Consider the following 81,653-nt stretch of genomic DNA (forward strand, 5'->3'; position numbering starts at 1 on the left):
CACCTCCCGAAGGAAGCAGTCGCTGCGCGGCAAGCCGCTTCGGGCTACGCCCTACGCGCCTTGCCGCGCAGCGAGTGAAAGAAGACTTACACCACTTCCTGGGACATCAACCGAGCTTGTCTTTCAATGTCGGAAATTGAGTGCGGATGTTCGGCCCTTCCCGAACCCAACATCCATTGGACGCTGCGCCATCGAACGTAGTGAGGTAGGAAATACGATAGGGTGCGATGCATACGCCTTGGGCATCGGTCAACTGCAGAGAGTGAAAACGGATCTCCATCCGTCACGAACAGGACTTGAGGCTCCATGTCGCAGCCGAGAACCAGTGAGCAACCTGCGACAACTGCCGCGACTGAAGATGTCTTCATGTCGCCCCCAGTCCGGCAAAGATTGATTGGGCGCTTTGGTATGACAGGCGTCAACCCTGAAGCTGATGGGACCACGTTGCCGCCGATAGGCGGGGGCTTTCGGTCAAGCCGGCCGCGCAATGAGAGGCAACGCTGGCGTGTCCCGCAACGCTTGGAGGGGTGGGGGTGAGGTGGGGTATCGAATGGCCTGGAGCGCCTGCTCGCTGGAAACCGCTCGGTATCTCACGCGCAGAAAACATCCCCGCGTGCGAATCAAATCAGCAAACAGCCTCCTGCCCAAACGGCTCGGCCTAAGACGGCCGACCAATGGGGTCGGTTCCGCAACCAGGCGAGGAGGTCGGCCATCCTCGCCCGCAGCAACAGATGATCTTCAAGCAAGCCACTGTTCTTTGGACGACTTGCCTACAGATTGCCTACAGACATCTGAAAGCAAAAAAGCCCGCTATCGTTTTGATAGCGAGCTTTCCTTACTGCATATGGTGCCGGAGAGATGAATCGAACACCCGACCTTCTCATTACGAATGAGCTGCTCTACCGACTGAGCTACACCGGCTAAGCCTTCGATTATAGCGGATCGTGATAGCTGGTCAGCCGCTCGACCTCGTTTTTCGACCCCAACACAACAGCCACGCGCTCATGCAGCTTGGTCGGCTGCAGGTCCATGATGCGCTGGCGACCGTTGGTCGACGCGCCGCCGGCCTGCTCGACCAGCCAGCTCATCGGGTTGGCCTCGTACATCAGGCGCAGCTTGCCGGCCTTCTCGGGCTCGCGCTTGTCCCAGGGGTACATGAAGACGCCGCCGCGCATCAGGATGCGGTGCACGTCGGCCACCATGCTGGCGATCCAGCGCATGTTGAAGTCCTTGCCGCGCGGACCGTCCTTCCCGGCCAGGCATTCGTCGATGTAGCGCTTCACCGGGGCGTCCCAGTGCCGCATGTTGCTCATGTTGATCGCGAATTCCTTGGTGTCGGCCGGGATCTGGATGTCCTCCTGCGTCAGCATGAAGGAACCCTGCTCGCGGTCGAGAGTGAACATCGCGACGCCGGCGCCCACGGTCAGCACCAGCGTGGTCTGCGGGCCGTAGATGCAGTAGCCGGCCGCCACCTGCTTGGCGCCGGCCTGCAGGAAGTCGGCCTCCTGCACGCCGGGCGTGTCGTCGGGCTTCTTCAACACGCTGAAGATGGTGCCGATGCTGACGTTGACGTCGATGTTGCTCGAGCCGTCGAGCGGGTCGAACAGCAGCAGGTATTCGCCCTGCGGGTAGCGGTTGGGCACCACGTGGATGCTTTCCATCTCCTCGCTGGCCATGGCCGCCAGGTGGCCGCCCCATTCGTTGGCCTCGATCAGCACCTCGTTGGCGATGATGTCGAGCTTCTTCTGGATCTCGCCCTGCACGTTCTCGCTCTCGGCCGTGCCGAGCACGCCGCCGAGCGCGCCCTTGTTGACGGCCTGGCTGATGCTCTTGCAGGCGCGCGCCACCACTTCGAGCAACAGGCGCAGCTGGCCGGGGATCAGGCCGTCGGCGCGTTGCTGCTCGACCAGGTAGCGGGTGAGGGATATCTTGGATTGGGCCATGAAGTTCTTCGGGTCCTTGCGGGTTCAGATCGACAGCGCGCGGGTGACCACCTCGTGCGTGTCCTTGCTCAGGTCGGGCCGCGCGGCGACGCGGGCGATCGCCTCGCGGGCGGCGCTGCGGTAGGGCTCGGCCAGCTTGCTCCAGCGATCGAGAGCGCGCGCCAGGCGGGCCGCGACCTGCGGGTTGATGGCATCGAGCTCGATCACGCGGTCGCTCCAGAACACATAGCCGGCGGCGTCGGGGCGGTGCAGGGCGCCGGGGTTGGCGCTGCAGTAGCTGAAGATCACGCTGCGGGCGCGGTTCGGGTTCTTGATCGAGAAGTCCGGGTGCTTCATGAGCTGCTTGACCAGCGGCAGGATGTCGCCGCCGCGGTCCGGCGCGCCGGCCTGAAGCGAGAACCACTTGTCGATCACCAGCGCCTCGTTCTTGAAGATCTCGTGGAAGCGCGCCAGCGCCTGCGCCGCCAGCGCATGGCCCGACGACACCAGCGCGCTGAGCGCATTGAAGCGGTCGGTCATGTTGCCCGCGTCCTTGAAGCGCTGCAGCGTCTTGCCCGGCCACACGTTGTCGCCCGAGGCCCGCGCCGCCAGACACAGGTGGGTGAGGGCGATGCCCGCCAGCGCCCGGCGGCCCGAGGAGACCGGGTCGGGTGTGTAGGCGCCGGTGTCGCGGTTCTGCTCGTAGGCCTGCTCCCAATCGGCGAACAGCGCGGTGGCGAGCTGCGCCCGCATGGCTTCGCGCACCGCGTGCACGCGCTGCGGGTCGACCACGTCGAGCTGCTCCGCGATGTAGGTCTCGGAGGGCAGGGTGAGCACCAGTTCCTTGAAGGCGGCGTCGAGCTGCGGATGGCGCAGCACGCTCCGCATCGCGTCGACGAAGGCCTCGTCCAGCGGCTGCTCCCCGGCGAGGGCCGGCTCGTTGATCGCGCGGATTGCCGCCCGCAGCGCCAGGCGCTGGCCGGCTTCCCAGCGATTGAACGGGTCGGGGTCGCTGGCCAGCAAGGTGAGCAGCTGGGCGTCCGAGTAGGCGTAGTCGAGGATCACCGGCGCGCTGAAGCTGCGCAGGATCGAGGGCACCGGCTCGGCGTCGAGACCGATGAAGGTGTACTGCTCGCCGGCGCGCGTGAGCACCAGGGTGCGGGTGCCCGGCGTGCCCTCGGCCTCGCCTTCGAGCTGCACCGGCAGCTCGCGGCCGTCGGCGCCGAGCAGGCCCAGGTTGACCGGGATCACGAACGGATCCTTGGTCGCCTGGCCCGGGGTGGGCGGGCAGCTCTGCACGAAGCTCAGCGTGTAGCTGCGCGAGGCCGCGTCGTAGACGCCGTGGGCCGCCAGGCGCGGCGTGCCGGCCTGGCTGTACCAGCGCTTGAACTGCGGCAGCAGGCGCGCCAGCTCGGTGTCGGGGTTGGCATCGGCGATGGCCTGCGCGAAGTCGTCGCAGGTCACGGCCTGGCCGTCGTGGCGCTCGAAGTACAACGTGATGCCGCGCTCGAAGCCCTTGCGGCCGACCAGCGTCTGCATCATGCGCACCACCTCGGCACCCTTCTCGTAGATGGTGACGGTGTAGAAGTTGCTGATCTCGATGTAGCTGTCGGGCCGCACCGGGTGCGCCATCGGGCCGGCATCTTCCGGGAACTGGGCGGTGCGCAGCACGCGCACGTCCTCGATGCGCTTGACCGCGCGCGCCGACGCATCGGCGCACAGGTCCTGGCTGAACTCCTGGTCGCGGAAGACCGTCAGGCCTTCCTTGAGCGACAGCTGGAACCAGTCGCGGCAGGTGACGCGGTCGCCGCTCCAGTTGTGGAAGTACTCGTGGCCGACCACGCTCTCGATGTTGCTGTAGTCGGCATCGGTCGCGGTGGCCTGGTTGGCCAGGACGTACTTCGTGTTGAAGATGTTCAGGCCCTTGTTCTCCATCGCGCCCATGTTGAAGTCGCTGGTGGCGACGATCATGAAGCGGTCGAGGTCGAGCGGCAGGCCGAAGCGGGCCTCGTCCCACAGCACCGAGTTGATCAGCGAGTTCATCGCATGCTCGGTCTTGTCGAGGTCGCCGGCGCGCACATACACCTGCAGCAGGTGTTCGCGGCCGTTGCGCGCCTTGATGTGCTGTTCGCGTGCCACCAGCTTGCCCGCGACCAGCGCGAACAGGTAGCTGGGCTTGCGGAACGGGTCGACCCACTTGGCGAAGTGGCGGCCCTCGGGCAGGTCGCCGTGCTCGACCAGGTTGCCGTTCGACAGCAGCACCGGGTAGGCGGCCTTGGTGGCGCGCAAGGTCACCGTGTAGCTGGCCATCACGTCAGGGCGGTCGAGGAAGTAGGTGATGCGGCGGAAGCCCTCGGCCTCGCACTGCGTGAAGAAGGTGTCCTCGCTCACGAACAGGCCCATGAGCTTGGTGTTCTTGACCGGGCAGCAGGTGGTGAAGATCTCCAGCTCGAAGGCGTCGGGCAGGCTGTCGATCACCAGCTGGTCGGCCTCCATGCGGAACGAGGCGCCCTGGCCGTCGACCAGCACGCGGGCCAGGTTGAGTTCGTCGCCGTCGAGGCGCAGCGGCTCGGGCGCGACCTCGGGGTTGCGGCGCAGACGCATGCGGTTGAGGACCCGGGTCTTGGCCGGGTCGAGGTCGAAGGTCAGCTCGACCGTGTCGATCCAGTAGGCCGGCGCGCTGTAGTCCTCGCGACGGATCGCGATCGGTTGGCCTTGGGCATCACGCAGCAGCATCGAGTGTCTCCAGGAAGTTTGAGTTGGCTAGTTCGTTGTAGTCACGCACGGCCGCGATCACGTGCGGCCCCGCGAGTTCGCTGGCGCTGTGGGTGGTGCAGACCGCCACCGCCAGCATGCCGCCGCGGCGGGCGGCCTCGATGCCGAAAGGCGCGTCCTCGAACACGATGCAGCGCGATGGCGTTACGCCGATGCGGCGTGCGGCTTCGAGAAAGATGGCCGGCTGCGGCTTGCCGGGCAGGCCCTCGTCGCCGCCGACGATCGCCAGCGGCGCGGGGTCCGGACGCAGGTGGGACATCGTGAAGGCGATGTTGTGCTTGTCGCCGGCGGTGCCGACCGCGACCTTCAGCCCACGCGCGACCGCGGCCCGGTTGAAGGCGCCGAAGCCCGGCACTTCGCGGAAATGGGCGCCGAAGAGCTCGCGGTAGATCGATTCCTTGTGATGGGTGATCTCGGCGCTCTCGGCCTCGCTCACCTCCCGGCCCATGAGCTCGCAGGCGCACTCGAAGGCAGTGCGGCCGGTGGTCTGCCGCATGAACTTCGGGATGTCGATCTCGACCCCATGGCGGATGCCGTACTCGATCCATGCCTTGGCGTGCCAGGGCATGGAGTCGACCATGGTGCCGTCCATGTCGAAGATCAGGGCTTCCACCTTGCGGGTCGCGGCCTGCATCAGACGCCCTGCTTCAAGGACGCTTCGATGAAGGCATCGAGATCGCCGTCCAGCACCTTCTGCGTCGCCGAGATCTCGACGTTGGTGCGCAGGTCCTTGATGCGGCTGTTGTCCAGCACGTAGCTGCGGATCTGGTGGCCCCAGCCGACGTCGGTCTTGCTGTCTTCCAGCTTCTGCTGCTCTTCCTGGCGCTTGCGCATCTCGTGGTCGTACAGGCGCGAGCGCAGCCGCTTCCAGGCGACGTCGCGGTTGCTGTGCTGGCTGCGGCCGTCCTGGCACTGCACCACGATGCCGGTCGGGATGTGCGTCAGCCGCACCGCCGAGTCGGTCTTGTTGATGTGCTGGCCGCCGGCGCCGCTGGCGCGGAAGGTGTCGGTGCGCACGTCCGACGGATTGATGTCGATCTCGATCGAGTCGTCGATTTCCGGGTAGACGAAGATGCTCGCGAAGCTGGTGTGGCGGCCGCCCGAGGAGTCGAAGGGCGACTTGCGCACCAGCCGGTGCACGCCGGTCTCGGTGCGCAGCAGGCCGAAGGCGTAGTCGCCCTCGACCTTGATGGTCGCGCCCTTGATGCCCGCGGTATCGCCCGGGGTCTCGTCCTCGATCTGGGTCTTGAAGCCCTTGCGCTCGGCGTACTTCAGGTACTGGCGCAGCAGCATGCTGGCCCAGTCGCAGGCCTCGGTGCCGCCGGCGCCGGCCTGGATGTCGACGAAGGCGTTCAGCGGATCGGCCGGGTTGTTGAACATCCGGCGGAACTCGAGCTGCTTGATGTCGGCTTCGAGCTTGGCGGCGTCATCGGCGATCGCCTGCAGGCCGTCCATGTCGCCGTCTTCCTTCGACATCTCGAACAGTTCGGTGTTGTCCGCGAGGCCGCTGGTGAGCCGGTCGAGCGTGACCACGACGTCGTCGAGCGCCTTCTTTTCCTTGCCCAGCTCCTGGGCCTTCTTGGGGTCGTTCCAGACGTTCGGGTCTTCGAGCGACGCGTTGACTGTCCTCAGTCGTTCAGCTTTGGCATCGTAGTCAAAGATACCTCCGTAAATCGACCGTGCGGGCGCTCAGGTCCGCGAGAGTTGCGCCGATTTGGTTGATTTGCTCTGCATCCATGGGGTGTCCTGACGGTGTTCGGGGGAAACCGCGTATTTTCTCATGCCCGGCATGGCCGGGTCCGGGGCAGGGGGAGCGCGCTCAGGCGGCGGTGAATTCTTCGATCAGGCGGGCCACGGCGGCCGGCTGGTCGTGGTGCAGCATGTGGCCGGCGTCCTCGACCCGCGCGATGCGCGCATCGGGCACGCTTTTCAGGCGCTCGTGGTACTCGTCCAGCGTGTAGCGGCCCTTCCACCATCGGCCCAGGCTGTCGTCCGACGCCTCGACCGCCAGCAGCGGCGCCCGGATGGCGGCGTACAGCGCCAGCATCTCGTCGACCCGGAACAGGTTGGCGTTGATGATCTTGTGGGCCGGGTCGCCGAGGATCTCCCAGCGCTGCTCGCCCTCGGCGGTCGGCCGCGCCGCCGACCAGTGGGCGGCCAGCCAGTCGGCCTTGTCCTGGCTGAGGCGCGGGTTGGTCTTCATGAGCCGGCGCGCCACGCCGTCGACCGCCGGGTAGGCGGCCAGCGCCATTTCGCCGCGGTGCAGGCGCTTGATCTCGTCGATCCACTTGCCGAAGCGCTCGGGCGCCTGCTCGGGCTTCAGGACCGGCATGCCGAAGCCTTCGAGGTTGACCAGCCGACGCACGCGCTGCGGCCGGACGCCGGCGTACTGCATGACCGTGTTGCCGCCCATGCTGTGGCCGACCAGGTCGACCGGGGTGTCGCCGGCGTAGTGGTCCAGCAGCCAGTCGAGATCGGCCAGGTAGTCCGGCATCCAGTAGTTGTCGACCGTCCCGCCGTCGGTGAGTCCGAAGCCGCGCCAGTCGGCCGCGACCACGAAGCGGTCTTCGGCGAGCGCGTCGACCACGAACTGCCAGGAGGCCGCGACGTCCATCCAGCCGTGCATCATGACCAGCGGCGGCCGGTCGGCCGAGGGGTGGCCCCACAGGCGCACGTGGTAGCTCAGGTGGCGGACCGGGACGAATTCGCTGCGGGAGGGGCGGAGGGCTTGGTACATCGAATCCGATGATAAGGACCCCCGGCGGGCGGTGCAGTCGACTGCAAGACAGGCGTTGCATCCACCCTGTAGCATTTCGGCCATGCAAAAAATCCAACTCGGTCAGAGCGACCTCCATGTCACGCCGATCTGCCTCGGCACCATGACCTTCGGCGAGCAGGTGGACGAGCCCACCGCCCACGCGATCCTCGATCGTTCCCTGGAGCGCGGCGTCGACTTCATCGACACCGCCGAGATGTACGCCGTGCCGGCGCGCAAGGAAACCTTCGGCGCCACCGAAACCATCATCGGGAACTGGTTCGAGAAAAACCCCGCAGCGCGCCAGAAGCTCGTGCTGGCCACCAAGGTCGCGGGCCCGTCGCGCGGCATGCCGTGGGTGCGCGAGGGCAGCGGCATGACGCCGGCCGACATCGCCGCCTCCTGCGAAGCCAGCCTCAAGCGCCTGAAGACCGATGTCATCGACCTCTACCAGATCCACTGGCCCGAGCGCCATGTGCCGGCTTTCGGCCAGCTCTACTACGACCCGAAGCGCGAGACCTCGACCACCCCGATCCACGACCAGCTCGAAGCGCTGGGCAAGCTGGTCAAGGCTGGCAAGGTGCGCGCGATCGGCCTGTCGAACGAGACGCCCTATGGCGTGCACGAATTCGTGCGGCTGGCCGAACAGCACGGCCTGCCGCGCGTGGCGACGGTGCAGAACGTCTACTGCCTGATCAGCCGCGCGGCCGAGAACGGGCTCGACGAGACCATGCACCGCCTGGGCGTGTCGCTGCTGGCCTATTCGCCGCTGGCCTTCGGCCTGCTGACCGGCAAGTACGACCTGGGCGGCACCGAGGGACCGGACGCGCCCAGGGGCGCCCGCATCTCGAGCTACGAATCGGTGCGCAAGCAGCGCTGGGGCCGTCCCGATGCGCTGAAGGCGGCACGCCGCTACAACGCGCTGGCCCGCGAGCACGGCCTGACGCCCGTGCAGATGGCGCTGGCCTTCTGCTACACCAAATGGCAGGTCGCGAGCACCATCATCGGCGTCACCTCGGTGGCCCAGCTGAACGAAGACCTGGACGCCTGGGGCACCACGCTGTCGCCGGAGCTGCTGGCCGAGATCGACAAGATCCGGTGGGAAATGCGAGATCCTGCTTCCTGAGACCTTGCGGGACAGACCAAGAAACTGCGCAGCAGTTTTTGCTCTGTCCTCGACCTCCTGAGACCTTGCGGGACAGACCAAGAAACTGCGCAGCAGTTTTTGCTCTGTCCTCAACTGACTAAAAACCGTGGCCAAGAAACCCCACGTCTCCGAAACCCCCGCCACCCAGCTGCTGCGGGCGAACGGCATCGCCTTCACCGAGCACCCCTACGAGTACCTCGAGCATGGCGGCGCCCAGCACAGTGCCGAGGTGCTCGGCCTCGACCCCTTCACGGTGGTCAAGACGCTGGTCATGCAGGACCAGGACGCCAAGCCGCTGATCGTGCTCATGCACGGCAACCGAACGGTGTCGACCAAGAACCTGGCGCGCCAGATCGGCGCCAAGTCGATCGAGCCCTGCAAGCCCGAGGTCGCGAACCGCCACAGCGGCTACCTGGTCGGCGGCACCTCGCCCTTCGGCACCCGGCGCGCGATGCCGGTCTACATCGAGTCGACCATCCTCGACTTGCCGCGCATCGCGATCAACGGCGGACGGCGCGGCTATCTCGTGGGCATCGACCCGCAGGTGTGCCTCCAGTTGCTCGGCGCCCAGCCGGTGCAGTGCGCGCTGGCAGAATAGCCGGCTGCCTCGAACGGAGGCGCCCGGAGAAACCGTGAGTTCCTACATCCCCTCGTTGATCGCGATCGTCCTGTCCTACCTGGTCGGCTCGCTCTCGTTTGCCGTCATCGTCAGCAAGTCGCTCGGCATGGCCGACCCACGCAGCTATGGCAGCAAGAACCCGGGTGCGACCAACGTGCTGCGCTCGGGCAACAAGGGTGCGGCGCTCGCGACCCTGCTGCTCGATGCGCTCAAGGGCTGGCTGCCGGTGTTCCTGATCCACCACTTCGGCGCCGGCCTGGGCCTGGGCGCGGGCACCGCCGCGGTGGCCGGCCTGGCGGCCTTCCTGGGCCACCTCTATCCGGTGTTCTTCGGTTTCCAGGGCGGCAAGGGGGTGGCGACCGCCGCCGGTGCGCTGGTCGGCATCGAGCCGCTGCTGGGCCTGGCGACCGGCGTCACCTGGCTGATCATCGCGGTCTTCTTCCGCTACTCGTCGCTGGCTTCCATCGTGGCCGCGTTCTTCGCGCCGGCCTACTACCTCATCGGCGGCCAGATCGCCTGGCCGCTCGACCTCGCGGTGCTGCTGGTGCTGGTGTCGATCAGCCTGCTGCTGGTCTGGCGCCACCGGGAGAACATCCGTCGACTGGCGGCCGGTACCGAGTCCAGGCTCGGTTCGAAGAAAACATAGCAACCAACAAGGACACATCCCATGGCCACCCTCCAGCGCTTTCACGTCGGTCCGCGCCTCAGCGAGACCGCGGTCCACAACGGCACGGTCTACCTCGCCGGCCAGGTGGCCGACGACCTGTCGCAGGACATCCGCGGCCAGACCGCGCAGGTGCTGGCGATGGTCGACCGCCTGCTGGCCGAGGCCGGCAGCGACAAGTCGCGTCTCCTCATGGTGCAGATCTTTCTTTCGGACATCACCGACATCGTCGCGATGAACGAGGTCTGGGACGCCTGGATCCCGGCCGGAAACACGCCGCCGCGCGCCACGGTCCAGGCCGCGATGGCCAAGCAGGGCTACAAGATTGAAATCGTGGTGACGGCAGCCGTGAACTGAGCCCGGCCTGGGAGCCGCGCTAGAAGCGTTTCTCGAGCACCATCTGGTCGGCATCGCGCCGCATCGAGAAGCGGCTGATGAAGCTGTTGCCGAGCAGGATGTAGGGCATCGGCTCCGGCGAGACGATGGCGTCGATGTCGTAGACCTCGACGTCGCCGACCCGGACCGAACCGAGCTTCACCCGATAGCCCTGTGACACGCCGTTGGCCGTGTTCATGCGCACCGGCTGGCCCTTGCTGAAATCGAGCCCGATGCGCTGCGCGTCGGCGGCCGAGAGTGCGATGGTGGTGGCGCCAGTGTCGAGCATGAAGTTGACCGACCGGCCGTTGATGGCGCCCTGGGCCATGAAGTGCCCGCCGCTCGACGCCGGCAGCACGATGCGGGTGCCGCCGCCGCCCGCAGGCCCGCCACCGCCGATGCTCACCGGCGTGTCCATGCGCAGCGCGACCCGCTTGCCCTCGGCCTCGACCGTGGCCTGCTCGCCCTGCAGCGAGACCAGCTTGACGCCCTGGAAAGTCTCGCCGACAGCCAGCGTCTTCGGTGCGCCGCCGTTCACGATCAGGATCGCGCGGCTGCCGATGGTGCCGGTCAGCGTGACCGACTGGGCCTGCGCCAGGGCGCAGGCTGCCGCGCACAGGAGCGCGAGGAGCGGCTTTTTCATGGGGAGCGCGTCAGTCGCGGAAGTTGTTGAAGCTGAGCGGCATGTCGGGCACGTCCTTCTTGATCAGTGCCATCGCGGCCTGCAGGTCGTCGCGCTTGGCGCCCGTGACGCGCACGGCGTCGCCCTGGATCGAAGCCTGCACCTTGAGCTTGCTGTCCTTGATCAGGCGCTGGATCTTCTTGGAGGTCTCGGTCTCGATGCCGCTCTTGACCTTGATGACCTGCTTGACCTTGTCTCCGCCGATCTTCTGCACGTCGCCCTTGTCGAGGAAGCGGACGTCGACGCTGCGCTTGGTCAGCTTGGCGCGCAGGATGTCTTCCACCTGCACCAGCTGGAACTCGGCGTCGCCGATCATGGTGATTTCCTTGTCCTTGAGCTCGACCGAGGCGGCCGTGCCCTTGAAGTCGAAGCGCGTGCCGATTTCTTTCGCGGTGTTCTCGACCGCATTCTTGACCTCGGGCAAGTTGGGTTCACAAACGGTGTCGAAGGACGGCATGGATGAAAGGCTCCGGCAGCAACAAAAAAGAAGGAAAGGGGGCCGCGCACGGGTTCGCGCGGTGTGCGAATGCGACAATTCTCCCATGATCGTGGAGCACAACGTACCGCTGCAGCAGCACAACAGCTTCGGCATCGTCGCGCGCGCCCAGCACTTGGCGCGCATCAGCGGCGAGGCCGACGTCGCGGCGCTGCTGGCCGACGCGCAGTGGCGCGACGCGCCCAAGTTCGTGCTCGGCGGCGGCAGCAACATCGTGCTGACCGGCGACGTCAAGCCGCTGGTCCTGAAGGTCGAGATCAAGGGCCTCCGGCTGGTCGACGAGACACCCCGGGCCTGGATCATCGAGGCCGGCGCCGGCGAGGTCTGGCACGACACGGTGCGCTGGACGCTCGAGCAGGGCTTCCCGGGCCTCGAGAATCTGGCGCTGATCCCCGGCACGGTTGGCGGCTCGCCGGTGCAGAACATCGGTGCCTACGGGGTCGAGCTGCAAGACCGCTTCGAGTCGCTCGACGCCATCGACCTGCAGACCGGCCGCGTCTTCACGCTCGATGCGGCGCAGTGCGCCTTCGGCTACCGTGATTCGGTGTTCAAGCACGCCGCCAGCGGCGGCAACGATTTCGGGCTGGCGGGCCGGGCGCTGATCACGCGGGTGCGGTTCCGGCTGCCGCGGCCCTGGAAGCCGGTGCTGGGCTACCTGGACCTCGAGCGAAAGATGGACGAGACCGGCAATTTCCAGCCCGAGGCGATCGAGGTCTTCGACTGGATCTGCGCCATCCGCCGCGCCAAGCTGCCCGACTGGCGGGTGCTCGGCAATGCCGGCAGCTTCTTCAAGAACCCGACCGTGACGCCCGAGCAGTGCGCCGACATCATCGCCCGCGACCCGAAGATCGTGCACTACCCGATGGCCGACGGCAGCATCAAGCTGGCGGCCGGCTGGCTGATCGATGCCTGCGGCTGGAAGGGCAAGTCGGTCGGCAATGCCGGCGTCTACGAGCGCCAGGCGCTGGTGCTGGTCAACCGCGGCGGCAGCGCCAACCCGGTGACCGGCGGCGAGGTGATGACGCTGGCCAAGGCGATCCAGACCAGCGTCTACGAGCGTTTCGGCATCCGGCTGGAGCCGGAGCCGGTCGTGGTCTGACGACCCCGACGGCCCGACTCACTTCGTTTCGTCGTTCTTGAGTTGGGGCAGCGACGCGCCCTGCGTCGACGAAAGCAGCCCGGTCTGCGTGTAGATCGCCAGCTTGGCGCGGGTGTCGACGATGTCCAGGTTGCGCATCGTCAGCTGGCCGATGCGGTCCAGCGGGCTGAACGGCGCGTCCTCGACCTTTTCCATCGACAGACGCTCGGGCGCGTAGGTCAGGTTGGGGCTCTCAGTATTGAGGATCGAGTAGTCGTTGCCGCGGCGCAGCTCGACCGTGACCTCGCCCGTGACCGCGCGCGCCACCCAGCGCTGGGCGGTCTCGCGCAGCATGATGGCCTGCGGGTCGAACCAGCGGCCCTGGTAGAGCAGGCGGCCGAGGCGGCGGCCATGGTCGCGGTACTGCTCGATCGTGTCCTCGTTGTGGATGCCGGTCACCAGCCGCTCGTAGGCGATGAACAGAAGCGCCAGGCCGGGCGCCTCGTAGATGCCGCGGCTCTTGGCCTCGATGATGCGGTTCTCGATCTGGTCGCTCATGCCCAGGCCGTGGCGGCCGCCGATGCGGTTGGCTTCGAGCAGCAGGTCGACCAGGCTGGCGTACTCGACGCCGTTGAGGGCGACCGGACGGCCTTCCTCGAAGCGGATGCGGACCTCTTCGCGCTTGACCTCGACCTCGTCCTTCCAGAAGGCGACGCCCATGATCGGCTGCACGATCTTCATGCCGCTGTTCAGGAACTCGAGGTCCTTGGCCTCGTGCGTGGCGCCCAGCATGTTCGAGTCGGTCGAATAGGCCTTCTCGGTCGACATCTTGTAGGCGAAGCCGGCCTTCTGCATGAACTCCGACATCTCCTTGCGGCCGCCGAGTTCGTCGATGAAGGTCTGGTCGAGCCAGGGCTTGTAGATCTTCAGCGCCGGGTTGGTCAAGAGGCCGTAGCGGTAGAAGCGCTCGATGTCGTTGCCCTTGAAGGTGCTGCCGTCGCCCCAGATGTGGACGTCGTCTTCCTTCATGGCCGACACCAGCATGGTGCCGGTGACCGCGCGGCCCAGCGGCGTGGTGTTGAAGTAGGTCAGGCCGGCCGTCGTGACGTGGAAGGCGCCGGCCTGCAGCGCGGCGATGCCTTCGGCGGCCAGCTGGGTGCGGCAGTCGACCAGGCGCGCCTTCTCGGCGCCATAGAGCATCGCCTTGCGCGGGATCTCGTCGTAGTCGGGCTCGTCGGGCTGGCCGAGGTTGGCGGTGTAGGCGTAGGGAATCGCGCCCTTGTTGCGCATCCAGTGCAGCGCGGCGCTGGTGTCGAGGCCGCCGGAGAAGGCGATGCCGACCTTCTGGCCGGCGGGAACGTTCTGGAGGATGGTGGAAGACATGCGCTGGATTCCGTTCAGCCGAAGTGGCAGATGTAGCTGTAGGGCTCGCCGCTGACGCGGATCTGGAAGCTGGAGTTGCCTGGCACGCTGAACTTCTGGCCGGCGCCCGAGGCCACCCATTCGGTGCTGCCCGCGAGCAGGTACTCGCACTGGCCGCCGGCACCTTCCATGGTTTCGGGCGCGCCGGTGTTGAAGGTCAGGGTCGACGGCAGGATCACGCCGACCGACTTCTTGCTGCCGTCGGCCAGCGTGAGGTTGTGGCTCACGCATTTGCCGTCGAAGTACACGTTGGCCTTGGTCGAGACCGTGGCGCTCAGGAGGGATTCGGTAGTGCTCATGGGTAGAAGGGCCTGGCATTGCCTGCGTCGCGGCAAGCAAAAGGCGCGTTCTGAGGAAACGCGCCCGGTTGGGTTGGCAAAGCCGTTGATTTTAGGCTTGCCGGCCGGCCTTCCGGCCCAAGTCAGGGATCAGCGCCAGCGGCCGCCCCAGCCCCGCGAGTAGCCGAAACCCAGCGAGATGCCGATCGGCGGGTAGGCGTAGGCGGGTGCCGGGTAGTAGGCCGGGGCCGGGTAGTACACCGGTGCCGGCTGCACGTAGACCGGTGCCGGCGCATACACCGGGGCTCCCTGGGCGTAGAGCGGGGCCGGGGCGGGCGCGCCGCCGCCCGACACCACCAGGCCCGGCTCGGGCACGACGTTGCTCCAGTCCTGCGGTTGCTGTTGCTGCTGTTGCCCGTACTGCTGCTGCCCGTACTGCTGGGGCGCCTCGACCGGACCGGCCGCCATCTGCGGCTGCGGCGCCACCGGCGAAGGGGTGGCGACGCCGTAGGCGCTCGAATCGACCCAGATGCTGGCGCCTGGCGGGTTGCTGACCCGGGTGTTGTATTGGCGGCCTGCGTATTCGTAGGTCACGTTGTAGCGGATGACGCCGTTCGATTCGGTCACCGGCGAGCTCGTGATCACCCGTGCCTGCACCTGTTCGGCCTGGGCCAGCGTGCCGAAGCCGGCCAGCGCGGCCAGCAGCGACAGGGCGGTTGCGGTGCGTGCGCTTGTCTTGTTCATGTCAAATCTCCTGGATTCCCGGGGGGCGGGGCGCCCTTGCCAAAACGTTGGAGGCGTTCGGGCCTCGGCGGTTCCAACCCTTTACAAAGCGTGGCTTTTCCACTGGGCGGCGTCGAATCCAGTTGTAACGTCTCGCCCCGATCCCCAGTTGACCACCGGGCGCTTGATCAGGCTCGGGTTGGCCAGCAGCACCGCGCGGGCCGAGGCGGCGTCGACCACCGCGGCGCGGGTGGCGTCGTCCAGCCGCCGCCAGGTGGTGCCGCGGCGGTTGACCAGCGCCTCCCAGCCTGGCGCGGCCAGCCAGCGGTCGAGCTCGGCCTCGGGCACGCCGGCCTTCTTGAAGTCGTGGAAATCGTAGGCGATGCCATGGTCGTCGAGCCAGGCGCGGGCGCGCTTGACGGTGTCGCAATTCGGGATGCCGTAGAGGGTTGTCATGCGGCGATGATGCCCGCGGCGCCGGTCGGCGACAATTCCGGGCTCCATGAAAACCCTAGAAGACTGGTTGGCGCACGCCGAGCGCCTGCATCCCAAGAACATCGAGCTCGGCCTCGACCGGGTCCGCGCGGTCGCGCAGCGCCTGGGCCTGGCCTTCGACTGCCCGGTCATCACCGTGGCCGGCACCAACGGCAAGGGCTCGACCTGCGCCATGCTCGAGTCGATCCTGACCCATGCCGGCTACCGCACCGCGGTGTTCACCTCGCCGCACCTGGTGCGTTTCGAAGAGCGGCTGCGGCTGGTCGGCGAAGCGGTCGATGCCGGCGTGCTGGCGCCGTTCTTCGAGCAGGTGGAGCAGGGCCGGGGCGACGTCGCGCTGACCTACTTCGAATTCACCACGCTGGCGATCCTGCTGTGCATCGCGGCCAGCAAGCCCGATGTCGCGATCCTCGAGGTCGGGCTCGGCGGGCGGCTCGACGCGGTCAACATCGTCGATGCCGACTGCGCGGTCATCACCAGCATCGACCTCGACCACATGGAATTCCTCGGCAACGACCGCGAAGCCATCGGCTTCGAGAAGGCCGGCGTGATGCGCCCGGGCCGGCCGGCGATCGTCAGCGATCCGGTGCCGCCGCAGAGCGTGGTCGACCACGCCGAGGCGATCGGCGCCGACCTCTGGCGCGTCGGCCGCGACTTCAACGTGATGGGCGACCAGCAGCAATGGGGCTGGAGCGGCCGCGGCCGGCGCTATAGCGGGCTGGCCTACCCGGCGCTGCGCGGCGCCAACCAGCTGGTCAACGCGGCCGGGGTGCTGGCGGCGCTCGAGTCGCTGCGCCAGCGCCTGCCGATCACCGCCCAGGCGGTGCGCAATGGGCTGGCGATGGTCGAGCTGCCGGGCCGCTTCCAGATCGTCCCGGGCGAGCCGGCGCTGGTGCTCGACGTCGCCCACAACCCGCATGCGGTGGCGGCACTGGCCGAGAACCTCGACGCGATGGGCTTCTATCCGACCACCCACGCGGTGTTCGGCGTCATGGCCGACAAGGACCTGGCGCCGATGTTCGCGCGCATCGGGCCGATGATCGACCGCTGGTACTTCACCGACCTGCCGACCGCGCGGGCGGCCAAGGCCGACGACCTGATCGTGCGCTGGCAGGCCCAGAACAAGCGCAGCGACGTCTCGGCCAGCGTCCACGGCGCACCCATGGAGGCGCTGCGGGCGGCCATCGATCGCGCGGACCCCGCTGATAGAATCGTGGTCTTCGGATCGTTCTTCACCGTGGGTGGTGTGCTCGAGCACGGAACACCCCGTCTGGGCGCCAGGCACCTGGCTCCCGGCTCCTGAAACAGCCTGATTTCCGGCGCCTCCTGCTTCCGATTCTTCTCGTTTCAACCGCACGCTGCACCCCTCAGGAAAACGAATTTCATGGCGTTCTTCAAGTTCCGCACCCGCGGTCCTCAAGGCAACGAAGGGCGAAACACCGTCGCCGCCGCGCCGGCTGAGAGCATCGAGGCGATGCGCCGCCGGGCACGCCACCGGCTGCTGGGCGCGGCCGTCCTGGTGCTGATCGGCGTGGTCGGTTTCCCGCTGCTGTTCGACACCCAGCCACGCCCGATCTCGGTCGACATCCCGATCGACATTCCCGATCGCAACAAGGTCAAGCCGCTGGCCCTGCCGACGCCCGCGGTCACCGCCGCACCGGGCACCGACAAGCCGGTCGCCGCCGCACCCGCCACCGCGGGTTCCGGCGGCATGATCACCGAGGCGGCCGACGGCAGCGAGATCCCGCCGGGCAAGCTGGCTGCGGCGACGCCGGCCGCCGAAGCCGCGCCGGAGCCCAAGGCGGCCCCCAAAGCCGAGGCCCGGCCGGACCCGAAGCCCGAACCCAAGCCGAGGCCTGAAGCCAAAGCCGAGCCCAAGCCTGAACCTAAACCCGAACCCAAGCCCGCCGCGCCGAAGCCGGCCGCGGCCGACGACGCCGCCCGGGCCCGGGCGCTGCTCGAAGGCAAGCCGACCAACGTGGCGGCGGCCGCCGCCGTGGCCACCAAGCCCGCCGACGACAACGGCCGCTTCGTGGTCCAGGTCGGCGCCTTCGCCGATGCGGACAAGGCCCGTGAAGTTCGCCAGAAGCTCGAAAAATCCGGCCTCAAGACCTACACCAGCGTCGCGAAGACGGCCGATGGCGAACGCACGCGTGTGCGTGTCGGCCCCTTCGCCAGCCGCGCCGAGGCCGACCGGGCCGCAGCCAAGGTCAAGGGCTTGTCTTTGTCGGCCGCCGTCCTCAGCTTGTAGGCTCGCGCAGCGACGTGGCCACGCTCGACTGGATCGCCGTCGCGCTGCTCCTGGTGTCGATGCTGCTGGGACTGGTGCGCGGATTGGTGTTCGAGGTGATTTCGCTGGCCGGCTGGGTCGTGGCCTTCGTGGCGGCGCAATGGCTGGCCGAGGACGTCGGGCGCTGGCTGCCCTTCGGCGATCCGGCCGCGAGTTGGCGCTATGCGGCCGGCTTCGTGCTGGTGTTCGTCGGCGTGGCGTTCAGCGTCGGCTTGCTGGCGGCGCTCACGCGCAAGCTGGTCGCCGCGATCGGCTTGCGGCCGGTGGACCGGATCCTCGGCGGCGTGTTCGGCGTGGCGCGCGGCGCGGTGGCGATGCTCGCCGTCGCGGTGGTTGTTCATTTGCTGGCGTTGAGCGACAGTGCCTGGTGGCACGAATCGCGCAGCGCCATTGTTCTCGATGCGGCATTGCAGGGCCTGAAACCCGCCTTGCCAGATAAGTTGGCAAGCTACCTGCCCTGAGAGGATCGCTTCATGTGTGGAATCGTCGGCGTTGTCAGCAACGCTCCCGTCAATCAACTGCTCTACGACGCCTTGCTGCTGCTGCAGCACCGCGGCCAGGATGCCGCCGGCATCGTGACGCTGCTGGAGCGCAAGTTCTTCATGCACAAGGCCAAGGGCATGGTGCGCGACGTCTTCCGCACCCGCAACATGCGCGGCCTGCCGGGCGACGTCGGCCTGGGCCAGGTGCGCTACCCGACCGCCGGCAATGCCTACAGCGAGGAAGAGGCGCAGCCCTTCTACGTCAACGCGCCCTTCGGCATCGTGCTGGTGCACAACGGCAACCTCACCAACGCGCACGCGCTGCGGGCCGAGCTGTTCTCCACCGACCACCGCCACACCAACACCGAGAGCGACTCCGAGGTGCTGCTGAACGTGCTGGCGCACGAACTCGACCGCGCCACCCGTGGCGGCCTGCTCGATTCGGCCACCTTGTTCGAGGCGGTGCGCAACACCCAGCGCCGCCTGCGCGGCTCCTATGCGGTCGTGGCGCTGATCGCCGGCCACGGCCTGCTGGCCTTCCGCGACCCCTACGGGATCCGGCCGCTGGCCATGGGCCGCGGCGCCGACGGCACGATCATGGTGGCCAGCGAATCGGTCGCGCTCGAGGGCTCGGGCCATGTGTTCGAGCGCAACATCGCGCCGGGCGAGGCGGTCTTCGTCGACCTGCAGGGCCAGGTGCATTCCGAGCAATGCGCCGACTCGCCGTCGCTCAACCCCTGCATCTTCGAGTTCGTCTACCTGGCGCGCCCGGATTCGGTGCTCGACGGGATCTCGGTCTACCAGGCGCGGCTGAACCTTGGCGAGACGCTGGCCAAGCGCGTGGTCTCGACCGTGCCGCCGAGCGAGATCGACGTCATCATTCCGATCCCCGAATCGAGCCGGCCGAGCGCGACGCAGTTGGCCCACCTGCTGGGCGTTCCTTACCGCGAAGGCTTCGTCAAGAACCGCTATGTCGGCCGCACCTTCATCATGCCGGGGCAGGGAGTGCGCAAGAAGTCGGTGCGCCAGAAGCTCAACGTGATCGCCAGCGAGTTCAAGGGCCGCAACGTGCTGCTGGTCGACGACTCGATCGTGCGCGGCACCACCAGCCGCGAGATCGTCCAGATGGCGCGCGACGCCGGTGCCCGCAAGGTCTACCTCGCGAGCGCGGCGCCGCCGGTGCGCTACCCCAACGTCTACGGCATCGACATGCCGACCAAGGACGAACTCGTCGCGCACGACCGCACGGTCGAGCAGATCCGCGAACTGATCGGCTGCGATGCGCTGATCTACCAGGACGTCGACGCCATGAAGCGCGCCATCGGCTCGCTGAACCCGAAGCTCGACGGCTTCGATGCCTCCTGCTTCGACGGCGTGTACGTCACGGGCGACATCGACACCGAGGCCATCTCGCGCATGAACGGCAACCGGCCGCGCATCGAGGAGACCGGCGAAGACTCGTCGCGCCTCGCGCTGCCCAACCTCGCCGAGTGAACCCGTGACGACCGATCGATCCCTGCCCCCCGGACTGCACCGCGACACGCTGGCGGTGCGCACCGCGCTCGAGCGCAGCCAGTACGGCGAGAACTCCGAGGCGCTGTTCCTCACCAGCAGCTTCGTGCAGCCCGACGCCGAGACCTCGGCGCGCCGCTTCGCCGGCACCGAGGAAGGCTTCACCTACACCCGCACCTCGAACCCGACCGTGGCCAGCTTCGAGCAGCGCCTGGCCGCGCTCGAAGGCACCGAGGCCGCGATCGGCGCCTCGAGCGGCATGGGCGCGATCCTCATGATGTGCATGGGCCTGCTGCGTGCCGGCGACCACGTTGTCTGCTCGCGCTCGGTGTTCGGCTCCACCTTGAACCTGATCGGCCGCGAGTTCGGCAAGTTCGGCGTCGAGACCACTTTCGTCTCGCAGACCGATGTCGCCGAATGGAAGGCGGCTATCCGCCCGACCACCAAGCTGCTGTTCGCCGAGACGCCGACAAATCCGCTGACCGACGTCTGCGACATCCGCGCGCTGGCCGACCTGGCGCATGGCGCGGGCGCGCTGCTGGCGGTCGACAACTGCTTCTGTTCGCCGGCGCTGCAGCGGCCGACCGAACTCGGCGCCGACCTCGTGATCCATTCGGGCACCAAGTACCTCGAAGGGCAGGGCCGCGTGCTGGCCGGCGCGATCTGCGGCTCGGCGAAGCTGGTCAACGAAGTGTTCGGGCCGGTGGTGCGCACCGCCGGCATGGCGCTGTCGCCGTTCAACGCCTGGGTCGTGCTCAAGGGCCTGGAGACGCTGGGCATCCGCATGCAGGCGCACTGCGCCGGTGCGCTGGCGCTGGCCCAATGGCTGGAGACGCAGCCGAGCATCGCCCGCGTCTACTACCCGGGCCTAGCCTCGCATCCGCAGCATGAACTGGCGATGCGCCAGCAGTCGGGGCTCGGCGGCGCGGTCGTGTCCTTCGACGTCCAGGGCGACGGCCCCGAAGCGGCGCGCGCCAACGCCTTCCACGTGATCGACAGCACGCGCGTGCTCAGCATCACGGCCAATCTCGGCGACACCAAGACCACCATCACCCATCCGGCCACCACCTCGCACGGACGCCTCACCGAAGCGCAGCGGCAGGCGGCCGGCATCGGCCAGGGCCTGATCCGCGTCGCGGTGGGCCTCGACCATATCGACGACATCAAGGCCGACCTCCTGCGCGGCCTGAGCACCCTGGCATGACACAGAAGACCCGCACCCGTTTCGCACCGTCCCCGACCGGATTCATCCACCTCGGCAACATCCGCTCGGCCCTCTACCCGTGGGCCTTCGCGCGCTCGACCGGAGGCGATTTCATCCTGCGCATCGAGGACACCGACGTCGAGCGTTCGACCCAAGCCGCCGTCGACGTGATCCTCGAAGGCATGCAGTGGCTGGGCCTCGATCACGACGAGGGCCCGTTCTATCAGATGCAGCGCATGGACCGCTACAAGGCGGTGCTGGCCGAGATGCAGGCCGCGAACCTGGTCTACCCCTGCTACATGGGCATGGCCGAACTCGACGCGCTGCGCGAGAAGCAGATGGCCGCGAAGGAGAAGCCGCGCTACGACGGCACCTGGCGGCCCGAGCCGGGCAAGACGCTGCCTCCGGTTCCCGAGGGCGTGCAGCCGGTGCTGCGCTTTCGCAATCCGCAGGGCGGCGCGGTGGCCTGGGACGACAAGGTCAAGGGCCGCATCGAGATCGGCAACGACGAACTCGACGACCTCGTGATCGCGCGGCCCGACGGCACGCCGACCTACAACTTCTGCGTCGTCGTCGACGACATCGACATGGCGATCACGCACGTGATCCGCGGCGACGACCACGTCAACAACACGCCGCGCCAGATCAACATCTTCCGCGCACTCGGCAAGGAGCCGCCGGTATATGCGCACCTGCCCACCGTGCTCAACGAGCAGGGCGAGAAGATGAGCAAGCGCAACGGCGCCAAGCCCGTGACGCAGTTCCGCGACGAGGGCTTCCTGCCCGAGGCGATGGTGAACTACCTCGCGCGCCTGGGCTGGAGCCACGGCGACGACGAGATCTTTTCGCGCGCGCAGTTCGTCGAGTGGTTCAACCTCGACCACTTGGGCCGGAGTGCGGCGCAGTTCGACGAGACCAAGCTGCGGTGGGTCAATGCGCAGCACCTCAAGGCGATGGCCGACGATGCGCTGGCACCGCTGGTGGCCGCCCAGTTGCACAAGCGCGGCATCACGGCCGACGAGCGCCTGCCTGCGATCTGCGGACTGTTCAAGGACCGCTGCGACACGACCGTTGCGCTGGCCGGATGGGCCGCTGCGTTCTATGCCGACGTGCACCCGAGCGATGCCGATCGCGAACAGCATATTTCTGCTGCGGTGCGCCCGGCAATCGCCGAACTTGCGGATAAACTATCGGGCGTCGCTTGGGACAAGGCAGCGATCGCATCAGCCATCAAGGAAGTGCTGGTTGCGCAAGGTCTCAAGATGCCGGCATTAGCCATGCCGGTGCGAGTGCTCGTGATGGGCACGCCGCAGACGCCTTCTCTCGATTCAGTCCTCGCGCTCTTTTCTCGCGAAACTATTTTGAAGAGATTGAAGGAGGCCTGATTTTCAGGCTATAATTTGAGGCTCGACACCCAGGGGGGTATAGCTCAGCTGGGAGAGCGCTTGCATGGCATGCAAGAGGTCAGCGGTTCGATCCCGCTTACCTCCACCAACATGGTGTCGAGTTGAAGGTTTGAAGTAACAAGCGCTGATCGCAGCGCGGTTCCTAAGGTTTTGACCCTATCGTCTAGAGGCCTAGGACACCACCCTTTCACGGTGGCTACCGGGGTTCGAATCCCCGTAGGGTCGCCAGTTTCACTGCAAGGTGAAGCCGGCACAAGTCGCAGCACTTGGCTCCTTGATGGAGTGAACGTTGTCTACCAGGAGTGGTAGTTCAGTTGGTTAGAATACCGGCCTGTCACGCCGGGGGTCGCGGGTTCGAGTCCCGTCCACTCCGCCAAAATCAACGGGTTACGTGAGAAATCACGTAGCCCGTTTCCTTTTCTGGAATACGAAAGGGTCATTTTGGAATATCCCTCGTGGCCCATCCCCATGTTTTCCCCGTCCGGATGCCGCGCACGGTGGATTCGTCGATGCCGTAGCGCTCAGCCATGACGGACGGCGCAACCCCGCTTTTGTAGATTTCCCTGGCCTTCGTCGCCGTCAGCTTGGCGCGACCGTTCGTCTGGCCTTTTGCGCTGCGCTCCTTCTGCACCCGATCGTCGATGTTGTCGGCCTGGGTGCAGACGACCAGGTGCGCCGGGTTGCAGCAGCAGGGGTTGTCGCAGGAATGCCTGACGACCTCATCCCGCGATAGTTTCCGGCCGTGATGCTCCTGCCACGCCAGGCGGTGAGCGCGGCCGGTGCGCGTCACAACCCCGTAGCCATACCGGTCCAAGGGACCGAGCCAGGGCCAGCACGCGCCATTGCCAGCCGACGAGTCGATGCGATCCGAGAGGACGCCGGAAACACGGGCAGCAGGCGCTGGCAAGCCGAGCTTTCGGCGCAGCGGGGTCGGGATGTAGCCTTCCAGCGATCTCGTCATGGTCGATCCTAGCCCGCGGGCGTCGCTTTCTTCGAGTCGCGCCGGTCGTAATGCCGGGCCAGCATGGCGTCGCTGCTGTGCAAAAGAGCGTCCTTCGTGTCGGTATCGCCGCGCTGCTGCTTGTCGGTTGCCCCCTTCGGCCGGCAGTCCTGCAGTGAGAACTTCCGAAACGGGATTCCCCGCTTCGCTGCTTCCTTGACGCACTCGCGCATCAGGTCGTCCAGCATCGCTTTCCAGCCACCCTTGGTGTACGGCTCGCCCCTGAGGTTGCCGAACAGGTACAGGGTGCCGGCATCCTTGTTGCGCTTCACCTCCATGGCTTCGTAGATCGTGGCCGAGAGCTCCGGCGACCACTCGATCAGGATCGTCGGCTTGGTTTTGCTCTTGGAGTCGGTCCAGATGATCCCTGCGGGCGTCACGGCCTCACGCTGGATCTGGCGCACCTCGAACGACCGGCGCACGCACAGCCACGCGGTCTTGAGTGCGAGGGCGACGATCAGCCGCGCGCCGCCGAACTTCCGCCCCATCTCGACGGCCAGCGCCATCTCGGCGTCCGTCACGTAGCGTTTCTTGACGGGCACCGTCTTGTTCCGCTCCAGGTCGTTCAGCGGGTTCGTCTCGATCAGGCCGAGCCCGATGGCGTGCTGCATGATGAGCCGGCCCAGCGAAATTTCCTTGTTGCCCTTGTGCGGCCGGGACTTCTTGCATGCCTTGAGGTAGTCCAACCCCATCTTGGCCGTGATCTCGCTCACCTCGAAGTGGCCCCACGCCTTGACCAGGCTGTCGGCCTCGCGGCGGTTCTCCGCAATCGTGGTGCTGGCGCGCTTGGAACCATCGGTGGCCGGCAGATCGGCCTGCATGGCGAACCAGTCATCGACCAGCCCCTTGAAGCCGCCCTCCGGCGCATCCTCAACGATGCGCGCCGATTCCTCGATGGCCTGCCGGCGCAGCTTGCGGATCTGGTTCTCGTCGTCCACCGGGCACTTCAACCGGAAGGCCCAGCGCCCTGACTTGAGCTTGTAGCCGATGCTGTAGATCCGCTTGCCGTAGGTCTGGTAGACCCGGAACGGCAGGCCGTCTGGTGTGTTGCGGGCTCGGATCATGCTGGCCTCAGGTGGGAGAGGTTCGCCACTTTACGCGGCGCGGGCGTCTCGGCGTCCTGGCCGCGGGTGACGGCCTCGTAGTGGGTGCGTTCCAGAACGACGCCGTGCCGGCCCATGCGAGCCCGGTAGAAGCCATCCCGGCGCAGGCGTTCGAGCTGCATCGTGGCGAGCTTGTAGCCCGTCAGCGCCTCGATCTCGTCGGTCGTCAAGACGATGCTCATTGCGTGCTTCCTCCATTAGAGTGCAGGGCAGGGGCCGCCTTCGGCGCCCGGGCTTTGGCCTTCTCTTGGAGGCTCCATCCGATGTCGTGGACTGCTTCGATGAACTCGTGGCGCGCTTCCTCTGGCAACCCGGCCGCATCGAATAGGCCGGCCCAGTCCGAATTGAAAAGGAGTTGGCCGGCGCGCAGCTGCGCCTGTCGCTTGATCTCTCGCTTTTTCATGCGGCCTCCGTCAAGATGCGCCATGCGCGTGCAGCCACGATCGGAACCTGGCCGTCACCAGTGGCCTCAAGTCGTTGGATGTTGCTCATGGGACTGGAGCCGGGGGGCACGAAGGACCAGAAGTTCTGTTCTGACGAGCCAACTTGCTCCCGCACGACCTTGAGCAAGTTAGATGAGCCGGCCTGTTCCTCGTGAATTCTTGGCCGCAAATGGCACAGTTCGATTTCATTGAGTGGTTCGCCCATCTCTTCGCCGCAGCTATCCTTCCAGATTCCACTAAGCATGCATCGCTGCACAGCGATGCCCGGCGCGAGCGCTTCGGTTGGAAGGCATTTCCGCAAACCATGCACGTTGCCGGTTTCACTTGCCCGGCCCCCCATGTCCCTTCTGAGGTATGCACGTTCGTGTGGCACTTCTGGCATAGAACCTGAATGTTCTCCGCCACGTTGTTCTGCGGGTTCCGATCGATATGGTGTCTCTGGAGACGATCGGTTGTCCCGCATCCTTCGCACTTCAAGGTCTTGAAGATGCGCTGAGCTTCTTTGTAGCCACCGCTTGAAGTTCTCATTTGGAAGCTCCTCCAGAGAGGTCCAGAGTTCGGGCCAGTTCATCAGATATTCGTGGTTCTCCGGGCTCGGCCTGCCAAACACCGTACCGGGGAGCGACATCTGCCACGACCCGCCGCATTTCCGGCCAGAGATCGTCTTCCACCGGCCGTCCTCGAGATGCGCTGCTGTATGGCCTGCATGGAAATCCGCCAGCCACGATGTCAGCTCGGCCGCGGTAGGGGCTTCCGTCGAAGGTTCGAATGTCGGAGAACAGAGGGAATTTGGGCAGCGCGCCGTCTCGCTGGCGCTGGGCAAGCACTCTGCGGCGGTATGGGTTGAACTCGACGGCTCCAATGCATCGGTGCCCGAGCAGGTGCCCGGCGAGGATTCCACCTCCCGCGCCAGAAAACAGGTGTAGCTCATTCACATCGCCTCCCTGATCTCGACGCTCACCCGAGAGGGGTTCTGCTCCTTCTGTGCCTGGGCAAGAGCGGTGCGGGCTTCGGCTTCGGTCTTGAACGTGCGGCCGGTGTCTCGCAGCAGTTGGTCGAGGCGGTCGTTTTCCCACAGGTGGCTGTCCACGCGGGTAGGCATGCCGCGCAGACACCAGTAGCGTTCCCCGGCCTTGGGCTGGTATGCGGTAGTGGTCAAAGCTCGCTCCAGTTGACGCATCCCTGGCTCGAGCAGCGACCTGAGGTCTTGCCCGTGACGGCGGATGCGGTGTAGGTCAGAAGGCCTGCGCACTTCGTGCAGCGCATCGAGGCGCGCACCGGTGCAGCAGGGCGGAACGCAGGGGCAGGGCAGTGCTGGGTTCGCACTGCGGCCATGGCGCGCGCAATTGCGCTTGCCAGGGCTCCGAAGGTCGACGTGGTCACGAAACCGTCCCTCCGGCTTGAAGTCGGCGCCTCGTCAGGAACATACTTTCGTGTTCAATCCGTTGGAGAGCGCGATGGCAATGGAAAGTCTTCAATTCGAACTGCTCCGGTTCCTGAAAGCTGAAGGCGCGACAGAGACTGTTATCGAGGACTGGGCGCTTGCATGGCACAGAGCGCTCTCGTTTCCCGATGAGCCGCTGCCGTGCCCCGCGTGCTTCCTCGATGGGCGCCTTGAGCGGCTGATGCCCTTGCCCGTCGACAGCCAAATTGCTGCGGTCCGTTGCGAGGCATGTGAAGCCAAGTTCGTGTTTCCCGCGTGACGAGACCATCGGCGCCGAAAGGATGGTGGGGCGTTCCTTCATGGCCGGGCTTCCCCATCGCTACACTCCCGCCCATGACGCTCAACTCCGCTGGAATCGTGCTGCAGGTGGCTGCTGCCGCGTACATCGTCTTTCAGGCCTGGCGCACCACGAGAGCCCTGGCCGGCAGCGAGAGGATCACTATAGATGCGCAGGAGCTGGTCATCGCGCAGCTCGGTCGGGAGATGAAGGGCCAGTTCCGGCACCAGCTGTACGGGTTCATCGGAATGGCGGTCGGCGCCATTTTTCAACTGGTTCCCTGACGCGAGGAGGCCGCGCGCTACAGCGAGCACCTGCTGGTACTCCTCCTCGCTCGGCTGCTGGTCCGAGCCGTGCAGATCCATCCGCTCGCACACGTCGACCAGCTGGCGCAGCGCCTCGGCATGCGCATGCTTGACGGCGATGTGGAAATCCATCCGGCGCTTCAGCTTCTCCTGCGTGTTCGGGCCCGCGTCCTTCGGCAGGTCCAGGTCGATGTCCCGGTATTCGTCGCCGCGCAGGGCGAACAGGGCGCGCTGCTCGATCCAGCGCAGGCGCCGGGTGCTGGTGCGCGACTTGCCGGCCGTCTTCCGGATATGGTCCAGGGCGTTCGCCAGGATCAACGGATCGACCTCGGTTGCGGCCTTGATGGCCAGCGGGTGCTCGTGTTGGACGTGGCTCATACTGCGGGCTCCAAACGATGGAGGTGGAGATGGGGCTTTTTGATGGGCCGTGGGAGACCTGCATGCTCGTGCGAGGTTTGAATCCGAGCGAGTGCGCGTCTTGGGTCCAGGCTTGGGGCACCATCCTGGCAATCTCCGCCGCGGTGTTGATTGCCTTTGTGCAACATCGGCAGAACCTTCGCCAACGGCGACAGATCGCGGCAGACGAGCGAGCGCGAACACTTGCTGCGCCCCTTGCTGTCGCGCAAAGAGCCGAGAGACTCCTGCGTGATTTGCATCGCAGGGTTCGCGCCGTAAATGGCGCATACGGCGAATGGGGAGCTCCAGCGGGTATGAAGGAACAGGCAATGAAATTGCATGCCGTATTCGTATCGCTGCCGCTTCACCTTCTGCCGACCTATGAATTGATACTGGTTGCATACGAGATCGCTTACTGCATCGCGGACGGTGCCGAGAGGCTTGACGCAATGGCCGTCGAGAAGGAAAGGCTTGGCGCCGTGAGCGCATCTAGTGATGGAAGCTTCGAGGTGGGCTTGCAAGCGATGCGCGAGCTTTGCACCCGGTTTGAGAGAGAGCGTCTCCGCTCTCTTGCGCAAACCGCGTAGTAGGGCGACCGAGTGGGCGTGCTCGACGTGACTCATACTCCGGGCTCCAAAAACGAGAGGTGGAAATGGAAAAAATCAGACACGTTCACAGCGGCCGGTTCACCCTGAAGGGCTACGGGCAGGCGGCTCCCGAAGGGAAGTTCATTGCCACATTCGTGGTGACCGAGCACCAAGGCAATGCGGAGCTCGAGATCAAGAGTTCGACGGGGAACGTGTATGGCACGGACCATGAAGCCGCCGAGGCTGGCCTGGAGGCCGCGACGGTGTGGCTGGAGAAGCACCGGCCGGTCAATGGCTGACGTCACGCTGCGTCCTCCGCGCTGAACAGCAAGGGCTGCACGGCGCCGTTCTGGTAGACGATCGGCATGACGGTATCGGCGGCCGGCTCGTCGCCTTCCCAACCGTCGGGCCAGGTGCCGGCGGCGATCAGCGCGCGGATGCGGGATTCCTCCTCGGCGTTGATGAGGCTGATGCGCGGGCGGCGCTGCTCATCGGCCGCCTCGTTGCAAGCAGTCTGGATGCCCAGGATCCGATCGAGGCCCATGGCCCTCGCCTCCAGGGTCAGCGGACCCATGCGCTGTGGGTTCTTGGCGATGCTGCCATCCTTCAGGCGCTCGAGGCCCGCCTTCTTGATGCGGTGCTTCGGCTCACGCAACTCGCGCCACAGCGGCTTAATGCCTTTCAGCGGGGCCAGGTAGGCCCACTGTGGGTTCGTGAGGATCGTGTCGAGCGCATTGTCCTCGGCGGCCAGTGGGCAGCCGATGCAGCCGGTGCGCGCGTTGATCTCCTCGGCCTCGTCGCCGCCGTAGGCGTCCGCGATGATGGCCGTGCTCCAGTCGCCGAACTCGGCCTGCGGCGCCCAGTGCTTGAGCCATTCCCACACGTGGCAGACGCGCCAGTGCAGCAGGGGCGCCAGGGTGGCAAGCCGGCCGCGCAGGCCCTTGGCGTTCGGCAGGACCTGCTGATACCAGCCCTGGCCGCACTCGGCGCCGTCCTTGCTGCAGGACATCTCGATGCGACGGTCGCGGATCGCGCTCTCGCCCTGGCGCACGCCGGTGATCATCAGGATCTGACCGTTGAGCTGGTCGACGCGATCGCGCAGCGCCTGCTCCATCGGATCGATCTTGATCTGGCGCGTGCACCACCGAAGGGTGTTGTTGTTCGGGGGAGGCACGCCGCGGCCGAGGATGTAGACCATGAAGCGCTTGTCCATCGACGCCGTGACGACCTCGATGCGGATGCCCCGCTCGCGCAGCTCGTCCATGATCTGCTCGGCGGCGATCGCTAGCGGCGGCAGTTCCTGGCGCGTGTCGGCATAGAAGACCGTCAGCGTCTCCGGGCGCTTGATCTTGCCGGTGTCGATGAGCCAGCAGATCATGGTCAGCGTGGCGCTGCTGTCCTTACCGCCCGACCAGGCAATGCCCCAGTGCGGATGGTCCGGACCGTAGGCCTGCAGCGACTGAATCGTCATCTCGATCGACTCGGTCATCTGCAGGCGCTGGCCGCCGTCGAAGAAGGTGGACTGGTGCGCGGTCATACTTCCGCTCCAGGATGGAGTGAGAAATGAAAGAACGATTCGCCACGATCGGCACGTTGGTGTGCTTGACCGTTTTGACCGGTTTGACACTGGTGTTTGCGCTCGCGATTTTTCCGGGCACCGAGGCGATTCGATGGTTCTTCGTCACCTCTGCGATGGTGCTCGCGCGTCTTGACGCCCCGGCGTGGGTGCAGGCTATCGGTTCGATCGCGGCGATCGCCGGTGCGGTCGGGACTGTGATGTATCAGAACGCCAAGCAGCATGCTCGCGACCGCATGGCAGCGCGAGAAAAGGACGAGAGCATCGAACGGATGGCCGTTGAAATAGCAAATAGGCTTCGCCAATCGGCCGCAGAAATGCACTTTCGCTTTGGCAGGATGGCGCTCAACTCTTTGCCGTTGCAAGCAATCAAACACCTCGACGAATTGCGACGACCGCTGGAGGAAGTTCCGTTTTGGAACTCCTCGGACTACGAGTTCGTCAATGCCGCCATGTCGCTTCGAGCCGACCTTTCTTGGGCGATCCTCGAGGCTCCTGACGTCAATGGAAAGTACGCAGTGGAACTGATCACCGACGCGTGCACGAGGTTCTTCACTGTTCGCCACGCACAAAGAGAGTCGAAGGCTCTGAAGCAAGAAGGGCGTCACGCCGCGGCCCTCCCGTAGATCTGCGCCTCGTGCGCGAAGTTGGCGCGGATCAGCGCCTCGGCCAGCGGCGGGCAGACGCTGTTGCCGCACATCCGCACCTGGGCGGTCTTCGTGAATGGCTTGCCGTCCGGGCCGGCCTCGATCTGATAGTCAGCCGGGAAGCCCTGGGCGTTGTAGAGCTCGCGCGGCGAGAGCATGCGCAGGCCGATGTCGACGATCGCGTATTCCTCGCCCTGCACGGTGACCAGCCCGAAGCGGTGCTTCGTGGTGACCGTGTGCATCGGGTCCTCAAGGCGCGGATCCTGGTCGGAGCCATAGTAAGCAATGAGGAAGGCGCGGACCTCGGCGAAGTGTGTGCCGCCGGCGCTGACGGTGTGCAGCGGCTCGTCGCTGGCCTGGGCCGTGCTGGTGCCGCGCAGCTTGACCAGGTTGCTGGTCACGACGGCCGCCGGCATGCCCGACGCGGCAACGGTGTTCAGCGGCTCGGTCACGTGGCGGATGCCGTGGCTGAAGCGCTTCTTCCCGTCCTTGCCCTCACCGTGGCCCATGTGCACCAGGTGCGCCGCGACGACGGTCTGCTGTGCGCCCTTGGTCGTGAGCGTGCTGACCGGCGCCGTCACCGGCCGGCCGTCGCTGGGCACGGTGCCGCGGTGGTTGTTGTGCTGCGCCAGGAAGGCCGATACCAGGGCGTGCTTCTGGCCGCTGACCACGGTGCCGAGCGGCGCCTGCAGGTCGAGCGTGCGCGGCGACTGGCCGGGCCGTTCGCCGTAGCCGGTCTGCACGAGGGTGGGCGCCACCAGGGCGAAGTGCCCGCCCTTGACCTGGGCGACCTGGGTGCGCAGCGGCTCGTCGGCGCTGAACACCCGCTGGTTCGAGGCGTTGGCGTGCTCGGTCAGGAACGGAGCCAGGGTGGGAACGACGAGCGCATGGTTGCCGCCGCCGGCATGAACGGTTCTGATCGGCTCGTCGAGCCCGTGCGAGCGGCCGCCGGCGCGCTCGGTGTGCTCGCGATGGGCCAGGCCGACGATGTACGGTTCGGCCGCATTCACGACGTACCGCATCACGCCTTTGGCGACGCGGCGCAGCGTGGCCTCGGCCAGCGGACGCTTGCGCTCGAAGATGGATGGGCACGGGATCGACCAGTCGATGCACTCGGCGGCCGTGCGCCAGGGCAGCAGCTTGCCGGCCTTGACCTCCTTCGAGGTCGGCGCGCCGTGGCTCGGCTTCGGCCAGGCGATGGCGATGTGATCGCGCCGCGCCACCAGGAAGAAGCGCTTGCGGATCGTCGGGGCGCCGAAGTCGCAGGCGCGCAGCTCGCGCCAGTCGACGACGTAGCCCATGCCCTGCAGCTGGCGGACGAAGCTCTCGAAGGTCTTGCCCTTGCGCGCAGGATCCGGCCGGGCCGTGCCGTCGGCGGCGATCTGCAGCGGGCCCCAGGTCTTGAACTCCTCCACATTTTCGAGCGCGATGACGCGCGGCTTGCACTTCGCCGCCCAGCGCAGAGCCACCCAGGCCAGGCCGCGGATCTTCTTCTCGACCGGCGTGCCGCCCTTGGCCTTGCTGAAGTGCTTGCAGTCGGGCGAGAGCCACACCAGGCCCACCGGCTGGTTGCCGGTCACCTTGATCGGGTCCACGTCCCAGACGCTCTCGCACAGGTGGGTGGTGTGCGGGTGATTGACCGCGTGCATCGCCAGGGCCTCGGGATCGTGGTTGATCGCGATGTCCACCGGCCGGCCGAAGGCAGCCTCGAGGCCGGTCGACGTGCCGCCGCCGCCGGCGAAGTTGTCGATGATCAGCTCGCCGGGGAACAGCAGCGGCAGGGTGAAGTCATCGCGCTTCATGCCGTGGCGCCCTGGCTCATGGCGACAGCGTCGCGAACGGACTCGACAGCGATGCCGAGCGCCTGGGCGGCGGCCGCGCAGGCTGCGTTGTGGTCCGGGTGCAGCGCCCTGGCGCGCACGTAGGCGCTCAGGACCTTCTCGATGGGGTAGACGGTGAACACCGATCAGCCCTTCTTGCCCTTGCGGGTGGCCTTGGCCGGGGCCGGCGCATCTGCCGGGGCCGAGCTGTTGACGAACACGTCCTCGGCCGACAGCTGCTTCTGCTGCTCATCCGGCACCACGGTCTTGAACACGTCGCCCTCGGTCAGGGTCTTGGCCGGCTCGATGTCCGGCATGCTCAGCTTCAGCGAGATCTCGCGCTGCTGCAGCACCGAGAGCGTTCCGATGATGTGGTCGTCGATTTCTGACGCCGACGAGACCGCGAACTTGACCTCGGCGCTGCCGCCCTCGATGGGCGTCACGCGCACCTTGTGGACCTTGCACAGCTGCAGCACGATCGCCGTCTTCTCGCTGATACCGTAGGCCACCTCGACGCGGGCGCCGACGGCCTGGAAGTCCAGCTTGATCGGATAGTCGGCGCCCGGCACGCGCACGTTCGGCAGTTCGTCGACGGGCAGGTCCATCTCTTCCTGCGCATCGCCGCTGCCCTGGCGCATGTCGCAGAAGAGCATGTCGCGCAGCTGCTTGTGGATGGCCGTCAGCGACCGGTTGTTGGTGTTCCAGGTCACGGCCAGGTCGATCGCCATGACGTCTTCATCGCCGTGCTTCTCGACGCGGCTCTGGGCGTTGGTGAGGGTGACGGTCGTCGGGTCCAGGAGTTCAAACATGCTTGCCTTTCAGGTGCAGGTTGGGAATGAAAAGAGGGCGTCTGCGTCGCAGAGCCGGCCGGGAGTGCAGTTCGGAGGAGGGGTCGAAGGGTCCGGTCGGGCGCGCCCTGGAAACTGGTCAGGCCGCGACGGGCGCCGGGAACTTGTCGAAGGCCAACGGCTTGACGTGCTCGCCGAAGAACTTGCCCTTCGACTCCGCCGCCATGAAGTCGGCGTGCAGTTGCGCGTCGCAGTCCGGGTACTGGTAGACGTGGCCCGGGCCGCGCGTGAAGGTGACCTGGAGCGTCCTGCGCTCGGCGCTGTAGCCGATGGCGGCCACCTGGTGGCTCTCAACGGGCGTCATCGGGATGGCGACGAAAGGCTTTTCGGAGAAGGCGGCCGGGGCCGCATAGGTCTTGGGCATGGTGGTCCTTGGAGTGATCAGAGGGTGTTGCCTGGGTGGTACTCGCGCTTTGCTGCGACATAGACCGCATGCGCTTCCGCTTTGGTGCGGAAGGTGCCGAGGTTCTTGAGCTTGGAGTCGATGCAGATGCGCGCGGCGAAACCGACGACTCGGCCCTTCCAGACCTTCTTGGAGACGCCCAGAACGCCGGTGCTGTTGTTCCTGTTCGCCTTGCGGCGGTTCTGGTTGTTCATCGCATTTGTCACCGCGCGGATCTCGCTCATGGCATTGACGCCGCGCGCTGCGTTGATGTGGTCGATAGGGCCGTTCGGCCACTCGCCCGTGACGTAGAAGTAGGCGAGGCGGTGCTGCCGGTACGTGACGCCGTCGAAGTGCAGGTACGTGTACCCGTGGGCATCCGGCTTGGCCGTGACGGGCCCGGGCCGACGATTGCCGCTGGCATGCAATCGGGTGAACACGCCTGTCGCGGGGTCGTAGTGGAAGAGCTCGCGCAGCCGTTGGAGCGATGGCGCCTTGATCACGCGGCCTCCCTGGACTGCACTGCCTCGATGTGCCCAATGAGCGCCGCGAGGAGATGCGGGAACTGCGACTCGTGGAAGAGCACGGCACCGCGCTGCTTGGCGGCCGGTTCGAAGCCGAGGGTCTTCACGAAGTCGGCCGTCAGGGCGAAGCCAAGCCGCGTGCCGATCTGGCCCAGGCTCAGGCTCGGCGGCGTGGCCGGTGCCGGCGCCGCGGCGGCGCGCGCGGGCATCTTGATCACAGCCGGGGCCGGCGTCGCTGCGGGCGCTGCAGCTGGTGCCGCGGCTACCGGCGCGGGCTCGACTGGCTTTGCTGCGGCGGCAGCCTCATCGCGTTCCTGGGCTGCCACCAGCTTCGCCTTCATCTCGGCGCGTGCTTCAGCGACGGCGGCGGTCACGCGGGGACGGGGATCGTTCTCGAAGTCCTTCGCGCCCGACTCGAACATCCCAATGGCCTTCTGGATGTACTGCACGCTGTCGCCTTCGATGCGGCGCGCATTGCTCCAGAGGCTGGCAATCAGCGCGTCCTCGGCTTCCACAGCCTCGCGCGCCTTGCGCTCCGCCTTGGCGGCTTCTTCCTTGCGGATGCGCTCGCGCTGCGCCTCTTCCTTGGCGCGCTCCTTCTCCTTGTGCTCGGCGATCCGTGCCTTGACCAGAGTGGCGAGGTCGTCCGGCGCCTTCTGGACGATCACCTGCGTGTCGGGGAACAGGAAGGCGAGGTCGGCGGCCTGCTCGCGCAGCGTGGTCAGGTTGGCCTGGATGCGGTCGGCGGTGGCGCTGGCGGCGATCTTCGCGTTGGCCAGAGCGGTGTCGACGGCGTTCTGCATGCTGTCGAAGGTGCGCAGGCCCTTGATCGCCGCGCCGAAGTCGACGCTCGGGTAGGGCATCACGCCCTCCGTGCGCTGCTGCAGGGCCTCGACGTGGTCGCGCAGCGCCTTGACGCCGCCGGCGACGATCTCACCCTTGCGGGCGATCTTGCGAGCCTCGACAAGCTTGTCCAGTTCGAGCCGCGTCTTGCGCGCTTCGGCCGTGATGTCGTCGATCGTCTTGAACAGCTGGTCGATGCTCTCGGTCTGGCTGAGGGCGTGTTCCTTGGCAGCCTTCAGGCGCGACTCGACGTCGCCGCACCATTGCACGGTCTTCGCGGCGTTGGCGAAGTCCTGATCCGTCTTCAGGTCGCGGTTGATGGCGGCGAAGACGGCGAGGGCATGCTCCCGGTACTGCGCCAGGTTGCTGGCGGTGACGGCGCCGGTGACCTCGATGCGCAGCGCGGGCAGCGTTTCGGGCGTGCGTCCGATCGCTTCGACGACAGGTTCGGTCGGCACGTAGTCGGCCAGGTCCTTGTGGAACTGGGCCCAGCCTGCGCGGAGGCGCTCGAACCACTCCGGATCCGGCTTGACGATGCACCAGACCATGTTCTTGCGGGTGCCATCGGAGACGACGAACACGAGCTCGTCCGCCTCGGTCACCATCAGGGCCTGCATGCACTGCGGCATGTGCTCGAGCGGCACAGAGCCAGCCCGCACGCGCGTCGCCAGCGCTTCATTCCACTGCTTGTGCTCCATCACGAGCTTTTCGCCGACGTCGATGCCATCGGTCGACACGCTGATCCGGCCATTGGAGTAGGTCGCCGGGTAGAGCTCGACGCCGAAGATCTCCTCGATGATCGGCCGGGCCAGCGCTTCCACCTCGTGCCCGTAGTCGAGGACGTTCTCCTGCACCCAGTCGCTAAAGACCTTGGCGATGCCGGTCTTCTTCATGCGAAGCAGCTCGTTGCGCTTCACCTTGCGCGAGACGCCGAGCATCGCTGCGGCTTCGCTGGCGCCGTCGTGCTCGAAGCGGAACTGGTGCCAGGCGTCGCTGCCCGGGAGGAGGTCGTGTTGCTGCTTCATGCCGGAACCCCCGCCACGAGTTCGGCGTGCATCTCATCGAGCTCCTTGCGGAACTGCTCGTCGCTCACGCGCGGAATCAGCAGGGCGGCCGCGTCGAGTTCGGCCTTGGTGGTCGCGCTCGTCAAGGCATCCGCGACATCGGCGTAGACCATCGGCGGCAGCGCGTCGGTGGCGGCCTCTTCCTTCTTGGCGGGCTTCTCGATCGGCGCGCGAATGGCGGCCTCCTGCTCTGCCGTGAGCGTGTACTTCGTCTTGGCCTTGCCGATGATGTTGTCGGGCGTGGCGCCCTTGACCTGGTTGGTCATGGCGGTGCGCCATTCCGTCAGCCGCTGGGCGAACAGTTCCGCCGACATCTCTGGCAGCGCGGGCTTCTCTTGCTCAACTGGAGCCCGCCCGTCGGGTGCATGTCGCGTCAGGTGGTCCCGCAGCGCCTCGTCCATGTCCTCGAGGTCCTGGCCGAACATGTCGCCGCAGGCCGTGACGTTGATCGTCATGGCGATCTTGGCCCGCTTGTTCGCCATCTTCAGGATGGTGTTCGCCAGGTCGGCCGGCTCGGTGCGCACCTGGTAGGTGGAGTAGCTCTCCTGCTTCTGCTTGTTGTAGCCCTTCTTCTCGCGCCGCAGGTTCGCCGGCGTGACCTCGAACTCTTCTTTGTAGGCCTTGCGCCACTTGTACTTTTCCTCGCCGCTGGACGCCTCGCCCATGCCGGTGCCCAGCACGATGCCGTTGATCTGGTGCACACCGGTGCACGTCACGCGGTAGCGCACGACGTCGGCCGTGGACAGATCCTCGACCTGGTACGAGTCGGCGACGCGGAAGGCCATGCACAGCACCTCGGCGCCCTGCTTGTAGAGCGTGGGCTTGTCGGTGCCCGGGATCACGCCGTAGTGCACCTCGGGCTTCATCACGGCGCGCATGACTTCCTGCACCATCGCCACGTGGCTGATGATGTCCGCGACGGCCATTCGGCCGGACTGCTGCGACTGCGCGAGCGCGCCGCCTTGTTGAACTGCGAGAGCTGTGGTCATTGAGATCTCAGTGGTTGAAGAGGAGGGAATAGAGGCCGATCGCCACCGCCAGGCCGAGGGACCAAATGAAGGGCGCGCGCACGATGGGTTCGTAGCGGTGCTCGGTCAGCTTCAACGCCGCCATGACGCTCTCGCGCATGCCGTCGGTGATCTGGATGCGGTCGGCGGGCTTGCCGTAGCTATATGGCCCGTGCGGCGGAGGCCCGCCGGCGCGGACGCGGCGCGAGCGGTGTTCCGCCATGCTGATCGGGGAGGTCCGTGCGTCGGTCATAGGAACAGCCATTCGCAGGTGAGGATGAGAACGAGGGCCATGGCACAGCGAAGGCTCCAGCGGATGACCAGCGCGTCGGCTTCGGTGAACTCGTCGGCATCCATCGGGACGACGACGGTGTTGCGCGCGCCGGGCCCGAAGGCTTCGTCGAGCGAGCGCGGAGTGGCCTCTCGGCGGTCCCGCGTGGCGTCGACCGTGCCAACGAGGCGAGGGCGCGCAGTCAGGGGAGCGGGCGGCAGGACTGCGCCGAACGCGGCGGCTAGCTCTTGGTTGCGCACGATCGCGCGCTTGGTCGCGTCGTTCACGATGTCACCTCCGGGTTCAGGTGGGCGGCGACGGCGGCGAGGTGGTCCCGGCCAGCAGCTGCAGCGGCAAGGCCCACAGACACGGTCTCGGGGTTCTCGCCAAACAGGTCCCAACGCCGCTCGATTGCCGTGCAGGCGTGCAGGTCGTTGCGGCGCATCGCGACGGCGTAGGTCACCTGGTCGGCGATCGCGAGTTGGGCGGTCACCTTCTGGTGGACAGCGCGGGCGCGGAGGATCTGGCCGCAGCGGCTGCATTCCTCCATGGTGGTCAGGCCCGCGTGGCAGATCGCGTTCTCCGCCACGTGCTGCTCGGTGAACGGCTTCAGCGCACGCAGCACTTCGAAGGTGAGGGCGGCGCTCACGAGGCAACTCCCAGAAACCGCGCACGCATGGCCGCGACTTCATCGTTGTGGGCCTTGATCTCGGCCTCGGTCGGCATTTCGTTCATTGCCTGCACCAGGGCCTCTGCTGCTTCGGGGCAGCCTTGCTGGCGGAGGAAGTGCTGCAGGATGCTTTCGAGGCCACCGAGGAAACCGGGCGACGGGTCGCCATGGCCGGTGCGCGCCGCGATCGCGTGGCCTGCGAGGTTCGCGCCCCGGATCCTGGTGACCAGATGCATGGCGTCGCGCTTGCTGAGCGTGCTCACGAGGCGGCCCTCGGAAACTGGCACAGGCTCGACGGCTCGGCGCGATGCGCCTCAACGTAGGCGAACAGGGCCGCGTTGGCGCAGCGGCGGGCGAGGGCGGCGGTCACGAGGCCACCCCGTAGCGCGACACGGCCGGCAGCGTCATCTCCATGCCGCCGTAGAACTTGGCGATCTGCGTGCCGGCGCCGAGCAGGGCGATCAGCGGGCCGGTGTACGGCTGCAGCTGCTCAACCTGGCCGATGCGGGCGCCGTCGATCGCATTGCGAAGCGTGTCCTTCGCCTTGATCTGGTCGCCGGTCTTGATTTCCATGATCCCCTCCAGGGGCCGCTGCCGGGATTGGCAGGGCGTGGGGAGATTCTGGACAAGAAATACTAGTAATGCAAGAGAAACTAGTGAGCGCGCAGAAAAAAGACTTGTGGTGGAAACCCCTAGACGTAAAAAAGCCCGCGCGAGGCGGGCTTGGTTGGGGCGGGGCTGGCGGTCCTAACTACCGGACGTTTCGGGCGATGAAGAAAACGATGCCTGAGAGGAGGGTCCCGAGCGTGACCATGGCGCCGATGATCCGCCACGTCTGTGCACCGATTTCCTTGTGCAGGTCCTCCCGAGTGGCGAACCCATCCAGCCGCGTTTCGATGCGCGCCAGCCGTTCGCGCGTGTCCAGCGCGAAGTCTTCGAGTTTGGCGACGCGGGCTTCCATGTCCCCATTATCTGGGGGCTGTGGGCCGCCGCGCAACCTCTTGGAAATATCAGTAAGGTGGTGAACGTTGTCCGTCACAGCGCGGTCCCATCTCGAACAGCGCGCTTCATCATCTGCACAATGGCTTTGCGCATCTCGGTGGCCACTTCGCTGGGCTCGCCTGTGCTTTCCAATAGTTCGTCTAGGGACGCATCGAATCTGTCCGGGTCGAGGAGTCCCGCCTTTCCCAGTTCGCCCGCGATCACGGCGACCGTTGCTAGCAGGGCTGTCATCGCTGCCGATTGCGTCGCAAATGGCGACTCACTCATGTTCATCTGAGGCTCCGATACCTTCACCGCGGCGCGGTCGAATAGGGGTTGTGCGTGGCGTAGGGCGCCTCGACCCGCGTGCCGTAGGGGCAGCCGCCATCCTTGCCGTCGATCCAGGCTGCCAGGGCCTTGTCGAACTTGTCGTAGTTCTGGTTCCTGGTCATCTTGACCGAGGCGCCGGAGTTGGCCGGCGCGATCGCAAGCTTCAGGAGTTCAACGCGCACGTTTTCGGTGGACATCGCGACCACGATGTCCCCTTCGCGCGCCTCTGGAAAGTAGTTCGATTCAATCGCGGTGTTGATCGGGAAGCAGTCGCGCAGCACGGGCAAGATCGTCCGATAGGTGCGCTCGCTGCTGGCCGGCGAGGCCTCGACCATCGACTTTGAGTTGTTCGGCGCCAGGGTGCTGGTGAACGAGCATGCGCCCAAGGAGAGGGCGGCTACCGCTGCAAGAATCGATCGCATCGATGCCTCCTACAAACCGCCGGACCCGGCCTTGTCTCGCACGCGCCCGATGATCGTGATGTGCTCCTCGACGAGCGCCGCAGGTACTTCCTCGTCCTTGTAGGATGGATTTACGCTGCGCAGGATCAGGGTGCCGTCAAGCCGTTTGAACAGTCGCTTCACGCGGAGATCATCTCCATAGCGGAAAGCGTAGAGCTTCCCATCGACGACATCGGTTTCGGCATGGTTCACGAGGATGCTGTCGCCCTCGTATAGAAGAGGCTCGGCGCTGTCGTCCTTGACCTTGAACCTGCGAACCATCGCAGGGTTGATGCGCATCTTCTGGAACCACGAGAGCTGGTAGACGACTGGCTCGCTGTCTTCGATCACTTCGTATGTCGGCGTGTGACCGTTGCCGGCACTGAACGCTATTGCGGATTCTGGAATTCTGATGACTCCAGGGGGGAGTTCATCCTCAGGGTGGTGGACGTGGATTGATCCTTTGCCCTCGGTGATTAGAGCATGGACGTCGATGCGGAGCAGGCGCGCCACGATTTCCATGCGCTTGCGCTTGGGCGCGGTGCCCCCTTCCTTCTCCCATTGCTGCACGGTCTGCCATGCCAACGGCTTGGTCAGTCCCTCGGCTTTGCTCACTTCCTCCGCCAGCTTTTCCATTGACCACCCACGCGCATCACGGGCGGTTTTGATCATTTCATGAATCGACATCGGCACAAGTTTTCCATGTAGGGGCTTGTGGCGCCATACAAGTTCGTCTAGCATTACTAGTAAATCTTGCATGGAAGTGCCCACATGGCCGAAACCACTGAATTCAATGTTGACTGCATCGAGGCGGAAGCCGTTCGCCTTCTAGGCGGCCCGGTCTCGGCGGCGCGCGAACTCGGCGTCGACAAGTACCAGACCGTTCAGAGCTGGGTCAAGAACGGCATCCCCGCAAAGTATTGCTCCCGGGTCGAGCTTCTGACCGGCATCGACCGCAAGTTGCTGCGCCCCACCGACTGGGCGGACTACTGGCCCGAGCTGGCCGGCCCCAAGGGCGTCCCTCCGGTCGAAGCCAAGGCGGTGGCCTGAACCATGCGCCGCGCCCAAGCCTGGCTGCGCCGGAACGGGGAGTTCGCTCTCTCGGCTGGCCTGTTCCTGGGCTGTGTCTACGCGGCGGTCTTCTACGTCGTCGAGGGCGCGCTCGGCGCCGCGGGCTTCGCCGCCTTTCTTGCCTACGGCTTCTTCCATGCGAGCGCGGCCTTCCACGACGCCGCTGTCATGCGCCGTGCGATGCGCATGGACGAGGGGACGGACGACGTCGAGTGCTGATTCGTAGTGCGTTTTGAACATGGACCGATGGTCCTTTTTTTAGGTCCGAAGGGGTTAGTCAAGTGAAATCAAAAGATTTGAGCCAGGCTGAGGTGCAGCGCGAACTGGACCTTTTCAGGCAGCCCGAGCCGAACGACGTTCCGCTCGAGATCGTCCGCAAGAAGCCCACGGCCGGGGCGGCCTTCACCCTGGCGTGCGACTCCTCCGGCCTCGACGATCAGTCGATCTACAGCTTCGTCGGAATCGACGCCGGCACCTTCTCGCGCATCAAGAAGGGCCTCGCCACGCTGCAGGCTGACCTCGTGGCGAAGTTCTGCTACGCGGTCAACAACCGGATCTATCCCGAGTGGTGCGCCTTCCAACTCGGCTGCACCTTGGTCGAGATCAAGACCGAGGCCGAGCGCCGCGCCGAGGCCGCCGAGAAGCGCGCTGCCGAGGCCGAACTCAAGGTCCGCGTGCTGATGGAAACGTTCCAGGTGAGGGCAACAGCATGAGACCGCTCAGCAAGGCCATGCAGGTGCTGGCCGCCGTGGGCCAGGCCACCACCTACGCCGAGATGCAGGCCACGACCGGCTTCGCGATCCCGCTGCTGACCTCCTACATGGGCCAGCTCAAGCTGCGCGGCCTGGCCGCCCGGGTGAATGAAGGCGCCCCGCACGGCGAGCCCGCGGTCTGGCGCATCACGTCGGCCGGCATGGATGCCCTGAACCCCGCCGAGCATCTGCTCGCCCCGGGCGAGACCACGATCAGCCGGGCGATCCGCGTGCGGCCGGCCCTTGCCACCTGCTGGAGTGCCGCATGACAACCCGATCCGTCTTCGACTGGAACACCGGCGAGCCCACCGTCTTCCTGCCCCTGCAGACCGCAGCCAACCGCCGCGCCGCGGCCGCCATGGTGGTCGACAAGGCCCGCGCCGCGGGCATCGAGCCGTCGGTCATTCTCGGCATCTCGAGGAAGTCCGACGAACGGGCGGCCGAGCGCCGCCGCTACTCACCGCCGGTGGAAGGCGCTGCAGCTGGCCAGCGCGCTGCCGATCGGCGTGACGCGCTGCGCAGAGGGAGCATCTAGATGGCCGCCGTCCTGCGCTCCGACCTGACCGACGACGAGCTCGAGGCCCACATCGTCGACTGCGGCCGCCTGTTCCTGAAGGCGCACGGGGAGGGCGACATGGCCCTCGCACGCCACTGGCTGGCCGAGGAGGTCAAGGCGGTCAAGTCGCGCTCGCCGGCCGCCGTGGCCCGGCTCGAAGACGACTACTTCTCCTACGACGCCGAGAAGGCCCGCATGGATGCGCAGCGGAGGGCGGCTGGTGGCTGATGTGTCCGATGTCAAGCCAAGGGCGTCGGGCCGCTACCGCAAGGTCGAGGTCCGCACTTGGGGAGATGAGAAGTTTCGTGCACTGTCGCCGATGCCTGCGTGCGCACAGGGCCTTTGGCTCTACCTGATCACTGGGCCCCATACCGGTCCAATTCCGGGCCTGTTTCGTGCCGGCCGCGCGGCGATGGCGGAGGACCTCGACTGGGAGCAGGAAGCCTTTGACAAAGCCTTTCGGGAAGTCTTCGCCCAAGGCATGGTGAAAGCCGACTTCAAGGCCCGGGTCATGTGGGTCCCGAAGGCCATCAAGCACAACCGTCCGGAGTCGCCGAACGTGGTGAAAAGCTGGGCTGCCGAGTTCGACCTGATCCCTGAATGTGACCTCAAGCGCGAGGCCCTGGAATCACTGAGAGCCAGTATCCATGCGCTCGGAGAGTCTTTCGCCAAGGCTTTCGATGAGTCTTTCGGTAAGCCTTCCGCAAAGCCTTCCCCGAAGGCTATGCCTAATCAGGAACAGGAGCAGGAGCAGGAACAGGAGCAGGAAGAAGACCAAGGAGCTAACGCTCCTTTGCCGCCGGCTCCGCCGCCAGCTCCGCCCGGCCCACCGGCTCCGCCGGCAGGACTCTTCGGCGAAGGCGAGAACGACGCACCGGCGGTCGATGTGCCGCCTTGTCCCCATGCCAAGCTGCTTGCGCTGTTCGCCAAAGCGGTGCCGGAACTGCCGCAGCCGCGTCGCGAGATGTGGGAGGACAGCGCCGGCGCGGAAGCGATGCGACAGCGCTGGAAATGGCTCCTGACGGCCGTCCGTTCCAACACCGGCGAGCGCTACGCGGCCAACGCCGCAGAAGGCCTCGACTGGTTCAAGCGCTTCTTCGACGCCGTCGGCGAGTCCGACTTTCTCAGCGGTCGCAATGGCAAGTGGAAGCGCTGCGATCTCGGCTGGCTCATGAAGCGCGAGAACTTTCGCAAAGTGGTCGAGGGCCACTACACCAACAAGGAAACGGCATGAACGACCGCGTCAACGACGACTACCTGCAGCTGTCGAGCGATATCGCGCAGCTGCGAATCCCTCCGCATTCCATCGAATCCGAGTCGAGCGTGCTGGGCGGCCTGATGATGGACAACGGAGCCTGGGACCGTGTCGGCGACATGCTGGCCGACACTGACTTCTACCGGGCCGAGCACAAGATCGTCTTCGCCGCGATCTCCACCCTGATCAACGCTTCGAAGCCGGCCGACGTCGTGACCGTCTTCGCCGAGCTGCAGAAGAGCGGCAAGGCGGACGACGTGGGCGGCCTGGGCTACCTGAACACCCTGGCGCAGTTTGTGCCCGTCGCCGGGAACGTCCGGCGCTACGCGGAAGTCGTGCGCGAGCGCGCCATCCTGCGCAAGCTGATTTCGGCGGCCGACGAGATCGCGACCACCGCCTTCAACACGCAGGGCAAGGGCGTCGATGCCGTGCTGGACGCGGCCATGGCCAAGGTCATGCAGATCAGTCCGGATGGCCACGGTGACGACTGGGAGAGCATGAGCGACGGCGTCGTCCAGATGCTGGACCGGATCACCGATCAGGCCGCCGGCGAAGCGCCGCCGGACTTCACGCCCACCGGATTGGTGGATCTCGACAAGAGGCTGGACGGCGGCATGCGGGCCGGCGAGCTGTACGTCATCGGCGCGCGGCCGGGCATGGGCAAGAGCGCGCTGGCCCTGTCGATCGGCGTGCACGTCGGCCTGCACGAAGGCCTCAACGTCGGCATGTTCTCGATGGAAATGCCGAAAGCCCAGGTCATGAACCGCGCGATGTCGATGCTCTCGCACATCCATCTCAGCCGGATCAAGCGCGGCGAGCGCCTCAAGGACTATGACTGGCCCGCCCTCACGTCGGCCGTCGAGAAGCTGCGCCAAGTCAACTTCCACGTCAGCGACAAAAGCGGCCTGAACATCAACCAGCTGCGTACCCGTGCTCGCGCGCTGCGCCGGCGCCACGGCAAGCTCGGCTGCCTGATCGTCGACTACCTCGGGCTGATGGACGGCACCGACCCGAAGATGCCGCGCGTCTACCAACTCGAGGAGGTGACGAAGGGCCTGAAGAGCCTCGCCAAGGAACTGCAGTGCCCGATCCTGCTGTTGGCCCAGGTGAATCGGAAGGTGGAGGAGCGGCCCGACCAGATGCCGATCCTGGCCGACCTGCGCGACTCTGGCTCGATCGAGCAGGACGCCGACGTCGTCATCTTCGTGCACCGGCCCTACAAGGCGAAGCCGGACCTGGCCGACGAGTGGAAGTACTACGCCAAGGTCCAGGTGGCGAAGTCGCGTGATGGCGAGCCGGGCTTCGTTGACCTGATGTACGTCGGCGAGAACACCCAGTTTCTGAACTGGCCCGAGGAGACGCCGATCCCGACCAGCCAGGTGCGCGTCGCGCGCGCCAGCAAAGGAGGCGACCTGTGATCTACATAGGCATCGACCCTGGCCTGTCTGGCGCCATCTCGTTCGTGAGCGAACGCTCGTGCATCGTCGAGGACCTGCCCACCATGCCGCTGCCCGGCACCGGCCTGATCACGAAGAAGATCGACGGCCGCGCGCTGGCGCAGCTGATCCGGAAGAACGTCCCGATCGGCGAGACCGCCGAGGCCTACGTCGAGCAGGTCAGCACCATGGGCGGCAAAGACAACGCGCTGCAGACCCAAGGGTCGCTGATGCGCTCCCTGGGTGCCATCGAGACGGTGCTCGAGTGCATGGGCTACCGGCCCACGATGCTCAGCCCGCAGAAGTGGAAGCGCTTCTACGGGCTCGACTCGGACAAGAAGCGATCCCTGGCCACCGCCCGCGCGCTCTACGAAGCGGCGCCGCTGTCGCTCGCCAAGCATCACAACCGCGCCGAGGCGGTGCTCATCGGTCACTGGGGTCTGAGGAACAAGGCATGAAGCTCCGCACCTGGCTCCGCAACCTGGGCGCTGCGCGCGCCCCGGACTTCATCATCGGCGGCGCCGAAGATCCCTACCTGCTTCGGTGGTGGCTGATCCCGCGCAATCGCTTCTTCAACGTCTACCTGCACTGCTTCAAGCGCAGCGACGACGACCGCGCGCTCCACGATCACCCGTGGCTCTTCAACTGCAGCTGGTTGCTCGATGGCCAATACATGGAGCACACGCCGGCCGGCCAGGTCGAGCGCCGCGCCGGCGCCCTGAAGTTCCGCTGGGGTCCTGCGCCACACCGCGTCGAACTGCTGACGGTCGCCGACTCTGTAGCCTCGCAGCCTGACAACCGTCGCCCGATCCCATGCTGGACGCTCTTCGTCACTGGCCCGCGCGTGCGCGAGTGGGGCTTCTACTGCGATCGAGGCTGGGTGCACTGGAAGTGGTTCACCGCGCCCGGCGACAAGGGTGCAGTGGGGAAGGGGTGTGATGCGTGATGCTTGTCCTCAAGCCCATCGGCCGCGGCAAGTGGCGCCCCATGTCCATTGAGGTCGACGAGCGTCGCGTGCCGCCGTTCTTCGTCACGGTGGGCCAGCGCATCACCATCGGCGGCGTGGTGTTCCGGATTGCGGAGGTTCGGCCGTGAACACGATCTCCATCATCCAGCCTAAGCGCCCCAGCGGTCCGGGATGGGAGCGGGAAACGCCTCCGCCGGCCGTGCTGAATCTCGGATACCCCATCGAGGTCTGGTGGCACGCCGGCAACCGCCTGCAGGCATTTAGCGCGGTCGAGGTCGCCCGCGATCCGGGCCAATTGCATCTCGGCCCCGAGTATCACTTGAGCGTCAGCAGCGAAAACGAGCGCGGCAAGGTGCGATGCAGCGGCGCGGACGCCCTGTGGGTGCTCAACGAGTTCGGCCTGCTCGACGCGAAAGAGGACAACCACGTGCCGAACGGCATCGCGCGCAACTTCTGGCGACCGGTCGCTGACAACCTCTCCGGGTACGAGTGTCCATGCGTGGACGACGAGCCGGCGATCCGCGAAGACAAGGGCGACTTCGTTTGGCGGGGGATCACGCGATGACCACCCGAAGCATCCTCGTCGCCAGCCCGCGCGCCGCTCACGAAGCCGTGGTCGACCTCTACCAGAACGTGATCAAGGAACACACCCGCACTGGGGCGGCCGGGATCCTGACCTGGGAGACGGTGGACCAGTACCACCGCCATCAGCTCCGGAAGATGTTCCACGGCCCGATCCTGAAGGACATCGCCGAGCAGGTGTGGCTCTGGGACGGCCGGGTCGGGGAGCGCGTGCGGTACGCCCCGCTGGTGTGGAAAGCCTTCTTCGCCGAGATGTTCATTGAACCCGAGTTCGAGGAATACACCGTCCGCGCGACTGGCGAGATGAAGGTCCGCCAGCGCCGGCGGAGCACCGAAGCCCTCTCGGACGACAAGTTCGCGCTGTTCGTGCTGCAGGTATGCGCTTTCGCGTGCACCGAGCTCGGCGTCGAGTTCATTGAGATGGAGCCCCAGCAATGAAGTGGACCGAGCACACCATCGCCCGCGCCATCGCGCTGCAGACGCTCGCCCGGAAGTGCGTGGTGCTGGTGGACAACTGCAACTGGACCGGCCACGAGTGCGACGTCCTGGCGGTGACGACTGACCTGCGCATCATCGACGTCGAGGTCAAGATCAGCCGCGCCGACCTGAAGGCTGATGCCAAGAAGGAAAAGTGGTGGGAGCGCATCACGTCGTACCAGGGCATGGGCCCGCCGCAGCTGCGCCCCCACCCGCGCAAGGTCTGGAAGCACTACTACGCGCTGCCGGCCGAGATCTGGGACGATTCGCTGCTCGCATTCCTGCCGTCGCCGGCCAGTGGCGTGCTGCTGCTCCGGCCGGGCCAGAACCCCGACGCCATGCCGGTGGTGGTCAGCTGCCAGCGGCGGGCGACGCCGAACAAGGACGCGGCGCGCATCACGGCGCAGAGCGCGATCGACATCGCCCGGCTGGCCAACCTACGGATGTGGGAGTCGTATCACCAGGCCCGCCACCGCGTGCTGGAGCCGGCATGAAGCAGCGCAAGCCCATGTCCCGCGGTACCGGCTTCGCCCGCAAGGTCTACGAGCGCGCGCCGGCCGCACCGGCACGGCCGCTCGAGCGCCCCGTCGTCGTCGCGCGCATCACCTCGGTCGTCAAGGCGGTGCCGAAGTCGCCGCGCGCCGAGAACAAGCACCTGTTGAGCATGGCCCGGGGCCGGCCCTGCCTGATCCGCAGCCCGATCTGCGACGGCGGCACCGATACGACGGTCGCCTGTCACGGCGGCGGCGTCGCGAACGGGAAGGGCACGGGCTACAAGGTCGGCGACCACCTGACGGCCTGGGGCTGCCACTGTTGCAACCACTACACCGATGCGTACGGCGGCGCCACGCGCGCGCAGAAGACGGCGGCCTTCATGGCCGGCCATCTCCGCCAGGTGCTGGCATGGCGCGCGATCGTCGCGGACCAGAGCCAGCCACCGAAGGACCGCGCCGCCGCCCGGTGGGCGCTCGACCACCTCAATGCAACGCCCGTAGGGCAGGGAGACACGCTATGAACTGCCGAGAAGGCGATCTCGCCTACGTCACGGACATGCCCTATCCGGTGTCCGAGGCCAATGGCCGGTTCGTCCAGGTGAAAGAGCTGGTGCTGGCCGCTGGCGAGGCCTACTGGTTGCTCGACAAGCCGGTTAGGTTCCGCGCCAGGGCCAATTTCAGCCTGATGGGCGTTTGCTTCTTCAAGGGCGAACCGGTCGCGGTCGATGCGATCGCAGACGCCTACCTGCGCCCCATCCGAGACCCCGGCGACGACGCCGTCGACGAGATGGTTCGCTTCTTCCCGGCGCCGAAGCTGGAGACCGCATGACGCCCATCTCCATCGCCGACCTGGCCGGCGCGGTGCTCGAGCGGCTGCCGCGGTCCGATGCTGCGCCCGACCTGCCATGCACCACCGCGCACCCGGTCACTGGCGCGGCCGTGGTGCTGGACGCCCGCACGTCGGAAGCGCAGATCCGCCCGATCCTTGCGGTCGACTTCTACGAGGGGCGGCCGTGAGAAAACGCACCGTTCGCCGCAAGGTCTGGACGAAGGACGCGAACGCTTTCGCGTCGGCGATCTCCGGCGCTTGCATCATCGACGACGGCCGCCTCGAGCAACTCCGGGTGCGTGATCGCGCCGCGGTCGAGGCCTTCCGCACCGGCACGGCCACCGACCAGCATTGGCGCGACATCGCTGACCTGGTGAACATCTCCGAGGTCCTGTGCGAGTGGGGCGTCGGCACGCAGGAAGTTGCGCCGGTGCTCAAGGATGTCGAGCGCCACCTCAGAGAGGCGATCGACCGGTATCAGCGTACGCAGCGCATGGGCACGACCGGTCCGGGCCTGAAGGCATTCGCCGACCTGCTGGAGTACTTCGACCTGCAGCGCACCAGCGTCGGCCTCGCTACCTACGAGCGTGCCGTGCAGAAGGTCATCGACCGGGTGCGATCCGGCTACACCGGCTCGAAGGTCGAGCCTCAAGGAGCTACCGCATGAAGCGCTCTCTCGTCGCCCGCATGGTGCATTCGCTGCTCTGCTGGGGGCCATCCCGAACAAACCACCAAGCGCCGACGGTCCGATTGCCGCCGAGCCCGCCAATGGAGCGAGGCGTTTTCGGTCACCAGCCCAACCGCTGGAACGGCCCGCCGCCGATGGTGCGCCCGGCGCGACCGCCCCTCGACTGCCGCGGACCTGCGCCCCTCGATTTCCCCGAGATCGACACATCACTTCTCCCACTGCCCAAGGAAACCGCACCGTGACTCCACTGGAAATCATGCGAGCGCTTCGCAAAGCGATGCAGGCTGCGGAGCCTGGAACCCACGAGGTGGAACTCGAAGGGCACCGCATCCTGTTCGAGCGAAGCGACATCGTCACCATCCTCGCCTGCTTCGTGGACGGCGAGCAGACCTTCCCGAGGCCCGAGCCTACGTCGATCAAACCTGAGGAACTGCATTGAAGCCAACTCAACACCTCACCACCGTCGCCGCGCTGCCCTCGGGCGCCGGCCAGGCTGCACACCTCGCTCCCGAGGTCAGCAAGAAGGCCATTCCCACCGGCGGCTTTCACTTGATCGGCATGGATCTAGCAGGCGGTCCCGAGATCGTGGTCATCCACAACTTCCTTAGTGTGGCGAACCCAGAGCAGCTCCGCGCGGCAATCGCCACATCCATGCGCCCGAGGGGGAAGGCGAGGGGATTGACGCAGGTCGCCGCGCCGGCGCTGCCCGAAGGTGAGCTGGCCGGCATGCGGCCGACTGGGGTCATCGTCGATGAGCTCGGCAGCACCGCAGCCTTCGCTGCCTTGGCTGCAGCCTGCATGGGTGATGCCGCCACCCCCGCAGACAAGCAGGGCTTCGAACCCACCGAATACACAGAGAGGAATTGAATGCTCCAGAACGACGAAAAGCGTGGGACCGAGGAGACCTACGCGTCCGCCATGACCAGCTCGAACCTTCGGGTCGAGGCCGACCGGCCGGGCGATGCCGACGTGATCATCGCTGCTGGCTGGAGCCAGAGCCGCGTCGGCGGCGCGCTGCTGCGGCTGCACACGGAGTTCGACGCCAGCGAGAAGCTGCGCTTGGCCACTGGCGACCAGTTCCTGCCGGCCGGCAAGGCCTCGAAGGAGGAGCGCGCCGCGGCCGCCAAGCAGGCCTTCGCCTTCAACCTGCACGAGACCGGGCTGCTGCTGGGCAAGCTGAAGGCGCTCCCGGACGTCCGGGCCCAGGCCACCCTGCAGGGGATGAAGTGGGGCTTCGGCGTTTCCCAGGACCCGGTGTCGCGCTCGGAGCGCTCGGAGGTCCGCGAGCAGGACGCGCAGCTGCTGAAGCGCATGCGCGACGCTGTGACGAAGGCCGCAGAGGATCCGGAGGCCCTGGCCGCGGCAAATGCCGATCTCGCGCACTGGACGGAGGAGGTCGACTCCCGGCGCCGCGCCGAGGAGGCGGAGGATCTCGAACGCTGCCGCGAGAAGGTGGTGGCCGTCATCCGCTGGTGGCTGTCCCAGCGCTGCCCGGTGTGCCAGGGCCGGAAGTTCCAGACCGCCCAGGGCACGGGCCGGCTGACCGCGAAGCTCTGCCAGCCATGCGGCGGGACGGGCCTGCGCGAGGTTCCGCACCAGCAGGAAGGTCGCCGGCTGGCCTGCTGGTTCGATCAGTGCGTGGAACGCGCGCGGGCGTCGATCGGGCGGAGGCTTAGGCCGACGTAGCGGTCGGCAATAATTTGCCCATGGACCCATATATCTTTTACGGCGTGGTGCTGCCTGAGCGCGCGACGTTGAATCTGCATTTCAAGACCAAGACCGCCTTGTCGACACGTCTGAACTCGATGATTTCCAGCAAGGTCGATATCTTGCTGAATCAGATCGTTGTTTGGGTCGACGTGGAGGAAGTTTGGAATGTGCTACACCTGAAGCACGCGGTGGCGCAGCAGATTTCCAACTACCTCGCGATGATCACCTTCCTGACAGGCTACGCGTATGAGTTTCATCTGACGCGCGTGCTGAACCGAGGCCTTGAAGTCGATCAGGTGTTCGGAATTGACATGCCCGCGATCGCAGCTATTAGGCAGGGCATCGACATCGAAACGGAAGGAGTCGCCCTCAGGGAACTCACAGTAGGTCTCGAAGGGGTGTACATCCAACGATGCCTTGCAGATTTGGTGCAGGCCATTCGACATCCAGGCGACGCAGCCTTCTATTGCTATAGAGCGATTGAGGCGCTTCGCATTCACTGCGCGGTATGGCATAACCTTAAAGGCGACAAAGCGGTCCAATGGGAACACTTTAAGGATTTCTCCGGATGCAACGTTGACCATCTCAAGGAAATCAAGATGGGCGCCGATGGTCCTCGGCACGGTGACGTCCTCAGCGTCGCTCCGCTTGATCAGAGTGATGTCTTGACCAAGGCGTGGGCGCTCGTGGATGGTTACTTTGCGAGAATCAAGCCGGCTGTGAGGGCTGGCGCGATGCAATAGGTGTTTGAATGTTTCAGTCGGGTCGTGGATAATAGCCATGCGATGCGCGCACTCTGCTGAGGGTGCTGCCTCCGAATCTCAGCCGAACACCTCCCGCCGCTCCGGCGACGGGCGCCACCCTCGACGGGGAAGGTGTCTTCACAGCAAGCCGCCTCCGGGCGGCTTTTTCGTTTCTGGAACTCTCGGCTTGGTGGTGAACCTAAGCGAGAAGCAACCCTTCTCCAAGGTCGACCACCGACCTCTTGCCCTGACTGGAAACAGCCAGGGCTTTTTCGTTTGGGCTGATTCCCGCACCGCACGCACCAATCCGGCAATGTCACCGGGCCCGTGGCGTGGACAGTTACGAATGCGATGCGGGTTAGCCGGGTTCGAGTCCCGGTCAGCCAACCTCTTGTCTCCGGGCCGCCCTTCGGTCCTTTCGCCCCGGCTGGCAACGGTCGGGGCGCTTTCATTCCAGCATTTCCACTGAGGAACCAGCCATGAGCGTGCGTGCAAAGTTCAAAGTCGTCTCGATCACTACGAGTGCCCGTTGGAATGGCCCCGGCACCATGGGCACCGTGAAGCTTCAGCCGGTAACCAGCGGCAGCGAAGAGAACAAAAAGTTCTACGAAGCGACGCCCTCCGGCGAAATCACTCTCGGCACGATCAACCAGGACGCGCTCGCACAGTTCGAAATCGGCAAAGAGTTCTACGTCGACTTCACGCCGGCCGAGTGATCGGCCTCATGCGACAGGCGGCTTACGGCGCATGTGCCCCTCGGGGAGCCGGTAGCAGCGGGATTGGCGCCCTGCGAACGCAGAAGTAGCCTTCAGTACCACGGCAGCCTCAGATCGGAGTCACGAGCAGGAACAAGGTGATCCAACCGCCGAGCGCGCGCGTTGGCTGGCCCCTGCGGCATACATCGGGCTTAACTCGGGCGACATGCCGCCGGATCGCGTAACCGGCAACCCATTCTGCGGAGTAGAGCGTCTCCTCCGCAACCAGAAAACCCAGCGCCATCCCCCGCGGCCCCGCCATTCCCTACCCGGCGGCTCTGCTGCACCTGCGCTGGCCCCAGCGGCTGGGTGGGCAAACCCTCCGCCCCGCACCGCCCCCGGCATAGCTCCTTCTCCTTTGGGACGCCGGGGGCGTGTCCGGCTCCTCACCTTCGAAACAGGAACATCCATGGCCAAAAGCAACACCTCCGCGAACGACTATGTCGCGCTGATCTACAACGCGACGGCCATCGCCAACATCGCGGACAACGCCGCCAGCTCGCCGCTGGCGAACATCTGGATGGCCGCGCACACCGCCGACCCGGCTGCCGCTGGCACGCAGAGCACCAGCGAGGCGGCCTACACCGGCTACGCGCGGCCGGCGGTCGCCCGCACCACGGGCGGCTTCACCTGCTCGAACGGCGTTGTGACCCTGGTTGCGGATGCTTCCTTCGGCGCCTGCTCGGCCGGCTCGGCGACCCTGACCCATTGGTCGAGCGGCGTCGCGGTCTCGGGCGCGACCAAGGTGCTGCACCGCGGTGTGTTCGGCTCCCGCCAGGGCCCATTCACCGCGATCGTGTCTGGCAACGTCATCACGGTCCCCGGCCACACCATGGCCGTCGACGACCGCGTGGCCTTCTACCAGCCCAGCGGCACGACCCTGCCAACCGGCATCACGGAGGGCACGGTGTATTGGGTCAAGACGGTGAGCTCGAACGACATCACGGTCAGCACGACGCAAGGCGGTGCCGCGGTGACCATCTCGGCCGCTGGCGACGGCCTGGCCTACCGCGTGACGCCGATCGCGGTGTCGGCCGGCATCACGCCGAAGCTCTCGGCCGGGGCGATCATCTACGAGGAGTGATCGTGGCCACCTACGCCGAACTCCTGTCAGCGTCGGAGAACGAGACGCTGCGCAACAAGGTCCGGGTGGCGTGCGTCATCGCGGCCGAAGTGGTGCGAACGGAAGCTGGCACGGTCACGAACCATGCCAATCGGCTGATCTGGGCCAAGTCGGTCTACATCTCGCCCGATTCGGTCACGCAGCGGATGCTGTGGGCCGTGCTGGCGCAGAACGCTGCCGCCACGCTCGCGCAGATCGTCGGAGCCACCGATTCAACCGTGCAGACGGCGGTCAACAACGCGATCGACGTGTTCGCCCAACCGGGCTAAGCGATGGCTGCACAGATCAAGACCAGCTACCCTGCCACCAGCACGGTAGCGCTGACGCTCACGACGGCTTCGCTCGCATCGGACACGAACCTGCTGGCTGGCCGCGCCTCCACGGCGGTGGACAACACCACGAACGTGGACCTAGATCACCTGCTGAGCGGTGCGATCCGCACGGGCACGAGCCCGACCGTCTCGACGACCATCGAGGTGTGGGCCTATTCGTACCTGTCGATCGCTTCAGGCACGCCGACCTATGCAGACGGCATCACGGGCACCGACGCGAACAAGTCGATGACTTCGGCGAACGTCAAGAATGCAGGCTTGCGCCTGGTCACGGCCATCACGGTCGATAACACGACGGGCCGGGACTATCCGATCCCGCCGACCTCGATTGCTGGTCTGTTCGGTGGCGTGCTGCCGCCTTTCTGGGGGATCTTCGTCGTCCACAACACGGCGGTGGCGTTGAACGCGACCCAGGTCGCATTGCAGTACGAGCGGGTGCAGGCCCAGACGGTGTAAGCCGTGCGGCCGATCTTTCGCCTTCCCTCGAACCGACAGCCTCAAGGGGTTGTCCAGCTCGACCGGACGAACCCGCTAAATGCTGCTCCTGCTTTCATGCAGGTGGCGACGGTCGGCAAGGAACTGGTTTCTGGGGCCATCGTCAAGGCAGGCGGCACGACGCCTCCTGTTGTAAGGGGCACGCCAAGCGGGGTTGCGCAGCAGTTCACAACCGGCGCGGCGACAGTCAGCTTTTTGGATCTGGGGCTACCGCTCGGCGCATCGGTCGATCTCGGCAAAGGAACGCCGGCCACATGGGTTGGGGTGTTCTACGCGAACACCACCGCGGGCGTTGCGATAGCGGAACGCAGCGACGGGAACGCGGCAGACATCGGGTGGGGGTTTGGCTATGTCGCAGGCTCGGGCGGCGGTGCCAATTTTGGTCTCGGCTTCGTCAAGGAGTGGGGCTCGGTCAACACCCGCAAGAGCATCAATGAGAGTGTTGCTGCTGGCCTAAACACCCTCGTCGTCACCTATGACGGCGGCTTCCCCGCTTCGGGTATCAATATCTACCTGAACGGCGTTCTTGGCACGACCAAGGGCACAGGGGATGGGTCTGGTTCGAGCGGCACCGATGCGGGGCAGAACCTCTACATCGGCCGCCAGCGGTACGACACTTCGAAGGCTCACGACGGCTCGATTCTGCTGGCGGGTGCCTATCGGCGGATCTGGACAGCAGCCGAGGTTGCATCGTTCCACCGGAACCCGTGGCAGTTGTTTTCCTCGCCGGCGCGCGAGATGCTGGTCGAGGCTTCGGCCATCGCGGGAGCTACCGCAGGCGTGGGCCAAGCAGCATCGCAGGCCGCTGGGGGCGCAGTTCTCGTGCTGTCGGCAGTCGCGCAGGCGGCGGCGCAGGCGGCAGGCGGATCGACTCAGGTCGTAGTTGGCCAGGCCCAGGCAGCGAGCCAAGCGGCACGCGGGCCGGTGGTGGTCGCCCTTGGCGGAGGTCAGAGCTACGCGCAGGCCGCTGGCGGAATCACGCTGGCACCGGCCGGCGCTGCGCGGTCGGCAACGCAAGCCGCGGGCACAGTCATCGCCGGCGCGGCAGGTGCAGGGCAGGGAGTGGGTCAGGCCGGTGGATCGGTCATCGAGGTTGTTGCCGGCGTCGCGCGGTCGCCAGGTCAAGCGGCTGCCGGCGTGACCGAAGTGGCCGCCGGTGTGGCGCAGGGCGCATCCCAGGCTGCTGGAACTGGATCGACAGGAGCAACGGCGGTAGCTGCGGGGAGCGCGCAAGCCGCATCGCAAGCCACCGGATCGGTCAACCTCGGGGCATCGGGCCAAGGAGCAGCAGCAGGCCAGGCGGCCGGCTCTGTTGTCGAAACTGTTGCCGGCGCGGCGAGCGCTGCGGGCCAAGCGACCGGACGTATCACGGCGGTCGTCGCCGGCGTCGCTCAGGCTGCCTCCCAAGCGGCAGGCTCGGCAACGACAGGATCGACCCTTCTGGCGGCCGGCAGCGCGCAGGCGGCTTCCCAGGCAGCAGGTGCCCAGATCGTCGGCGCCGCCGGCGCGGGTCAGGCAGCAGGGCAGGCGGTCGCCAAGGCGTCGGTCACCGGCGCAGGCAATGCAGCATCCGGCAGTTCGGCCACGGGTTCGGTCACAGAGAGCGTGGCGGGTGTCGCCCAGTCGATCGGAGCAGCAGCTGGCGCGGTGTCCAGCGGCGGCACTACGATCGTTGTGCCCGGTGTGGCGCACTCGGCATCCCAAGCGCGGGCCGGCGCATCGACCTCGGTACGCGGCGCGGCGCAATCGCTCTCGCAGGCCTGGAACAGTCCCGCGCAGGCGCTCCTTCTGGGCGATGTGTGGCACGTGGAAGCGCGAGCGGCGCATTGGCTGGTAGACGAGCGTGGCACGCATGCAGTGGTCGGCACCCGCCCGGCGGTCTGGCACACGGACGGGAGAACGACTCACGCAGTAGTTGACGCCCGGCCAACCCATTGGGTAGCGGAAAAGAGGTAGCCCATGGGCAAAGTACTGGACAAGCGCACTGCCGACTCTCGGGTCTACGACATCGACTGCACCGACCTGCTCGCCACTGGCGAGACCATCTCGTCGGTGACGTCGGTGACCGCAGACCAGGGAACCCTGACCTTCGGCTCGCCGTCCATCAACGCCGCCCCGATCGCGTACGCCGATGGCAGGACTGCCGCGATCGGCAAGGTGATCCAGGTGCAGATCAGCGCAGGCACCATTCCGACAGGGCAGAGCAACCTGCAGTGCACCGTGCGCGCGCTGTTCGCCACGAACGTCAGCCCGGCCGTCGAGGCAACCGTGGTGCTGCGGCTGATCGATACGCCGAACATGTACTGAGGGATTCGCATGGCCGTCCTGTCTCGCAACGTCGCAGTGGAAGCCCTCGAGGCGCTCGGCCTCCCTACGGAGCGCGCGATGTCCCTGCGCCTTGAGTTCGATCCTGCCTGCATCGTCACGGCCACCGTCACCTACGCGGTGGAGGACAAGGGCCTGGGCCAGGTGCTGTCGCTGGTGAAGCGGCGCAAGTACCTGGACGAGCAGCCCGAGCGCATCCCGAGCAACCCGACGCCACTCTGATGGGAAAGCTCACCACCCTCAAGTCCAGGCTCGGCACCGCCGGCTCGCGCCTCGCCACCCTGACCCAGCGCCCTGGCGCAACACCCCGACTGCGTGGACGCGCAGCTGTCGACCGCCGGGAGCGCTGGCTCATGGAGCACCCGTGCTGCGTGGAGTGCCGCAAGGAGGGCCGTGTGGTCGCTGCCGACGTGGTGGACCACACCGTTCCCCTGTGGAAGGGTGGACCAGACGACGAGTCCAACTTCCAGAGCCTGTGCCAGACACCCCACCACGACGAGAAGAGCGCGAGGGAAGCGGCAGAGAGAGCGAAGGCCCGATGAGGTCGCGGTCCGAGATCGGGGCGCCTGAGTCGTCCTGACCAGCCGCACGGGGCACGACGGAGGGGGTAGGGGGGTCGAATCCCTGGACCCCGCCGCGCCGGAAACCACACGGTTCCCCATTCGGAGGTTTTTTTCGCCTCGGCTGAATTTCGGCCGAAGTCTAGTTATTGCGCAGAAACGAGAATATGGCCCGACCCCCCTTCAAACCCACCGCGGCGCACCGTCTGCGGGTGTCAGTTGCAGCCGCTGGCGGGATGGCGCACGAGGAAATCGCGCTGGCGCTTGGTGTGGCTCGCAACACGCTGGAGAAGCACTTCGGGCTCGAGCTGTCGACCGTCGCTCACCAGCGGCGCATGGAGGTGCTGGTGGCGCAGTTCCGCGCCGCCAAGAAGGGGAACGTGGCCGCGCAGAAGGCCTTCCTCCAGAACTCGCCGGCCCTGGCCGCGCCGCCGGTGACGAAAGCGGCCGGCGAGGCGAAGAAGGTAGCGCCGCTCGGCAAGAAGGAACAAGCCCAGGCCGATGCCGTCGGCGCTGCGACGAACACCGAATGGGCTGAGCTGCTCAGGCCAGCCGCGCCGCTGCAGTAATGCTCGACCTCTCGTGCCGGGACTGGGTTGAGCGCCAGCGCGCCGGGCTGAGCTTGGTGCCCGACCTGGTGCTGCCGAACTCGGTGGAGGGTGATCGCGCGGTCGGGATCTTCAACAAGCTTCGCCTGTTTGACGTGCCCGGCACGCCGACGATGGCCGAGGCGGCGGGTGACTGGTTCCGGCGCATCGTCTGGGCGTTGTTCGCCTCTTTGGATCCGGTCACCAAGGCGCGCCTGATCCGCGAGCTGTTCCTGCTGGTGCCGAAGAAGAACAACAAGACCACCGGCGGTGCACTCCTGATGCTGACCGCCTTGCTGATGAACGAGCGGCCCCGGGCGCCGTTTCTGCTGACAGGCCCGGTGCACAAGACTGCCGACGATGCCTTCGCCGCTGCCGAAGGTGCCATCACGCTAGACAACGTGCTGCACAAGAAGCTGCACGTTCGCGACCACCTGAAGACGATCATCCACCGTGAGACCGGTGCGAAGCTGGAAATCATGACCTTCGATCCGGACATCGTGACCGGCAAGAAGGTGGTCGGAGCGCTGATCGACGAGGAGCACATCCTGGGCAAGATGCCGCGGGCGAAGAAGGCGATGGTGCAACTACGGGGCGGGATGATGCCGTTCCCTGAGGCGTTCCTGGCCATCATCACGACGCAGAGCGACGAAGCGCCGGCCGGCGTATTCAAGGAGGACCTGACCAAGGCCCGCGAGATCCGGGACGGCAAGCGCAGCGGCCAGATGCTGCCAGTCCTATACGAGTTCCCGGGCGACATGCAACGGAGCGAAGAGAAGCTGTGGCGAGATCCCGCGAACTGGCCGATGGTCACGCCGAACCTGGGCCGGTCGATCGCCCTGGACACCCTGGTCCAGGCCTTCAACGACGAAGAGGCCAATGGCGAGGCGGCCCTTCGCACCTGGGCGTCGCAGCACCTGAACGTCGAGATCGGCCTGGCGCTGATGACGGACCGCTGGGCTGGCGCGGACTTCTGGGAGGCAGCGGGCGAGCCGGGGCTGACGCTGGAGGCGCTGCTGGAGCGCTCAGAGGTCTGCGTGGTCGGCATCGACGGTGGCGGCCTGGACGACTTGCTGGGGTTGTGCGTTATGGGCCGCGAGCGCGGCACACGCCGGTGGCTCACGTGGCACCACGCCTGGGCCCACAAGATCGTGCTCGAGCGACGCAAGGAGATCGCACCGCGCCTGCTGGACTTCGAGGCAGCCGGCGAACTCAGCCTGGTCGAGAAGCCGGGCATGGACGTGAAAGAGGTTGCCGACGTCGTCTGCCAAGTGCGCGACGCGGGCCTGCTGCCAGAGAAGCATGGGATCGGCGTCGACGGCGCCGGCATCGGCGACATCGTGGACGAGCTCACGGCGCCGGAGCGCGGCTTCGCGGTAGGCGCCGACGGTCAAATCGTCGCCATCTCGCAGGGCTGGAGGCTCAACGGAGCGATCAAAACGACGGAGCGGAAGCTCGCCGGCGGCGACATGGTCCATGGCAGCCTGCTGCTCATGAACTTCTGCGTCGGCAACGCGAAGATCGAGGACAAGGGCAACGCCGTGTCCATCACGAAGCAGGTCTCGGGCAAGGCAAAGATCGACCCGCTGATGGCGACCTTCGATGCGGCCTACCTGATGGCCCTCAACCCCGCCGCGATGGTGATCGGCGAAGACTACGAACTCACGACAACGTGACCACCTCATGAACATCAAAATCTTCAATATCTGCCTGCTCGTGGGCTGGCTGATGGTGCTCGCCGGTGGCGTTGTCATCCACCCAGGCTGGGGGCTGGCCATCGCCGGCGGCCTGCTGATCGGGCTGACGCTCGCCGCGGCCTACATCGCGGGGTGGGAACGCCCCAAGGCCCCGACTGACAAGGGCGAGAACGTCTGATGTTCATCAGTCGCATCAGCGCGGACTCCGGTACCGACCGGTCGCCGGCCGGCCGCTTCTGGTTCGAGCCGATCGGCATGCGCACCAGCTCCGGCGCGCGCGTGACGCCGGCATCGTCGATGACGCTACCGGCGGTGATCTCGTGCGTGCGCGTGCTGACGGAGTCGTTCGGGATCATGCCCTTCATGCTGTACCGGCCCAAGGCGTCGGGCGGTCGCGAGAAGGTGCGCAACCACTGGCTGTATCGCCTCATCGCCAAGCGGCCGAATGCCTTTCAGAGCCCGTACGAGTGGAAATTGATGCTGCAGGGGCACCTCGCGCTGCGCGGCAACGCCTTCTGCCAGATCACCGCAAACGGCAAGGGCGAGATCACCGACCTGCTGCCGCTGCATCCGGACCGCATGTCGATTGAGCCGCTCGACAACGGCAGCTACCGCTACGTCTACACCGACCAGAACGGTCGGCCGATCATCTACTCGCGACACCAGATCTGGCACCTCCGCGGCCTCAGTGACGACGGCATGATGGGCCTCAGCCTGGTGGGCCTCGCGCGGGAGGCAATCGGTGAAGGTCTCGCGATCCAGTCCTATTCGACGCGCTTCTTCGCGAACGATGCCAAGCCCGGTGGCGGCTGGATCGAGTATCCAGGCTCGTTCGCCACCAACGAGGCGAAGAAGAAGTTCCGCGACAGCTGGCAGGACATGCAGGGGGGATCGAACCGCGGGAAGGTCGGGGTGCTCGAGCGGGGCATGAAGTTCCACGAGTTGGGCTTGAGCAACAAGGATTCCCAGTTCATCGAGGCGCGTGCGGACAAGCGCAAGGAGATCTACGCCATCTTCCGCGTTCCGCCGCACAAGGCCATGGACCTGGATCAGGCGACAAACAACAACATCGAGCACCAGGGCATCGAGTTCTGGACCGACACGATGCTTCCGTGGGCGACGCTCTGGGAGTCGTCGATCAGCACGTTCCTGCTCGGGGCGGACTCCGACCTGGAACCCGATTTCGACCATATTCCGATGATCCGCGGCGACGGCAAGTCGCGCGCGGAACGAATCGCGCGGCTGGTGCTTTCCGGAGTCATGCTGCGCAACGAGGGCCGCGAAGAGGAGGGCCTCGACCCGATCGACGGCCTCGACGAGCCGATGCAGCCTGCCAACATGATGACGCTCGAGCAGGCAGAGAAGCAGCAGCAGCAACCTCCGCAGCAACAGCCGAAGCAGCCGGCGGCGCCGGCGGACGATGCCGGTGCCCGCGGCGCGGCGCGCATGGCGGCGCTGCTGCGCGGCAACGCCCAGCGCATGGTCCGCCGCCTGATGGCCGACAAGCCGGTACCGGCGGAGACGCTGGCCGAGGCCATGGCTATCTCGGTCCCCGTGGCAAGCACGTGGCTGGAGCTGAGCCGCTCCGGCTTCACTGAAGATGAACTGACCGCGTCCCTCGTGGCGCTCGGAGAAAACGCATGAACTTCCACTTCCTCGACTTCGTCCTGCGCACGCCCTGGGCCCTGCGCCCGGAAACCATGAACGCCTACGCCGCGGTGCTGACCGCGCGTTACGGCCGCAGGATGGGGCTGGTCGCGCTCGATGACGATCCGAACGGAGGCCGTCGCACCGAGCCCGTCGCCGCACGCCCGAACGCGCCGGCCCGCGCCGGCTCCATCGCGGTGATCCCAGTGCGCGGCACCATCGTCCAATACGCCGACCAGTTGGATATGTGCGAGGGCGGAACCACCACCAGCTCGATCAGCCAGGCGCTGAACAGCGCGCTGGTCGACGAGACCGTCGGCTCCATCCTTCTGCACATCCACAGCCCGGGCGGCAGCGTCTATGGCGTGCAGGAGCTGGGCGACGAGATCCGCGCTGCGCGCGCGCAGAAGCCGGTCGTGGCGATCTCCGACAGCCTGGCGGCGTCGGCCGCCTACTGGATCGGCAGCCAGGCTGGCGAGTTCTATTGCACCCCGGGCGGCGAGGTCGGCTCGATTGGCGTCTGGCAGGCACACCAGGACGTCTCGAAGATGTTCGCCGACATGGGCGTGAACATCACGCTGATCTCGGCCGGCAAGTTCAAGACCGAAGGCCATCCGTACGGCCCCCTCGACGAGGAGGCGCAGCGCTTCTTTCAGGCGCGCACCGATGACTACTACGCCGCGTTCACCAACGCCGTGGCCAAGGGCCGCAACGTGCCGATCTCGCAGGTCCGCGACGGGATGGGCCAGGGCCGCGTCCTCGGCGCCGACGCTGCGCTCGCCGAAAAGATGATCGACGGCGTGATGCCGCTGGCCGACGTGATCCGCAAAATGCAGCGCGAAGCGAAGAGCACGCGGCCCGCCGGCCGCTCCGCGCAGGCGAATCGCAACGAGCTCGACCTGCTGTCGCTCTGATCATGGCCAAGCTGGAAGTCTCCGTCGACCTGTTGGTCTCGGCGCTGTTCGAGCGCTCCCAGCCCAACCTGGTCGTGCGCGGCGCGTCGTTCGACGCCGGGCGCAACGTCGTCGAGCTCGACATCGTCGGGCCCGGCGTCCCCGAATGCGAGCGCGTCGTGGCCGAGTGCCACCAGCGCAGCTTCTCTGTGGAGTTCAAGCCGGCGCCCTGACGCCGCACCGATCCCGGGCTGGCACGGCCCACCCGCTGCCAGATCCGTCGATCTGGCAGTGAGGCCCCATCGGGCCGTTGTGCAACCCCCGTGAGCCCGCCCCGTGCGGGCTTTGTCGTTTCTGGCCGCCTTCGAGCGGCCTTTGTCATTTTTGGAGATCCCGAAATGTCCGCAAAACTCCGTGCCCTGCAGGCGAAGAAGGCCGACCTGGTCGCCGGCGCCCGCAAATTCAACGACGAGACCGACGCGAAGGCCCAGGCCGAGAACCGCGGCTGGACCGACGACGAGACCAAGCAGTACGCTGCCCTTGTCGACGGCATCACCGCCACGTCGTCCGCGATCGACCGCGAGAACGCGCTCATCGCCCAGGAAGCCGGCTTGGGCGCCGCTGCGCACGCCGCTGGCGGTGCCGGTGGTCAGGCCGCCCCCCCGGTGGCCGCTGCTGGTTCGCACGTCGTGCTGCCGGCCGGCGCCCGCATCGGCACTGAGCACAACGCCGATGCCGACCCGCGCCGCGGCTTCCGCTCGCTGGGCGACTTCGCGCAATCCGTCCGTGGTGCCGCGATGGCCTCGCGCACCGGTCAATCCATGGATGCCCGTCTCGCGCCGTTGATGGGCCCTGGCGGCCCCGTCGCTGCGGCTCCGGGTGCAGGCACCTATGCCAACGAAGGTTCCGGCGCCGATGGCGGCTTCCTCATCCCCGTCGGCTTCAGCACCACCGTGTGGAACCTGTCGCTGGAAGAGGATGCGCTGCTGCCCATGACCGACAACCTCCCGGTCGAAGGCAACGGCATGTCCCTGCCGAAGGACGAGACGACTCCCTGGGGTTCGAACGGCGTGCGTGCGTACTGGCAGAACGAGGCCGGGGCGGCAACTGCCACGAAGCCGGTGTTCGGCCGCACCGAACTGAAGCTGAAGAAGCTGATGGCACTGGTGCCGGTGTCCGACGAGTTGATGGCTGACGCCAGCGCACTGGGCGCCTACCTGGTGCCCAACATGGCGCGCTCGATCCGCTGGAAGACCGACGAGGCGATCCTGTTCGGCGCTGGCAACGGCACACCGCTGGGTGCGTTCTTCGCGCAGTCGCCGGCCTTCGTCACCGTTTCGAAGGAATCGGCCCAGGCCACCCTGACGCTGAAGCCGGAGAACATCGCCAAGATGGTCTCGCGCCTGCTGCCGGGCTCGTACGGCAAGGCGGTCTGGCTGATGAACAACGACGCGCTGCCGTACCTCTGGACGCTGAACACCAACGGCAACCAGCTGTACCTGCCGTACGGCGGTGGCCAGGGCACCTTCCAGGGCAGCCCTTACGGCGGCCTGATGGGCCGGCCCGTGATGGTGACGCAGCACGCCAAGAGCTTCACCTCGCTGGGCGACTTGATGCTGGTGGACCTGTCGCAGTACCAGACCATCACGAAGTCGAGCGGCATCGAGACGGCGACGTCGATGCACCTGTACTTCGACGCCGACGCGGTCGCCTTCCGCTCGACGTTCCGGGTCGATGGCCAGCCGAAGATGGCTGCGCCGGTCAATCCCGCCAACGGCAGCAACACGCTGTCGCCCTTCGTGCAACTGGAAGCCCGCTGATCTAGCGATTCCAGAGTTCCGGCCCTTCGGGGCCGCCTTCGAATTCCCTCTCCTTCAGGAGCCTTCCATGTACCAGTCTCTCAAGTTCTCCGACCGAGCCGGCATCCTCACCACGCTCGATCCCGCCAGCGTTGCCGCCAGCACGGTGGTCACCTCCTGGGTTCCCGTCGCCAAGTGGCATGCAGTGGCGGCCATCCTGCAGACCGGCGTGCTCGGCGCTTCCGCGACCGTGGACGCCAAGCTGCGCCAGGCCACCGACAGCAGCGGCACCGGCGCCAAGGACATCACCGGCAAGTCGATCGCGCAGTTGGTCAAGGCCAGCCACGACAACAAGCAGGTGGTGATCGAAGCCAAGGCCGAAGACCTGGACACGAACGGCGGCTTCACGCACGTTGCGCTGTCGGTGACGGTGGGCACGGCAGCTTCGCTCCTGAGCGCCGTGCTGTTCGGCCACAACGCGCGCTTCCTGCCGGGCTCGGACTTCGACGACGCCGACGTCGTCCAGATCGTCTGATCGCAACCCCTGAAGTCCCCCGGCCTCGTCGCCGGGGGCTTTCTGTTCCTGGAGATCCTATGAAGCGAATCCTGTTCACCTCCGCCTGGTTCGAGACGGACCATACCGGCACCAGCCACGCCCGCTTCGAAGCCGGCAAGGACTATCCGGCCGACGACGCCGAAGCCAAGCGCTGTGTCGCGCGCGGCATCGCCGAAGAGGTCGACGTCGCCGATGAACCGGCCGCGGCCCCGAATGTGACCACCGACGCGCCGGCAACCGAAGCCGCCGAGCCGGCAGCCGAAGCCCCCGCCGCCGAACCTGCGCCCGCGCCGGCCCCGGCCACCCGAGCCAAGAAGTAAGTCGGAGCGCCGCCCGTGCTGATCCAGACCACGCCGCCGAGCATCGAGCCGGTATCGATCGCAGAGGTGAAGCTGAACTCGCGGATCATCGACACGTCCGACGACGTCAACCTGGCGTTGCTGATCGGCGCCGCGCGCCGCTACGCCGAGTCGTACACCGGCCGCAGTTTCATCACGCAGGGCTGGCGCCTGGTGCTCGACGGGTTTCCGTCGTGCCTCGATCTTGAGCGCGGCGCGGTGCTGTCGATCAACTCGATCACCTACCGCGACATGGGCGGCGCCACGCAGACGATCGCGTGGGGCGCGGCTGCCAATGGAATCCAGCGATCGAGCGATGGCACGCTCGTGGCCGACCTCACGTCCGCCCGCATTGCGCCGGCATTCGGCTCCGTCTGGCCCATCCCCATGGCCGAGATCGGCGCCGTGGCCGTGAACTACACCGCGGGCTATGGCCCGGCAGCCGCCGATGTGCCGGAAGGCGTGCGGCACTGGATCCAGATGCGAGTCGCCACGCTCTACGAGAACCGGGAGGAGGTCGCGTACTTGGCCCGGGGCAAGATCGAACTGCTGCCGTTCTTCGACCGGCTGCTCGATCCCTACAGCATCGTTCTGGCATGAGAGCCGGAGCATTGCGCCGCCGGGTCGATCTGCAGACCCGCGCGAAGGCGAGAGATGCCTACGGGCAGCAGTCGTCGATTTGGACCGATTCCATGACCGGTGTCCCGGCCGACATCCAGTCGCTCACTGGCCGCGCGCGGGAGGCCGCGCAGGCGGTCTACACCGAGGTCACCCATCTGATCGTTCTGCGCTACTCCGACTTGCTCGCGGATCCCGTCAAGGTCGCGACTATGCGGGCGGTGTACCGCAACGGCAGCGTGGCCAGGTACTTCAACATCGGCGCCGCGATCAACGTCGACGAGCGAAATCGCGAGATCAACCTCTACGTTTCGGAGGGCCTGAACGATGGGTAGCGCCTTCACGACGGTCGCCGACTTCAGCGAGGAGTTTGCCCTGCTCGATCAACTTGGCGAGGACACGCGCAAGATGCTGAGGCCTGCCGCCCAGGCCGGCGCACAGGTCTACTACGAAGGAGCGGTGCGCCGGGTGCCGGTCGCAACCAAGGCGGTCACCACAAAGTGGGGCAAGGTCATCGAGCCCGGAGCATTGAAGGCTTCTGTCTATCAGGCGTTCAGTGCCGACAACAGTGGAGCCTCTCGTGCGACGTACCACATCAGCTGGAACGCGGCCAAGGCGCCGCATGGACACCTGATCGAGAACGGCCATTGGACTCGCTCGGTGGGCAAAGGGGGCCGCTGAAGCCCAAGTGGGTGCCGCCGCACTCCTTCATCCGGAGCACCTACGAGGCGGACTCCGATCATGCCGTTGCCGCGATGAATGCCAAGATCGATGCCGGGCTCGCTCAGGTACTCGCGAGGTTCGTATGACTGTTGAAACCGATCTGATGAGCCTGCTCGAGCCGCTGGTCGCGGGCGCCGTCTACCCGGTTTCGGCTCCTGACGACGTCGCGAAGCCCTATCTCACCGTGACGCAGGTCGGCGGCCGCACCGTCGCCTACCTGGAACGCGCGCTTGTCTCGAAGAAGCACGGCCGCTTCCAGATCAACTGGTGGGCGCGGAGCAAGGGCGAAGTCGTCGCGCTCGCCGCGCAGATCGAGAGCGCGATCCTTCTGTCCCCGCTCTTTCAAGCCGAAGCGCTCGACGCCCCCAACGACATCGACGGCTCCTTGGTCGACCTGTTCGGCATGCAACAGGACTTCGGCATCTGGTCGGACCGATAGCCGCCCACATTCGTTTCACCCACCGGCCCGTCTCGTGCGGGCTTTCTTCTGCCCGCTGAGGGCGTTAACCACCGCCGCCACTGGCGGTTTTTTTTCGTCCTTTCGAAAGGCCAATCATGTCCGCCTCGCTCCCCAATGGTGCCGTTCTGTCCATCGCGACGACCTACGGCGCTGCCATTCCCGTCACCGTCCTGACCAACGCCGCGCCGCCCGTCGCCACGGCCACGGCTCACGGCCTCACCAATCTCGATATCCTGGAAGTCACCTCCGGCTGGCTGGGTCTCGATCAGCGCCCGGCGCGCGTCGCCGGCTCGACCACCAACAACTTCAACCTCGAAGGCCACGACACCACGAGCACGACCCAGTTTCCGGCGGGCACCGGCATCGGCTCGGTGCGCAAGGTGCTCACCTGGACCCAGATCTCCCAGGTCATGGATCCGGCGACCTCCGGCGGCGATCAGCGCTTCGTGAACTGGAACTACCTGGAGGATGGCAACGCACCCGAGCGCGCGAAGCCGACCAACAAGGCAGCCAAGGTGCTCATCCTCAAGCTGGCCGACGACCCTGCGCAGGCCTGGAACGCAGTGCTGAAAGCCGCAGACGCCGCCGGCACGCCGCGGATCATTCGACTCGCACTGCCGAACGGCTCCTTCATCTACTACAACTCGTATGTCGGCTTCGACGACGAGCCGTCGCTCGGCTTCAACAACATCATGCAGGTGTCGCTGACGCTCACCAGCGCTGCTCGCTTCGTCCGGTACGCCTCCTAATGGCAAAGCTCAAGCTCAACCCCGAGCCGACCTTCAACGCGAAGGTCGAGATCCATGTGCCCGGCAAGGAGCCGGCGGAGATTGAGTTCACCTTCAAATATCGCGATAAGGACGAGTTGAAGGCATTCGCCGAGGCCATGAAGACGATGGAGGACGCCGAGGTGATCCTCAACCTCGCATCGGCCTGGGACCTCACCGACCCCTTCAACAAGGAGTCGGTCGAGATCCTCGTGAAGAAGTACTACACGGCCTCGGGCGCAACTTTCACCAAGTACCTGAGCGAACTGACGGGCGCCAAGGAAAAAAACTAGCCGAGGCGGCCCGCGCCCTCTGCGATCCAGGTCCTTCGGCCGCTGTTGCGGACGAATGGGGGCTGACGGTCGAGGAGATGAGCGGGCCGCCTGTCGAACTCTGGCCATGCAACGTGCGAGCCGTGCACGTGTTCTCGATGACACGCACCCAGTGGCGTTATGTCGGCATGGCCGGCGTTCCCGTCGGTCTGATCTACAGCGAACTGCCCTTCGTCCTTGAGATGGAGGGGATCGATCGCAGCGAATGGCCGCAGCTGTTCGCGGAACTCCGCGTCATGGAGCGCTCGGCGCTCGACTTCATGCGCGCACAGAACCAATAGGCCGCCTTCGGGCGGCTTTTCCTTTTCCTGAGGCTCCGATGACCGATCTCAAGAAGCAAATTGAAGTTGGCGTTGGCGCGACAGGCGTCGAAACCGGCGTCGCCAAGGCGAAGCGCTCGCTTGCGGACCTTGGCGCCACTGCAGTTACCGAAGGCAAGAAGGCAGCCGAGGGGCTTGCGCCGATCGGCGAGAAGAGCCAGGAATCGTCTGCCAAGCTCGACGCCGCGACCAAGAACATGATCGGCTCGATCCAGCGCACGACCGCGGCGCTGGATGCCGGCGGCCGCAGTGGGTCGAAGTACTTCGAGACCCTTGCCGCTCAGCGCGGGATCAACGTTGACGCGCTAAAGCCCTACCTGGCGCAACTCGACGCCGTCAACGCCAAGCAGAAGCTGGCCGAGCAGGCGCTGAACGCCACCACACCAGCGTTGAAGAATGTCGGGATGTCCGCTGCCGCTACCGCGGCCGCCATGCGCGGCGTGCCTGCGCAGTTCACGGACATCGTGACCAGCCTGCAGGGCGGCCAGGCGCCGTTGACTGTCTTCCTGCAGCAGGGCGGCCAGCTCAAGGACATGTTCGGCGGACTGGCGCCGGCGGCGAAGGCGATCGGCGGCTACATCGCCAGCTTGATCACCCCTTTCACGCTCGCCGCGACCGCCATTGGCGCACTGGCCGTCGCCATGTACCAGGGCAGCCAGGAAGCACAGGCCTATGCCAAGGCCTTGGTGCTGACCGGGAACTACCTGGGCAAGACGACGGACCAGCTCAAGGAGCAGGCGGCGGTGATCTCGCAGACGGTCGGCACGCAGGGCGAGGCCGCCGAGGCGCTGGCCAAACTGGCAACCAGCGGAAAGATCGCGTCGGAGTCGCTGACGGACGTCGGCGCCGCTGTGGTGTCGATGAATCGCGTTCTGGGGACCTCGATCGACGAGGCGACTGCCGTCTTCGTGAAGCTGGGTGACGAGCCTGCCAAGGCATCGGCCAAGTTGAACGAGACGATGCACTATCTCAACCAGACGACCTACGACCGGATTCGTGCGCTCGAGGAGCAGGGCAACAAGGAAGATGCCGCCTCGCTCGCGCAGACCACCTACGCGAACGCGACCACCACGCGCCTGAAGCAGGTCGAGTCCCAGGCAGGCGTCCTGGCCACGGCCTGGCGGATGCTAGCGGACGATGCGAAGAAGGCCTGGGACATGATGCAGGGCCTGGGCCGCAGCCAGACCACGGGCGAAGCACTGACCGCCGCGCAGTCCAACCTGGCGGCGCTGCAGGCCCGCGGCCCGATCGGCGGCCCGATCGTCGGCAAGAGCGATTTTGCCGAACAGATGAAGAACGCCCAGGCGACCGTCGCGGAGCTCTCGCGCAAGGCTTTGCGTGAGCAGGATGCCGCCTACGCAGAAGGGGAGCGCGCGCGTACCGAAGCCGCGAAGATCGCCGCATCCGATCGCCTGAAGACGCTCACCGACGAAGTGCGCTCCAATGCCGACAAGCGCAAGAAGGCAATCGCGGACCTCAATCGCGACTACCAGACGCTCGGCAAGGCCGCTAGCGGCCCTGAGTACGACAAGCAGGTCGCCAACATCAACGAGAAGTTCAAGGACCCGAAGGAGGCGAAGCCCAAGGCCTTCCAGGATGATGCGGCGACCAAGTTCCTCGAGACGCTGCGCCAGACCGAAGCGTCGCTCGCCGCGCAACTCGCCGGCGAAGAAAAGCTCACCGACGCCCAGAAGAAGCAGGTCGAATTCCAGCAGCTGATCGCCGACCTGAAGGACAAGAAGATCCTGACAGCCGAGCAGAAGAGCCTTCTGGCGAGCAAGGATGCGATCAGCGTCCAACTCGCCAAGAATGCGGGCCTGTCGAGCCAGATCGAGTACGAGAAAGAGATTGAGAAGATCGTCAAGAAGTCGGCGGAGGAGGCGGCCGATTTCGCGCGCCACATGGAAGCCATCAACATCTCGATGGCGGCCAGCCAGACTAGCCGAGACGACCAAGCGGACCGCTCCCTTTCGGCCTTCGGCCTTGGCGACCGCGCCCGCGCCGAGATCGACGCCCAGAAGTCGATCCGCAATGAATACCAGCGGTTCCTGACGACTGCGACCAAGCAGGCGGCCGAGAAGAACCAGCTGGGCTCATCCGAGTACCGCGCTGAGGTCGAGCGGATCAAGGAGGCTCTCGACAACGCCCTTAGCGCGCAGACCGCCTATTTTGACGCGCTGAAGTCCAAGCAGGCCGACTGGAAGAATGGCGCGACGACGGCGCTGGCGAACTATTCGGACGCGGTCGACAACCTGGCGGCGGCCACCGAGAAGACGCTGGGTGACGGGTTCAAAGGCGCCGAGGATGCGCTCGTCCAATTCGTGACGACAGGGAAGGGTGGTTTCAAGAGCCTCGCCGATTCCATCATCTCGGACCTTGCGCGCATCGCGATCCAGCAGACCGTCACCGGGCCGCTGGCTAAAGGGCTGCTGGGCCACCTTGGTGGTGGCGGGTCACTTGGAGGTGGCAGTTCCTCTGGGGTTGACGTACTCGGCACCTTTATCAGCGGCCTGGACAAGCGCGCCGCGGGCGGCCCGGTCTCGGGCGGGTCAACTTACTTGGTCGGTGAGAAGGGTCCCGAACTGTTCACGCCAGGAGCATCGGGGGCCATCACTCCCAACAGCGCGCTCAGCGGGGGGGGCGGACAACCGATCAACATCGTCATCAACAACACGGTAGGCGACGTCGCCACACTGTCTCAGCTGCGCGAAGCACAAGCGGGGACGGAACGTCGCATCGCTGGCGCCATCGCTAGAAGCCAGAAATACGGGGGCGCTCTCGCATGACGACTATCGCATTGCCCTCGACGTTTCGCCCGGAGATGTTCTCGATGCGCCTGGCAACTGTACAGCGCGCTCATGCATCGCCCTTCGGCGGTTCGGAACAGGTCATCGACCTGTTGAACGACCGCTGGCAGATCTCATTGACCCTGCCGCTTGGCACCCAAGAAACGGCTGCGAGCAACGAGGCATTCCTCGGTTCCCTGCGCGGCATGACCAACACGGTCAACCTGTGGCACATGGCACGACGCGCACCCCGCGGCACCATGCGAGGCTCGCCCCTCTGCCAAGCAGCGTCTCAGGGCGCGAGCCAGATCGTCATCTCCGGACTCGTGGGCGACACGCTCAAGGCCGGCGACATGGTGGGGATCAGCGGCCTGCTGCTGCAGGTCGCTGAGGATGCGACCGCGAACGGCTCGGGGTTCATCACGACCAAGTTGGTGAACCGCCTGCGGACATCCATCACGTCCGGCGTCGCTGTGACATGGGATCGACCGACCGTTCCGTTCCGCCTCATGTCGACACCTTCTCAGCAATACATGCCTGGGTACGGCTCAGGCGTCGCACTCGATTTCGCAGAGGTGATCTGATATGCGTTCACTTTCTGGCCCGACGATCGCGGCGCTGGGCGCGTCGACTGTTCCACTCGTGCAGTTAATCCTGCTCGGCTTCGGCACGCCGATCGCGCTCAACACGTCCAACTGGGATTTCGTCTGGAGTGGCACGACCTACAAGGGCGCGGGTGGACTGGGGAGCGTCACCACGATCGAAGACTCGCCGGGTGAGATCAAGGGACTGAACTTCACGCTTTCCGGGCTGGATTCGTCCTACATCGCTCTTGCGCTGGACTCCGTGGATGTCGTTCAGGGAACGCCGATCACCGTCCGCACTGCGATCCTCGACAGCACCTACGCCATCGTTGACGCTCCGGTCGAATGGAGCGGAAAACTCGACACGATGAGCATCATCGAGGACGGCGAAACGTGCTCGATTTCCGTCACTGCGGAGAGCTCCGCGGTTGATCTTCTTCGGGGCTCACCGTTGACCTACAGCGATGCCGACCAGCAGGCGCTCCATGCAGGAGACCTTGCCTTCCAGTACGTGATTTCTCAAGCTACGACGCCGGTCATCTGGCCGTCAAAAGAGTGGCTCACCTTCGCATCGGTGCACTGATGAGGCGTTCGGATTGGCAACAGCGCTTCTCGGCATTCGCCGCAGAGCGCAGGGGGATGGCATTCGCGTGGGGGCAGAACGACTGCTGCCTGTTCGCGGCTGACGCTGTCCTGGCAATGACAGGCGACGACTGGGGTGCCGACTACCGCGGCACCTACGACGACGTGAAGAGCGCGCTCCGCGTGATGCCCGAAGGCGGGCTTCGCGAGGTCGCGACTCGCGCCCTTGGTGAACCGGTCACTCCGTTGATGGCCGCCGTCGGCGATGTCTTGCTGATGATGAATGAGGATCGCGAACTCCTGGCGATCTGCAACGGCGTCAACGCGATAGGGCCTGGCCCCTCCGGCATTGTGGTGCTTGGCATGGAGTCCGCGCTGGCGGCTTGGAAGGTCTAGATGCCCCAGTTTCTCGTCCCCGTGATCATCGCTATCGGCGAGGTTGCCGGCGTAGCGATCTCAGTTGCCGCTGCCGGCTACATCGCGGCTGGGGTCGTGCTGCTTGGCACGCTGGCCTATTCAAGCTACCAGAAGCGCAAGGCCGAGCGCGCCCAGCGGGCGCAGTACGACGCATCGCAAGTTGACCGGCTGGCGAACGTCCCCGCGACCATCGCTCCGCGCGAGCTGGTGCTTGGCCGCGTGCGCAAGGGCGGCAACGTCTTCTTCCGCGGCAGCGCAGGGCAGTTCAAGCAGTTGTTCTCGATGTGCATCACGCTGGCTGGGCACGAGATCGACGGCGTCGAGCAGGTCTATTTCAACAACATCCCGGTGAGCATCGATGGCAGCGGGAACGTGACGACGGCACCCTACGGCCATTCGACCACATACTCTGCTACCGAGACTGCGACGAGCGGCACCTTCGTGCTCGCGAACACACCCGTCAGCGGTATCGGCGTCGTCGCGTTCCCCATCAACGGGAACCAAGATCCGAACATCGTGCCGTTCATGCCGTCCTTCACGGTGTCTGGCAACACGATCACCATCGCAGGCTACGACGCGGGCACCTACACCTACACCGTCGGCTATCAGTACACGACCTTCGTGACGGTGGCGACGGTCCGCTGGTATCTCGGCGCACCTGGGCAAGGGTCAGATGCGCGGCTGCAGGGCCTGTTCCCCGGCGTATGGGGTCCGAATCACCGCGCTGACGGCATCGCCTACATGGTCGTCGACTTCGTGTACGACGAGACGGCGATGCCGAACGGGCTGCCCAACGTCACGGCTTTGATTCGGGGCGCCAAGTGCTATGACCCGCGGACCGGGCTGACGGTCTTCACCGAGAACCCCGCGCTGATGATGCGCCACGTCATGATGCACCCGCAATTCGGCAAGCGGACGGCAATGACTGCGAGCGAAGACGCTCGGATCATCGCTGCTGCGAATGCCTGTGAGGTAGCCATCAGCTACACCGGAACGGATTCGGTTGCGACCTATCGGGCAGGGGTTGTGATCCCTTATGGCGCATCCGCGCGGGATGCGCTGGACGACCTTTCGCAATCGATGGGCGGCCAGTGGGCCTATGCAGCGGGAGAGCTGTACCTGCGTGCTGGCGTCTATCAGCTGCCGGTCATGAACCTGTACGACGCTGACCTCGCAGTGGTGCAGCGCGACAATTCTGGAAGCATCAGCCAAAACCAGATCACGATCAGCACGCACAAGGCTCGCGCGGACAAGGTGAACAGCATCGTCGCGCGGATCTGGGATCAGGCGGCCGGGTATGTCGAGACACCGATCTACCCCTTCACCCCTGCCAGCTATGTCGCTGCGGACGGCGCCGTGCTGGCCCAAGAGGTGACGATGCCCGCGGTGTTCTATGCGCCGCAGGCCTGGGCCATCGCGGGGATCATGCTGCGCGACAGTCGGGACCCTCTCACTATCACCCTACCTTTCAAGCTCACCGCCTATCCGGTCGAGGTGTTCGACGGTGTGACGTTGACCCTGGCCCGGTATGGGTGGGTGTCGAAGGAGTTTCAGGTTCTCGGCCGCACGTTCCTGCCTGATGGGATCGTGCAACTGACTCTCAAGGAGACAAGCTCTGCGATCTACGCCTACGGTGCAGCGTTCGTGCCAGGCGGATACGCCAGCAACACCACGCTTCCTAAGCCTTGGGACATCTCGCCACCCGTGATGGCGTCTTTGACTTCCGACGAAAGCGATCTCGTGGTGCAGAGCGACGGCACCGTATTGAACGGCGTGCGAGTCACATGGATTCCAATTCAGGATGCAAGCATCGCCAGCAACGGCGTTGTCGAGATCCAATGGGCGGACGTCTCTAAAGGTGATTGGCAAAGCCTCACGGCTTCAGCAGGCGATACGCAGTGCGTGTTCACGGGAGCTCCGGACAACGCTGTGATCTGTGTCCGGCTTCGGGCCAAGAACGCCATTGCGACAAGCGACTGGGGATTGCAGACGTTCTTGTATGTCAATGGCAAGAGCGCGGCCCCTCCCGACATACAGAATCTGACCGTCGCGGGAAGCGTTCTCTCTTGGTCGATGCCTTTCACACCTGCAGACCTGGCCGGGTTCGTCTTCCGGTTTCACTACGGAAACAATCTGGACTGGAACTCGGCGACTCCGCTGCACACGGGCGTCCTCACGCAAAGCCCATACGATCTGGTTACACGCCCGAGTGGCATCGTGACGATCATGGGCAAGGCAATCGACACGTCCGGCAACGTGTCGGCGAACACGGCAAACATCGTCATGAACCTTGGCGATCCGACCATCGCCAACATTGTCGAACAGTGGGACTTCAACGCGCTGAGTTGGCCGAACTCAGCGCCTGATTCGAGCGGCTGGACCATCGTGTCCGGGAAGCCCACCGCCAACGCGCTCGATTCGTTCTACGGGACTGACACCCAGTCGTTCTATGGACCGGACACCGACTCCCACTACGACGCCAGCGCGTACGCGCAGATGATCTTCGTAACGAAGGAGATCGCTGTGAGTTCGGCGCTCGCGGGGTCGGTGATGTCGCTCGTGGCTACAACGCAGGGTGTGGACCTGCGCATCGAGTACCGGCTTGCCGGCCCGACAGCGTTCTACGGGCCTGACGGAGCATCGTTCTACGACCAGACTGGCACCGATCCTTTTTATGAGGCGCCTGGCGGCTGGCTGCCGTGGCCGGGCCAGATCGTCGCTGACCGCGACGTCTACCAGTTCCGGGTGACGATCGGGGCCGGGTCGGTTCAGGGGATTTTGCAATCCATGGTGCTGACCATCGATGCGCCCGACCTCGTCGAAGGGATCGCGAACTTGGCGATCTCGTCAACCGGAACGGTCATCCCATTCACAAAGCCCTTTGCATCGATCAAGACGATTCAGGCCACGCTGCAGGCCAACGGCAGCGGGGCGGTGACGGTGGAGGTCGACAAGTCCGTCCCACTCGCTCCGGTCATGCGCGCATTCAACAGTTCGCATGTCGCGGTGTCCGGCGCGACCGCCGACATCTTGCTCCAGGGCTACTAGCCCACTTCCTCTCCCGCAACTGGCCCGCCTTCGAGCGGGCATTTTTTCGTTCCCGAAAGGCTGCTGCCATGGCTCTGCCCCCCCTCAAGACAGCGATCTCCGACACCTACCCGAATCCGAGCAACGCCACGGCGCGAGCTGGCTTCGCCTCGCTGTACGACTATGTCGTGAGTATTCCGCACGGCCAATGCCGGCTCGTGAAGTCCGGCGGAAATCTCGTCCTGCAGCGCTACAACGGCCAGTGGTTGCGCATCAACGATGTTGCCTATTCCATCCCATCGGCCGGCGTGTCCCTCGCGGCCACCAGCCTCACGCCTGGCACCCTCTATTACATCTACGCATGGATGAACGGTGCGACGATGACGCTGGAGGCGTCCGTCACAGGGCACTCGACGGACAGCACCACCGGGGTCGAGATCAAGACTGGCGACGTCACCCGATCCCTTGTTGGGATGGCACGCGTCATCACGGGTCCGGCTTGGTCAGATCTTGTGAATCAGCGATTCGTGGTCAGTTGGTTCAACCGCCGGCCGATCCAGTGCAGAGTCGCTCTGGGGGGCAGCGGAGGCACGACAAGCGCGAGCGCTGTCGAGTTCAGCACGGCCTTGCGGCTGGAGGTTTTGACGTGGGCTGACGCGGTGCTCGACTTCTCGTTCGATGGCTACACATCCAACAACACCGCGGGTGGGACGAACTTCACCTACCTGACGATCGACGGCACCCTCTACGATTCGTACAGCGCATTCCAGAGCACGTCAGCCAGCGCGACCGGCCCGGTGGCGTCTCGTCTCGTCGAGCCCGCCCCGTCCGAGGGCTACCACTATGTGAGTCCCTTCATCTCCGTAAATGCTGGGACTGGCACGTGGATCGGCTCTGCGTCAGTGGGCGTGCGCTGCTCGCATAAGGGCTACATCCAGGGGTAGGGCGTGAACACCTACGCCAGGGTAATTGATGGAGTGATCGCCCAGATCATCCCACCCGTTTTTGACGACAGGGGTCGAGAGGTTTCGCTCGAAGAGCGATTTCCCCTTGACGTCGTGGCTCAACTTGTCGAGTACGACCCCCAGCGTCGCCCGGATCCTCCGCCTCCGAGTTTGGTCGAACGCGTCGCATCCTTGCTACAGGCTGTCGATCTGCACCTCGACGCCGCGGCAATCGCCAAGGGCTACGACGGCATCAAGAGCGCCGCACTGCGCGCCGGCTACCCGGGCCCATTCCATGACGATGGCGTTGCATTTGCCACCTGGATGGACTTGGTCTACGCGACCTGCTACCAGCTGCTCGCGCAATTCAACGCCGGCGAGATCGCCGAGCCGACCCCTGCAGAACTCATCGCAATGCTTCCCACCTTGGAGCTTCCATCATGACCTTTGCACTTTCACCCCTGTGGCTGACGCTGATCGGCATCGTCGCCGCGCGGCAGCTGTGGATCTACTTCGTCTGCGCAATGCGGCTGAAGATGGTCCACGACGCTGGCCAGCTCACGCGCGGCCAGACCGTCCTGGGCTATTCGGCGCTCGTCGAGGGCCTGGTGCTCGACGCACTGTTCCACTTCATCTTCGGCACGCTGATATTCCTGGAGTTGCCGGCCAGGAAAGAGTGGACCCTGTCCGCGCGCCTATGGCGCCTGAGCAACGGACCGCCGAGCTGGCGCCAGCGCCTGGCCCTCAAGGTCCGCAAGGGCCTGCTCGACAGCATCGACCCCAGCGGAGTGCACCGATGAGGCAAATCGACACCCAACCCGGAGACCTGCCGCGCGTCACGCGCGTGATCGACATGAAGTTGCCGCTGAACTGGCTGCTGACAGTAGCCTTTTCCCTGGCGCTGCTGATCGGCGGGATGTATTTCAAGCTGGGCCAGCTCGGCGAGGACATGACGGACCTGAAGATCGCGGTCAAGGCGGGCAACGGCCAGGCCGCCACCGTTCAGGGTGAGCTCGCCATCCTGAAGTTCCGGATCGAGAACCTCGAGTCCGACAAGAAGGCCGCTCGATAAGGCGGCCTCCAGCGACCACCCCCAACCCGCTTCGGCGGGTTTTTCTTTGCCTGAAAGGATCCCCATGAACGCCATCACCGCATTCTTCGACAAGACCCTCGTCCCCCAGTGGCGCAGCTCTCTCAAGATGCTGTCCGTGATCTGGAACCTGATCTGCGCTGCGGCGGCGCCGGGCTGGATGGCGCTGACGGATGACCAGAAGTCTTCGATCCTGGGCCTCATCGGCATCTCGCCAGGCTGGATCGTCGCCGCGGCGTTTGTCGTGGGCATCGTGCTCCGACTGAAGGCGCAAGGCATCGAGGTGGCGCCGGCCGAGCCGCCGAGGGCTGATCCGTCATGACCCGCCGGGCGGCGCCGCAATGGACGGCGATCCTGCTGGCGTGCGGGGTGCTCGGGTCGGTCGCCGCGGCCTGGGGCCCGGTGTTCGCCGACGAGATCAATGACGGCACCTTCTCGAAAGGTGACGCCGACATCATCGACTGGCTGCCGCAGATCCTGCACGAGAGCAGGGGCTTACAGCGCATGGAAGAGGACCTCAACTACAGCGCGTCGCGCATCGTTCAGGTCTGGCCTTCGCGCTTCCGGTCGATCGTCGAGGCAATGCCCTACGCGAACAACCCGAAGGCCCTGGCCAACCAGGTCTACGGCGGCCGGATGGGCAACTCGCGCACGGACGACGGCTGGACCTATCGCGGCCGCAGCCCGATTGGTATCACCGGCCTCGCGAACTACCAGCGCGTCGGCGACCTGATGGGCCAGGACCTGGTCGGGATCCCGGATCTGCTCTGCCAGCCGCGCTTCGCGCTCGATGCGTGCATCGCGTGGTGGGAGGACAAGATTCCTGACAGCATGCTCGGCGAGACCACCAACATCCGCCAGCGCGTGAACGGTGGCGTCATCGGCCTCGGCGACGTGCAGCGCCTCAAGCGGTTGGTGCAGGGAGCCATGTCCGCATGATCCCGCCTGATCTCGACATCGAGGAGCGGCGCGCGGCCGCCCAGCCGCGGGACTGGCCAGAGGACTTCGACCGGCCCACCACCTGGAATGTCTGCGGCGACTGCCTGCGACCGTTCCTCGGCCTGGCTACCCGCATTCAATGCCGGCTCTGCGCCGGTCGGCGGACGCTATGACCTACTGGATCATGGTCGGCACGGCCGTCGGCTTCATCGCTGGCATGGCGATCCTGGCCGTCTACATGGGCTTCCTATGACCTTGTTCCTCTCGCCCAAGTTCTGGCTGGCGATCGCCTTCGCCGCGGTGCTGGCCTTCGCCGGCCTGCAGACAGTGCGTGTGGCCGGCGGGAAGACCGAACTCGCCGAGGAGCGACGGGAGCGTGCCGAGGAAACCACAGAGCGCGAGCGGATCGCCCGCCGCGCAACCGAGCGAAACCGGCAGATCGAACAGGAACGCACCGCGCTGGCGACCGCGCAGGAAAAGGCAAAAGATGAACAGATCCTCAATATCGACGCTCGTCTGCGCGATGCTCTTGGCCAGCTGTCAGAGCGCCCCGATCGCCCCGCCGGTAGTGGTGGCGCCGCCGGCAATCCCCCCGCTCAAGCGGCCTGCACCGGCGCCGGACTTTATCGGCCGGATGCAGCTTTTCTTATCGGGGAAGCTGCCGCCGCCGCTCGAGTCGCTGCCGAGCGGGACTACTGCCACGAGCGGTACGACGGACTATCGTCTGCCGGCGGGGAAGCTCCTCCCTAGACCCTGACCTTCGTTTCGCCGCCTCCCACTGTGCCCCCGGCTCCGGCCGGGGGCCTTTTTGCATTTCAGGCGCCTCCGCCCCGAGGGGCGCTGCGGTTAAAGTACGCCGCGCCAAAGCGCCGAGCGCGCATCGACAAGGACCCGAGATTCTTACCAGCGAACACAGCCTCAAGTACCGGCGCGACATCGACGGTTTGCGCGCGATCGCCGTCCTGGCGGTTCTTGCCTTCCATGCGTTTCCGAGCGCGCTGCCGGGCGGTTTCATCGGCGTCGACATCTTCTTCGTCATCTCGGGCTTCCTGATCACCTCGATCATCCTGCGAAGCCTCGCTGGGGATGGGTTCAGCTACCGAGACTTCTATGCCAGGCGCATCGAGCGGATCTTCCCGGCGCTCGCGCTGGTGCTGGCCGCGACGTTCGCCGTTGGGTGGCATGTACTGTTGCCCGGTGGGTTGGCGCAGCTCGGCAAGCACGCTGCAGCCGGTGCCGGCTTCGTGTCCAACTTCGCGTTCTGGGGCGAAGCTGGCTACTTCGATAGCGCGGCCGAGACCAAGCCACTGCTCCACCTATGGTCGCTCGCGATCGAGGAGCAGTTCTATTTGATCTGGCCGCTCTTGCTGGGGCTTGCGTGGAAGCGGAAATGGCGAATCTTCGGTGTCGTCGTGGCCGTGGCGGCAGTTTCCTTCGCGATCAACCTCGGCACCGTGCACAGCCACCAGACTGCCGCGTTCTATTCCCCAGCTTCGCGCTTCTGGGAACTGATGGTGGGCGGAATGCTTGCCTGCTGGCGCCTGCGCGGGCCGCGCGCCCAGTCCGCGGCGCTGACACATTCACAGTCCGTGGCCGGGCTCGCGCTGATCGTGCTGGGCCTCATCTTCATCCGCGGTGGTGGCGCGTTCCCAGGCTGGTGGGCGCTACTGCCAACGCTCGGCGCGTTCCTCTGCATTGCGGCGGGCCCGTCCGGCATCGTGAACCGCTACGTGCTCGGCGCGCGACCGATGGTGTGGATCGGCCTCATCAGCTACCCGCTCTACCTGTGGCACTGGCCGCTGCTGGCCTACGCCCGAATCCTCGATATCGGGGAGGGCGCATGGACGGTGCGCGCTGCGGCGCTCGTTTTGTCGTTCGTTCTTGCCTACTTGACCTTCAAGTTCGTAGAGTTTCCGATCCGATCGCGAGCCTGGAACCGCGTCGCCGGCAGTATGTTGGTGGCGCCGATGGTTGCCATCTTCGCGCTCGGTCTCGGCGCGTACACGGCCAACGGGTTCGGCTTCCGGCTGGAGGGCACGCCACTCGCATTCGCGAGCCACGACTACGATTTCAAGATCGACAGCCGCTCAGGTGAATGCTGGGCGAGCAGCACCGATTCGCCTGACGTTTATGCGAAGACCTGCGTCGATCGCGAGGACGGGTCGGGTAAGCCGCTGGTGATGCTTTGGGGGGACTCGCACGCTGGGCGCTTCGCCGCAGGATTGCGGCGCGAAGTTGACGGCAAGGCAAGATTTGCTGTGTTCGCGCGCGACAGCTGCCCGCCAATCGTGGAGTTCGCCTATCCCAGGTGTGTCGAGGCCAACTCGTATGTGCTCAGCCAGGTGAGCAAGATCAAGCCGGATACGGTGGTCCTGTTCGGGCATTGGGCCTACTACCTTGCGTCCCCTTCGAAAGTGTCCCTCCAGGATCTGGCGGCCACTGCAGCGCAACTCAAAGCGGCAGGCGTCTCTCGAATCATTGTGATGGGGCCTGCTCCTACCTGGACGGAGCCGCTGCCGAAGGTGCTGGCAGAGCTGCATCGCGACGCCGGCGGCGCCATCCCCGTTCGAACCACCTCCAAGTTGGCGAAGGAGGTTGCCGAAGCAGATGAAACGATGGCTAGATTTGCTGCCGGTGTGCCTGGAGTCGAATACTTTTCGACGTTCAAGGCGATGTGCAATGAGGAAGGCTGCTTGACCTACACTGTCAACAGCCCGGAGGGGCTAACCACGTGGGACTACGGCCATCTCACGACATCAGCTGCTCAGTACGTAGCACGCCAGATGGGCAGCCTTGTAGATTCGGCGCCATCAGCGCGGCCTTGAGCTGGCTTTTAGAAGCTCGCACTTTCCACTCCTGCAATGAATCACCGGAACAACTTCGACTTACTGAGGCTCTTTGCAGCGTGTCAGGTGATGGTGACGCATGCGTGTATGTGGCTGCACCTCGGTGAGGGGTGGTCGGGCACCTTCGCCTATCGGCTGCTTTTTTCGTTTCCGGGCGTGGCGATCTTTTTTGTCATCAGCGGCTACCTCGTCACCGATTCGTACCTCCGCTCAGCATCGTCCGGGAGCTATTTCGTCAAGCGGGCGCTGCGAATCTTCCCGGCCCTGTTCGTCAACATCGTCGTGATGGAGCTGGCCCTTCTCGCCACAGGTGGGTCGGTGATCGTTAGCGCAGCCAAGTATCTTGGCTACCTTTCCACCTACATGCTGACAGGCGCTCGCCCTTGGGGAATCTATGCGTCCTCGGTTGACCCCTACATCTCGGCGGGATTCTTCAAGGCGGTTTATCCAAGCGGGGTGCTGTGGACGCTCACCGTCGAGCTGACGTTTTACCTGGCGCTTCCAGTGGTGCTCGAGGCGTATCGGCGAACCAAGCGAGGCGGAATCGTCCTGGTGGCTGTGCTCGGGGTCGCATCGTGGTTCATGGCGCAGCGCTACAACCTGACGGACAAATACGACCAGTTCGTCTCAGTGACGGTTGGACCCAGTTTCTGGATCTTCTCGTTTGGAGTACTCGCCCGCCTGTGTTGGAACCGGGTCGGCGTCCTCTTCACCAGCAAGGCGGGGTGGTGGCTCGCCGCGCACCTCGGCCTGGCATGGCTGACAGCGACAGGCCCATACGCCTTCGTCTCCATCAATAACGCTGCACCTTGGGATACGCTGCGGATCGCGGTCTTGGCCGGTCTCGTCTTGTCGGCGGCCTACACCTTCCCGCGCCCGCAACTGCTGCGGGGCCAGGACCTGTCCTACGGAATCTACCTGTACCACATGCTGGTTTTGCACTCATTCGTCGCGATGGGCTGGATCGGGTCCTGGTCGCTGTGGATGTTGGCAGCAGCGGCCACCGTGATTTTGGCTGCTACTTCGTGGCTGCTGATCGAGAAACCGGCAATGAGGCTGAGAACGGCGTTTGTTGCGCGATCTGCCAGCAAGGACGCTTCAGCTGCTGGCGCAGCCTAGCCTCGGTCGGTCGCCCGTCTTCAGCCTGGCGAGCGCATCCAGCCGGCGCAGCGCCTGCCGGGCGGCTGCCAGTTCCGGCGTCTTGCCGGCCTGGGCCTCGAAGGCGTCAAAGACCTTGGTGATCAGGGCGACGTCGTCGGGTGTCGGGG

The 81,653-nt window shown here is 65.8% G+C and carries 111 protein-coding genes and 4 tRNA genes; 78 read left to right on the top strand and 37 right to left on the bottom strand.

What is annotated here, in order from left to right; translation table 11 throughout:
* Positions 1-845: 845 nt before the first annotated feature.
* The 6 genes from QZH52_RS32255 to QZH52_RS32280 form a co-directional block, all read right to left on the bottom strand.
* Positions 846-921 (bottom strand) — tRNA-Thr (locus QZH52_RS32255).
* A gap of 11 nt (positions 922-932) precedes the next feature.
* On the bottom strand, positions 933-1,943 hold the full coding sequence (locus QZH52_RS32260; RefSeq protein ID WP_286536400.1) for a class 1 fructose-bisphosphatase: 1,011 nt from the start codon (positions 1,941-1,943) through the stop codon (positions 933-935).
* Positions 1,944-1,967: 24 nt separating this feature from the next.
* Complete coding sequence (pepN, locus tag QZH52_RS32265; protein ID WP_301815172.1) at positions 1,968-4,658, bottom strand: aminopeptidase N; 2,691 nt, start codon at positions 4,656-4,658, stop codon at positions 1,968-1,970.
* Positions 4,645-5,331 (bottom strand): HAD family hydrolase, encoded by a 687-nt coding sequence (locus tag QZH52_RS32270; protein WP_301815173.1) that lies wholly within the window; start codon positions 5,329-5,331, stop codon positions 4,645-4,647. Before QZH52_RS32270 ends, pepN begins: the two co-directional genes overlap by 14 nt.
* A protein-coding gene (prfB, locus tag QZH52_RS32275; RefSeq protein ID WP_286368760.1) for a peptide chain release factor 2 occupies positions 5,331-6,435 on the bottom strand; the annotation gives its coding sequence in 2 pieces (ribosomal slippage) (positions 5,331-6,353 and positions 6,355-6,435; 1,104 coding nt in all). Before prfB ends, QZH52_RS32270 begins: the two co-directional genes overlap by 1 nt.
* An 81-nt stretch (positions 6,436-6,516) precedes the next feature.
* A complete protein-coding gene (locus QZH52_RS32280) occupies positions 6,517-7,434 on the bottom strand; it encodes an alpha/beta fold hydrolase (protein ID WP_301815174.1) in 918 nt (305 codons plus the stop codon).
* Positions 7,435-7,516: 82 nt separating this feature from the next.
* Here QZH52_RS32280 and QZH52_RS32285 point away from each other — a divergent pair, with 82 nt between their 5' ends.
* From QZH52_RS32285 to QZH52_RS32300, 4 genes are all read left to right on the top strand, one after another.
* The gene (locus tag QZH52_RS32285) at positions 7,517-8,578 is read left to right on the top strand and encodes an aldo/keto reductase (RefSeq protein ID WP_301815175.1); all 1,062 of its coding nucleotides are present in this window, start codon (positions 7,517-7,519) and stop codon (positions 8,576-8,578) included.
* A gap of 127 nt (positions 8,579-8,705) precedes the next feature.
* Entirely contained in the window at positions 8,706-9,197 is a 492-nt protein-coding gene (locus tag QZH52_RS32290) for an aminoacyl-tRNA deacylase (protein ID WP_301815176.1), read from the top strand.
* Positions 9,198-9,231: 34 nt separating this feature from the next.
* On the top strand, positions 9,232-9,864 hold the full coding sequence (gene plsY, locus QZH52_RS32295) for a glycerol-3-phosphate 1-O-acyltransferase PlsY (RefSeq protein ID WP_286527123.1): 633 nt from the start codon (positions 9,232-9,234) through the stop codon (positions 9,862-9,864).
* Between the two features lie 21 nt (positions 9,865-9,885).
* A complete protein-coding gene (locus tag QZH52_RS32300; protein ID WP_301815177.1) occupies positions 9,886-10,239 on the top strand; it encodes a RidA family protein in 354 nt (117 codons plus the stop codon).
* 19 nt (positions 10,240-10,258) lie between these two features.
* On the opposite strand, the gene QZH52_RS32305 is transcribed toward QZH52_RS32300, so the two are convergent.
* Together QZH52_RS32305 and QZH52_RS32310 are read right to left on the bottom strand one after the other, a co-directional pair.
* Positions 10,259-10,900: a retropepsin-like aspartic protease family protein gene (locus QZH52_RS32305; protein WP_301815178.1), complete on the bottom strand. Its 642-nt coding sequence runs from the start codon at positions 10,898-10,900 to the stop codon at positions 10,259-10,261.
* A gap of 10 nt (positions 10,901-10,910) precedes the next feature.
* The gene (locus QZH52_RS32310; protein ID WP_286503767.1) at positions 10,911-11,396 is read right to left on the bottom strand and encodes a YajQ family cyclic di-GMP-binding protein; all 486 of its coding nucleotides are present in this window, start codon (positions 11,394-11,396) and stop codon (positions 10,911-10,913) included.
* An 85-nt stretch (positions 11,397-11,481) separates the two neighbouring features.
* On the opposite strand from QZH52_RS32310, the gene murB reads away from it, so the two are divergent.
* Positions 11,482-12,534: a UDP-N-acetylmuramate dehydrogenase gene (murB, locus tag QZH52_RS32315; protein ID WP_301815179.1), complete on the top strand. Its 1,053-nt coding sequence runs from the start codon at positions 11,482-11,484 to the stop codon at positions 12,532-12,534.
* A gap of 18 nt (positions 12,535-12,552) precedes the next feature.
* Here murB and argG read toward each other — a convergent pair whose 3' ends face one another.
* From argG to QZH52_RS32335, 4 genes are all read right to left on the bottom strand, one after another.
* Positions 12,553-13,896, bottom strand: a complete 1,344-nt coding sequence (gene argG, locus QZH52_RS32320; RefSeq protein WP_301815180.1) for an argininosuccinate synthase — start codon at positions 13,894-13,896, stop codon at positions 12,553-12,555.
* Between the two features lie 14 nt (positions 13,897-13,910).
* Positions 13,911-14,234 (bottom strand): pyrimidine/purine nucleoside phosphorylase, encoded by a 324-nt coding sequence (ppnP, locus tag QZH52_RS32325; protein ID WP_286527130.1) that lies wholly within the window; start codon positions 14,232-14,234, stop codon positions 13,911-13,913.
* A gap of 129 nt (positions 14,235-14,363) precedes the next feature.
* Positions 14,364-14,957, bottom strand: a complete 594-nt coding sequence (locus QZH52_RS32330) for a hypothetical protein (protein WP_301815183.1) — start codon at positions 14,955-14,957, stop codon at positions 14,364-14,366.
* 81 nt (positions 14,958-15,038) lie between these two features.
* Positions 15,039-15,392 carry an ArsC family reductase gene (locus QZH52_RS32335; protein WP_286536414.1) on the bottom strand — a complete coding sequence of 118 codons (354 nt, stop codon included), beginning with the start codon at positions 15,390-15,392 and terminating at the stop codon, positions 15,039-15,041.
* 34 nt (positions 15,393-15,426) lie between these two features.
* On the opposite strand from QZH52_RS32335, the gene folC reads away from it, so the two are divergent.
* From folC to QZH52_RS32380, 9 genes are all read left to right on the top strand, one after another.
* Positions 15,427-16,734, top strand: coding sequence for a bifunctional tetrahydrofolate synthase/dihydrofolate synthase (gene folC / locus QZH52_RS32340; protein ID WP_301815314.1), 1,308 nt, complete (start codon positions 15,427-15,429; stop codon positions 16,732-16,734).
* 81 nt (positions 16,735-16,815) lie between these two features.
* On the top strand, positions 16,816-17,682 hold the full coding sequence (locus QZH52_RS32345) for an SPOR domain-containing protein (protein ID WP_301815185.1): 867 nt from the start codon (positions 16,816-16,818) through the stop codon (positions 17,680-17,682).
* A gap of 14 nt (positions 17,683-17,696) precedes the next feature.
* Entirely contained in the window at positions 17,697-18,182 is a 486-nt protein-coding gene (locus QZH52_RS32350) for a CvpA family protein (protein ID WP_301815187.1), read from the top strand.
* A gap of 12 nt (positions 18,183-18,194) precedes the next feature.
* Complete coding sequence (purF, locus tag QZH52_RS32355; RefSeq protein ID WP_301815189.1) at positions 18,195-19,697, top strand: amidophosphoribosyltransferase; 1,503 nt, start codon at positions 18,195-18,197, stop codon at positions 19,695-19,697.
* 4 nt (positions 19,698-19,701) lie between these two features.
* Positions 19,702-20,919, top strand: coding sequence for an O-succinylhomoserine sulfhydrylase (locus QZH52_RS32360; RefSeq protein WP_301815190.1), 1,218 nt, complete (start codon positions 19,702-19,704; stop codon positions 20,917-20,919).
* Complete coding sequence (gene gltX / locus QZH52_RS32365; protein ID WP_301815192.1) at positions 20,916-22,304, top strand: glutamate--tRNA ligase; 1,389 nt, start codon at positions 20,916-20,918, stop codon at positions 22,302-22,304. Before QZH52_RS32360 ends, gltX begins: the two co-directional genes overlap by 4 nt.
* A 33-nt stretch (positions 22,305-22,337) precedes the next feature.
* Positions 22,338-22,413: transfer RNA gene (locus QZH52_RS32370), tRNA-Ala, on the top strand.
* A gap of 64 nt (positions 22,414-22,477) precedes the next feature.
* Positions 22,478-22,553 (top strand) — tRNA-Glu (locus QZH52_RS32375).
* 71 nt (positions 22,554-22,624) lie between these two features.
* Positions 22,625-22,701 (top strand) — tRNA-Asp (locus QZH52_RS32380).
* A 60-nt stretch (positions 22,702-22,761) separates the two neighbouring features.
* Here QZH52_RS32380 and QZH52_RS32385 read toward each other — a convergent pair.
* From QZH52_RS32385 to QZH52_RS32410, 7 genes are all read right to left on the bottom strand, one after another.
* The gene (locus QZH52_RS32385; RefSeq protein ID WP_301815193.1) at positions 22,762-23,286 is read right to left on the bottom strand and encodes an HNH endonuclease signature motif containing protein; all 525 of its coding nucleotides are present in this window, start codon (positions 23,284-23,286) and stop codon (positions 22,762-22,764) included.
* An 8-nt stretch (positions 23,287-23,294) separates the two neighbouring features.
* Positions 23,295-24,263 (bottom strand): site-specific integrase, encoded by a 969-nt coding sequence (locus QZH52_RS32390; RefSeq protein WP_301815195.1) that lies wholly within the window; start codon positions 24,261-24,263, stop codon positions 23,295-23,297.
* A gap of 122 nt (positions 24,264-24,385) precedes the next feature.
* The gene (locus QZH52_RS32395) at positions 24,386-24,610 is read right to left on the bottom strand and encodes a hypothetical protein (RefSeq protein ID WP_301815197.1); all 225 of its coding nucleotides are present in this window, start codon (positions 24,608-24,610) and stop codon (positions 24,386-24,388) included.
* The gene (locus QZH52_RS32400) at positions 24,607-24,831 is read right to left on the bottom strand and encodes a hypothetical protein (protein WP_301815199.1); all 225 of its coding nucleotides are present in this window, start codon (positions 24,829-24,831) and stop codon (positions 24,607-24,609) included. The genes QZH52_RS32395 and QZH52_RS32400 overlap by 4 nt, the downstream gene beginning before the upstream one ends.
* Complete coding sequence (locus QZH52_RS38750) at positions 24,828-25,442, bottom strand: hypothetical protein (RefSeq protein ID WP_366919344.1); 615 nt, start codon at positions 25,440-25,442, stop codon at positions 24,828-24,830. Before QZH52_RS38750 ends, QZH52_RS32400 begins: the two co-directional genes overlap by 4 nt.
* The gene (locus QZH52_RS38755; protein WP_366919345.1) at positions 25,396-25,806 is read right to left on the bottom strand and encodes a DNA cytosine methyltransferase; all 411 of its coding nucleotides are present in this window, start codon (positions 25,804-25,806) and stop codon (positions 25,396-25,398) included. Before QZH52_RS38755 ends, QZH52_RS38750 begins: the two co-directional genes overlap by 47 nt.
* The gene (locus tag QZH52_RS32410) at positions 25,803-26,030 is read right to left on the bottom strand and encodes a hypothetical protein (RefSeq protein ID WP_301815202.1); all 228 of its coding nucleotides are present in this window, start codon (positions 26,028-26,030) and stop codon (positions 25,803-25,805) included. The genes QZH52_RS38755 and QZH52_RS32410 overlap by 4 nt, the downstream gene beginning before the upstream one ends.
* 274 nt (positions 26,031-26,304) lie before the next feature.
* Between QZH52_RS32410 and QZH52_RS32415 the strand changes: the two genes are divergently transcribed.
* Positions 26,305-26,574 carry a hypothetical protein gene (locus QZH52_RS32415; protein ID WP_301815203.1) on the top strand — a complete coding sequence of 90 codons (270 nt, stop codon included), beginning with the start codon at positions 26,305-26,307 and terminating at the stop codon, positions 26,572-26,574.
* A 38-nt stretch (positions 26,575-26,612) separates the two neighbouring features.
* Here QZH52_RS32415 and QZH52_RS32420 read toward each other — a convergent pair whose 3' ends face one another.
* On the bottom strand, positions 26,613-27,275 hold the full coding sequence (locus QZH52_RS32420; RefSeq protein ID WP_301815205.1) for a hypothetical protein: 663 nt from the start codon (positions 27,273-27,275) through the stop codon (positions 26,613-26,615).
* A 29-nt stretch (positions 27,276-27,304) separates the two neighbouring features.
* Between QZH52_RS32420 and QZH52_RS32425 the strand changes: the two genes are divergently transcribed.
* A complete protein-coding gene (locus QZH52_RS32425) occupies positions 27,305-27,880 on the top strand; it encodes a hypothetical protein (RefSeq protein ID WP_301815206.1) in 576 nt (191 codons plus the stop codon).
* 65 nt (positions 27,881-27,945) lie between these two features.
* On the top strand, positions 27,946-28,179 hold the full coding sequence (locus QZH52_RS32430) for a hypothetical protein (protein ID WP_301815208.1): 234 nt from the start codon (positions 27,946-27,948) through the stop codon (positions 28,177-28,179).
* Between the two features lie 2 nt (positions 28,180-28,181).
* Here the strand turns inward: QZH52_RS32430 and QZH52_RS32435 are convergent, their stop codons facing one another.
* The gene (locus QZH52_RS32435; RefSeq protein WP_301815209.1) at positions 28,182-29,417 is read right to left on the bottom strand and encodes a phosphoadenosine phosphosulfate reductase domain-containing protein; all 1,236 of its coding nucleotides are present in this window, start codon (positions 29,415-29,417) and stop codon (positions 28,182-28,184) included.
* Between the two features lie 26 nt (positions 29,418-29,443).
* Here QZH52_RS32435 and QZH52_RS32440 point away from each other — a divergent pair, with 26 nt between their 5' ends.
* Positions 29,444-30,082, top strand: a complete 639-nt coding sequence (locus tag QZH52_RS32440) for a hypothetical protein (protein ID WP_301815210.1) — start codon at positions 29,444-29,446, stop codon at positions 30,080-30,082.
* On the opposite strand, the gene QZH52_RS32445 is transcribed toward QZH52_RS32440, so the two are convergent.
* From QZH52_RS32445 to QZH52_RS32520, 16 genes are all read right to left on the bottom strand, one after another.
* Positions 30,061-31,905 (bottom strand): DNA cytosine methyltransferase, encoded by a 1,845-nt coding sequence (locus QZH52_RS32445; RefSeq protein ID WP_301815211.1) that lies wholly within the window; start codon positions 31,903-31,905, stop codon positions 30,061-30,063. The two genes, QZH52_RS32440 and QZH52_RS32445, sit on opposite strands and share 22 nt — an antisense overlap.
* The gene (locus QZH52_RS32450) at positions 31,902-32,066 is read right to left on the bottom strand and encodes a hypothetical protein (RefSeq protein ID WP_301815212.1); all 165 of its coding nucleotides are present in this window, start codon (positions 32,064-32,066) and stop codon (positions 31,902-31,904) included. Before QZH52_RS32450 ends, QZH52_RS32445 begins: the two co-directional genes overlap by 4 nt.
* A 3-nt stretch (positions 32,067-32,069) precedes the next feature.
* On the bottom strand, positions 32,070-32,732 hold the full coding sequence (locus QZH52_RS32455; protein WP_301815214.1) for a hypothetical protein: 663 nt from the start codon (positions 32,730-32,732) through the stop codon (positions 32,070-32,072).
* A 118-nt stretch (positions 32,733-32,850) separates the two neighbouring features.
* The gene (locus tag QZH52_RS32460; RefSeq protein ID WP_301815216.1) at positions 32,851-33,135 is read right to left on the bottom strand and encodes a KTSC domain-containing protein; all 285 of its coding nucleotides are present in this window, start codon (positions 33,133-33,135) and stop codon (positions 32,851-32,853) included.
* A gap of 17 nt (positions 33,136-33,152) precedes the next feature.
* Positions 33,153-33,656 carry an HNH endonuclease gene (locus QZH52_RS32465; RefSeq protein WP_301815217.1) on the bottom strand — a complete coding sequence of 168 codons (504 nt, stop codon included), beginning with the start codon at positions 33,654-33,656 and terminating at the stop codon, positions 33,153-33,155.
* Positions 33,653-35,545, bottom strand: a complete 1,893-nt coding sequence (locus QZH52_RS32470) for a YqaJ viral recombinase family protein (protein WP_301815219.1) — start codon at positions 35,543-35,545, stop codon at positions 33,653-33,655. Before QZH52_RS32470 ends, QZH52_RS32465 begins: the two co-directional genes overlap by 4 nt.
* A complete protein-coding gene (locus QZH52_RS32475) occupies positions 35,542-36,573 on the bottom strand; it encodes a hypothetical protein (RefSeq protein WP_301815220.1) in 1,032 nt (343 codons plus the stop codon). The genes QZH52_RS32470 and QZH52_RS32475 overlap by 4 nt, the downstream gene beginning before the upstream one ends.
* Positions 36,574-36,580: 7 nt before the next feature.
* Complete coding sequence (locus QZH52_RS32480) at positions 36,581-36,844, bottom strand: hypothetical protein (protein WP_301815222.1); 264 nt, start codon at positions 36,842-36,844, stop codon at positions 36,581-36,583.
* Positions 36,841-37,149, bottom strand: coding sequence for a hypothetical protein (locus QZH52_RS32485; RefSeq protein WP_301815223.1), 309 nt, complete (start codon positions 37,147-37,149; stop codon positions 36,841-36,843). Before QZH52_RS32485 ends, QZH52_RS32480 begins: the two co-directional genes overlap by 4 nt.
* The gene (locus QZH52_RS32490; RefSeq protein WP_301815224.1) at positions 37,146-37,511 is read right to left on the bottom strand and encodes a hypothetical protein; all 366 of its coding nucleotides are present in this window, start codon (positions 37,509-37,511) and stop codon (positions 37,146-37,148) included. The genes QZH52_RS32485 and QZH52_RS32490 overlap by 4 nt, the downstream gene beginning before the upstream one ends.
* The gene (locus QZH52_RS32495) at positions 37,508-37,795 is read right to left on the bottom strand and encodes a hypothetical protein (RefSeq protein ID WP_301815226.1); all 288 of its coding nucleotides are present in this window, start codon (positions 37,793-37,795) and stop codon (positions 37,508-37,510) included. Before QZH52_RS32495 ends, QZH52_RS32490 begins: the two co-directional genes overlap by 4 nt.
* A gap of 103 nt (positions 37,796-37,898) precedes the next feature.
* Positions 37,899-38,105 carry a hypothetical protein gene (locus QZH52_RS32500; RefSeq protein ID WP_301815228.1) on the bottom strand — a complete coding sequence of 69 codons (207 nt, stop codon included), beginning with the start codon at positions 38,103-38,105 and terminating at the stop codon, positions 37,899-37,901.
* Positions 38,106-38,283: 178 nt separating this feature from the next.
* Entirely contained in the window at positions 38,284-38,493 is a 210-nt protein-coding gene (locus tag QZH52_RS32505) for a hypothetical protein (protein WP_301815230.1), read from the bottom strand.
* Between the two features lie 74 nt (positions 38,494-38,567).
* A complete protein-coding gene (locus QZH52_RS32510; protein WP_301815232.1) occupies positions 38,568-38,807 on the bottom strand; it encodes a hypothetical protein in 240 nt (79 codons plus the stop codon).
* 17 nt (positions 38,808-38,824) lie between these two features.
* Positions 38,825-39,265 (bottom strand): hypothetical protein, encoded by a 441-nt coding sequence (locus tag QZH52_RS32515; RefSeq protein WP_301815234.1) that lies wholly within the window; start codon positions 39,263-39,265, stop codon positions 38,825-38,827.
* A 9-nt stretch (positions 39,266-39,274) separates the two neighbouring features.
* Positions 39,275-39,955 carry an XRE family transcriptional regulator gene (locus QZH52_RS32520; protein WP_301815236.1) on the bottom strand — a complete coding sequence of 227 codons (681 nt, stop codon included), beginning with the start codon at positions 39,953-39,955 and terminating at the stop codon, positions 39,275-39,277.
* A gap of 99 nt (positions 39,956-40,054) precedes the next feature.
* Between QZH52_RS32520 and QZH52_RS32525 the strand changes: the two genes are divergently transcribed.
* The 60 genes from QZH52_RS32525 (at position 40,055) to QZH52_RS32815 (ending at position 81,504) form a co-directional block, all read left to right on the top strand.
* The gene (locus QZH52_RS32525) at positions 40,055-40,333 is read left to right on the top strand and encodes a YdaS family helix-turn-helix protein (RefSeq protein WP_301815237.1); all 279 of its coding nucleotides are present in this window, start codon (positions 40,055-40,057) and stop codon (positions 40,331-40,333) included.
* Between the two features lie 3 nt (positions 40,334-40,336).
* Positions 40,337-40,573: a hypothetical protein gene (locus QZH52_RS32530; protein ID WP_301815238.1), complete on the top strand. Its 237-nt coding sequence runs from the start codon at positions 40,337-40,339 to the stop codon at positions 40,571-40,573.
* A gap of 62 nt (positions 40,574-40,635) precedes the next feature.
* Positions 40,636-41,067 (top strand): transcriptional regulator, encoded by a 432-nt coding sequence (locus tag QZH52_RS32535; protein WP_301815240.1) that lies wholly within the window; start codon positions 40,636-40,638, stop codon positions 41,065-41,067.
* Positions 41,064-41,375, top strand: coding sequence for a hypothetical protein (locus QZH52_RS32540; protein WP_301815241.1), 312 nt, complete (start codon positions 41,064-41,066; stop codon positions 41,373-41,375). Before QZH52_RS32535 ends, QZH52_RS32540 begins: the two co-directional genes overlap by 4 nt.
* A complete protein-coding gene (locus QZH52_RS32545; RefSeq protein WP_301815242.1) occupies positions 41,372-41,641 on the top strand; it encodes a hypothetical protein in 270 nt (89 codons plus the stop codon). The genes QZH52_RS32540 and QZH52_RS32545 overlap by 4 nt, the downstream gene beginning before the upstream one ends.
* Complete coding sequence (locus QZH52_RS32550) at positions 41,642-41,890, top strand: hypothetical protein (RefSeq protein WP_301815243.1); 249 nt, start codon at positions 41,642-41,644, stop codon at positions 41,888-41,890.
* Positions 41,883-42,896, top strand: a complete 1,014-nt coding sequence (locus QZH52_RS32555) for a hypothetical protein (protein WP_301815246.1) — start codon at positions 41,883-41,885, stop codon at positions 42,894-42,896. The genes QZH52_RS32550 and QZH52_RS32555 overlap by 8 nt, the downstream gene beginning before the upstream one ends.
* Positions 42,893-44,335: a replicative DNA helicase gene (gene dnaB / locus QZH52_RS32560; protein ID WP_301815247.1), complete on the top strand. Its 1,443-nt coding sequence runs from the start codon at positions 42,893-42,895 to the stop codon at positions 44,333-44,335. The genes QZH52_RS32555 and dnaB overlap by 4 nt, the downstream gene beginning before the upstream one ends.
* Entirely contained in the window at positions 44,332-44,811 is a 480-nt protein-coding gene (locus QZH52_RS32565) for a RuvC family protein (protein ID WP_301815249.1), read from the top strand. Before dnaB ends, QZH52_RS32565 begins: the two co-directional genes overlap by 4 nt.
* Positions 44,808-45,299 (top strand): hypothetical protein, encoded by a 492-nt coding sequence (locus QZH52_RS32570; RefSeq protein ID WP_301815251.1) that lies wholly within the window; start codon positions 44,808-44,810, stop codon positions 45,297-45,299. The genes QZH52_RS32565 and QZH52_RS32570 overlap by 4 nt, the downstream gene beginning before the upstream one ends.
* A 145-nt stretch (positions 45,300-45,444) precedes the next feature.
* A complete protein-coding gene (locus QZH52_RS32575) occupies positions 45,445-45,885 on the top strand; it encodes a hypothetical protein (protein ID WP_301815252.1) in 441 nt (146 codons plus the stop codon).
* Complete coding sequence (locus QZH52_RS32580; protein WP_301815254.1) at positions 45,882-46,340, top strand: hypothetical protein; 459 nt, start codon at positions 45,882-45,884, stop codon at positions 46,338-46,340. Before QZH52_RS32575 ends, QZH52_RS32580 begins: the two co-directional genes overlap by 4 nt.
* On the top strand, positions 46,337-46,873 hold the full coding sequence (locus tag QZH52_RS32585) for a hypothetical protein (RefSeq protein ID WP_301815255.1): 537 nt from the start codon (positions 46,337-46,339) through the stop codon (positions 46,871-46,873). The genes QZH52_RS32580 and QZH52_RS32585 overlap by 4 nt, the downstream gene beginning before the upstream one ends.
* A gap of 14 nt (positions 46,874-46,887) precedes the next feature.
* Positions 46,888-47,394 carry a nuclease domain-containing protein gene (locus QZH52_RS32590; RefSeq protein WP_301815257.1) on the top strand — a complete coding sequence of 169 codons (507 nt, stop codon included), beginning with the start codon at positions 46,888-46,890 and terminating at the stop codon, positions 47,392-47,394.
* On the top strand, positions 47,391-47,702 hold the full coding sequence (locus QZH52_RS32595; RefSeq protein ID WP_301815258.1) for a hypothetical protein: 312 nt from the start codon (positions 47,391-47,393) through the stop codon (positions 47,700-47,702). Before QZH52_RS32590 ends, QZH52_RS32595 begins: the two co-directional genes overlap by 4 nt.
* Positions 47,699-47,890, top strand: a complete 192-nt coding sequence (locus tag QZH52_RS32600; protein ID WP_301815259.1) for a hypothetical protein — start codon at positions 47,699-47,701, stop codon at positions 47,888-47,890. Before QZH52_RS32595 ends, QZH52_RS32600 begins: the two co-directional genes overlap by 4 nt.
* The gene (locus QZH52_RS32605; protein WP_301815261.1) at positions 47,887-48,369 is read left to right on the top strand and encodes a hypothetical protein; all 483 of its coding nucleotides are present in this window, start codon (positions 47,887-47,889) and stop codon (positions 48,367-48,369) included. Before QZH52_RS32600 ends, QZH52_RS32605 begins: the two co-directional genes overlap by 4 nt.
* Before the next feature lie 259 nt (positions 48,370-48,628).
* Positions 48,629-48,829, top strand: coding sequence for a hypothetical protein (locus QZH52_RS32610; RefSeq protein WP_301815262.1), 201 nt, complete (start codon positions 48,629-48,631; stop codon positions 48,827-48,829).
* Positions 48,826-49,257: a hypothetical protein gene (locus QZH52_RS32615; RefSeq protein ID WP_301815263.1), complete on the top strand. Its 432-nt coding sequence runs from the start codon at positions 48,826-48,828 to the stop codon at positions 49,255-49,257. Before QZH52_RS32610 ends, QZH52_RS32615 begins: the two co-directional genes overlap by 4 nt.
* Positions 49,258-50,076, top strand: coding sequence for a hypothetical protein (locus QZH52_RS32620; protein WP_301815264.1), 819 nt, complete (start codon positions 49,258-49,260; stop codon positions 50,074-50,076).
* Between the two features lie 20 nt (positions 50,077-50,096).
* A complete protein-coding gene (locus QZH52_RS32625; protein WP_301815266.1) occupies positions 50,097-50,843 on the top strand; it encodes a DUF8168 domain-containing protein in 747 nt (248 codons plus the stop codon).
* A gap of 479 nt (positions 50,844-51,322) precedes the next feature.
* The gene (locus QZH52_RS32630) at positions 51,323-51,559 is read left to right on the top strand and encodes a hypothetical protein (RefSeq protein WP_301815267.1); all 237 of its coding nucleotides are present in this window, start codon (positions 51,323-51,325) and stop codon (positions 51,557-51,559) included.
* A gap of 448 nt (positions 51,560-52,007) precedes the next feature.
* Positions 52,008-52,682, top strand: coding sequence for a phage tail fiber protein (locus tag QZH52_RS32635; protein ID WP_301815269.1), 675 nt, complete (start codon positions 52,008-52,010; stop codon positions 52,680-52,682).
* A gap of 2 nt (positions 52,683-52,684) precedes the next feature.
* On the top strand, positions 52,685-52,990 hold the full coding sequence (locus tag QZH52_RS32640) for a hypothetical protein (protein ID WP_301815270.1): 306 nt from the start codon (positions 52,685-52,687) through the stop codon (positions 52,988-52,990).
* A 3-nt stretch (positions 52,991-52,993) separates the two neighbouring features.
* Entirely contained in the window at positions 52,994-53,509 is a 516-nt protein-coding gene (locus tag QZH52_RS32645) for a hypothetical protein (RefSeq protein ID WP_301815272.1), read from the top strand.
* A gap of 3 nt (positions 53,510-53,512) precedes the next feature.
* Positions 53,513-55,504 (top strand): hypothetical protein, encoded by a 1,992-nt coding sequence (locus QZH52_RS32650; protein WP_301815275.1) that lies wholly within the window; start codon positions 53,513-53,515, stop codon positions 55,502-55,504.
* Between the two features lie 3 nt (positions 55,505-55,507).
* Positions 55,508-55,855 carry a hypothetical protein gene (locus tag QZH52_RS32655; RefSeq protein ID WP_301815277.1) on the top strand — a complete coding sequence of 116 codons (348 nt, stop codon included), beginning with the start codon at positions 55,508-55,510 and terminating at the stop codon, positions 55,853-55,855.
* Between the two features lie 9 nt (positions 55,856-55,864).
* Entirely contained in the window at positions 55,865-56,095 is a 231-nt protein-coding gene (locus tag QZH52_RS32660) for a hypothetical protein (RefSeq protein ID WP_301815278.1), read from the top strand.
* 131 nt (positions 56,096-56,226) lie between these two features.
* The gene (locus tag QZH52_RS38760; protein ID WP_366919347.1) at positions 56,227-56,415 is read left to right on the top strand and encodes an HNH endonuclease; all 189 of its coding nucleotides are present in this window, start codon (positions 56,227-56,229) and stop codon (positions 56,413-56,415) included.
* A 185-nt stretch (positions 56,416-56,600) separates the two neighbouring features.
* Positions 56,601-57,002 carry a hypothetical protein gene (locus QZH52_RS32665; protein ID WP_301815280.1) on the top strand — a complete coding sequence of 134 codons (402 nt, stop codon included), beginning with the start codon at positions 56,601-56,603 and terminating at the stop codon, positions 57,000-57,002.
* Complete coding sequence (locus tag QZH52_RS32670; RefSeq protein ID WP_301815281.1) at positions 57,002-58,696, top strand: terminase large subunit domain-containing protein; 1,695 nt, start codon at positions 57,002-57,004, stop codon at positions 58,694-58,696. The genes QZH52_RS32665 and QZH52_RS32670 overlap by 1 nt, the downstream gene beginning before the upstream one ends.
* 7 nt (positions 58,697-58,703) lie before the next feature.
* Positions 58,704-58,895, top strand: a complete 192-nt coding sequence (locus QZH52_RS32675; RefSeq protein WP_301815283.1) for a hypothetical protein — start codon at positions 58,704-58,706, stop codon at positions 58,893-58,895.
* Complete coding sequence (locus tag QZH52_RS32680) at positions 58,895-60,361, top strand: phage portal protein (RefSeq protein WP_301815284.1); 1,467 nt, start codon at positions 58,895-58,897, stop codon at positions 60,359-60,361. Before QZH52_RS32675 ends, QZH52_RS32680 begins: the two co-directional genes overlap by 1 nt.
* Positions 60,358-61,278, top strand: coding sequence for a S49 family peptidase (locus tag QZH52_RS32685; RefSeq protein WP_301815285.1), 921 nt, complete (start codon positions 60,358-60,360; stop codon positions 61,276-61,278). Before QZH52_RS32680 ends, QZH52_RS32685 begins: the two co-directional genes overlap by 4 nt.
* A gap of 2 nt (positions 61,279-61,280) precedes the next feature.
* A complete protein-coding gene (locus tag QZH52_RS32690; RefSeq protein WP_301815286.1) occupies positions 61,281-61,490 on the top strand; it encodes a hypothetical protein in 210 nt (69 codons plus the stop codon).
* Between the two features lie 165 nt (positions 61,491-61,655).
* Entirely contained in the window at positions 61,656-63,077 is a 1,422-nt protein-coding gene (locus QZH52_RS32695; protein WP_301815287.1) for a phage major capsid protein, read from the top strand.
* A 67-nt stretch (positions 63,078-63,144) separates the two neighbouring features.
* On the top strand, positions 63,145-63,591 hold the full coding sequence (locus QZH52_RS32700; RefSeq protein WP_301815289.1) for a hypothetical protein: 447 nt from the start codon (positions 63,145-63,147) through the stop codon (positions 63,589-63,591).
* Between the two features lie 59 nt (positions 63,592-63,650).
* On the top strand, positions 63,651-63,932 hold the full coding sequence (locus tag QZH52_RS32705; protein ID WP_301815290.1) for a hypothetical protein: 282 nt from the start codon (positions 63,651-63,653) through the stop codon (positions 63,930-63,932).
* Between the two features lie 15 nt (positions 63,933-63,947).
* A complete protein-coding gene (locus tag QZH52_RS32710) occupies positions 63,948-64,550 on the top strand; it encodes a head-tail connector protein (protein ID WP_301815292.1) in 603 nt (200 codons plus the stop codon).
* Positions 64,547-64,903 carry a phage head closure protein gene (locus QZH52_RS32715; RefSeq protein WP_301815293.1) on the top strand — a complete coding sequence of 119 codons (357 nt, stop codon included), beginning with the start codon at positions 64,547-64,549 and terminating at the stop codon, positions 64,901-64,903. Before QZH52_RS32710 ends, QZH52_RS32715 begins: the two co-directional genes overlap by 4 nt.
* Positions 64,896-65,249, top strand: coding sequence for an HK97 gp10 family phage protein (locus tag QZH52_RS32720; protein ID WP_301815295.1), 354 nt, complete (start codon positions 64,896-64,898; stop codon positions 65,247-65,249). Before QZH52_RS32715 ends, QZH52_RS32720 begins: the two co-directional genes overlap by 8 nt.
* Before the next feature lie 145 nt (positions 65,250-65,394).
* Positions 65,395-65,730, top strand: coding sequence for a tail completion protein gp17 (gene gp17 / locus QZH52_RS32725; protein WP_301815296.1), 336 nt, complete (start codon positions 65,395-65,397; stop codon positions 65,728-65,730).
* 116 nt (positions 65,731-65,846) lie between these two features.
* Positions 65,847-66,500 (top strand): phage tail protein, encoded by a 654-nt coding sequence (locus QZH52_RS32730; RefSeq protein WP_301815298.1) that lies wholly within the window; start codon positions 65,847-65,849, stop codon positions 66,498-66,500.
* Positions 66,500-66,811 carry a phage tail assembly chaperone gene (locus tag QZH52_RS32735; protein WP_301815299.1) on the top strand — a complete coding sequence of 104 codons (312 nt, stop codon included), beginning with the start codon at positions 66,500-66,502 and terminating at the stop codon, positions 66,809-66,811. Before QZH52_RS32730 ends, QZH52_RS32735 begins: the two co-directional genes overlap by 1 nt.
* 62 nt (positions 66,812-66,873) lie before the next feature.
* Positions 66,874-67,131, top strand: coding sequence for a DUF1799 domain-containing protein (locus QZH52_RS32740; protein WP_301815315.1), 258 nt, complete (start codon positions 66,874-66,876; stop codon positions 67,129-67,131).
* Between the two features lie 38 nt (positions 67,132-67,169).
* On the top strand, positions 67,170-69,956 hold the full coding sequence (locus tag QZH52_RS32745) for a phage tail tape measure protein (protein ID WP_301815300.1): 2,787 nt from the start codon (positions 67,170-67,172) through the stop codon (positions 69,954-69,956).
* Positions 69,953-70,540 carry a hypothetical protein gene (locus QZH52_RS32750; protein ID WP_301815301.1) on the top strand — a complete coding sequence of 196 codons (588 nt, stop codon included), beginning with the start codon at positions 69,953-69,955 and terminating at the stop codon, positions 70,538-70,540. Before QZH52_RS32745 ends, QZH52_RS32750 begins: the two co-directional genes overlap by 4 nt.
* Position 70,541: 1 nt before the next feature.
* A complete protein-coding gene (locus QZH52_RS32755) occupies positions 70,542-71,123 on the top strand; it encodes a hypothetical protein (protein ID WP_301815302.1) in 582 nt (193 codons plus the stop codon).
* A complete protein-coding gene (locus QZH52_RS32760; protein WP_301815303.1) occupies positions 71,123-71,518 on the top strand; it encodes a DUF6950 family protein in 396 nt (131 codons plus the stop codon). Before QZH52_RS32755 ends, QZH52_RS32760 begins: the two co-directional genes overlap by 1 nt.
* Entirely contained in the window at positions 71,519-74,587 is a 3,069-nt protein-coding gene (locus tag QZH52_RS32765; protein WP_301815304.1) for a phage tail protein, read from the top strand.
* Between the two features lie 68 nt (positions 74,588-74,655).
* Positions 74,656-75,510, top strand: a complete 855-nt coding sequence (locus QZH52_RS32770; protein ID WP_301815305.1) for a hypothetical protein — start codon at positions 74,656-74,658, stop codon at positions 75,508-75,510.
* Positions 75,511-75,513: 3 nt separating this feature from the next.
* A complete protein-coding gene (locus tag QZH52_RS32775; RefSeq protein ID WP_301815306.1) occupies positions 75,514-75,954 on the top strand; it encodes a hypothetical protein in 441 nt (146 codons plus the stop codon).
* Positions 75,951-76,310 carry a hypothetical protein gene (locus tag QZH52_RS32780; RefSeq protein ID WP_301815307.1) on the top strand — a complete coding sequence of 120 codons (360 nt, stop codon included), beginning with the start codon at positions 75,951-75,953 and terminating at the stop codon, positions 76,308-76,310. The genes QZH52_RS32775 and QZH52_RS32780 overlap by 4 nt, the downstream gene beginning before the upstream one ends.
* Positions 76,307-76,582: a hypothetical protein gene (locus QZH52_RS32785; RefSeq protein ID WP_301815308.1), complete on the top strand. Its 276-nt coding sequence runs from the start codon at positions 76,307-76,309 to the stop codon at positions 76,580-76,582. The genes QZH52_RS32780 and QZH52_RS32785 overlap by 4 nt, the downstream gene beginning before the upstream one ends.
* Positions 76,583-76,646: 64 nt before the next feature.
* A complete protein-coding gene (locus tag QZH52_RS32790; protein ID WP_301815309.1) occupies positions 76,647-76,922 on the top strand; it encodes a DUF7940 domain-containing protein in 276 nt (91 codons plus the stop codon).
* Positions 76,919-77,539 carry a glycoside hydrolase family 19 protein gene (locus QZH52_RS32795; RefSeq protein ID WP_301815310.1) on the top strand — a complete coding sequence of 207 codons (621 nt, stop codon included), beginning with the start codon at positions 76,919-76,921 and terminating at the stop codon, positions 77,537-77,539. Before QZH52_RS32790 ends, QZH52_RS32795 begins: the two co-directional genes overlap by 4 nt.
* Positions 77,536-77,712, top strand: coding sequence for a hypothetical protein (locus QZH52_RS32800; RefSeq protein WP_301815311.1), 177 nt, complete (start codon positions 77,536-77,538; stop codon positions 77,710-77,712). The genes QZH52_RS32795 and QZH52_RS32800 overlap by 4 nt, the downstream gene beginning before the upstream one ends.
* A 76-nt stretch (positions 77,713-77,788) precedes the next feature.
* Positions 77,789-78,289, top strand: coding sequence for a hypothetical protein (locus QZH52_RS32805; RefSeq protein ID WP_301815312.1), 501 nt, complete (start codon positions 77,789-77,791; stop codon positions 78,287-78,289).
* A gap of 194 nt (positions 78,290-78,483) precedes the next feature.
* Positions 78,484-80,364: an acyltransferase family protein gene (locus QZH52_RS32810; RefSeq protein ID WP_366919346.1), complete on the top strand. Its 1,881-nt coding sequence runs from the start codon at positions 78,484-78,486 to the stop codon at positions 80,362-80,364.
* Positions 80,365-80,400: 36 nt separating this feature from the next.
* On the top strand, positions 80,401-81,504 hold the full coding sequence (locus QZH52_RS32815) for an acyltransferase family protein (protein WP_301815313.1): 1,104 nt from the start codon (positions 80,401-80,403) through the stop codon (positions 81,502-81,504).
* Positions 81,505-81,653: the final 149 nt, after the last annotated feature.

Origin of the sequence: Variovorax ginsengisoli (assembly GCF_030486595.1) — a bacterium.
Classification (GTDB): domain Bacteria; phylum Pseudomonadota; class Gammaproteobacteria; order Burkholderiales; family Burkholderiaceae_C; genus Variovorax; species Variovorax ginsengisoli_B.

Excerpts from the sequence above, each read along its gene's own strand:
- QZH52_RS32505 (WP_301815230.1), bottom strand. The coding sequence starts at position 38,493 with ATGGAAGCCCGCGTCGCCAAACTCGAAGACTTCGCGCTGGACACGCGC.
- QZH52_RS32795 (WP_301815310.1), top strand. The coding sequence starts at position 76,919 with ATGACCCGCCGGGCGGCGCCGCAATGGACGGCGATCCTGCTGGCGTGC.
- QZH52_RS32670 (WP_301815281.1), top strand. The coding sequence starts at position 57,002 with ATGCTCGACCTCTCGTGCCGGGACTGGGTTGAGCGCCAGCGCGCCGGG.
- QZH52_RS32685 (WP_301815285.1), top strand. The coding sequence starts at position 60,358 with ATGAACTTCCACTTCCTCGACTTCGTCCTGCGCACGCCCTGGGCCCTG.
- QZH52_RS32300 (WP_301815177.1), top strand. The coding sequence starts at position 9,886 with ATGGCCACCCTCCAGCGCTTTCACGTCGGTCCGCGCCTCAGCGAGACC.
- QZH52_RS38750 (WP_366919344.1), bottom strand. The coding sequence starts at position 25,442 with ATGAACTGGCCCGAACTCTGGACCTCTCTGGAGGAGCTTCCAAATGAG.
- QZH52_RS32455 (WP_301815214.1), bottom strand. The coding sequence starts at position 32,732 with ATGTTTGAACTCCTGGACCCGACGACCGTCACCCTCACCAACGCCCAG.
- QZH52_RS32660 (WP_301815278.1), top strand. The coding sequence starts at position 55,865 with ATGGCCGTCCTGTCTCGCAACGTCGCAGTGGAAGCCCTCGAGGCGCTC.
- QZH52_RS32655 (WP_301815277.1), top strand. The coding sequence starts at position 55,508 with ATGGGCAAAGTACTGGACAAGCGCACTGCCGACTCTCGGGTCTACGAC.
- QZH52_RS32460 (WP_301815216.1), bottom strand. The coding sequence starts at position 33,135 with ATGCCCAAGACCTATGCGGCCCCGGCCGCCTTCTCCGAAAAGCCTTTC.
- QZH52_RS32750 (WP_301815301.1), top strand. The coding sequence starts at position 69,953 with ATGACGACTATCGCATTGCCCTCGACGTTTCGCCCGGAGATGTTCTCG.
- QZH52_RS32420 (WP_301815205.1), bottom strand. The coding sequence starts at position 27,275 with ATGAGCCACGTCCAACACGAGCACCCGCTGGCCATCAAGGCCGCAACC.
- QZH52_RS32690 (WP_301815286.1), top strand. The coding sequence starts at position 61,281 with ATGGCCAAGCTGGAAGTCTCCGTCGACCTGTTGGTCTCGGCGCTGTTC.
- QZH52_RS32285 (WP_301815175.1), top strand. The coding sequence starts at position 7,517 with ATGCAAAAAATCCAACTCGGTCAGAGCGACCTCCATGTCACGCCGATC.
- QZH52_RS32515 (WP_301815234.1), bottom strand. The coding sequence starts at position 39,265 with ATGCGATCGATTCTTGCAGCGGTAGCCGCCCTCTCCTTGGGCGCATGC.
- QZH52_RS32400 (WP_301815199.1), bottom strand. The coding sequence starts at position 24,831 with ATGAAAAAGCGAGAGATCAAGCGACAGGCGCAGCTGCGCGCCGGCCAA.
- QZH52_RS32800 (WP_301815311.1), top strand. The coding sequence starts at position 77,536 with ATGATCCCGCCTGATCTCGACATCGAGGAGCGGCGCGCGGCCGCCCAG.
- QZH52_RS32765 (WP_301815304.1), top strand. The coding sequence starts at position 71,519 with ATGCCCCAGTTTCTCGTCCCCGTGATCATCGCTATCGGCGAGGTTGCC.
- QZH52_RS32500 (WP_301815228.1), bottom strand. The coding sequence starts at position 38,105 with ATGGAAATCAAGACCGGCGACCAGATCAAGGCGAAGGACACGCTTCGC.
- QZH52_RS32345 (WP_301815185.1), top strand. The coding sequence starts at position 16,816 with ATGGCGTTCTTCAAGTTCCGCACCCGCGGTCCTCAAGGCAACGAAGGG.
- QZH52_RS32335 (WP_286536414.1), bottom strand. The coding sequence starts at position 15,392 with ATGACAACCCTCTACGGCATCCCGAATTGCGACACCGTCAAGCGCGCC.
- gltX (WP_301815192.1), top strand. The coding sequence starts at position 20,916 with ATGACACAGAAGACCCGCACCCGTTTCGCACCGTCCCCGACCGGATTC.
- gp17 (WP_301815296.1), top strand. The coding sequence starts at position 65,395 with ATGAGCCTGCTCGAGCCGCTGGTCGCGGGCGCCGTCTACCCGGTTTCG.
- QZH52_RS32530 (WP_301815238.1), top strand. The coding sequence starts at position 40,337 with ATGCGCCGCGCCCAAGCCTGGCTGCGCCGGAACGGGGAGTTCGCTCTC.
- QZH52_RS32705 (WP_301815290.1), top strand. The coding sequence starts at position 63,651 with ATGAAGCGAATCCTGTTCACCTCCGCCTGGTTCGAGACGGACCATACC.
- QZH52_RS32330 (WP_301815183.1), bottom strand. The coding sequence starts at position 14,957 with ATGAACAAGACAAGCGCACGCACCGCAACCGCCCTGTCGCTGCTGGCC.
- QZH52_RS32395 (WP_301815197.1), bottom strand. The coding sequence starts at position 24,610 with ATGAGCATCGTCTTGACGACCGACGAGATCGAGGCGCTGACGGGCTAC.
- QZH52_RS32430 (WP_301815208.1), top strand. The coding sequence starts at position 27,946 with ATGGAAAAAATCAGACACGTTCACAGCGGCCGGTTCACCCTGAAGGGC.
- QZH52_RS32635 (WP_301815269.1), top strand. The coding sequence starts at position 52,008 with ATGGCCAAAAGCAACACCTCCGCGAACGACTATGTCGCGCTGATCTAC.
- QZH52_RS32585 (WP_301815255.1), top strand. The coding sequence starts at position 46,337 with ATGAAGTGGACCGAGCACACCATCGCCCGCGCCATCGCGCTGCAGACG.
- QZH52_RS32675 (WP_301815283.1), top strand. The coding sequence starts at position 58,704 with ATGAACATCAAAATCTTCAATATCTGCCTGCTCGTGGGCTGGCTGATG.
- QZH52_RS32425 (WP_301815206.1), top strand. The coding sequence starts at position 27,305 with ATGGGGCTTTTTGATGGGCCGTGGGAGACCTGCATGCTCGTGCGAGGT.
- QZH52_RS32280 (WP_301815174.1), bottom strand. The coding sequence starts at position 7,434 with ATGTACCAAGCCCTCCGCCCCTCCCGCAGCGAATTCGTCCCGGTCCGC.
- QZH52_RS32545 (WP_301815242.1), top strand. The coding sequence starts at position 41,372 with ATGACAACCCGATCCGTCTTCGACTGGAACACCGGCGAGCCCACCGTC.
- QZH52_RS32525 (WP_301815237.1), top strand. The coding sequence starts at position 40,055 with ATGGCCGAAACCACTGAATTCAATGTTGACTGCATCGAGGCGGAAGCC.
- QZH52_RS32780 (WP_301815307.1), top strand. The coding sequence starts at position 75,951 with ATGACCTTTGCACTTTCACCCCTGTGGCTGACGCTGATCGGCATCGTC.
- QZH52_RS32760 (WP_301815303.1), top strand. The coding sequence starts at position 71,123 with ATGAGGCGTTCGGATTGGCAACAGCGCTTCTCGGCATTCGCCGCAGAG.
- QZH52_RS32580 (WP_301815254.1), top strand. The coding sequence starts at position 45,882 with ATGACCACCCGAAGCATCCTCGTCGCCAGCCCGCGCGCCGCTCACGAA.
- QZH52_RS32310 (WP_286503767.1), bottom strand. The coding sequence starts at position 11,396 with ATGCCGTCCTTCGACACCGTTTGTGAACCCAACTTGCCCGAGGTCAAG.
- QZH52_RS32435 (WP_301815209.1), bottom strand. The coding sequence starts at position 29,417 with ATGACCGCGCACCAGTCCACCTTCTTCGACGGCGGCCAGCGCCTGCAG.
- QZH52_RS38760 (WP_366919347.1), top strand. The coding sequence starts at position 56,227 with ATGGAGCACCCGTGCTGCGTGGAGTGCCGCAAGGAGGGCCGTGTGGTC.
- QZH52_RS32260 (WP_286536400.1), bottom strand. The coding sequence starts at position 1,943 with ATGGCCCAATCCAAGATATCCCTCACCCGCTACCTGGTCGAGCAGCAA.
- QZH52_RS32540 (WP_301815241.1), top strand. The coding sequence starts at position 41,064 with ATGAGACCGCTCAGCAAGGCCATGCAGGTGCTGGCCGCCGTGGGCCAG.
- QZH52_RS32790 (WP_301815309.1), top strand. The coding sequence starts at position 76,647 with ATGAACGCCATCACCGCATTCTTCGACAAGACCCTCGTCCCCCAGTGG.
- QZH52_RS32595 (WP_301815258.1), top strand. The coding sequence starts at position 47,391 with ATGAACTGCCGAGAAGGCGATCTCGCCTACGTCACGGACATGCCCTAT.
- QZH52_RS32730 (WP_301815298.1), top strand. The coding sequence starts at position 65,847 with ATGTCCGCCTCGCTCCCCAATGGTGCCGTTCTGTCCATCGCGACGACC.
- QZH52_RS32785 (WP_301815308.1), top strand. The coding sequence starts at position 76,307 with ATGAGGCAAATCGACACCCAACCCGGAGACCTGCCGCGCGTCACGCGC.
- argG (WP_301815180.1), bottom strand. The coding sequence starts at position 13,896 with ATGTCTTCCACCATCCTCCAGAACGTTCCCGCCGGCCAGAAGGTCGGC.
- QZH52_RS32715 (WP_301815293.1), top strand. The coding sequence starts at position 64,547 with ATGAGAGCCGGAGCATTGCGCCGCCGGGTCGATCTGCAGACCCGCGCG.
- QZH52_RS32550 (WP_301815243.1), top strand. The coding sequence starts at position 41,642 with ATGGCCGCCGTCCTGCGCTCCGACCTGACCGACGACGAGCTCGAGGCC.
- QZH52_RS32770 (WP_301815305.1), top strand. The coding sequence starts at position 74,656 with ATGGCTCTGCCCCCCCTCAAGACAGCGATCTCCGACACCTACCCGAAT.
- QZH52_RS32480 (WP_301815222.1), bottom strand. The coding sequence starts at position 36,844 with ATGACCGACGCACGGACCTCCCCGATCAGCATGGCGGAACACCGCTCG.
- QZH52_RS32470 (WP_301815219.1), bottom strand. The coding sequence starts at position 35,545 with ATGAAGCAGCAACACGACCTCCTCCCGGGCAGCGACGCCTGGCACCAG.
- QZH52_RS32600 (WP_301815259.1), top strand. The coding sequence starts at position 47,699 with ATGACGCCCATCTCCATCGCCGACCTGGCCGGCGCGGTGCTCGAGCGG.
- QZH52_RS32745 (WP_301815300.1), top strand. The coding sequence starts at position 67,170 with ATGACCGATCTCAAGAAGCAAATTGAAGTTGGCGTTGGCGCGACAGGC.
- pepN (WP_301815172.1), bottom strand. The coding sequence starts at position 4,658 with ATGCTGCTGCGTGATGCCCAAGGCCAACCGATCGCGATCCGTCGCGAG.
- QZH52_RS32625 (WP_301815266.1), top strand. The coding sequence starts at position 50,097 with ATGGACCCATATATCTTTTACGGCGTGGTGCTGCCTGAGCGCGCGACG.
- QZH52_RS32590 (WP_301815257.1), top strand. The coding sequence starts at position 46,888 with ATGTCCCGCGGTACCGGCTTCGCCCGCAAGGTCTACGAGCGCGCGCCG.
- QZH52_RS32475 (WP_301815220.1), bottom strand. The coding sequence starts at position 36,573 with ATGACCACAGCTCTCGCAGTTCAACAAGGCGGCGCGCTCGCGCAGTCG.
- QZH52_RS32735 (WP_301815299.1), top strand. The coding sequence starts at position 66,500 with ATGGCAAAGCTCAAGCTCAACCCCGAGCCGACCTTCAACGCGAAGGTC.
- QZH52_RS32385 (WP_301815193.1), bottom strand. The coding sequence starts at position 23,286 with ATGACGAGATCGCTGGAAGGCTACATCCCGACCCCGCTGCGCCGAAAG.
- QZH52_RS32695 (WP_301815287.1), top strand. The coding sequence starts at position 61,656 with ATGTCCGCAAAACTCCGTGCCCTGCAGGCGAAGAAGGCCGACCTGGTC.
- QZH52_RS32440 (WP_301815210.1), top strand. The coding sequence starts at position 29,444 with ATGAAAGAACGATTCGCCACGATCGGCACGTTGGTGTGCTTGACCGTT.
- QZH52_RS32755 (WP_301815302.1), top strand. The coding sequence starts at position 70,542 with ATGCGTTCACTTTCTGGCCCGACGATCGCGGCGCTGGGCGCGTCGACT.
- QZH52_RS32680 (WP_301815284.1), top strand. The coding sequence starts at position 58,895 with ATGTTCATCAGTCGCATCAGCGCGGACTCCGGTACCGACCGGTCGCCG.
- QZH52_RS32720 (WP_301815295.1), top strand. The coding sequence starts at position 64,896 with ATGGGTAGCGCCTTCACGACGGTCGCCGACTTCAGCGAGGAGTTTGCC.
- ppnP (WP_286527130.1), bottom strand. The coding sequence starts at position 14,234 with ATGAGCACTACCGAATCCCTCCTGAGCGCCACGGTCTCGACCAAGGCC.
- QZH52_RS32570 (WP_301815251.1), top strand. The coding sequence starts at position 44,808 with ATGAAGCTCCGCACCTGGCTCCGCAACCTGGGCGCTGCGCGCGCCCCG.
- murB (WP_301815179.1), top strand. The coding sequence starts at position 11,482 with ATGATCGTGGAGCACAACGTACCGCTGCAGCAGCACAACAGCTTCGGC.
- QZH52_RS32645 (WP_301815272.1), top strand. The coding sequence starts at position 52,994 with ATGGCTGCACAGATCAAGACCAGCTACCCTGCCACCAGCACGGTAGCG.
- QZH52_RS32305 (WP_301815178.1), bottom strand. The coding sequence starts at position 10,900 with ATGAAAAAGCCGCTCCTCGCGCTCCTGTGCGCGGCAGCCTGCGCCCTG.
- QZH52_RS32815 (WP_301815313.1), top strand. The coding sequence starts at position 80,401 with ATGAATCACCGGAACAACTTCGACTTACTGAGGCTCTTTGCAGCGTGT.
- QZH52_RS32700 (WP_301815289.1), top strand. The coding sequence starts at position 63,145 with ATGTACCAGTCTCTCAAGTTCTCCGACCGAGCCGGCATCCTCACCACG.
- dnaB (WP_301815247.1), top strand. The coding sequence starts at position 42,893 with ATGAACGACCGCGTCAACGACGACTACCTGCAGCTGTCGAGCGATATC.
- purF (WP_301815189.1), top strand. The coding sequence starts at position 18,195 with ATGTGTGGAATCGTCGGCGTTGTCAGCAACGCTCCCGTCAATCAACTG.
- QZH52_RS32665 (WP_301815280.1), top strand. The coding sequence starts at position 56,601 with ATGGCCCGACCCCCCTTCAAACCCACCGCGGCGCACCGTCTGCGGGTG.
- QZH52_RS32445 (WP_301815211.1), bottom strand. The coding sequence starts at position 31,905 with ATGAAGCGCGATGACTTCACCCTGCCGCTGCTGTTCCCCGGCGAGCTG.
- QZH52_RS32520 (WP_301815236.1), bottom strand. The coding sequence starts at position 39,955 with ATGATCAAAACCGCCCGTGATGCGCGTGGGTGGTCAATGGAAAAGCTG.
- QZH52_RS32630 (WP_301815267.1), top strand. The coding sequence starts at position 51,323 with ATGAGCGTGCGTGCAAAGTTCAAAGTCGTCTCGATCACTACGAGTGCC.
- QZH52_RS32805 (WP_301815312.1), top strand. The coding sequence starts at position 77,789 with ATGACCTTGTTCCTCTCGCCCAAGTTCTGGCTGGCGATCGCCTTCGCC.
- QZH52_RS32510 (WP_301815232.1), bottom strand. The coding sequence starts at position 38,807 with ATGAACATGAGTGAGTCGCCATTTGCGACGCAATCGGCAGCGATGACA.
- QZH52_RS32620 (WP_301815264.1), top strand. The coding sequence starts at position 49,258 with ATGCTCCAGAACGACGAAAAGCGTGGGACCGAGGAGACCTACGCGTCC.
- QZH52_RS32270 (WP_301815173.1), bottom strand. The coding sequence starts at position 5,331 with ATGCAGGCCGCGACCCGCAAGGTGGAAGCCCTGATCTTCGACATGGAC.